Origin of the sequence: Flammeovirga sp. SJP92, from assembly GCF_001583495.1 — a bacterium.
Taxonomy (GTDB): Bacteria; Bacteroidota; Bacteroidia; order Cytophagales; family Flammeovirgaceae; genus Flammeovirga.
In genome coordinates, this window is sequence record NZ_LQAQ01000018.1 from 57672 (window position 1) to 173014 (window position 115343).

The 115343-nt window shown below is 34.8% G+C and carries 88 protein-coding genes, 1 tRNA gene and 1 riboswitch (2 of these 90 cut by a window edge); of the genes, 25 read left to right on the forward strand and 64 right to left on the reverse strand.

Features of this window, described 5'->3' with window-relative positions; genetic code table 11:
- Positions 1 to 504, reverse strand: partial view of a hypothetical protein gene (locus tag AVL50_RS04025; RefSeq protein ID WP_062615200.1) — the 5' portion only. 231 nt of this gene lie to the left of the window's left edge; 504 of the gene's 735 nt are visible here — the first part of the coding sequence; its start codon is at positions 502 to 504; its stop codon lies beyond the left edge, outside the window.
- 462 nt (positions 505 to 966) lie between these two features.
- Here AVL50_RS04025 and AVL50_RS04030 point away from each other — a divergent pair, with 462 nt between their 5' ends.
- On the forward strand, positions 967 to 2304 hold the full coding sequence (locus AVL50_RS04030) for a nodulation protein NfeD (RefSeq protein WP_062615201.1): 1338 nt from the start codon (positions 967 to 969) through the stop codon (positions 2302 to 2304).
- A gap of 152 nt (positions 2305 to 2456) precedes the next feature.
- On the opposite strand, the gene AVL50_RS04035 is transcribed toward AVL50_RS04030, so the two are convergent.
- Entirely contained in the window at positions 2457 to 3689 is a 1233-nt protein-coding gene (locus AVL50_RS04035) for an ABC transporter permease (protein ID WP_062615202.1), read from the reverse strand.
- Between the two features lie 283 nt (positions 3690 to 3972).
- Here AVL50_RS04035 and AVL50_RS04040 point away from each other — a divergent pair, with 283 nt between their 5' ends.
- Positions 3973 to 5232 (forward strand): hypothetical protein, encoded by a 1260-nt coding sequence (locus AVL50_RS04040; RefSeq protein WP_062615203.1) that lies wholly within the window; start codon positions 3973 to 3975, stop codon positions 5230 to 5232.
- 63 nt (positions 5233 to 5295) lie between these two features.
- Here the strand turns inward: AVL50_RS04040 and AVL50_RS04045 are convergent, their stop codons facing one another.
- The 7 genes from AVL50_RS04045 to AVL50_RS04075 form a co-directional block, all read right to left on the reverse strand.
- Positions 5296 to 5676 (reverse strand): GxxExxY protein, encoded by a 381-nt coding sequence (locus AVL50_RS04045; RefSeq protein ID WP_062615204.1) that lies wholly within the window; start codon positions 5674 to 5676, stop codon positions 5296 to 5298.
- Positions 5677 to 5916: 240 nt separating this feature from the next.
- On the reverse strand, positions 5917 to 8253 hold the full coding sequence (locus tag AVL50_RS04050; RefSeq protein ID WP_172826757.1) for a DUF5686 family protein: 2337 nt from the start codon (positions 8251 to 8253) through the stop codon (positions 5917 to 5919).
- A gap of 423 nt (positions 8254 to 8676) precedes the next feature.
- On the reverse strand, positions 8677 to 10053 hold the full coding sequence (locus AVL50_RS04055; protein WP_062615206.1) for a sulfatase: 1377 nt from the start codon (positions 10051 to 10053) through the stop codon (positions 8677 to 8679).
- A gap of 272 nt (positions 10054 to 10325) precedes the next feature.
- The gene (locus tag AVL50_RS04060; RefSeq protein ID WP_082795654.1) at positions 10326 to 11819 is read right to left on the reverse strand and encodes a M20 family peptidase; all 1494 of its coding nucleotides are present in this window, start codon (positions 11817 to 11819) and stop codon (positions 10326 to 10328) included.
- A gap of 104 nt (positions 11820 to 11923) precedes the next feature.
- Positions 11924 to 13216, reverse strand: coding sequence for a HAMP domain-containing sensor histidine kinase (locus tag AVL50_RS04065; protein ID WP_062615208.1), 1293 nt, complete (start codon positions 13214 to 13216; stop codon positions 11924 to 11926).
- A gap of 16 nt (positions 13217 to 13232) precedes the next feature.
- On the reverse strand, positions 13233 to 13913 hold the full coding sequence (locus AVL50_RS04070) for a response regulator transcription factor (protein ID WP_062615209.1): 681 nt from the start codon (positions 13911 to 13913) through the stop codon (positions 13233 to 13235).
- Positions 13914 to 13965: 52 nt separating this feature from the next.
- On the reverse strand, positions 13966 to 16416 hold the full coding sequence (locus tag AVL50_RS04075; protein ID WP_062615210.1) for an outer membrane beta-barrel protein: 2451 nt from the start codon (positions 16414 to 16416) through the stop codon (positions 13966 to 13968).
- Positions 16417 to 16614: 198 nt separating this feature from the next.
- A riboswitch (SAM riboswitch) is annotated at positions 16615 to 16724 on the forward strand.
- A gap of 172 nt (positions 16725 to 16896) precedes the next feature.
- Between AVL50_RS04075 and AVL50_RS04080 the strand changes: the two genes are divergently transcribed.
- The 3 genes from AVL50_RS04080 to AVL50_RS04090 all read left to right on the forward strand — a co-directional run bounded on the left by AVL50_RS04080 (position 16897) and on the right by AVL50_RS04090 (position 21268).
- On the forward strand, positions 16897 to 17481 hold the full coding sequence (locus tag AVL50_RS04080; RefSeq protein ID WP_062615211.1) for a hypothetical protein: 585 nt from the start codon (positions 16897 to 16899) through the stop codon (positions 17479 to 17481).
- Positions 17482 to 17489: 8 nt separating this feature from the next.
- A complete protein-coding gene (gene metK, locus AVL50_RS04085; protein WP_062615212.1) occupies positions 17490 to 18773 on the forward strand; it encodes a methionine adenosyltransferase in 1284 nt (427 codons plus the stop codon).
- 86 nt (positions 18774 to 18859) lie between these two features.
- A complete protein-coding gene (locus AVL50_RS04090; RefSeq protein ID WP_062615213.1) occupies positions 18860 to 21268 on the forward strand; it encodes a patatin-like phospholipase family protein in 2409 nt (802 codons plus the stop codon).
- An 89-nt stretch (positions 21269 to 21357) separates the two neighbouring features.
- Here the strand turns inward: AVL50_RS04090 and AVL50_RS04095 are convergent, their stop codons facing one another.
- The 4 genes from AVL50_RS04095 to AVL50_RS04110 form a co-directional block, all read right to left on the reverse strand.
- Complete coding sequence (locus tag AVL50_RS04095) at positions 21358 to 23238, reverse strand: 7TM diverse intracellular signaling domain-containing protein (protein WP_062615214.1); 1881 nt, start codon at positions 23236 to 23238, stop codon at positions 21358 to 21360.
- 221 nt (positions 23239 to 23459) lie between these two features.
- Positions 23460 to 23786 (reverse strand): iron-sulfur cluster assembly accessory protein, encoded by a 327-nt coding sequence (locus AVL50_RS04100; protein WP_062615215.1) that lies wholly within the window; start codon positions 23784 to 23786, stop codon positions 23460 to 23462.
- A gap of 78 nt (positions 23787 to 23864) precedes the next feature.
- The gene (locus AVL50_RS04105) at positions 23865 to 25904 is read right to left on the reverse strand and encodes a M3 family metallopeptidase (protein WP_062615216.1); all 2040 of its coding nucleotides are present in this window, start codon (positions 25902 to 25904) and stop codon (positions 23865 to 23867) included.
- A gap of 90 nt (positions 25905 to 25994) precedes the next feature.
- Positions 25995 to 26567 carry a YqgE/AlgH family protein gene (locus tag AVL50_RS04110; protein ID WP_062615217.1) on the reverse strand — a complete coding sequence of 191 codons (573 nt, stop codon included), beginning with the start codon at positions 26565 to 26567 and terminating at the stop codon, positions 25995 to 25997.
- A gap of 414 nt (positions 26568 to 26981) precedes the next feature.
- Between AVL50_RS04110 and AVL50_RS04115 the strand changes: the two genes are divergently transcribed.
- The 4 genes from AVL50_RS04115 to AVL50_RS04130 all read left to right on the forward strand — a co-directional run bounded on the left by AVL50_RS04115 (position 26982) and on the right by AVL50_RS04130 (position 32298).
- The gene (locus tag AVL50_RS04115) at positions 26982 to 29219 is read left to right on the forward strand and encodes an ATP-dependent helicase (RefSeq protein WP_062615218.1); all 2238 of its coding nucleotides are present in this window, start codon (positions 26982 to 26984) and stop codon (positions 29217 to 29219) included.
- 284 nt (positions 29220 to 29503) lie between these two features.
- Positions 29504 to 30601: a hypothetical protein gene (locus AVL50_RS04120; protein WP_062615219.1), complete on the forward strand. Its 1098-nt coding sequence runs from the start codon at positions 29504 to 29506 to the stop codon at positions 30599 to 30601.
- The gene (locus tag AVL50_RS04125; RefSeq protein WP_062615220.1) at positions 30601 to 31587 is read left to right on the forward strand and encodes a YpdA family putative bacillithiol disulfide reductase; all 987 of its coding nucleotides are present in this window, start codon (positions 30601 to 30603) and stop codon (positions 31585 to 31587) included. Before AVL50_RS04120 ends, AVL50_RS04125 begins: the two co-directional genes overlap by 1 nt.
- Positions 31588 to 32298 (forward strand): SDR family NAD(P)-dependent oxidoreductase, encoded by a 711-nt coding sequence (locus AVL50_RS04130; RefSeq protein ID WP_062615221.1) that lies wholly within the window; start codon positions 31588 to 31590, stop codon positions 32296 to 32298.
- A gap of 118 nt (positions 32299 to 32416) precedes the next feature.
- On the opposite strand, the gene AVL50_RS04135 is transcribed toward AVL50_RS04130, so the two are convergent.
- Positions 32417 to 32492: transfer RNA gene (locus AVL50_RS04135), tRNA-OTHER, on the reverse strand.
- Between the two features lie 400 nt (positions 32493 to 32892).
- Between AVL50_RS04135 and AVL50_RS04140 the strand changes: the two genes are divergently transcribed.
- The 3 genes from AVL50_RS04140 (at position 32893) to AVL50_RS04150 (ending at position 36820) form a co-directional block, all read left to right on the forward strand.
- Positions 32893 to 34077, forward strand: a complete 1185-nt coding sequence (locus AVL50_RS04140) for a TlpA disulfide reductase family protein (protein ID WP_082795655.1) — start codon at positions 32893 to 32895, stop codon at positions 34075 to 34077.
- Positions 34078 to 34482: 405 nt separating this feature from the next.
- Positions 34483 to 36126, forward strand: a complete 1644-nt coding sequence (locus tag AVL50_RS04145) for a cell wall metabolism sensor histidine kinase WalK (RefSeq protein WP_062615223.1) — start codon at positions 34483 to 34485, stop codon at positions 36124 to 36126.
- On the forward strand, positions 36113 to 36820 hold the full coding sequence (locus tag AVL50_RS04150; RefSeq protein WP_044204205.1) for a response regulator transcription factor: 708 nt from the start codon (positions 36113 to 36115) through the stop codon (positions 36818 to 36820). The genes AVL50_RS04145 and AVL50_RS04150 overlap by 14 nt, the downstream gene beginning before the upstream one ends.
- Positions 36821 to 36873: 53 nt before the next feature.
- Here the strand turns inward: AVL50_RS04150 and AVL50_RS04155 are convergent, their stop codons facing one another.
- The 14 genes from AVL50_RS04155 to AVL50_RS04225 form a co-directional block, all read right to left on the reverse strand.
- Complete coding sequence (locus tag AVL50_RS04155) at positions 36874 to 37305, reverse strand: hypothetical protein (protein WP_062615224.1); 432 nt, start codon at positions 37303 to 37305, stop codon at positions 36874 to 36876.
- 230 nt (positions 37306 to 37535) lie between these two features.
- Complete coding sequence (locus tag AVL50_RS04160; RefSeq protein ID WP_062615225.1) at positions 37536 to 37997, reverse strand: hypothetical protein; 462 nt, start codon at positions 37995 to 37997, stop codon at positions 37536 to 37538.
- Between the two features lie 49 nt (positions 37998 to 38046).
- Entirely contained in the window at positions 38047 to 38586 is a 540-nt protein-coding gene (locus tag AVL50_RS04165; RefSeq protein ID WP_062615226.1) for a hydrolase, read from the reverse strand.
- Positions 38587 to 38694: 108 nt separating this feature from the next.
- Entirely contained in the window at positions 38695 to 39741 is a 1047-nt protein-coding gene (locus AVL50_RS04170) for a DUF3626 domain-containing protein (RefSeq protein ID WP_062615227.1), read from the reverse strand.
- A 170-nt stretch (positions 39742 to 39911) separates the two neighbouring features.
- A complete protein-coding gene (locus tag AVL50_RS04175; protein WP_216639008.1) occupies positions 39912 to 41012 on the reverse strand; it encodes an alkene reductase in 1101 nt (366 codons plus the stop codon).
- Between the two features lie 167 nt (positions 41013 to 41179).
- A complete protein-coding gene (locus AVL50_RS04180) occupies positions 41180 to 41923 on the reverse strand; it encodes an SDR family NAD(P)-dependent oxidoreductase (RefSeq protein WP_062615228.1) in 744 nt (247 codons plus the stop codon).
- 162 nt (positions 41924 to 42085) lie between these two features.
- Positions 42086 to 42997, reverse strand: a complete 912-nt coding sequence (locus tag AVL50_RS04185; RefSeq protein WP_062615229.1) for a helix-turn-helix domain-containing protein — start codon at positions 42995 to 42997, stop codon at positions 42086 to 42088.
- A gap of 497 nt (positions 42998 to 43494) precedes the next feature.
- On the reverse strand, positions 43495 to 43701 hold the full coding sequence (locus AVL50_RS32875; RefSeq protein ID WP_157491135.1) for a hypothetical protein: 207 nt from the start codon (positions 43699 to 43701) through the stop codon (positions 43495 to 43497).
- Between the two features lie 622 nt (positions 43702 to 44323).
- Positions 44324 to 45451 carry a LamG domain-containing protein gene (locus AVL50_RS04200; protein WP_062615232.1) on the reverse strand — a complete coding sequence of 376 codons (1128 nt, stop codon included), beginning with the start codon at positions 45449 to 45451 and terminating at the stop codon, positions 44324 to 44326.
- Between the two features lie 256 nt (positions 45452 to 45707).
- Positions 45708 to 46304, reverse strand: coding sequence for a hypothetical protein (locus AVL50_RS04205; RefSeq protein ID WP_062615233.1), 597 nt, complete (start codon positions 46302 to 46304; stop codon positions 45708 to 45710).
- A 193-nt stretch (positions 46305 to 46497) separates the two neighbouring features.
- The gene (locus AVL50_RS04210) at positions 46498 to 47052 is read right to left on the reverse strand and encodes a hypothetical protein (RefSeq protein WP_062615234.1); all 555 of its coding nucleotides are present in this window, start codon (positions 47050 to 47052) and stop codon (positions 46498 to 46500) included.
- A gap of 136 nt (positions 47053 to 47188) precedes the next feature.
- Positions 47189 to 47797, reverse strand: a complete 609-nt coding sequence (locus AVL50_RS04215; protein ID WP_062615235.1) for a hypothetical protein — start codon at positions 47795 to 47797, stop codon at positions 47189 to 47191.
- A 69-nt stretch (positions 47798 to 47866) separates the two neighbouring features.
- Positions 47867 to 48097, reverse strand: a complete 231-nt coding sequence (locus AVL50_RS04220) for a hypothetical protein (protein WP_062615236.1) — start codon at positions 48095 to 48097, stop codon at positions 47867 to 47869.
- A gap of 267 nt (positions 48098 to 48364) precedes the next feature.
- Positions 48365 to 49048, reverse strand: coding sequence for a 2'-5' RNA ligase family protein (locus tag AVL50_RS04225; RefSeq protein WP_062615237.1), 684 nt, complete (start codon positions 49046 to 49048; stop codon positions 48365 to 48367).
- Between the two features lie 304 nt (positions 49049 to 49352).
- Between AVL50_RS04225 and AVL50_RS04230 the strand changes: the two genes are divergently transcribed.
- The 3 genes from AVL50_RS04230 (at position 49353) to AVL50_RS04240 (ending at position 51630) form a co-directional block, all read left to right on the forward strand.
- Positions 49353 to 50225, forward strand: coding sequence for a S9 family peptidase (locus AVL50_RS04230; RefSeq protein WP_062615425.1), 873 nt, complete (start codon positions 49353 to 49355; stop codon positions 50223 to 50225).
- A 75-nt stretch (positions 50226 to 50300) separates the two neighbouring features.
- Positions 50301 to 50729, forward strand: a complete 429-nt coding sequence (locus AVL50_RS04235; protein WP_062615238.1) for an SRPBCC family protein — start codon at positions 50301 to 50303, stop codon at positions 50727 to 50729.
- Positions 50722 to 51630: an AraC family transcriptional regulator gene (locus AVL50_RS04240; protein WP_062615239.1), complete on the forward strand. Its 909-nt coding sequence runs from the start codon at positions 50722 to 50724 to the stop codon at positions 51628 to 51630. Before AVL50_RS04235 ends, AVL50_RS04240 begins: the two co-directional genes overlap by 8 nt.
- A gap of 8 nt (positions 51631 to 51638) precedes the next feature.
- On the opposite strand, the gene AVL50_RS04245 is transcribed toward AVL50_RS04240, so the two are convergent.
- From AVL50_RS04245 to AVL50_RS04260, 4 genes are all read right to left on the reverse strand, one after another.
- Positions 51639 to 52433, reverse strand: coding sequence for a cation diffusion facilitator family transporter (locus AVL50_RS04245; RefSeq protein ID WP_062615240.1), 795 nt, complete (start codon positions 52431 to 52433; stop codon positions 51639 to 51641).
- Positions 52434 to 52493: 60 nt separating this feature from the next.
- On the reverse strand, positions 52494 to 52904 hold the full coding sequence (locus AVL50_RS04250) for a Fur family transcriptional regulator (protein ID WP_062615241.1): 411 nt from the start codon (positions 52902 to 52904) through the stop codon (positions 52494 to 52496).
- 185 nt (positions 52905 to 53089) lie between these two features.
- Entirely contained in the window at positions 53090 to 55282 is a 2193-nt protein-coding gene (locus tag AVL50_RS04255) for a T9SS type A sorting domain-containing protein (RefSeq protein ID WP_062615242.1), read from the reverse strand.
- A gap of 246 nt (positions 55283 to 55528) precedes the next feature.
- Entirely contained in the window at positions 55529 to 55918 is a 390-nt protein-coding gene (locus AVL50_RS04260; RefSeq protein ID WP_062615243.1) for a hypothetical protein, read from the reverse strand.
- Positions 55919 to 56222: 304 nt separating this feature from the next.
- On the opposite strand from AVL50_RS04260, the gene AVL50_RS04265 reads away from it, so the two are divergent.
- Positions 56223 to 56540, forward strand: coding sequence for a DUF2834 domain-containing protein (locus AVL50_RS04265; RefSeq protein ID WP_063850533.1), 318 nt, complete (start codon positions 56223 to 56225; stop codon positions 56538 to 56540).
- A gap of 108 nt (positions 56541 to 56648) precedes the next feature.
- Here AVL50_RS04265 and AVL50_RS04270 read toward each other — a convergent pair whose 3' ends face one another.
- Positions 56649 to 56855, reverse strand: a complete 207-nt coding sequence (locus tag AVL50_RS04270) for a hypothetical protein (RefSeq protein WP_062615244.1) — start codon at positions 56853 to 56855, stop codon at positions 56649 to 56651.
- Between AVL50_RS04270 and AVL50_RS04275 the strand changes: the two genes are divergently transcribed.
- Positions 56854 to 58503 carry a hypothetical protein gene (locus AVL50_RS04275; protein WP_062615245.1) on the forward strand — a complete coding sequence of 550 codons (1650 nt, stop codon included), beginning with the start codon at positions 56854 to 56856 and terminating at the stop codon, positions 58501 to 58503. The genes AVL50_RS04270 and AVL50_RS04275 overlap by 2 nt on opposite strands.
- A gap of 760 nt (positions 58504 to 59263) precedes the next feature.
- Here the strand turns inward: AVL50_RS04275 and AVL50_RS04280 are convergent.
- From AVL50_RS04280 to AVL50_RS04310, 7 genes are all read right to left on the reverse strand, one after another.
- Positions 59264 to 60925: a SpoIIE family protein phosphatase gene (locus tag AVL50_RS04280; protein ID WP_062615246.1), complete on the reverse strand. Its 1662-nt coding sequence runs from the start codon at positions 60923 to 60925 to the stop codon at positions 59264 to 59266.
- Between the two features lie 136 nt (positions 60926 to 61061).
- The gene (locus AVL50_RS04285) at positions 61062 to 61880 is read right to left on the reverse strand and encodes an ABC transporter ATP-binding protein (RefSeq protein ID WP_062615247.1); all 819 of its coding nucleotides are present in this window, start codon (positions 61878 to 61880) and stop codon (positions 61062 to 61064) included.
- A 46-nt stretch (positions 61881 to 61926) separates the two neighbouring features.
- Positions 61927 to 62811, reverse strand: a complete 885-nt coding sequence (locus AVL50_RS04290; protein WP_062615248.1) for an ABC transporter ATP-binding protein — start codon at positions 62809 to 62811, stop codon at positions 61927 to 61929.
- 5 nt (positions 62812 to 62816) lie between these two features.
- Positions 62817 to 63899 (reverse strand): ABC transporter permease, encoded by a 1083-nt coding sequence (locus AVL50_RS04295; protein ID WP_062615249.1) that lies wholly within the window; start codon positions 63897 to 63899, stop codon positions 62817 to 62819.
- A 150-nt stretch (positions 63900 to 64049) separates the two neighbouring features.
- Positions 64050 to 65450 (reverse strand): CmpA/NrtA family ABC transporter substrate-binding protein, encoded by a 1401-nt coding sequence (locus AVL50_RS04300; protein ID WP_062615250.1) that lies wholly within the window; start codon positions 65448 to 65450, stop codon positions 64050 to 64052.
- Positions 65451 to 65471: 21 nt separating this feature from the next.
- Entirely contained in the window at positions 65472 to 66749 is a 1278-nt protein-coding gene (locus tag AVL50_RS04305) for an alginate export family protein (RefSeq protein ID WP_062615251.1), read from the reverse strand.
- Positions 66750 to 67119: 370 nt separating this feature from the next.
- A complete protein-coding gene (locus AVL50_RS04310) occupies positions 67120 to 67482 on the reverse strand; it encodes a hypothetical protein (RefSeq protein ID WP_062615252.1) in 363 nt (120 codons plus the stop codon).
- A gap of 260 nt (positions 67483 to 67742) precedes the next feature.
- Here AVL50_RS04310 and AVL50_RS04315 point away from each other — a divergent pair, with 260 nt between their 5' ends.
- Complete coding sequence (locus AVL50_RS04315; protein ID WP_062615253.1) at positions 67743 to 68570, forward strand: serine hydrolase; 828 nt, start codon at positions 67743 to 67745, stop codon at positions 68568 to 68570.
- Positions 68501 to 69088, forward strand: a complete 588-nt coding sequence (locus AVL50_RS04320; RefSeq protein ID WP_172826758.1) for a serine hydrolase — start codon at positions 68501 to 68503, stop codon at positions 69086 to 69088. Before AVL50_RS04315 ends, AVL50_RS04320 begins: the two co-directional genes overlap by 70 nt.
- 126 nt (positions 69089 to 69214) lie before the next feature.
- Here AVL50_RS04320 and AVL50_RS04325 read toward each other — a convergent pair whose 3' ends face one another.
- The 8 genes from AVL50_RS04325 to AVL50_RS04360 all read right to left on the reverse strand — a co-directional run bounded on the left by AVL50_RS04325 (position 69215) and on the right by AVL50_RS04360 (position 79904).
- Positions 69215 to 70375, reverse strand: a complete 1161-nt coding sequence (locus AVL50_RS04325) for a TIGR03364 family FAD-dependent oxidoreductase (RefSeq protein WP_062615255.1) — start codon at positions 70373 to 70375, stop codon at positions 69215 to 69217.
- Positions 70376 to 70637: 262 nt separating this feature from the next.
- Complete coding sequence (locus AVL50_RS04330; RefSeq protein ID WP_062615256.1) at positions 70638 to 72173, reverse strand: caspase family protein; 1536 nt, start codon at positions 72171 to 72173, stop codon at positions 70638 to 70640.
- Between the two features lie 166 nt (positions 72174 to 72339).
- A complete protein-coding gene (locus tag AVL50_RS04335; protein ID WP_044204262.1) occupies positions 72340 to 72618 on the reverse strand; it encodes a DUF3144 domain-containing protein in 279 nt (92 codons plus the stop codon).
- Positions 72619 to 72621: 3 nt separating this feature from the next.
- Positions 72622 to 73269, reverse strand: coding sequence for a hypothetical protein (locus tag AVL50_RS04340; protein WP_062615257.1), 648 nt, complete (start codon positions 73267 to 73269; stop codon positions 72622 to 72624).
- A 101-nt stretch (positions 73270 to 73370) separates the two neighbouring features.
- Positions 73371 to 73919, reverse strand: coding sequence for a bifunctional precorrin-2 dehydrogenase/sirohydrochlorin ferrochelatase (locus tag AVL50_RS04345; RefSeq protein WP_240970893.1), 549 nt, complete (start codon positions 73917 to 73919; stop codon positions 73371 to 73373).
- A 397-nt stretch (positions 73920 to 74316) separates the two neighbouring features.
- Positions 74317 to 75093 (reverse strand): uroporphyrinogen-III C-methyltransferase, encoded by a 777-nt coding sequence (gene cobA / locus AVL50_RS04350; RefSeq protein ID WP_062615259.1) that lies wholly within the window; start codon positions 75091 to 75093, stop codon positions 74317 to 74319.
- Positions 75094 to 75174: 81 nt separating this feature from the next.
- Positions 75175 to 77292, reverse strand: a complete 2118-nt coding sequence (locus AVL50_RS04355; protein WP_062615260.1) for a HEPN domain-containing protein — start codon at positions 77290 to 77292, stop codon at positions 75175 to 75177.
- Positions 77293 to 77624: 332 nt separating this feature from the next.
- The gene (locus AVL50_RS04360) at positions 77625 to 79904 is read right to left on the reverse strand and encodes an NADP-dependent malic enzyme (RefSeq protein ID WP_062615261.1); all 2280 of its coding nucleotides are present in this window, start codon (positions 79902 to 79904) and stop codon (positions 77625 to 77627) included.
- 275 nt (positions 79905 to 80179) lie between these two features.
- On the opposite strand from AVL50_RS04360, the gene AVL50_RS04365 reads away from it, so the two are divergent.
- The gene (locus AVL50_RS04365) at positions 80180 to 80713 is read left to right on the forward strand and encodes an NUDIX hydrolase (protein ID WP_062615262.1); all 534 of its coding nucleotides are present in this window, start codon (positions 80180 to 80182) and stop codon (positions 80711 to 80713) included.
- Between the two features lie 9 nt (positions 80714 to 80722).
- On the opposite strand, the gene AVL50_RS04370 is transcribed toward AVL50_RS04365, so the two are convergent.
- Entirely contained in the window at positions 80723 to 81580 is an 858-nt protein-coding gene (locus AVL50_RS04370; RefSeq protein WP_062615263.1) for a histidinol-phosphatase, read from the reverse strand.
- A 206-nt stretch (positions 81581 to 81786) separates the two neighbouring features.
- Between AVL50_RS04370 and AVL50_RS04375 the strand changes: the two genes are divergently transcribed.
- Entirely contained in the window at positions 81787 to 82353 is a 567-nt protein-coding gene (locus AVL50_RS04375; RefSeq protein ID WP_062615264.1) for an NAD(P)H-dependent oxidoreductase, read from the forward strand.
- A gap of 178 nt (positions 82354 to 82531) precedes the next feature.
- On the opposite strand, the gene AVL50_RS04380 is transcribed toward AVL50_RS04375, so the two are convergent.
- A complete protein-coding gene (locus AVL50_RS04380) occupies positions 82532 to 83440 on the reverse strand; it encodes a lysylphosphatidylglycerol synthase transmembrane domain-containing protein (protein ID WP_062615265.1) in 909 nt (302 codons plus the stop codon).
- Positions 83434 to 84810: a YfcC family protein gene (locus AVL50_RS04385; protein WP_062615266.1), complete on the reverse strand. Its 1377-nt coding sequence runs from the start codon at positions 84808 to 84810 to the stop codon at positions 83434 to 83436. Before AVL50_RS04385 ends, AVL50_RS04380 begins: the two co-directional genes overlap by 7 nt.
- Before the next feature lie 137 nt (positions 84811 to 84947).
- Here AVL50_RS04385 and AVL50_RS04390 point away from each other — a divergent pair, with 137 nt between their 5' ends.
- Positions 84948 to 87518, forward strand: a complete 2571-nt coding sequence (locus tag AVL50_RS04390; protein WP_062615267.1) for a hypothetical protein — start codon at positions 84948 to 84950, stop codon at positions 87516 to 87518.
- 2 nt (positions 87519 to 87520) lie between these two features.
- The gene (locus tag AVL50_RS04395; RefSeq protein ID WP_044204288.1) at positions 87521 to 89221 is read left to right on the forward strand and encodes a hypothetical protein; all 1701 of its coding nucleotides are present in this window, start codon (positions 87521 to 87523) and stop codon (positions 89219 to 89221) included.
- Positions 89222 to 89437: 216 nt separating this feature from the next.
- On the opposite strand, the gene AVL50_RS04400 is transcribed toward AVL50_RS04395, so the two are convergent.
- The 8 genes from AVL50_RS04400 to AVL50_RS04435 all read right to left on the reverse strand — a co-directional run bounded on the left by AVL50_RS04400 (position 89438) and on the right by AVL50_RS04435 (position 102228).
- Entirely contained in the window at positions 89438 to 91123 is a 1686-nt protein-coding gene (locus AVL50_RS04400) for a DUF6377 domain-containing protein (protein ID WP_157491137.1), read from the reverse strand.
- Positions 91124 to 91717: 594 nt separating this feature from the next.
- Positions 91718 to 93457, reverse strand: a complete 1740-nt coding sequence (locus AVL50_RS04405; protein WP_062615269.1) for a RagB/SusD family nutrient uptake outer membrane protein — start codon at positions 93455 to 93457, stop codon at positions 91718 to 91720.
- Between the two features lie 10 nt (positions 93458 to 93467).
- Positions 93468 to 96452 (reverse strand): TonB-dependent receptor, encoded by a 2985-nt coding sequence (locus tag AVL50_RS04410; protein WP_062615270.1) that lies wholly within the window; start codon positions 96450 to 96452, stop codon positions 93468 to 93470.
- A gap of 38 nt (positions 96453 to 96490) precedes the next feature.
- Entirely contained in the window at positions 96491 to 97213 is a 723-nt protein-coding gene (locus AVL50_RS04415) for a hypothetical protein (protein ID WP_157491138.1), read from the reverse strand.
- Positions 97214 to 97385: 172 nt separating this feature from the next.
- Positions 97386 to 99368, reverse strand: a complete 1983-nt coding sequence (locus AVL50_RS04420; protein WP_063850534.1) for a glycoside hydrolase family 97 protein — start codon at positions 99366 to 99368, stop codon at positions 97386 to 97388.
- A gap of 545 nt (positions 99369 to 99913) precedes the next feature.
- Entirely contained in the window at positions 99914 to 100405 is a 492-nt protein-coding gene (locus tag AVL50_RS04425) for an Lrp/AsnC ligand binding domain-containing protein (RefSeq protein ID WP_062615428.1), read from the reverse strand.
- A gap of 350 nt (positions 100406 to 100755) precedes the next feature.
- Positions 100756 to 101604: a hypothetical protein gene (locus AVL50_RS04430; RefSeq protein WP_157491139.1), complete on the reverse strand. Its 849-nt coding sequence runs from the start codon at positions 101602 to 101604 to the stop codon at positions 100756 to 100758.
- Between the two features lie 132 nt (positions 101605 to 101736).
- Entirely contained in the window at positions 101737 to 102228 is a 492-nt protein-coding gene (locus AVL50_RS04435) for a GNAT family N-acetyltransferase (RefSeq protein WP_062615273.1), read from the reverse strand.
- Positions 102229 to 102370: 142 nt separating this feature from the next.
- On the opposite strand from AVL50_RS04435, the gene AVL50_RS04440 reads away from it, so the two are divergent.
- Both AVL50_RS04440 and AVL50_RS04445 read left to right on the forward strand, forming a co-directional pair.
- Positions 102371 to 106285, forward strand: coding sequence for a chemotaxis protein CheB (locus AVL50_RS04440; RefSeq protein ID WP_062615274.1), 3915 nt, complete (start codon positions 102371 to 102373; stop codon positions 106283 to 106285).
- Positions 106285 to 106722 (forward strand): BLUF domain-containing protein, encoded by a 438-nt coding sequence (locus tag AVL50_RS04445; RefSeq protein WP_062615275.1) that lies wholly within the window; start codon positions 106285 to 106287, stop codon positions 106720 to 106722. Before AVL50_RS04440 ends, AVL50_RS04445 begins: the two co-directional genes overlap by 1 nt.
- A gap of 44 nt (positions 106723 to 106766) precedes the next feature.
- Here the strand turns inward: AVL50_RS04445 and AVL50_RS04450 are convergent, their stop codons facing one another.
- The 5 genes from AVL50_RS04450 to AVL50_RS04470 form a co-directional block, all read right to left on the reverse strand.
- Positions 106767 to 107156, reverse strand: a complete 390-nt coding sequence (locus tag AVL50_RS04450) for a two-component system response regulator (protein WP_062615276.1) — start codon at positions 107154 to 107156, stop codon at positions 106767 to 106769.
- A gap of 344 nt (positions 107157 to 107500) precedes the next feature.
- On the reverse strand, positions 107501 to 109489 hold the full coding sequence (locus tag AVL50_RS04455) for a SusE domain-containing protein (protein WP_157491140.1): 1989 nt from the start codon (positions 109487 to 109489) through the stop codon (positions 107501 to 107503).
- An 81-nt stretch (positions 109490 to 109570) separates the two neighbouring features.
- Entirely contained in the window at positions 109571 to 111178 is a 1608-nt protein-coding gene (locus tag AVL50_RS04460) for a RagB/SusD family nutrient uptake outer membrane protein (protein ID WP_063850535.1), read from the reverse strand.
- A gap of 23 nt (positions 111179 to 111201) precedes the next feature.
- Entirely contained in the window at positions 111202 to 114159 is a 2958-nt protein-coding gene (locus tag AVL50_RS04465) for a TonB-dependent receptor (RefSeq protein WP_062615279.1), read from the reverse strand.
- 712 nt (positions 114160 to 114871) lie between these two features.
- Positions 114872 to 115343 carry the 3' portion of a DsbA family protein gene (locus AVL50_RS04470; RefSeq protein ID WP_082795658.1) on the reverse strand. Its footprint extends 152 nt past the window's final position, so the window shows 472 of its 624 coding nt (coding positions 153-624); the start codon falls outside the window, past its right edge — the gene reads right to left on this strand; its stop codon occupies positions 114872 to 114874.

A 115343-nucleotide genomic window follows, 5' to 3' on the forward strand; every position in this document is an offset into this window, starting at 1 on the left:
TTTCAGAAGCTTTTTGACATCTCCTTTTATTCGGATCAAAAAATGATAATCATACTTCTTATTGTTCGGAAGGTATATACCTTCAGATGACCAATCTTTTATTTCCAAAAGTAACAGTTGACTGAAAAAACAAGCAGATTTAATGCTTATAGAACGGTTCATAATTTCAAAGTCAGCATCATCCCAAAGTGCCTCTCCCATTATTGTTAAATCTGGTTTCGGACATGGTTTATTTCTTGAAATTAGAAAGCGATAAAATGCAAATTCCGCAAGTTTACCTTGGAACGTATTGGCAAAAATTTCTCCTGGTTTTCTTACCACTGCTCCTCCTGATCTGTAATGACGATGAAACCCTTTTCCAAAAGCCATTTCATAAGAAAATTCGAAGCTTTCTAAGACATCACCTCTACTTATCAAGTGTGGAGAGAACCTTACTTTTCTAGTTACAGAGAAAGTATCACAATCCTTTATCATCGGACTGAATTGAATTTTTTCGTCAAGCATAGTTAGTTTTCAAAAGTTAGTTTTTCATTAAGCAGCGTATCAAAATAACTTCTGTCTATTGTGTTATTTCGTTATTGTCAGTCTTTCATTTTTTTGAGAATTGTATGGCATCATTATTTGCCAAGCATTGAGATAAATAACGTAAGAAATACTAGAAGTTAGCTTTGAGATAAACTGAATAAAATCAATTTAGCTTTTTTTATTGTAATTCCAAAAACAAAACTAAACCTCTCATTCACAACAATAAAAGGATTCTTTTCAATAAGCGAACTTCCACCTCCTCTATTACGATTGGATCAATCAAAGAGTACGCTTCTATTATGTTCCCTATAAATTTTGTAAATTGCTTAGGTATCGATTAACCTCTAGCTAATTAGAAAAACTATTGTGTTAATTCCCTGTTTAAGAAAGAAAGTCATAGACATTGAGTTTATAGCTTCAACCTATTTCAATATAAAAGAAATGAAATCTTTAATTAATACACTATTATTGTTATTTATCTCTTTATCAGCATTATCTACTGAAAAAGAACCGATTGTGTATGTATTTGACTTAAAGGCTGAAATTGATCCAAGAACCTCAAGACATGTTGAAAATGCCTTGAATGATGCCACAAGTGAAAAAGCAGACTATGTTATAATTGATCTTGACACATATGGCGGTGCAGTAAATGACGCTGACCATATAAGACAACTCATATTAGATTACCCTCAACCTGTTTTTGTTTACATAAATAAAAATGCTGCAAGTGCAGGAGCATTGATCTCCATTGCTTGTGACTCTATCTATATGGAGAAAGGTGCCAACATTGGCGCTGCTACAGTTGTAATGGGAGGCACGGGAGAAAAAGCTCCTGATAAATATCAATCATACATGCGCTCTATGATGCGTTCCACTGCCGAAGCCAACAACCGTAATCCAAAAATTGCTGAAGCAATGGTGGATCAGGACCTAGTGGTAGAAGGCATATCCAAGGAAGGTGATGTGATTACATTCACTACAGACGAGGCTATCAAAAATGGTTTTTGTGAAGCAGAGGTCAACTCTATCAGTGAGATTTTAAAGCGAAATAACATCACTGATTATGAAATGGTGAAATATGAACCTTCTGCTACTGAGCATATCATCAATATCTTCTTGAATCCTGCCATCAGCAGTATCTTAATTCTAATTATACTTGGTGGAATTTACTTTGAATTACAATCCCCAGGTATTGGCTTCCCCATCGCCGCTTCTATTACTGCCGGTGTTCTGTATTTAGTACCTTATTATTTAAATGGGATGGCAGCCAACTGGGAGTTATTGATCATTGGACTTGGCTTTGTATTGATCCTTTTGGAAGTTTTTGTCGTGCCAGGTTTTGGCATAACGGGCATTTCAGGTATTACACTTACTGTAGCCGGTCTTACTTTAGTGATGTTAGAGAATGATTTTCTTGATTTCACTTTCGTTCCTGGTGCAAAAATAGCTACGGCTTTGATCAGTGTTACTTCCGCTATCCTTATCGGAGGATCGGGCATGTTCTTCTTTGGGCATAAACTGTTAGGGAGTCCATTGATGAAAGGTGTTGTTTTAGATAATGACATGACCGCTGAAAAAGGCTATACAGCTGATTTCCTTGTCTCTTCTTTTGTCGGGTTGACAGGCGTTACGCATTCTGTTTTACGTCCTTCTGGTAAAGTGAAAATCAATGATAAAGTTTTTGATGCTACCTCTGAGGGTGATTTTATTGGAAAAAATGTTCCAGTAGAAGTAGTTGAACAAAATGGTTCATCTTTGAGAGTACGAGAAATTGTGTAATTATAAAAATACGTAGGGCTGACCAATCCGTCTACCTAGATATTGTAATAATAGAAAGAGGTTGTCTCTAAATTTGAGACAACCTCTTTTTGTATCTTTAAATTATATACAGCGAGTAAACACATAGGTCTACCCCTACAATCTCTACAGGTTTATTCAAATCTTAATGATTCAATTGGATCTAATAATGATGCTTTTCGTGCAGGATAATATCCAGACATTACTCCTACAGCAACACAAACTATTAATGATACAATCATCCAAACCCATGGCAATACAAAAGAAGTAGAATCTAAAAACACAGCAATTGCATTACCGATTCCTGCACCTATAAAAGACCCCACTACACCTCCTAAAATACAAATGAAGATTGCTTCTAAAAGGAACTGCTGACGAATAGCCCTTGGTGTTGCCCCTAAAGCTTTTCTGATACCAATTTCCCGTGTTCTTTCTGTCACAGAAACCATCATGATATTCATCAATCCAATTGATGCACCCAATAAAGTAACGATTGCAATTGCAACTCCTCCAATTCTTAGGGTAACTGTCATTTGATCAAATTCACTATTTAAAGAATCAGATCTTCTAATTTCAAAAGAATCAGGTTTACCTAATTGATCTTTACGAATTACTCTCAAAATTCCTCTTGCCTCACCCATGGCATAATCAATACCTCGAGGATCTGTAGAGTTAACAGTTGCCACATAATTCAGAGTTCTTGTGGTAGCAAACTTATTTGCATTAATCAAAGGAATAAAAACCTTACGATCAGCATCTCCTTCACCAATTCCACCTTTCTTTTCAAGCAAGCCAATAACACGATATTTCTTCCCATAAAAACCGATAGTCTGATCTACGGGTTCTTCATTTTTATTAAACAAAGCATTGAATACGTCTTCAGCAATGATGGCTACATTTTGTCCTTGAGCCAGTTCAACAGAAGAAAAAGTACGCCCCTTATTGATGTTGTAACCATTGTTCTTAAAGTACATTTCATCAATACCCACTACTGAGTAATTCGGAGTAGTTTTTTTGGATAATCTCTTGATTTCTACATTTCCAGAGATAGTTGTATTAACACTTACTTTCCCCTCTACAGGTAATAATTTCTTGAATTTTCGAATTTCTTCGAATGTAATTGTACTTTTTTTTGTAAACTTCTTCCCAAAAGCACCTCGTCTTCTCGTCAAGTCGTTGATTGTAAAGTTATTTACCCCCAGATCTGACATCCCATCATTAATAGAATCTTGGACCGCGTCAATTGCCGTCATAATGCCCACTAATGACATAATTCCTATAGCAATCATAGCAGATGTTAGAAAAGTCCTAAGTTTATTTGCTTTTACTGAAGTGATGGCTTCTACTAAATAGGTTAGTATATACATGTGTCAAATGATAAAACTAAGAAAAATACAATCTTTTACCGTTCAATATAGTTCAAAAAAATCAAAAACTTTACAATGTAATATTTTTCTTATAAAGTGATTTTTTTGAGTAAATATACTCTAAAAAGTATTGTAAATTAAATATAAATTAAAAGTTCGGCATTACAGATATTTTTCCTGTTAAACAATTGTTGTTCTTATTAACCCGAATCGCCAAAAACAATAGGACTAACCTATTAGTTGCTTTAGAAACCACTCTACTATTAAACCCTAATAATAACATATGAGATTTTTGACCACCATTTACCTAGTGCTATTAACTCATTTAACATGCTTCGCGAATTATATTTTAATTCCTATGGACCAAACCCAAAGCAATCATCTCAAAGCCTATGGGATGACGTTTTGGGTGCTCGGTCAGGATGTAGAAGCAGAATGGTTACTGAATTACAGAGGAGGCAGTTTTATGTTTCAAAACTCTTCTCTATTCGAGCAGGAATTGGTGATCAGAGGCGTAAGCTATGAAGTAATCTCAGGAGCTCAAGCAGTTCAGATTAAAGAAGAAATTTCCCACCCAGAATCAAATATGGATATTATGCGGTTAGACGCTGTTCCAAGAATTGCAGTTTACTCACCGCCTTCAAAACAGCCATGGGACGATGCAGTCACCTTGGTACTTACTTATGCAGAAATTCCTTATGATGTGATTTTCGATGATGAAGTGATGGCAGACCTACTACCCAAGTACGACTGGCTTCACTTACATCACGAAGATTTTACGGGCCAATATGGTAAATTTTATGCCACTTATGGTAGAGAGGAGTGGTATATGGAAGCTCAAAGACAGTTTGAGGCTTCAGCGAAAAGACATGGTTTTGAAAAGGTTTCCCAGCTGAAAGCTGGAGTGGTTAAGAAAATTAGAGATTTCTGTGCGGGTGGTGGATTCTTGTTTGCCATGTGTTCTGCAACTGACACATATGATATAGCGTTAGCAGCTGATGGGGTGGATATCTGCGATTATATGTATGATGGTGATGGTGTAGATACTCATGTCCATGAAAAATTGAATTACAATAACACTTTTGCTTTTAAAGATTTCAAATTAAAATTAGACCCTTATCAATATGAATATTCAGAGATTGACAACCAATCTTATGAAAGAGGATTGAGAGAAGAAAACGACTACTTTGAATTATTCGCCTTTTCTGCAAAATGGGATCCTGTTCCTACCATGTTAACACAAAATCATGAACGTCTTATCAAGGGTTTTATGGGACAGACCACTGCTTTCAAGAAGCGTTTAATAAAAAATGATGTCATTATTCTGGGCGAAGCTGAATCGGCAAAAGAGGCTCGATATATACATGGAACTTACGGCAAAGGCACTTGGACATTTTACGGTGGACATGACCCTGAAGATTACAGACATTTTGTAGGCGAAGAACCTACAGATTTAAACCTCCATCCCAATTCTCCAGGTTACCGTTTGATTTTGAATAATATATTATTCCCTGCCGCAAAGAAAAAGAAACAAAAAACATGATATTCAACTATCTATGATTCAACCTATCCGGTCATCCTAATTTTATAATTGGGATGGCTTTTTTTAGTTTTTCACTCTGTTATATATTCTCTTAAACTCTAAACTTCTTCCACCAAAGTTGATCAATAAACCTGTCGGAACATTATAGGCTTCACAATAGTTTTTAGCTTGAGCTAAATGTACATCTTCTAACATTTTCACAGCTTTCAATTCAACCATCACATTACCTACATTAAAATCTACTCTCCTCTTACCTACATGCACTCCTTCATAATAAATATCCATTTCCATCTCCCTTTGGAAAGGTATTCCTTGTCTTTCTAATTCTATTGCTAGTGATCGCTGGTAGATGACTTCTTGAAATCCATTGCCTAATACTCGGTGTACTTTCATAGCACAGCTTATTATTCTACCTGTCAGGTCGTTGTTGTTGAAGTTACTCATAGTTAGAATCGTTAAACGTTATTTTCTACTTACTACTCCAATTCCTGTACCAGGATTTTTTAGGATTATAGGATTTACAGGATTTCTTTTGGCTTTTCAAGCTAATCTGGACATAAATGATTTACAGGCTCTTTTTTGAGATAAAAATAAAATCCAAATGGAAAGAGAATATTGAAATCCCGAACAAACAAAATCCTGCAAATCCTATAATCCTAAAAAATCCTGGCTCAAAATCCCAGCTTAGAACTCCGGCGTAATAGCAAACATCACCCCATATTTCCTTGACGCATCTTCCTGGTAAGTAGCTCTGTATAAAAACATAACTTTCAGCATTCTGAAAATATTTTCTACTCCCCCACCTACTTCTACATAAGGTTTGGAAGGGTCTAAACTCTTGAAGCTTGCTTCATCACGATCCCATGGATTCACATTGGCAGCTAAGTTGGCATCGGAAACTCCTCCCCATAGTAGGTTAGCGATGCCAAATGCTTTAATATTCATTTTCTTCACTATAGGTATCCTATTGATAAAAAGTCCTTCAAAATGATGGAACATTCTAAGACCTACATATCTATCACTCATAAACTCTCCAAAATCCATAAGATTATAAGATGTTCTGTTATAAATATATTTTAGGTTATTTCCTCTATGTACAAATAGCAACGGAAAAGGAACTGTTGAGGGAGTCCAACCTGAGGATACTACATAATCCATTCGGCCTAAGGCTCCAATTTTGAAACGGTGGCTCATTAATAATTCTAATTTATGATAGCTATCTGTAGCATCAAATAGTGTAGGTAGACCTCGTTTATAAGAAAGAGTGATGGTTGGAAATTTCCCATTAGCGGCTATATATCGATTAAGATGACGGCTTGAAACGTATCTTTTTCCAAAATCAAAAATAATGGAACCTGCCAACTCTGATGTAGTAATTTGTGAAAAAGCTAAAGTGTCCGTTAACTCAGTAGTGAAGTAATTCTCATCTTTATAAGTGAAACTACCTCTAAGTTGAATACCTTCTGCAACATATGAGCTCGCAATTACATTGACCTCATCCAAGTAATAAGGATTTGTAAATGTACCCCAAGCTTGAGAAATCCATAGATAGGGATCTTGGCCAGGGAAGGTGATTCCTGCCCCTAAGCGTTGAAGGGAATGTTGTGCACGAGCATATAAAAAGGTCCAATTTTCATGATTGAGAATGTACTTTCCCATCACTCCCCATTTCCATTCCTGATCATTGGTACCATAAGCAACATATCCACCGCCTATTAGATTTGGGTTCCATTGTGTATTAGTCAATCCACCAAACTGCATTCGATTACCCTCCACATTATTTTGAGCATACAATACTGTCAATGGCCCAAAATCAAAACCTCCTGCCCTGTAGTAACCTGTTACTCCAATATCAATCACCTTGGCAGTAGCTTTGACGGCTGGCATTTGCTTTACAGTATCCAACATGGCATATATTGTTGTATCTGTAGGTTGAGAATGCAACAAAGAATCTTCTGATGGAAAGGTATTTTTAGTATTGATATCTACCAAAAATTTTGTCCAATCTTTATTCAACTTACCTCCCACCCACATTTTGATGTTTTGTTGATAAGGAAACCAAATTTTGGAAGTGTCAATAGCCGCCAACTTTTGATCCACCGTAATGCTATCAATAAAGTTGATGGGAGAAGCTCGTCCGATTTCTGCTTTGACTTTTTTCACTGCAAAACCTTTATTTTCATCCGTAACCCAAAGTGTACCGCCAAAAGTCATATCGTTTTGGCGTCTTGGAACAAAGTCAATCCTATAGCACCAATCTCCATCCACTTTCTCATAAGTCACTAATTCAAAATCATAATAATTTTTGAAAGTCGGATTCAATGGAGATGAAAAGTCTTTTGCTAAAAACCTCAACCACTGCTGATAGAAGTTGACTGTAGTTTTTTCATTATCTAAACCTTGTCTGAATTGATTTTCAAACTCTGGCCCTAAGAAAGCTTCCTTATAATAAGATTGCTCCCTATCCTCTGCCCTTTGCGAAGCATGATAAGTTACTGTTTGTTCAGATGTTGAAGAATAAACAGGAATATTAGGCATTCCATCTTGGTTTATGGACAAAGTATCAATTTCCTCCATTCTTCGAATGGCTTCTTTCACTAATTTTTGATTGAGAAATCTTTCATTTGTATCAGTGATGTATACATTTGTTCTTATGGAGGATTGATAGTTGAAATCTTTGTTGCCGTGGAAGTTATGGTCTGGAGAATTTTTCATGGCCAACCGAATGATTTCCCATGCTGGATTTTCATACCCTTTTCTTCCTACCACAACTTCTTGAAGTTTTTTTACGTCTTTGTGTAATCTAATGACATTGATTTCAGTAAATGACAATGAATCTACAGCGATAGATTGAGAGGTATAACCTAAACATGAAACATGAATAGTATCAGATGAATTGACATATGGCAGAATAAATTCTCCATCAATTGAGGAAGTTGTCCCTTGAGAAATATGACTTAAAGTAAAATGTACATATCCAACTGGCAGTAATGTGTTTGCGTCAATTACTTTTCCTTTCAATTCATATTGATCTTGAGCACTAGCCTGATTTAGAATAAAATACCCTAAGAGAAAAGCAAAAAAATAGGATTTAGACAGTATCGTTTCCCGGGTATGAGTATTTAACAAAAAAAACAAATTATTATTTTTTGATTCGAACAATAATACAAGTTAATTTATTTTTAATGTTCTTTCTTATGAGGAAGAAAAATATCTTGAATAACAGGTCAAAAAAAATCCTTCAGAGCATGTTTGGGATATATATTTTAGAAGTAAAAATTCGCCCTTTTGGGTTTGTGGGAAATTAATTTCAGAGAAAATAGTGATTCTATAGTTGATGAAATTAATAAACTCACGTTCTGAAAGGGTGGATTTTTACTAAAAAAGATGTTCCAAACATGCTCTTATACATCATTCTTCAATACCTGAAGGAGTACCTTCAACTTAAATAGACTTTCTATTCTCTGGTTTTCCTAACCATCTATTATCAGGTAATTTACTATCCCAGGAGTGGAACTCATTCAGTAACTCATCATAAATTTTCTTTTCAATTTCCTTCAAATCCATCGTTTCATTTGGATCAGTGGATAAATTAAATAATTGAACACCTAATTCCTTTTCCCTTGTATTAAATGTGATTTTATAATCATCTTTACGTAATGCAAAATCTTTATCTCTTCTAAAAAACAGATGTTTATGAGGTCTGCCTTCACTTTCTCCAGTGAGATAGGGAATTAAATTCACACCATCAAAATCATGTTGTGCATTATTACTCTCAACACCTAGTAAATGACTGATTGTAGGTAAAATATCAAAAGTACTCACCGGATAATTATATGAAGCCCCTTTGGCTAATTTTGAAGGCCAGCTTATGATGTAAGGAACTCTAATACCTCCTTCATATGTATCACCTTTCCATCCTCTTAGTCCTCCCGTTCTTGACATTCTTCCCTCTTCACTTCTTGGAGAACCATTATCTGAAATGAATACGATAATAGTATTGTCATACACTCCTTTCTCCTTTAATGCTTCGATTATTTTACCAATTCCATCATCCATTGCCAGCGTCATACCTGCAAAAAGTTTACGCTCTTCTTCTTCAATATGCTCTAGTCGATCAAGGTATTTTTGAGGTACTTGCCAAGGATAATGTACGGCATTATAAGAGACCAAAGTAAAAAATGGATTAGCACTATTTTTATCTATAAAATTCACTACTTCCTCTGTAAATACCTCAGTGGTATATCCTTCATAATCCACCATTTCTTTATTTCTAAAGATTGGCCAGAAATCCCTGTTCTTAGTAAATTCTTTACTCGCCTTATAGTAATCATGAGAGCCATTTAAAAAACCATAAAACTCATCAAATCCTCTTGCATTAGGTCTAAGATGTTCATCCAACCCCAAATGCCACTTTCCTACAAGCTGAGTAGTATAACCTTGTTTTTTTAGGATTTCAGCCATCATTGGCTGATCCACTGGAATACCTAAGTTGTTCAACTCCCCTGTCACCCAACGTTCCTCTGGAATATTTTCACCATAACCAAAACGCTGTTGGTAAACTCCCGTCATTAAACCTGATCTAGAGGGGCCACAAACAGATGCCGTCACATAAGCTTGGCTAAATTGGACTCCTGATGAAGCCAAATGATCAATATTAGGTGTTCGGATGTCTTTCGCTCCTAGATACCCTGCATCTCCCATTCCCATATCATCTGCAACAATCAAGACGATGTTTGGTTTTCTTTCCTCTGAAACAGGATGTTTTACACTACAAGAAAAATGTAATACAGTAATTAGTAAGTAAAAATAGTTTCTCATTCTATATTGGTTTTATTTTAAGCAATTTCAAATAGAATGATTTCATTAAAAAATAATCAACTACTACAACACCTTATCACTTGAAAGAACGACACATTCAATGTTGATTATTAATATATTAAAAACTAAAAAGTACTACACTACATCATCTACAAAAACATAATGATGTGATAAAAACACATCATCAATAAGTTGATTACGCTTTAGATAAAAGCTTATCCAACTCACTTAAAGAAATTGAATAAGCTTATCAATAAATAGAATCAATAATTTTAGTTTGTGGTATTTTTGATTAATTGCTGATAGAAACGAATTGAATTTTCAAACTCCACCACTCCGATTCTCTCATTCTCACCATGAATTGTATCAAGGTTTTCTTTATTTAAATGGAAAGGACAGAAACGTAAAACATTTTGTGAAATTTGAGAGTAATGTCTAGAATCTGAAGCGGCAATCATGATGTAAGGAGATACAACAATGTCACCAAATGTCTCTTTTATAGATTGATCTAACAGTTTAAAAGAATCAGAATAGGCGTCTGAAATTGGTGCTGCTTCTGATTTATTGAGTATTCTTAATTTAACTCTTTCATTATTGACTTTCTCTTTAATGGAATTGAAAACATAATCTACTGTTTCACCTGGAAGAATTCTAATATTCAATACCGCATGTGCTTTCTTGGGAAGTACATTGCTTTTCATACCAGCACTTATAATAGTCGGGGCGATTGTTGTTCTTACCAAAGCATTTGAAGAAGGTGATTTTTCATACACCGACATCAGTACGGGTTCTAATAAAGCTGAATTAGCAAATACTGTTTTCAAGCCAAAAGGCATTTCTGGCCCCACAAAATCAATAAAATCTTTCAAAGGAGGCGAGATATAAGAAGGAAAAGGATTATTGACCACGTCATTTACCGCTTTTGTCAATACACTAATTGCACTTTCAGTTTTAGGCATGGAAGCATGTCCTCCTTCAATGTCTGTTGACAGTTCTACCGTTAAAAATCCTTTTTCTGTAGTCCCCACCAAAGCCACATCTTTTTCCATTCCAGGTACTAAGCCTTGCGTGATATAACCACCTTCATCCAGCACAAATTCTGCTTCAATACCTTGCTGTTTGAGGTAATGTGCCATTGAACTAGCTCCATGTGTACCATTGATTTCTTCATCATGACCAAATGCCATATAGATGGTTCTTTTAGGTTTGAAACCTGATTTCATCAGCGACTGTACTGCTTCCAAAATTCCAATCACTCCCACTTTATCATCAATTGCTCCTCTCCCCCATATTACTCCATCCTTTATAGCACCACTGAAAGGAGGATATTTCCATTCTGCTATATTCTCTTCTAGAGCAGGCACCACGTCAAAGTGCGACATCAATACAATAGGCTTTAAAGAAGCATCACTACCTTCCCATTTTATCAAATAAGAATAAGTACCAAAAAGGTGATATTCAGAGTTACTGAAAACTGTCGGGTACGTATACTGAAGGTAATTTCTAAACTTGACAAACTCTGATGAATCAATCAAATCAGGATCATCATAAGAGACCGTTTTGATTTGTATTGCTTCTGAAAGATGATATTTAGCAGAGTCGCTTACATATCCAGAATCTAATCTTGAAATTTTTGATTGGCGGGAATCAAATAAAAACAAATTTCCAAAAATATAAAGAGAGGCAATAGTTATAGTGCCTGATAAAATTCCTACAAAACGCTTCATAGAAAGGGAGAGTTTGAGATGTAAAGAGTTTGTATTCATTATTTCTAATGAATAACTATTACTAAATACAAATGTGAAACTCTTGGTTAGCTCCACACTTTGCTTCAGTAATTAATTTATTAAGACTTCTTTACTACTCCAAACTAAGCCTTCACTTTTCTGGATTTTATTGAAAATATATGCTGTTTTTGTTGATATGAATATTGTATTTCCAAATTTGAAACTTTGCATATTTTACTGACCAATGCCAAGCCTAAACCTAAAGACTGACTTGAAGTTGATCCTTTCACAAAGCGTTTAAAAATCTGATCTTCTGAAATGATAAGAGGAGCTCCATAATTACTGATTTTTAATTCAGTTTTTGAAGATTGTATCACAATTGGACCTTCAGTAGCACCATACCTGATGGCATTTTTTAGTAAATTCTTCAGTACTATATCAAAAAGATAAGGATCAATTTGAAACTTAAGTTCATCAGTTAATTTCTTTTCTATTTTCAAGTTTTTCAACTCTGCCAGTTCTTCAATGGCTTCTACCTGCTTTTCTATTTCAGTTTTTGTGTCAATCTCTTTGACATCCGTAAACTCACCATTTTCAATTTTAGTGATCAAATTAAGAGTAGTTCCAATTCTGGAAATATGGTTAGCTTCGTCATAGATTGTCTTGATAGTTCTAGCGTCTTCCTCTTCCAATTTCTCAGAGATCATTAGTGCTTCTGACTTATTTCTAATGATAGCCAAAGGCGTCTGCATTTCATGGGCTATATCTTCAGTGTATTCCTTTAGGTGGTTATAATCCGCATCAATTCTTTCCACCATTTTACTGAACAAGTCCTGCATTTCAACAAACTCAGTAGTGTTAGTTTCCACTTTTTCCAATTGTTTATCACCCCCAACTTTGTAAAGTTGCATTTGCTCCAAAATCCTTTTAAAAGGCTGTAAGAAATAGCCCGAAAGCATAGCATTAGAAAGTACAATCAGAATTGTCAAAACGATGAAAGAAGGTATAATCAGCTCATAAATATCATCACGGAAATAATAATAATTTTGAACCTCCCTATTCATTTCTACACGGTAAAGTTTTTCATTAGAAGTGATCAGGACAATTTTTTTACGATGGAGAAGGTTTCTGTCCAATTCATCATGATAAACGGTAACATCTTCCACTATAGGGAATTCTTTTTTATTACATCTTTTTGATACAACATCAATAGCAGTCACAGAACGTCCAATCAAAGAATCTGGAGGTGTACCTTCATCCAAGTGATATTTTACTTTTCGTTCTATCCACGAAAATCTTCTGTTTAAATCTGAATCTATAAATTCATCAGCTTCAGAAGTTAAAAATTGAGCATACGCCAAAAATACACCCAATGTAAAAAGGAGGTAGAAAAATGTAATTCTTGATAATAAATTAAAGGTCCTTTTCTTGGCCATATCGTCACAATTCTAATTAAACAGTAGTAGTAAATTTGTACCCCATACCATATACAGATTTTATTCTGTCTACTCCTCCATTTTTTTGAAGTTTTTTTCTTAGGTTTTTGATATGTGAGTAAATAAAATCGAAGCTGTCTGCCTGATCTATATGATCTCCCCAAAGGTGTTCTGCAATATTTTCTTTGGTCAGCATTTTGTCTTTATTGTAAAGAAAATAAACCAACAGGTCATATTCTTTTTTTGTCAACTCAATTTCCTCTTCTTTGATAAAAACACTTTTAGAAAGAATATCCACTTTCAATTCTCCAATTTCAATGGTATTACTTCCTTTGAACTTTTTTCTTCTGAAAAGAGAACGAACTCTAGCAATCAGTTCTGCCATATGGAAAGGCTTGGTTATGTAATCATCCGCCCCCAACTCCAAACCATGTACTTTATCATCAACACTATCTCTTGCTGTGACAATAAGCACTCCAGTATTTGGGTCCACTTGTTTGATTAGTTTAACAATTTCAAGCCCATTTCCATCAGGTAAACCGAGGTCTACGACTAGAATATCATACTCGTAAACCCCGATTTTCTCTTTGGCTTGAGAAAGTGTATCTACATGCTCAATGTTGATTTTCTGATCCTTAAGGGCTGTAGTTACATCATTTGCTAATTCTTTATTATCTTCTATTAATAATAACTTCATGAATTGTCCTCCTTAATTTCGGCAAGAAAGATAGTAAAATACCTTCTAACTTCTAGAAATCATCCATTCCTCCTCCTTCACCACGGCCACTTCTTGAAGGCTTGAAATTATTCAATCTATACGTTAAAGTAGCAGTGAAAACATGAGGATATCTAAAGTCTTCTGTAAGGTTGTAGAAGCCTACGCCTGATGAATGACTCACACGACGAGCTGTACCTAATACATCATTCATAGAAGCTGTTAATGTCAATTTCTTTTTCATTAAGTTTTGCTTCACTGCCATAGTCATCATAAAGAAGCCTTCATTTCTACCCTGAGCCGTTACTGTCTCACCTGTATATCTATTATTGATTTGAATCTGTGTATTTTTAGATACTCTAAATGTATTATTGAATCGGCTACTCCATGTTATATTTTGGCGGTCAAAATTTTGTCCTTCCAATTCACCTTCTACTCTGTAATCATACAAGTTGCCCATCAAATCCATTGTCCACCATTTAAATGGCTGGTAGTTCAAAGACACTTCAGTACCTAAAGCATAATCCGTTCCCACGTTAGCATAAGTATGCATGATAACATTTATATCATCAGGCCAAACGGTTTGCACTCTTTCAATCTTGTTGTGTGTCATTCTGTAATAAGCATCCACAGAAAGAGTAACGTTTTCACTAATGTTTTTCAAGTAACTAAAATCAAATGAATCAATGTTTTCCGGCAATAAACCTGGATTACCTCTACGAACATTAAAAGCATCTTGCCATGTAACAAACGGCTCTAAATACCAACCTCTAGGACGTTCGATTCTTCTTGAATAACTTAACATCAACTGATCGTCTTTAGGCAGATTATAAGATAAGTGTACAGTTGGGAATAAATTCCATTGATCTACTGGAAACTCTTCATCAGAACCCTCTACTTCAATATTACGGCCAGTATATTCCGCTCTCACACCACCTTGATAACCAAACTTACCCACTTTACCAGAATAAATACCGTATAGTGAATGGATCGTCTGTGTATAATTTGTAATATAACTGTAATCAGGCTGGAACTCGTACTCGCCAGTAGTAGTGTTGTAATTGTACACTTCATTGATATCTTCTGCTTGATTCCAACGTGTCTGCCACCCTGCTTCTATCTTGTCTTTAACACCTACAGGCAATACATAATCAATTTTTGCTCTGAGTCTACCTCCTGGTCCTACCTCAGACGATCGCTGTCCGCTTGATGGTCTTTCTGCAACACTGCCATCACTATAAATAGGATATAATTCATTCAATGAACCTTCAGTCATATCACGTCCACCATAGTCTACTTGGGCGTCAAAAGTATGACCTTTTTTAGCAAACTTATGCTGGTAAGCAATATTAGCATTGTAATACAGACCACCTCTATTCCAATCTTCCCTAGAGATATATCTACTCTCATTAATTGGCTCGTCAACACCTCCAATTCTCTGATACTCGTAGAAATTAGCATCCATACCACCATACATTTTGAACTCTCCAACCTTACCTGAAATTTTCAAGAAGTCTTTCTCAGAAAGGTAAAATTCAACTCCTGCTTGAGCACCATACATTTCAAAAGTACGCTCTCTATCTCCTTCTGAAATAATATAAGAAGTTGTATCACCATTGGTTGTAATTCGTTCAGAATTGTAAGTACCAGGACCTGGGCGTTTGTTGTAATTCGCTCCCACATAGAAGCTGTATTTTTTTCTTTTAAAGTTTAACAGGAAATCTCCACCTAAGCGGCCGTACATACCACCTGTGGCATTAAATACACCACTAACTCCTTCTAATTTATTTTTCTTTGTGATAATGTTGATAATTCCGGCTGTGCCGTCTGGGTCGTATTTAGCAGAAGGGTTAGTAATCAATTCTATGTTTTCGATTGTTGAAGCTGGGATTTGTTGTAATGCTTCAGAAGCATCTAATACCGAAGGTCTGCCATCAATAAGTACTGTAAAACCAGAACTACCTCTTAGACTTACATTACCATCACCATCAACATTGATGGATGGAATATTTTCAAGTATGTCTACAGCGGTACCCGATAAGGCTGCAAACTGTGTTCCCACATTGACAATTTTCTTATCAATGTCATAAGAAACAGTACTTTGCGTACCCACTACCTCAACGGCATCCAACACTTCGGCATCAGTGCTTAAAGTAATCACACCTAAATTCTTTTTAAGGTTGGGTTTTCTTACTGCTACATTTTCAATAACAGTTTTTTGGAATCCTATAAAAGTAACCTCTACAGTATAGTTTCCTTCTTCAATATTTTTGATTGTGAAAATACCATCAGCAGCAGTAACAGTACCTCCAACTAAAGTATGAGTGGTTTGCTCAAAAATAGAAACCGTGGCATATTCCACAGCAACATTTGAATCTCCATCAGTCACCTTGCCTGAGATCACGCCAGGCTTCAGCGGGTCATTTGCGAAAGTTTGAAACGCGATTGATAGAAGTGTTAATAGTATGTATGCTTTTTTCAACATGAATTGATAGAATTTATAAGTTCGTTACAAACATATTCAGCAAATCTGTTTGAAATCTGTAGAAATATGGATTGACTAAGATTTTTCAAAAAAATGATCTGAATTATGTTTTTTCATATGTACACAACCCGCATGAAATGAAAAAGTTTGATAATAATTCCTTGAATTTTCTTTCAAATTTCTATATTTGCATCACTATACTTATCAAGAAAGATAGAGGGACTGGGCCCTATGATGTCTTAGCAACCTGCGCTCCCCATAGCAAGGTGCTAACTCCCAGCTCGAAGGTGTTCGGGAATAGATGAGTTTATCTCCAAAATGACATGATGGTATAAAGCGAAAAGCTTTCTTTTTCGGTAGGTGAAACTAAATTAATGATAAAAGAATATTTTTTGTTTTAGATTGAAAATCAGAATACTAACACTTTGTTCTTTATTGTTCTTGACAAGCTGTTTTGAGTTGCATGAACAGTTGCAAGTCATGAAAGACGGAAAAGGAGATTATTCCTTTATTTTCGACTTTTCAAAAAGTAAAGAACTCTTTGATATTATTTCTGCTTATACTACTCCCGAAGGAGAAACTATATTTCAAGCAAATAAATTCAAAAAGCCTTTATCCTTGATTAGTGACGATTTGAACACCATTCCGGGAATCTACAATTGTAAAGAAATTTTAGACTCTACGTTTTGGAAAATCGGTATTCAATTCACTTTTGTTGATGTTAATGCTCTTAATGTCGCCCTTTCCAAAATTGATGGAAAAGAAGATGTTGAGTATTTGGTCATGAAAAGAAAAAAGGCGGAGTGGACACAAAACATTGACTGGAGGACAATCATTACTAAAAACCTCCCTACTTCTACAGAAGCCAAAAATGCCATGCTTGATGCTATTGACACCGCTCATTATGCATATAAATGGCAATTAAATAGAGAAATTAAGACGCTGAAGTCTTATGACATAGATCAAATAGGCTCTACAGGAGTACTATTTAAAGGTACTATTCCGGATGATGAACACTATAAATACATCACCCAATGGAATATTAAATTTAAGAAAGAAAAATAACGATAATAATGACATATTTATTCACATCCGAGTCCGTTTCTGAAGGACATCCAGATAAAATTGCTGATCAGATCTCTGATTCAATCCTTGATGCTATGTTAAAACAAGATCCTAAGTCTCGTGTTGCATGTGAGACAATGGTGACAACAGGTTTAGCAGTCATTGCAGGTGAAGTTACTACAAAAGCATATGTTGAAATTCCTGACGTTGTAAGAGATACAATTGAAAAAATTGGTTATGACAAAGAAGATTATTCTTTCGCTGCTCACTCATGCGGTGTACAAGTAGCCCTTCACAGTCAGTCTCCTGATATTGCTCAAGGTGTAAACATTGGAGAGGGTGTTGATAAAGAACAAGGTGCTGGTGACCAAGGTATGATGTTCGGTTATGCTACTAAAGAAACAAAAGAGTTCATGCCAATGGCATTGGCTTTCTCTCATGCTTTAGTGAAGCGTTTGGCTGAAATCCGTAAGAATCACACAGACCTAATCGGTTACTTACGTCCTGATGCTAAGGCACAAGTAACAATTGAATATAATGAAGACAATACTCCAAAAAGAGTACACACCATCGTGGTTTCTACTCAACACGATGAGTTCCCTGGTATTTCAGATGACGAAGCTTTAGCTCAAATTGCTAGAGACGTGAAAGAGCATGTAATCAGTGCTGTTATTCCTTCTGAGTTGATTGACGATGAAACAATCTTCCACATCAACCCAACAGGTAAATTCGTTATTGGTGGTCCTCACGGTGATGCTGGTCTAACAGGTCGTAAAATCATTGTAGATACTTACGGAGGTAAAGGTGCCCACGGTGGCGGTGCCTTCTCAGGTAAAGATCCTTCAAAGGTAGACCGTTCTGCTGCATATGCTTCAAGACATATCGCAAAGAACTTAGTAGCAGCAGGTGTTGCAGATGAAGTATTAGTTCAAGTTGCTTACGCGATTGGTGTTTCTACTCCAGTTTCATTGAACGTAACAACTTACGGAACTTCAAATGTAGACCTTACGGATGCTGAAATTTCTAAAGTAGTTGAGGGTATTTTTGATATGCGCCCAAGTGCAATTGTAGAACGTTTAGGTTTAACGAACCCAATCTTCACTCCTACTGCCGCTTACGGTCACATGGGACAAGCACCTTACACTGATACTGTAGAAGTAAACCGTACAGAAATTGTAGAAGATGGTGACAAAACAATCAGCACTGTTATTAAAGAGCAAAAAGAAGTTGAATTCTTCACTTGGGAGAAATTAGATTACGTAGATCAAATCAAGTCTGCTTTTAATCTATAATTAAGATTTCAAGTATTTTTATAGAAAAAGTTTTTTTTCTGAGTCCTTGTTGGTAGCTTCACTAACAAGGACTTTTTTTTTACTATATGAAACTCATAAAGCATCTTTTTTTCTGTATTTTCTTATTCACTCTTTTCACCTCAAATAGCTATTGTCAATCAGTAACTGACGAAAGTGCGTTTCCTGAAAACAATAAAAAAAGAAAATCGGTGGGCCTCGTTCTGAGTGGCGGTGGAGCAAAAGGTATTGCACACGTTGGTGTTATTAAAGTTTTAGAAGAAAACGGAATACCCATAGATTATATTACTGGCACTTCCATGGGAGCGATTGTTGGGGGCTTTTACGCCGCTGGATACACAAGTGGAGAAATTGAAGGTTTCATTCGTGACCCTGATTTCCAAGCCTGGGTATCAGGACAAATTGACCCTGATGATGAGTTTTACTTTGGAAGACAAGAAAGAGGTGCGGAATGGATTAACTTCAACATTGAACTCGATTCTAATTACGCAGTTTCTTGGGACCCTACCATCATTAAAGATGCCTCACTGAACTTCGCTTTTTCGGCTCGTCTTTATAAAGCTTCTTATGAGGCTAATTTTAACTTTGACAGTCTTAGCACTCCTTTCAGATGTATAGGAAGTGATATTTTTGAGCGAAAGGCCGTTACCATCAAAGAAGGTCAATTAGAGAGAGCAATTCGTGCTTCTATGGCAGTACCATTGGTTTTTAAACCCATCAAGGTCAATGATAAATACCTCTATGATGGCGGTGTTTATAACAACTTGCCTGTGGATGTCATGAAAAGAGACTTCAATCCAGATATGGTTATAGTAGTCAATTTAGGAGCCCATGATATGCTAGAGGAATATCCTTATGATAATGACGAAGAATTGGTAAAAGGTAATGTGCTTCGATACATTGTCATGAACAATACCTATCCGGAAGAAGACATTGATCTTACAAAAGATGTTTACCTTGGCGTGCCTGTAGATGATTATTCAGCCGCTGATTTTACGCCTGTTGATTCATTATTAAGCATAGGGTATGAATTCACTTCTACTAAAATTGATGAAATAAAGAAGATTTACGGTGACGACCAACCGAGGGTTTCTCCTAAGAAAAGTAATTATGACAATCTCTTTTCTCCCGATTTAAAAGAAATCAAATTTGTAGAACTGAGTAATGATTTATCTTTCAATCAAAGGTTGTTTGTAAGAAATATTGTTAAGCCTCAAAGAAGAAAAAGCACATCCATCAATGGACTTCTCGACGGATACAATATGCTGATTTCCAACAACTACTTCAGTAATATTGACGCTTATTTTTATTATGATTCTTTAGACCTGGACCCTAGATTACATATCGATGTAACTCCAAACAAAAAACTTCGTGTAGGTGTTGGAGGTAATATTGCCTCTAGAAATATAGGACAAGCCTATGTGAGCGGTCAGTTCAGTATTTTCACTCAATCACTCAATACTTTCAAAGTCAATGCTTTTGCAGGTGCTTTTTACAATTCCTTCAAAGCTGAGCTTGAGACAATGTTTGCCAAGCACATTCCTTTTTCAATCAGTGGGGAGTTTTTATTGAACAGATGGAATTATGCTAATGCTCAGGAATTGATTTTTGAACAAAGAGATAAGCTGAATTTGCTTAGAAGAGATAATTATGCTGGATTGAACACCGCCTTTGCAACAGGTAGAAAAAGTAAATTGACTGCTTTTGGCGGCTATACTTTTAATGAAGATAAATATGATCAAGTATTGGTCATCACAGACTCTACACTTGATCAAGCTATTCCGGTAGATTTGGTAGGTAATGAACGGCTAAACGGGTGGCTATTTGGATTAAAATGGGAATCCAATACGCTCAATGCAAAAACATTCCCTACAAAAGGTAGATATTTTAAACTTTCTGCCAAGCAAATTATCGCAGAGAATCGTTTTAGTATGACATTGAATTCTGTGATTGATGAAAAATGGAATAGAGACTGGTACACACTTCAAGCAGAATATGAACAATATTTCCCTATGAAAATCTTCACTATAGGAGTAAAAGGACACGCCGCTTACTCCAATTACGAAGAATCTATCACCATCTCCACTTCACTGGCCAATGCTATGGCTTATTACCCTTTATTGGATTCTAGATCTTTCTTTATTGATGCCTTTCGATCTCCAAAGTTTTTAGCTGGTGGCGTAAAAATTATCCGTCATTTATGGTCTGAGAACTTCAATATCCAATTAGAGGGACATGCATTTCATTCTACTGTAAAATATGAAAGAGGGGAAACACCACTTTTCCCTCGTGTTGTCAATAAAAGTTTCTGGGATTTTAATGACCTGGACTACGCCTTGGCTGGTTCCTTAGTGTATGAAAGTCCTATTGGGCCATTCAGTTTATCTGTAAATCACTATAATTCTGAAGATCATAACTTCATGGTTTTATTCAACCTAGGTATCCTACTCTACAATAAAAAGATGATGGAAGAATAATTTGTTCAGAATGATGAATGAAGAAGCCACTTTTATAGAGTTAATTCCATAAAAGTGGCTTCTTTATTTATTCTTTTCTTGACAATGATTTAATCCTTCAAAATCAATTCCTCCCAGCCTTTGTGCTTTAATTTCTCTTTCGAGCCCAACTCTTCTGTTTTGATTTGCATGGTCTCTTTAATTTTCTTTGAGAATTTCCAGCAGGTATTTTGTCTCATTTCTAAGATTTCTGAGAGTTTTGTAGAAGAAATATCTCCATCTTTAGCAAAGACAATAAACACCATATAAAACGCTTTTTGAATTGGGAAATGCAGTCTATGGAATAATGTCCCTGCCGTTACAGACTCATTATAATTACATTTTTTACACCTTCTGCTATTCACTCCCGCTCCTTTAGCATAAGTATCATTGCCACATTTTTTACATTGGAATCCATTCTTCCATTTTATTTCTTCCAAATAGGCATAACAACTTTCATCTGAAGGAAACATTTTTTCAAATTCATCAAAAGTCACTTCCTGCATCAATACTCTGGCAGACTCAAGTTGCTCAACATCCTCGTGCAGTTGCTCATTTTCTACCTTAAGTTGTGCATTCATCTCCTGAATTTGCTTTCTATGTTCATTCAACTGATCATTGACCCATTGCAATTCATCATTTTTGAGGGCAATGATCTCCTTTTGCTTTTCAATTTCTTCCGTTCTTTCTTGAACTTTATCTTCAATTATTTTTTCTCTGATCTGTAAATTTTTGATCAATTGTCCCTGTGCCTGCTCTTTCTCTTCTTTAAGGATTTTAAAACGTTGGAATTGCCCCAAAGTCATAAAAAGTCCTGTCAATAATAAACCTACATTATAAGAATAGACAACGACAATGGCATGTGATATAAAGATTTCATAAGCACGAAGCACTTGCAGACAAAGTCCTATTATGATAACCAAATACCCCAAAAAGAAGTAAGTCACCTTTACTTCTGACCTTTTTATATCCAAAAGCATATAGAATAAAATGATCATAAAAGGCACCAAGAAAGTAGGCAACTGCCACAGACTATCATTAAAAGATTTGAAAACTATAAAGTAGAAAGTGTTTAAGAGCGTGATTCCCCAAATTGTAACATAGGTCTTGAATGATTTTGTTCTAATTTTCAATACACTCACACTCAACGCCACAATAGACAGCATACTCAAAGTAGAAGAATAACGCATCAGAATATAATTCCAATGTGGATGATTGGCAAAAAGGTACTGTGCCGCCAAATTATCTTCAGAAAGGTCTACACAAATACTCGCTAATAAAAATGCCGTAAGCAATAAAATATCTTTATCCTTGAGCGTAAGCAACAAAAGTACTGTCGCTAAAATTAGACAAATCAAAATTCCATAATTCGAACCTAAAAGCATGTACTCAGTAATGGAATAAGAAAATAAATTATGTGCTCGACTAAGTTTATAAAACAGAACATTGTTGAACTCACTATTGTATTTCAAGAAAACCGTAACCACCTCATCATCACCCGACTCTATACCAGTAATAGGAAAAATGATATTTTTGTGTTTAAATTTTCTTTTACTGAAATCATGATCATAACCTGCAGTTTCAGCATAAATCACGGGTTTTTTACCTACTTGTACATAAGCTTTCACACTGCCTACATGGCTGTCGGGCACCTCAAAAAACCATTGATCCATACCTAGAGGTTTACCTTGAATCTGAAGTTTCACCCAGTAGCTTTTCACTCCTTTTGAAAACAACACCATGTCTTTTTGTGGTGTTTGAAAATGATTGTCTGGGTCTGTCAGGATATCAGATATCTCAATATTGTTATCAGGATCTTCTAACAAAAGAATCTTTGACGAAGGAATAAATACCTCATCCTTAAAAAAAGGAATTTCTACTGGAACTAGATTTTGGCCAAAGGTATTGGTAGTTAGAAAAAATGATAAAAAGATAAGTAAATAATTATTCATAAGTAATTATAACGAAACGCTGTTAGTAGAAGCACCAACCATTCCGAATTGAATTGGCACAAATAAAGTAAGTAATACAAAACTCTTTCTATAAGCTAGAATTACTTCAATGAGTAAATGTATAAATAATTTCTATTTATTTAAATGATACCTTACCTTTTAAACAAAAAAATAGCCACAGAACGCATTCCATGGCTATTTTTTGTTTTAAGTGATTTTTCTTAAATGGAAAAACTCTCTCCACAACCACAAGTTCTACTTGCGTTAGGATTTACAAATTGAAAGCCTCTTCCATTCAGTCCATCAGAAAAATCTAATGTAGTACCTGCTAGGTATAATAAGCTTTTCTTATCTACATAGATTTTCACACCTTTATCTTCAAAGATATCATCAGTATCTTTTACTTCTGCATCGAACGTTAAGTCGTACATCAAACCAGAACATCCTCCTCCTTTTACAGAAACTCGAACATTTTGATCATCGCCTCGACCTTCTTGTTCTCTTAAGTCAATAATGCGCTTTGCTGCTGCATCTGTTACATCTATCATAACTATATAATTAAGAAAGGATAACCTTTTATTTGTTCAAACAATTTTTGTGAATAAAACAAAGGTACTACTTTTTTATTAGTTCAACAACCCAGCTCTTCTAAGAAGGGCGTCTACCTTTGGTTCCTCTCCTCTAAAACGCTTATAAAGCTCCATTGGATCTTCAATACCGCCTCTTGAGAGTATGTTATCTTTAAAGCTGCTTGCCGTGTTTTTGTCAAAGATTCCTTTTTCTTTGAATAATTCAAACGCGTCAGCATCTAAAACTTCAGCCCATTTGTAAGAATAGTAACCGGCCGCATAACCGCCTTGGAAAATATGAGAAAATGCCACACTCATATTCACACCGTCTACCTTTGGCAATGCCTCAATTGAAGTTGGCTCCATTGCCATCTCCTCAAATTGACTTACATCTGCTACTTTTCCATCATGCAATTGATGATAAGACATGTCCAACAAACCAAAACTCACTTGTCTTAAGGTTTGATAACCTTCCAAGAAAGTTGAGGAAGCCTTGATCTTATCAATCATTTCTTGAGGAATCTTCTCTCCTGTTTCGTAGTGACTTGCAAAGAGATCTAATGCCTCTTTCTCATAACACCAGTTTTCTAACACTTGTGAAGGTAATTCCACAAAATCCCAATACACAGAAGTACCTGTTAGGCTTTCGTACTTTCCTTCCGCCAACATGCCATGCAAAGCGTGCCCAAACTCATGGAATAAAGTAGTGACTTCATTAAATGTCAATAATGATGGTTTTGTTTCTGTTGGTTTTGTAAAATTACAAACAATGGAAACATGAGGTCTTTTTTCCTCTCCATTATAAATTGACTGTCCTCTGAAAGAAGTCATCCATGCACCGCCTCTTTTTCCTGCTCTTGGGAAGAAATCAGCATAGAAAACCGCAATATGTCTTCCTTTACCATCTTTCACTTCATAAGTCATGACGTCTTCATGATACTTATCGATGTCCGTTCTAGCCTCGAAATGTAAATCATAAAGTTTTGAAGATACCTCAAAAACGCCATTCAATACATTTTCCAATTTGAAATAAGGCTTCAATGCTTCATCATCAATAGCATATCTTTCCTTCTTCAATTTTTCAGACCAGAAGCCCCAATCCCAACGCTGCACTTCTTCTGCACCGTTTTCCTTTGCATAGTTAACTACATCCTCTACCTCTTTGTTTGCGGCAGGATGTGCTTTTTGCTCTAAATCGGTTAAAAAGTCAACAACAGCCTTCGGTGAGGGGGCCATTCTCTTCTCCAAGACATAATCTGCATAGTTATCAAAACCTAATAATTTTGCTTTTTCATTTCTATACTGAACAATTTCTTTTACGATTTTTTGATTATCATTATCACCCCCATCAAAACATCTCGTTCCGAACGCAGTGAATAAATCTTTTCTTAATGTTCTATTTTCAGCATAAGTCATAAAAGGAATATAACTTGGATACTGCAATGTGAATTGCCACTTCCCTTCTTTGCCAGCTTCTTTGGCAGTCATTGCCGCTCCTTCTATCACAGCTTCTGGTAAACCCGCCAAATCTTCTTCCTTATCAATTACCAATTCATAAGCATTGGTAGCCGCCAAGACGTGCTCACCAAATGTCAAAGAAAGCTTAGATAATTTTAGATCAACCTCTCTTAATTTCTCTTTATCCTCAGCATTTAATGCTGCTCCATTTAGAGAAAAATCTTTGTATGTTTTTTCTAGCAGTCTAGCATCTTCTACATCAAGGTTTAATGTATCTTTTTGCTCATAAACTGCTTTTACTCTTTCAAACAGTTTTTCATTTAATAAAATATCATTTTGAAGTGAGCTTAATTTTGGAGAAACCTCTTGTGCAATTTTCTGAATCTCATCATTGGTCTCAGCTGAATTCAGATTAAAAAATATACTGCTTATTTGCCCCAATGTGTCTGAGCAGTGTTCTAACGCAACAACACTGTTCTCAAAAGTGGGTGCATCTGTATTATTTTCTAATGCCTTTATATTTTCCTTCGCTTCTGCAATAGCGGCATCAAAAGCGGGAATAAAATGTTCTTCTTTGATTGTTGAAAATGGTGCTGTTCCAAATGGGCCTGTAAAATTTCCTAATAGTGGATTGCTCATGTAAGTATTATTTTTTGTTCAAAAAGATAGCCTTTAGCGTTAATAAAATCACTAAAGGCTATACAATATCGTATGATCTATATTAAAAATCTAATTCATTCTAATATTCTTTGCGGCGTTGGCAAATACTTTATATTTCCCACCCATTTCAATGAGCGTATTTTTCCAGATTTCATCAACGGGTTCATCAAGGATGTGATTTAATCTTGCATTTGAAACTACCCATGAATCTTCCTTCAACTCACCGCGAAGCTGTTGGTTTTCCCAGCCTGCATATCCCATAAAGAACCTGCAATTGCTTTCATTTAAAATACCATTTGTATTGAGTTCCTGAATCTCCTCATAATCTCCCCCCCAGTAAATACCGTCTTTTAGAGGAACTGCGTTTGTGATATCTTTGAATTTATGAATATAATGCAATGTGTCTTGTTCAACCGGACCACCAACATAAATTGGACTATCAATAGCTAGGCGTGATTCCACCTCCTCAATAGTGACCATTGAGGGCTTGTTGAGAATCAAACCAAATGATCCTTTTTGTTCGTCATGTTCGCATATTAAAATCACAGCACGCTCGAAATTGCGATCCTTCATGTAAGGTTCAGAAAGCAGTAAATCTCCGTTTTCGATAGGACGTTGTCCAAAGTTGATAGTAAAATCCATAGTCAAAAGGGGGCTAATTCAAAGTCATCTATATTTCTTTAGAAAGTTAATAAGTTTCGGTGGAAAACTATTCGTTCCTTAATTTCAAAATATCATCTAGAAAAGCAAAATGTATTTACATTAAATTGGAATAATACCACGTAATTCACAGAAAATCACTAAAAATAATAATTCATATTTTTCAAAAAGGTTCATTTTTAATTGATTTTTTTAAGAAATTTTAAAACTACTAAAGAGAAGCTGTACAGAAATAACTTTTTATTGTCTTTTTTTGTTTAATGCATAGCTCAGATTGATAAACAGTTTAAGGTTGACATTTGTTTGTGCATCTTTTGAACGAAAATCCGAGCAAATGTATAAAAATGTAACAAAGTGGTTGTAACTTCGCACTTCGAATCGCAGAAATAAAAAAGTATGGATTATTTAGAAGGATTAAACCCGCCACAGCGAGAAGCTGTTGTAAATATGGAAGGCCCAATGATGATTATTGCTGGTGCCGGATCTGGTAAGACAAGAGTTTTGACCTATAAAATTGCACACCTGATTGCCAACGGTGTTGAACCTTTCCAAATCTTATCTCTTACTTTTACCAACAAAGCATCAAGAGAGATGCGTGAACGTATTGTAGAAGCTGTTGGTGATGAAGCTAAAAACCTATGGATGGGTACATTCCACTCTGTTTTTGCTAAAATTTTACGTTTTGAAGCTGACAAATTAGGATATCAATCCAACTTCACTATTTATGATTCTGAGGATGCAAAATCAGTAATCAAAAGTGTCGTAAAAGATTTCCGCTTGGATGATAAACTTTATAAGCCAAGTGTGGTATTAAGTAGGATTTCTGCGGCTAAAAATGACCTGATTTCTTGGAGAGCCTATGAAGGAAATAATGACAGGAGACTGGAAGATGAAGCGACAGGCAGACCTAAAATCTTTGAAATTTACAAGGAATATGCGATCCGTTGTTTCAGAGCCAATGCCATGGATTTTGACGATTTACTTTTCAATACCAATGTCCTTTTCCATCAGCATCTTGATGTTCTCAATAAGTATCAGCATAAGTTTAAATATGTACTGATTGATGAGTTTCAAGACACGAACATTTCTCAGTATTATATCACAAGAAAACTAGCAGCAAAGAATAGAAATATTTGTGTAGTGGGTGATGACGCTCAATCTATTTATGCTTTCAGAGGAGCCAATATTCAAAACATCTTGAATTTTGAAAAGGATTATCCTGAACTGAAAGTCATCAAACTAGAGCAGAATTACCGTTCTACACAAACCATTGTAGAAGCGGCCAACTCTGTGATCAAGCATAATACGAATCAGCTTGAAAAGAATACTTTCACACAGAATGCCATTGGTGAACGTATAGAAGTCATCCGTTCTGCTACAGATTTAGATGAAGCAAAAGCTGTGGCCCAAAGTATTCAAACAGCAATGATGAGAGATCATATTCCTGCACAGGACATTGCTATTTTATATAGAACCAACTCTCAATCAAGAGCTCTAGAGGAAGCCTTGGTAAAACTGAGTATCAAAGCTCAGATTTTTGGAGGTCTTTCTTTCTATCAGAGAAAGGAAATCAAGGATATGGTGGCTTACTTAAAGTTTGTGACTAATCCAAAGGATGAAGAAGCTTTCAAAAGAGTAATCAATTATCCAAAAAGAGGAATCGGTCCTACTACGGTCAACAACCTATTTGTAAAAGCAGCTGAAAATAAGCTAGGTATTTGGGATGTTGTAGCCAATGTAAGACGCTTTTTTGGCGGTAGAGTAGCTACACAAGTGGAGAACTTTGCCAATATGATCAAGGTATTCCAAATGCAGATGGAATCTAAAAATGCCTTTGAATTAGCTTCTTTTATAGCCAAAGGGTCTGGTATTTTAAAGGAACTTTATGACGATAAAACAGTAGAAGGTAAAAACCGATACGACAACCTTCAAGAACTTCTCAACGGTATTCAAGGCTTCACGGATGATCCTGAGAAGGAAGATAAAAGTTTGACGAACTACTTGGAAGAAATTTCGTTAATCACTTCTGCTGAAAAAGAAGATATGTCTGATGCCATCACTTTGATGACCATCCACATGTCTAAAGGTCTGGAGTTTGATTATGTTTTCCTTGTGGGTATGGAAGAAAATCTTTTCCCATCACAAATGATGCTGGAAACACGAGCAGATTTAGAAGAGGAACGCCGACTGTTTTATGTAGCCATTACAAGAGCTAAAATCAAGTTGTTTATGACTTATGCTTTGCAACGCTACCGTTTCGGTAAATCTATAATGTGTGACCCAAGCCGATTCATTGACGAAATTGCACCTCAATACATCAGTATGAAAAGAAGCAGTATCAATGATGATTTAGGTCCTGGCAATGTTCCTGGCTTCTCCAATTACAGATCACTCCGTCAAGCACCGTCCAACTTCACAAAAAAAGTAGTTGCACCAAAAGACGACCGTCCATTTGTACCATCAAAAGCAGATGAAATCAAAGAGGGTCTCACAGTAAGGCATATGAAATTTGGTGATGGTGTTGTGGAAAAAGTTGCAGAAGAAGGTTTGGACCGCAGAGCTACCATTGAGTTTGAAGAAGTAGGTAAAAAGACATTGATCCTCACTTTTGCCAAATTGATGATCCTAGAATAGCAATTACTACATCCGTAAAGCACCAAAGCTAAATGCGTTTCTTTTAAGTATAAATGCCGTCACACCTATCAATAGTCAACCTCTTGATCGTTTTACAAAGACAGCAATTGCAAAAAATACTAAGAAATAGCATTAGTAAATTATGTTTTGGTACTTATATAAAAGCATAGCTATCTTTAAGTCTTCTAATAGTTCAACTCGTTCTATTAGAAGACTTTTGAGTTATAAGACAAAATGTATTTTTATCAAGTACTTATTTTTGATTCATCTACTATCAAACATATATGAAATACTTTTTTTTATTAATCGCATTGATCACTTGTACTTCACCTTTTATACAAGGGCAAGACATTAAGGCTCCACCCTACTTTTTGGAATTCATGGAAAAAAATCCCAAAAAGTTTCACATGACATATCATGATACAGAGGGAAAGCTGATCAAATGGAACGACGAACAACTTTCTAATGTCAATGGGCTCGTCTATTGGCTTTTTGCGTTGGAATATGTTAGGCAAGTAGAAAATAATAACTTTTCAGCTACAGAAAGAGTGCCTTTGGAAGATGTAACTCGTTTTGATGCATCCAGTAACAAGATGAAAGTATGGAACGATTACTTGAATCAAACCAGAAAATTGCTGAACAAAAAAGTGAGAATGAGAGAAATTGTCAGTGGTATTATCAATTTTGGTAATGACGCCAATGGTGATTATATGATCTCAAGACTAGGATTAGACTCTGTGATGTCATCTGTTCAAACTTTTCAAATGTATAACACCACCGCACTTTTCCCTTTTTCTTCAGCAAACATTTACATTCACAACCCGTATCAGATTCCACATCAAGAATTTGTCAACGAAATAAAAAGTGAAAATGTAAATGAATTCAGGAAACATACCTATGCCTTGTTTGATACTCTAGTAAATGACTCATTAGGTTTAAAAACAGATTCTTTTGAGTTTGTTCCTGGCAAGCATAAAGAATATGCGATTCTCTTGTCTGATAGAATGCCACTTGGGCTCGTTTCTGATTTCAATATTCTGATGCAGAAGATCAACGAAAGGTCTTTCTTCAAAGGAGGTATGGAAAAAGAGTGGTACAAAACTGTAGAAGAACCGCTGATGGCTTCCAAAATCATGCAGGAACGCTATAAACACTGTGGAAGGCTCGTTTACTCTACTGTCAACACGGTAGTGATCTCAATGTATGCCACTTTTCAGAATGGTAAAAAAGCACACCTTACAGCTACATTTGAAGACTTAACTGAAACAGAACATATTGATCTGGCCCTGTCGATCAATGATTTTGGTTTTTCACTTTTAGAAAACCCTGAGTATTTAAAGAAGGTACAGGATAAGGTCAACCTCATAAGAATGAAAAAATAATGGAACAAAAAATATACGATTCACTGATTGTTGGTGGCGGTCCTATTGGTATGGCTTGCGGTATTGCTGCTAAAAAAAGAGACCTCTCACACATCATCATCGAGAAAGGATGTCTGGTCAATTCACTTTATAACTATCCTGTGAATATGACCTTCTTTTCTACTTCTGAAAAGCTGGAAATTGGTGATACTCCATTTGTTTCTCACAATCACAGACCTGTAAGAAGAGAAGCATTAGAATATTACAGGAGGGTACAGACTCTTTGGGATTTGAATGTTCATTTATTTGAAGAAGTAGTTGGTATAAAAGCTATTCAAATTGACGGAAAACGAGTATATGAAGTTACCACTAGCAAAACGTCTTACAAAGCCTATAGCATCACTATTGCGACAGGTTTTTATGATATTCCCAACCTGATGAATGTTGAAGGAGAGTCTCTTCCCAAAGTAAAACATTATTATGACGATCCACACCTGTATGCATTTACTGACGTGGCTGTCATTGGAGGGGCAAACTCAGCTATAGATGCGGCATTAGAAACTTACAGAAAAGGAGCTAGAGTAACTTTGATTATCCGTGAAGATGAAATAAATGACAGAGTGAAGTATTGGGTAAAACCTGATATTGAAAATAGAATTAAAGAAGGCAGTATTCAGTGCTATTTTGAAAGTGAAGTAGAAGAAATCAAAGAGAAGTCAATAGTGATCAAATCAAAGGGAACTGAAATTGAAATTCCAAATGACTTTGTACTGGCTATGACTGGCTATCAGCCCAACTTTGATTTTCTTTCTAAAATGGGCATTGCCCTAGCGAATGATGAGCTTAAGACTCCTTCTTATAATGATGAGACGCACGAATCTAATATCGAGAATGTTTTTCTTGCTGGAGTGGTATGCGGAGGCATGAAAACCAATACATGGTTTATTGAAAATTCCAGAGTTCATGCTGATATAATTTATGACACACTTAAAGAAAGAATTAAATAAATGAGTACAATTTTTATTACAGGTACTAGCAAAGGTTTGGGAAAAGGCTTTGCCGAGTATTTTGTACAACAAGGCCATCATGTTTTAGGATTCAGCAGAAGTGAAGACACTACACTTTCGGCTTCTCCCAACTTCAAGCATCACAGTATCGACTTACAGGATTTAACTGCCATTGAAAGTACCGTTGAGAAATCATTAGAAAGTGTAGAAGAATTGGACTTGGTTATTCTTAATGCTGGAGTACTTGGAGACATCAAAACAATGATGGACAGCGACATTTCCAGCATGCAGAATGTTATGGATGTGAATTTATGGGGAAATAAAGTCATTTTGGATACTTTGTTGAAAAAAGGAATCAAGGTGAAGCAAGTCGTAGGAATTTCTTCCGGTGCATCTATCAACGGCAATAAAGGATGGTCAGGGTATTCCATTTCTAAAGCAGCATTTAATATGATGATTAAACTTTATGCTGCTGAACATCAAGACACACATTTCACAGCATTAGCTCCAGGCTTAATAGACACTGGTATGCAAGACTATTTATGTGGAGAAGTGAATCATGAAGACTTCCCTAGTATTCAGAGGTTACAAGATGCAAGAGGTACGCAGGCAATGCCCAACGGCACTGAAGCAGGCAAGACTATTGCACAATTGATCCCATCACTTTTGAATACGCCTAACGGAAGCTACCAAGACGTTAGAAAACTGTAAACAAAGGCCATAATATAACATTATGGCTGTTTTTTTAAAGCGTATATAAACATAAAAAAAAGGCTCGTAAAACAAGCCTTCTTTTTCGCTATTTCTCATTGCTACTTTCTACTATGAGAACGAAATATGGGAATCGAACCCACGTCCTTGACTTAATAAATTAAGTCCTGCTCTGACCACTGAGCTAAATTCGTTGATTTTAAAAGTATTTTTTGGTCTTAGCCTTAATTGGTTAATACAATAATACAAACTAGAATTACTTATTTCTAGTCTTTTCCAATCCTCATTTGCTAACAAAATTAAATAGACACTGGTAATAAATTCAAACCTCTATTTTTCAGCATCTTAATCAATTAAACAATAGTTGTAAAAAATACTTAATATTTTCTACACAATCTTAATAGATTCAAATAGCAGCTGATGAATATAAATTCACTTGTATTTCAACCGATGGAAGACTGATTTTTTGAGGTTTCAAAAAATGTAGAGGTAGAGATTTATCTTTTCTACATGGGCAAATCATTCAACCTCTTCAGTTACGGAGGTGAGCTTCTAAATTCGAGAAAATTTAGTTCAAGCAAACTTCATTAATCTATGAAACTAATTACAATCACTCTGCTCCTTTCCTTGATGAGCACAATTTCGTATTCTCAAAAAAAAATCAAAGACGATGTCATCATTACTTATAAAGCATTTTTTGAGGAAGAAGTCCCTTTCATCAAAAAACAAGAGTTCAGAGGTTACTTTGATGAGAAAGTAATCTATTTCAATAAATCAAAATTTGTCCATAAAGTAATTTATCAAAATCCTAAAGCCTCTATCTATTCTGTAATCACCCAAAAAGACTTCGATGAACAGAAAAAATATGTTCTTTATAAATACAGAGGTACTAACAAAGGAGAAGGATACTATATGCCTTTTAAGAAGCCCTCCAAAATGGCTCGTAAAATTGAAGGAGAAACAAAAGAAATTGCAGGTTATGAATGTCAGAAATACGAAGTCTACATCAAAGGAGAAAAGAAATACCTGTATACAACAGATGCTTTTGGTATAAAATACACGGCTAATTATGATATTGAAGGACAACAGTTCATCATGGAACAGCCTATGTATTCAAAACGTTTTGGGTATTACAAATTTCAAGCTGATACAGTCATCATACATAAATTAGAAGAAAAGGATTACAGTTTGAAAGATTATAGAATTTTTTCGAAAGAGGAATTCGATGAGCACAGAAATTATATAAAAGAAGAAGCTCATCAAGCAAATGAAAAGGCCAACATGGAATTGATTGGAAACAAGGCTTATGATTTTACATTGAAAACAATTGATGGACAAAAAATAAACACCAAAGCACTAAAGGGAAAAGTGATTGTCTACAACTTTTGGTTCGTAAAACAAAAGAACATTGATAAAGAGGTAAAAAAACTTAATCAATTGTATGAAAAATATATGAATAATACTGATGTTATCTTTGTAGCTATTACCATTGCTGACATTTATAAAATTAAAAATTTCCAAAAAAAGTATCCTTTCTATTACCATCAAATTGATGATGGAAGATACTTGTGTGAGAAATTTAATGTAAAGCTGTACCCGACCAATATTGTGGTAGACAAAGAGGGTAATTATTTTAATTATACACTAGGTTATAAGCATGATTTAGTAGAACGGCTTTCCTACAGTATTGATGAGGCACTTCAAAAAGAATACATATCAGAATCTGACAGTGATAAAACGAAAAAACATAAAAGGAAGCGAAAAAACAAAGAAATCTAGTCTACTGAGCCCCTTGAAAGCATTATTCATCGGGCTCATTTCTTTTGTAATCAACACTCATTTCAGCATCAAGAAGTGAAGATTGAAATGCGTTTTTTAAATCAATACTAATATTTGTATTTCGATAAATATAATATAACATTAAGGAATCAAAAAAATTATTCTTTTTCGAAACAAACAAAAAATAAGTAATTATTGGAGAATTAAAATAAGATTTGTTAAATACTAAATAAAATGTAAAACATTACTTTTATTTGCAGTAATCAATGTTACTTTTAACATATTGGTTTTTAGTTTTTAATTATACCTATTTAAGCTACTGATAAAAGAATAATATACTTTTTAGTTATGCTCTAAGTAGATTATAAAAAAGGTAGTATTAACTTCTTATCGAAAGAATATAATATGGCAAAAAGAAGGCTCATTACAATAATAACCTTAATGTGTATTGCGATGTTCGGATTAGCGGCGCTCCAATATTATTGGATCAAAGAAGCTATTCAGGAACGCAAAAGCCACTTTGAACAAGAAGTTGGTGAGCTTCTCACAAATGTAGTCAAGCGACTTGAACAACAAGAAGTTCTACAAGTAACCAAAAGATATTTGGACGATATTTCTGTGACTAACAGTGATATCAATGTTAGGTATGACTCCGCTAAACAGGAAGCCTACTGGACTAGTAAACAGAACATTAAAATCTCTCAAACGATAAGTTCTGATAAACTAGCCAAACAGGGCATAGCCTATAAAGTACAGGAAAAGGCAGAAATCAAGAAATCGGGAACAGCCACAAAAACGATGCTTTCTACAATTGAAGGCTCCAAATATGGCATGGACGATTCTACCAATCAGACCAAAGTAGTCAGCAATATTACTTCGGATTCTACTGCCCGCAAGAGACTGGACATAGCCATGGACTTGATCATGAAAAAGACCGACCTGGTGAATCAGGTGGTCAGCGAGATGATTTTGGCAGAAAACACTATGTTGCAAGACCGTGTAAACTTTGAGATGCTGGACTCATTACTCTCTCAGGAGATTGAGAATAAAGGACTCAAAACGGTTTATGATTTTGCGGTTTTACAAAGAGAAGGTGACCGAGAGACGGTCATTATGAGTAGTAATGTGGAAAGAAATCCTAAAATTATTAAGAGTGCTTATCATGTAACTCTTTTTCCAAAGGATGTTTTTGATAATTCTAACACTTTATTTCTAGAATTTCCTCAGGAAAACAAGTTTTTGATCAGCAAAATGAGGTTTGTGCTCTTCTCCTCTTTAGGATTTATTTTGTTAACACTTCTTACTTTCATATTTGCTGCTAAAACTATAATTGACCAGAAACGTATTTCAGAAATAACAAACGATTTCATTAGTAATATGACGCATGAGTTGAAAACCCCTATATCAACCGTGGCGTTGGCGACAGAGGCCTTGATGGACCCCGATGTTCAGAAGATGCCAAGTATAACAGGTCGCTATCTCAGTGTTATAAAAGATGAAAATCAACGTTTAAGCAGACAAGTGGAAAGAGTTCTGCAAATTGCTAGAATAGAACGTGGTGATTTGAAACTCCGAAACGTGGATGTAAACATGAATAAAATAATGCAGGTTGCTTACGAGAACACCTTGATCAAGATTGAGGACCGCGGAGGAAAATTATCCTTCAATTGGGCAGCCGGTGAGGTAAATGTTAAAGGGGATGAGTTACATTTATCTAATATTATTTTTAACTTGTTAGATAATGCTAATAAATACTCTCCGGAGGCACCAAAAATTGACCTTTCTGCGATTCGAAAGAAAGAAATGCTGGAAATTCATATAAAAGATGAAGGTCAGGGAATTCCGAGAGAACATATTAGTAAGATTTTTGATAAATTTTACAGAGTGCCAACAGGCAACGTTCACAATGTAAAAGGTTTTGGTTTAGGCCTTAGCTATGTCAAAAATATTGTCGAAGCCCATAAAGGCAGCATTCGCTGTAAGAGTGAGCTAGGCAAAGGAAGTGAATTTATTATACAACTACCAATATCTGAAAATGGACAAGATTAAAATTTTACTTGCGGAGGATGATCCAAACTTAGGAATGTTACTTACTGAGTATTTAGAAGTTAAAAACTTTGATGTAACACGTACTCAAGATGGTGAGGAAGCGTTAAGAGCCTACCAAGATGGTGATCATGACTTATGTATCTTCGACGTAATGATGCCTAAAATGGATGGTTATACTCTTGCAGAGCGTATCCGTAAATCAGATGTAGATATTCCAATATTTTTCCTTACAGCAAAATCAATGAAAGAAGATACGCTAAGAGGATTTGAAGTGGGTGCTGATGATTATATCACTAAGCCATTTAGTATGGAAGAGCTTTTAGCTCGTATCACATCGATCTTAAGAAGAACGAAGAGCAAGACAGATTCAAAAGAAAAACAAACTATTTTCGAGATTGGTAAGTTTACTTTTGACTTTAATGCTCAAATGTTGAAATACAACGAAGACGGTCATGAGCAACGCCTTACTTCAAAGGAATCTGCTTTATTGCGTCTTTTAGCTATCCATAAAAACGAAATTATGGACAGATCTTTAGCATTAAAGAAGATTTGGTTAGATGACAACTACTTCAACTCAAGAAGTATGGACGTATATATTACGAAGCTTAGAAAATTCTTAAAGCCAGACGACAATTTACGTATTGTAAACGTTCACGGTCAAGGATTCAAGTTAGTAGAATTAGGTGCTGAGTAGTCCACACCAAAAAATATATTGAAAGCCTCCATTTTTTGGAGGCTTTTTTTGTTTTAATATTTATATAAGATCCCTCCTTCATACTCTTGAATATTCAACTGCACTTGATCTCCACCTACTTGTAGATTTGAAATATCGAATGAAAGTTCTTTAGTAATATACGCTTCACACGACTCTGGATTTTTCATGGATAATCTCAAGTTTCTTTGAGGAGGAAATGATTCTAAGATGACCTCTTGATCTATTAATTTTACTTCCCATGAATCGCCACTACACCCACTAGCACTAAAGTTGATCAATAAACAATTTCCTTCAATTTCTACTTTATTGATTTTTACATAATCAGAGGGTGCATTCGTATATTCTTCAGCACTAACCACAGTCACTAAATCACAATCCGTAGGTGTTACATTATTAGAAGTTGTGCTTTTAGAACAACTAAACAATGTAAAGCAGATAAAAGCAACGATGAATAAGTCTTTCATTTTTTATTGATTTTTTAATTTAATGTTCTTTAAGAGAAAATAGATTTCATGATAGAACAATGACTATTTATCTATTGCAATTCTAAAACCAACTTATTCCTTTATAAATTTTGTTTCAAATATGCTATAATTAGAGTATGGGTATATTTTCACCACCCACACTTTTATAAAACCTCTTATGTTGTTCCTTTTAAACTTATTACTAATTCATTTTTCCTTATTCTAAAGGTCTATTTTTTGAGTACTTGGATATTATTCTTATAAGTAGATAGACATGATAGATCAAAATTAATATTAGTTGTTTCATTTCCATTTTGAATCATTTCTTTCGCTTCTATTAACTCCAATGTTTCTAAGCCAACTAATAAAAAATATCCACTCTTACCTTCTTTATCAGATAGTTTTATATTCATATAGTATGGAATCAACTCTTTGGAATGATACCATGAAGCTGTAATCTTTATTTCAAGATTTTCATGTTCTGCTATGTAGCTACTCATGCACTTAGGCAATGTTACTTCAGTATCTTTAATTCTAATTTTCTTTGCATCAAGATCAAACTTTGCTGGTAAAAATTGATCAGGTAAACCCACTATATTTCCTTTATCATCAACTTTTAAAAGTGTGTCTTCATGAGCGATAGTTAAACTATTCACTAATAGAAAAAGGAAAATTATCATTGTTTTTCTCATTTGAAATAAGTTTGCTTTTTTTTTAAAAAATAAAGAGAGGAAAATCAAATTATTTGATCAAAGATAAAATTTCTTTAAACTCTTCTCTCTGCGAAGTTCTCATGAGTTCATAAAGACACATTTCAACATTGGTAATTCCTACCCCTGCCCTTTCGAACTTTCGTAATGCGACATCAATATTTTCTTTTTTTCTTGAAGAAATTGCATCTGCCACAACCTCCACTGTGTAGTTTTTCCCAATCAATCCCATCACTGTCTGATACACACAAATATGAGCTTCGATACCACAAATAATCCAGTTTTGCTTATTGAGTTCTTTTATCTTATTTTCTACTTCCTTTTCAGCCATAGCATTAAAACAAAACTTTCCGATAGGTGCATTGTCAATAATATGCTCTGCTATTTCTTCTATTGTACTTCCTAACCCATCAGGGTTCTGTTCCAACCAGACTACTGGAATATCCAAAATCTGACACCCTTTCAAAAGGTTTTTAATATTCTTAATAGTAGCCTCACTCTCATGTACTTTTCTTGCTAGGTTACCTTGTACATCAACTAAAATTAATCCTGTATATTCTACGTTTAGCATATTCTACCTTTTTGTCCTTGAGTTTAAAAATAAAAGTTCTTAGCACTTTTCACTAAAGTCAATTTAAAGAATTCTTTGGTTGACTACAATAATTCATTTGAAGGAATATTATTTGATGGCATGCCCAAACCTCACTATACAATGCCACAGGTATTTCAACATCTGTAAGTTTTTATGGTCAACGTCAAGTTCCTTGGCAATTTTCCCTAATAAGTAAGCATTCAATTTTCCGCTTTTCTCCAACTTTTTAGCATAAACGGGTACTTCAGGGCCCCTAAAATTATTTGGGAAGGCTGAAACCTCTAATTCCAACCCTGAGTTCCAAATCAACTCAATGTTATACTTCTCGCATAATTTCTTGAAGAAAAATTCTATTTCTGTGCCTTTATAAGAGAGGTCTGCTATTACTTTCTCTACATCTCTCTCCAACGAAATATCTCCATGAACCTGAGTTTCTATATAAAAATCAAGGTTTTTTGAAGCAGGCCTCAATGCAAGTGAGTTTGAAAACTGTGATAGTTTTTCATTAATGAGATTTAGAAAGTCTTGTACACTTAAGTTCCTTTCTCCTAAAGTCATTTCTCTTGTAAATAAATCTTTGAGAATGGCAGAATGAATCAATTCAAAATGTTCAATTGTTCCAATCTCTTTTGGAGAATCATAAGTATCACCGTAGGTAAAAGTTGACCTGTTTTTCACCTCTGATTTCAATAAAAAATAGCAGGAACCAAACCTTGGTGAAGGTCCATCATTAGTCATCGTTAAGTTTAATGCTCCATACTTAGGACGTTCTAATGGAGATGCTGAGTGATACGCCCCTTTAAAAACTATATTCTCCCAATCATCACGCCCACCACCTGTAAAAGCAGAAACGCTCCCTGCGGAGATCTTAGTTTCATATTGGTTTTTATAAATTCCAGATTGAACCATCCCCTCAATGACATTCATTTCTCCTGAAAAAATACGATCTGGATGAAAATGCAGGGCGATCGGGGCCTTTTCTCTCACATTATTGATATATGCTTGGTAACTATCTTTTGGAAGATTGGACTGATATAAAATCATCTCAATGTTGTCTATAGATTTTTCTTTTTGGGTATTGATATATTCTAAGACATTTTTAATGGCTAAGGCTTGTGACTTGGTTAACTTCATATTATCATTTTCAATTGAATGCCAATGAAATTACAGATTATCAATCTTTTCACAAAGGTTCTTCCAAAGTAGTAGGTAAATAGCGACTGGATCTTTATTCAGATAAAAAAAATAGACCTCTTTTAAAAGTATATTAAAAAAGGTCTATTATGCAATATATAATTTATTGATTACTTCTGATACACAGAATAATCCGTGTAACCTTCAGCTCCTCCACCATAGAATGAACTTGAGTTTTCAGCCGAAACTTCTGTTAGAGGATAGTTATTTTTAAAGCGTTCTACTAGGTCAGGATTAACAATATAAGGTCTACCAAAAGCGACCATATCCGCCCATCCTTTTTCGATCATTTGGTTAGCATCTTCTTTGTTGTAATTACCACAAAGAATGATAGGATTAGAATAAATCTCTCGAATTTTGTCTCTGTAGGTATCCGGTACTTTTACAAAGTTTGCCACATTTTCAGAAAAGTGTAAGTAAGCAAGATGCAATGGTTGTAATTTCTCCATAAGGTACAGTGCCGTTTCGGGCATGTCTACATCATAACTGTCTCCCTCACCTAAGAACGGTGAGATTCTAAGCCCCACTTTATCTGCACCTATTGCATTGACTAGAAGTTCTACTGTTTCCATAGTAAAACGGATTCTATTTTCAACACTTCCACCATAATTGTCATTTCTATGGTTGGTATCTTTTCTTAAAAATTGATCAAAAAGGTATCCATGTGCACCGTGTATTTCTACTCCATCAAAACCCGCTTCTATGGCATTTTGAGAGGCGATGAGAAAATCATTTTTTGTTCGTTCGATATCTTCCAAAGTCATTGCTTTAGGCATATCGGTTTCTACCATACCAAAAGTACCATCTCCTAATGAGGCGTAAACTTTATCTGGAATCTTTGTAGCTGAAGGAGCTAAAGGTGTCACTCCACCTGTTGTGCTTTTTGTTGCTCTTCGACCTACATGCCATAACTGAATGAAGATCTTACCTCCTTTTTCATGAACCGCTGTAGTTACTTTTTTCCAAGCTTCTATTTGTTCTTGTGTATAAATACCCGGCGTCATTGCATAGCCTCTTGCTTCTTCTGAGACGGGCACACCTTCAGTAATTATCAATCCAGCGCTTGCTCTTTGTGAATAATATAAAGGTGCTAAATCAGTAACCACTTCACCTTCTTTTGATCTAGCTCTTGTCATTGGAGCCATTGCAATTCTGTTTGTGGTCTTAAAACCTTTGTATTCAAACGGTGAGAATATCATATCTGTTTTCATTATTTTTTCTGAGTTGATGTTTAGTTGAATAATTGATTTGTTAGATTAAGAGCACAATTGAAACATCTCATTTAGTAAAAAAATATATTTCATACATGCCCTAAAAAGAAGTCATTCATGTGTAACTAAAATATCAGATTGATGTTTTATGTTGGCTGACACCAGTACTACATGGCAATACTCATTCCTCCTTCTACAGGAAGAATCACACCTGTAATTGAACTTGCCGCTTTTGAAGCGAGGAATCGTAATATTGCTGCAATTTCTTCTGGTTCTGCTATTCTTTTCAATGGAACAGCATTTACGATTTCAGCCATTGCTTCTTTTGTATTTGTACTCATCATAGGTGTTCTTACCGGCCCTGGAGCAATTGCATTTACTCTCACATTATACTTTGCATAATCTACTGCTAACTGACGAGTCAAAGCATTCAGTCCTCCTTTTGACATACTATAGGCCGCATGATTCGGAACGCCAATGATGCCCGTTGCAGATGAAGTATTTACAATCGCCGCACGTTCTTTTTGTTTTAATTGAGGGAGTAAATGTTTCGCCGACAGCCAACTTCCTTTTAGGTTGACATCCATCAGTTTATCCCAAAGTTCTACGCTTAGTGTTTCTGCATTATCCTCCAACATACTATATCCAGCAATATTGATCAGTACATCAGCCCCACCTTTTTTCTCGGCTAATTTGGCAACACTCTCCCAAGTAGCTTCTTTACTAACATCTCCTTCTATAGAATCAAAACTGCCTAATTCATGCTTCACCTCCTCCGCTGTTTTTTCAGAACTTGCCAAATCAACGCCAATAACTTTTGCTCCTTCACTTATAAATAGCTTTACTGTTGAGGCTCCAATACCTGATGCTGAACCACTCAATACGATTACTTTATTTTCGAACTCTTTCATCTTAGGATAATTTTATTTCTTAACATAAAACACAGATGATCAGACAGCATCAATGATTATTTACTATCGATTTAATTTGTGTTTCTATGTGACAAAGGTAGGTTGATGAAAATAGTTCAAATCTTTGATTTCAAAGCAGGAATGTCAGATTTCAAAGTATCGTTATTTTTTCCGGTAAGCTATTGGTGTCAAGCCTGTATTTTTCTTAAAAAATGCCCCGAAATGACTTGGGGAATCGAAGTAAAGACTGTAGGCAATTTCTTTTGCACTGCTACTGGTTTGAGATAATGCGGCCTTGGCTAACTTCAGAATATGATTGTGGATATAGTTTAAAGCAGTTTGACCAGTAATAGATTTTACTACAGCATTCAGGTGATTGGGATGGATATTTAAGATTTCTGCATAGTAGGCAGGAGAATGTAAGTTAGCCTTTTCGTCCACTTCAGCATCAGGATAAAAACTACTTTCAACCAAAGTTTCAAATCGCGATAAGTGGGCTAAATCCGCTTTTTGTATGCTGTTATTGATTTTGTCTTTGTCCTTACTCTTGTTGAAAACTCTCTTGACCTGATTTAAAAGAAGCAACACATATATTTCAATAAAACTGATCTTATCTTCCCTTTCATTTGTATATTCCTCTTTTATTTTCTCGTAAATATTTAAAATCTCAGGTAGTTCATCTTTATCTATTTCAAAAGGGACTGCCTGATCTATTTTTAAGAAAGGGTAATCATCCAGCAACTTCTCAAAGCGGTAAGAAGAAGTCAAAAAGTCTTGTGAGAATAGGACATAGTACCCTTCCCAATCAGGTGAATGATCCCAAGAAATAATTTGAAAAGGTGAATTAAAAAAAATAGAAATACCTTCAGGCAGTTCTGTACTATGCCCTAAATGAGTTTGCCCTTTCCCTTCTATTCTCAAGCCTATAAAATAAAATTCATGTCTGAAAGGGTGCATTTTTGTTTTCACCTTTCCCATATTTTCTTCAAAACTTTTTATATCAAAATGCGGGTGATCAGGTTCCGAAAGACCTATGGCTTTATAATATTCTGATATGGTTTTGAAGTGTTTCATATTGCTTGAGCAAATTCATTTAGAAGTAAGGTAAACTGAATGAAAGGATTTCGATTGAATTATGCAGGAAATGACCTTAGAAAAAAGGTTAATTTAATTGATCTGTCTATTCTAACCAAAATGAGTGTTTTGAATAGTAAATTTAATTTTGAGTACAACTCCATTAAAGCATATTCGAAACATCTCTTATTGAAATATCTTTTCAAGAAAATACATAAAGTCAAAAAAAGCGTCATTAAACCGAAACATCAAAAACAGTAGTAATGGAGGAACTAAAACATCTACTATAGTAAACTTCAATTCAGGAAATTTTAAGTATTTCAAAATAGATAATATGATATTTATTAGGATATGGAAACCTGTAATATATATCAGCATCAATATATACGCCATATCCATACCTCCTGTTCGATTAAAAATCCAAATATAAAGTATCAACATGTACAACATGAAAATTAAAATTTGTCGAATGACTGATTTTAGTATTGGGTTCATAACTACGATCTTTTGTTCTTATTTAACTTCCTGTAAAGAGAAGTGATACTATTAATTGTACTTAAACCAAACAATAGAATTTCAATCATGATGATTAATTCAATTTTATCTTGAAGGAATAGGTGCTCCTTTACATTTTCTTTATTCTCAGAAAATAAAAACATATTTGCTTGAAGAAAGGAATCCAACATCTGTAAATCATTTTTCATATGAACGATGTTGAATAAAAAGACCAACGAGAGTACTCCAAACAAGCCCATTAGATACTTATTGATACTTAGGTTGAAAACATATAAATTAATAAGCAGCACAATGAATACATTTAGAAACAACCCGATACTAACTACATATTTTGGTATAAGAAAAATATTGTTGTGGAGTTGAATATCTAGTTGACCATTGTCTAAAAAGTCAAATCCCAGTACATAAATTATAATGCCAAAACTTATGCAAAATGCAATCAGTAAATTTTTAATGAAATTCAATTTAGAAGTAGTTTGATGAATAATTTTCAAGCTTTAATTAATTCATATGTCGATTAAAAAATAATAGCCTTTGTAATATTTGGTCTTATATTCGAATATCGAACCAAATATACAACTATATCACTCCTCTGTTCTAGGCATGAAGCGACTGACCCCTCCGGAACATTGGGAAAACATCAGCACCTTATCATGTGACAGGTTGTCCCATACTAATGGGAAAGCATGCGACCTATTAAGGTTGAACACCGTCACATACTAATATGACAGTGTTCAACCTTAATAGGTTAGCCTGTTTACAACTTCAAATTCACCTATATTACCTATGCTTTGAGTAGATGATACTCCATTATTTATTCTGCAATTGAGATATTTTCTTTTCTAGTTCTTCTATTTGAGCTTGTTGAAGCTTATTTTGATGGTTCTGTTCAATTAGGTAAAGTGTCAACTCTTCTATTTTTTGAAGAAGTTTTGCATTCATTTTTCCTAAATCTATCCCTTTATTTGCAACTTCAGTTTCACTTGGAATTTCTGGTAAATGACCTTTATCAGAAATATATTTTTCTATATTTTCTAAAGATCGAAGATTATAAGTTTCCTCAAATACATAATCTGGCCAGTGTTCAACCAAAGAAACATTTACTTCCTCTGTTATTGTTTTACCTGCAACTGCAAGTTTATAACCATGAGTATCTGCAATACCAATCCCTATATTATTACCATCACAAAATAATGCAGAACAATCATTACCCATAGATGAACCATCTCTATATATTAATTCTACTTCTTCTGCTGTTAAAACCTGATTAAACAACATAAGTTGATCAATACTTCCCTTGAAAAAATAGTCTGCTGCATTTGGGTGATATCCACCTAATCTTAAAGAGTTAGTATTATCAATAATTGATGCAGTAGAAACACTACTACTACTAACCAATTGACCATTTACGTATAAATTCATGAGACCACTTCCAAAAGTTCCAGCATAATGAGTCCAAGTTCCCAATTGAGGAGAAGACTCATAAAATATGGTATTGTCTGCTCCATTATCAATATAAAAGGCTACTCGTTCAGCTGTTAAAGTAAAGCCCAAATTATCATCCGCCCCTCCTACTTTATGAAGTACAGCATTTTCATTGGCACTATGACCGGAATTACCAGGGTTTGATATTAAAAAATTTGGTTTAACCCAAACTGAAAAAGAAAAATTATTAAGTCCATCTATTAAAACATCTCCAAAATCTACGAATGAGTTACTCCCATTAAAAAAGATTGCTTGACTTTCATTTTCAAATCTATCTTTCACAAACGATGGTGCGTTTATCGGGGTACCATTGTTAGAATTAACACTCTCATCCATTAACTTTCCATTAAATTCCCAATAACCAATTAACCCTCTTTCAACAACTTGAGCTTCTGTATTAATGATTTTAAAAAAACAAACAATAGTTAAAAAAGCAAAGTAACACTTAAACATATCTCTTAGATTTTATTTTATTGATTTTTATTTACAAGAATAATTTAACTTTAAGTTTCAGGTGTACAAACTTAATATTAATACATTTAGTGTCAAACATTTCATATCTATTTTATTAATTGTATCACATATTAATAAATAAAAAAAAACAACTTATAACATAGTACACGCTTAGTGTTTATTATTATCACAATAAGGTCCAAAAAGCATCTAACTGTTAAATAAAAAACTAGATATCAAAACTTGAATTTATATATCAAGCAAAAAAATGACGGTCTTTGTAACGTTTGGTCTTATAATATTTAGGTCGAGTATCTAACCTGATATGTAACCATATCACTCCCAGACCAGCAGTGTTTAGCCAAATTTGCTGACCAGTCTTAAGTTCATTTAATACATGAGCACCAACTTTGTCAAATAATTCTATAATTTGCTCTTGATCTGCCTGTTCCATAAAGGCCCCTAAATGTTTATAGTGCTCACTTTCACCAATTTTTGCAGGAACAATCAAGCGTGCATTTTTTCCTAAATTATAAAAGGTAGCAACCTTCTCACCATTACAGAAATGCTCCTCAAAAGCGACTTCATTTGGCATTTTACAATCATAACTTCTTGTTTTTCGAATAACCAATTCATATTCCTTATCAAGATGTTTTTCCATTAAAGGAGGATGCTCCCAAAAGAAAGAGTTCCCTAGAATAGGCAGTAAATCATTTACATAAAATGCTGTAAATGTGGGGTCCTTTTGCCAAAGTGTAAAAACCTCTTTAAATGATAATTTATCTTCTCCCTTCTGAATTTTTAACCTTGCAACATCATCATTTTTTCCTATTTCAATGAATTTATATGTCATTAATGTCTATGATTTCTTTTTTACTACTTTTAGAATATTTTCGCTGGAAAGTGTTTGCCTACGACCAATGCTGTCTGGCATTTAGGAGGCATAAGGTACAAAATCCAAGATCACCAGGCAATTCACTATTCGCTCCGCTCTGATTTATCTTAAAATAGACAATATCTCCTTTCTGGTTGATTGCACCGTGCAATTAAATAAGAATATTGAGTGAGTAAATACCCAAGCCGATCAACAACAAAGGAAATAGAAAAATCACTTCACTGACTAAGACCCAGAATATAAATTGAAGCCATTGAGAAATTCCCATTTTTGTTGGTTTCTCTTTTTGGACCAAACTCTTTAGATCTTCCAATTTCATCCTCATAAGATCTGCCTTACTGATCTTCAAGTCAATGACTCCCCTATCACTTAATCCTTTTTTATAACCCTCCAATACCGATTTGGGGTGCATCCACATCACGTATCCCATGGCCCATAGACTCAATATCCCTAACAAAAAATACTTCCACATTCCTGTTGCAATTTCCCACCCGCAGATAAACCCTTCTCCTTTCCAAGAAGTATCACAGTCATTGAGAATATGTTGTATATCGTGAATATGCAAAGCATCTTTTCTGAATTGCGGATTAGGCATTGTCAATTGGATTCCGAAGATATTGATCTCAAAAGTATCATCATCTATCCCTCCGTCATCAGGAATTCCATTGGCCCTGTAGAAGTCTACTAATAGTTTGTCTAATGTCATTTTATTGTCAGTTCAGGTTTTAAATGTCAATGAAGAAAATGTATACCAAGACTATTGGTTATGTTTTACCATAAATCGTTTCACATTATAAAAATAGCTACTGTGATATTCTTGTCCCAAACCTTAAAAGAAGTTTCTAGTTACTCGCTAACAAATTAATTTCATTCTTATACCAATTCAGTATTTTTTGAAAACTATCAGATGGATATAAACCATACTTTTCTACCCAATTACTATCATTTTCTGCAATTGTTGACGCTGTAGATATAGTCAAAACTTTATTTACTTCATTCAAAATTCTTGGATACAATACATTTGAGTTGAATTCAGATCTTGCTGGAGATTTCAATTGAGGTAAGCCTAATTCTATTTTATCAAAGCAATAAAGAACTAATAAATCTGACAAGTAAAATAGAAATTGAATACCATTATCTTCATAATAATCGTAATAAAGATAACTACCGAATTCTGTAGAAAACTGAGGTTGTAAAATCTGATTAAGATAGAATTTCAACTCCCACCATTCATATACCTCCTCATCAATAAAATACTGCTTCACTAATTCTTTAACTTTAGTTGAGTTAAATAAAAAAGCATCACTTTCTTCCAAAAGTGCATTATAAAATGTGATATAATCTGATTGTAATAATGCTTCATTAGAGTAGAACCACTGAATAAATACCTCATTATTAAAAGGTTGAAAGAGTATATCTTGAAAGTCAATATGGTTTCTCAGTAAATTCATATTAATTAAAAAGAAATATTTGCCTTGATAAATTGTCAATAAATAGACAATATCCCACTACCTCATTTTTTAAGCTTCACTCAAAATAGGTTTTTCATCCACTAATTCTGGTTCTGGCATTTTTTCATTGATTGGCTTAATAGGTTTGACACAACTGACTACCCAAAAAGCTATGATGATTGTAAAACCCAATAAGACGATAAATGGAAACAGAAAAATAGCTAAAACATCAAACAGTCTGCTCAATGATTTATGCTCTTCTGCTAATTTTTTTAGTTTGTAAATCTGCTGTATGTACATGTAACCAATAATGTTCGCTAATAGAAAAATAGTTCGTTACACTAAAGTTCAGCATTAAAATTGAATTTATAACATTATTTCTATCAAAAATTGGTTACCAACCTTCAAGACTTCAGATTTGATGAGGTTGGATTATCACCTGCCCATCGTTAACTATGGTGCAAGAAACATCTTTTTACTTCTATTCAACCGATAAAAAAGAGACATTTCATGTACTAAAAACGTCTCTTTCTGAGTAATAAAAAAATAAGGTGTAGAATAAGGTCACTATTGTAATGGAAATTGGTACAAGCCCTTCACTTTGTCTTTGCGCTGATACCAATCGTTATACACCAAATCTATATTCTTTACTTTTACAGTTCCGAAATAGTAATTGCGATACTTTTCTACTAAATCTAGAAACTTGTTCTTTTCTTCAAGCCTTTCCTTCAACCTCACTATAGTAGAATGAGCCGTCTGTAATACATACCTTATGTCAAAGGACTGTTCTAAACTTGTAGACTTAAACTCACTCCTCAATCGGTTGCGGATATTATTCAAAACATTATCCTTCACAAATCCTTGAAGTAAAATACAAGATGGTGAAGCTGTCAATCCTTTAAAAAGGACATCAAAACTCTCTATTGAATCAAGGCTTTTCTTTATTGTATTAATGTAATCATCAATAGAAATTTTATCAAGACTAAAGCCATCGTAACATGTAATAATTGACATCACAGTCACGTGAATATCTGTATCAGGATAAAAATACTGTCGTGGCTCGACTGCTCTAAGCTGAGAAAGAAACCCTTGAATATTTTTTAAAACTAATTCATCAGGCTTTAAAATTAGAGAGATTCCAAATCTCCTATCATCTTTAGCATCAATCAGTTTATCCAACTGATAATTATCTGTTTTTATTTTAGTTACAGACTCATGGTACAGGTTGTTATAAAATTCAATGTTGTTCATTTCGTTAAAATGGTTTTGGTAGTTTCATCATTCTTTTATTGGTAAAAATATACTGTTCTTATTAAGCAGTAAAAACATAGTTTTTCGCATAACAATGTTCTACAGTACAGTTCTAATAAAATAAATATTTCATAGTATTTCAACGAAAAAAACACTTTTAATCACTAATATTACTTAACACGTTCTATTTTTAGAGGATATAGATTGACTATTTCTGCAATATATATCCGCCCTACTGCAATATGTGTACTTTACCAAAGAGAACAATGATGAACTTTGTAATGTAATCAAAAATAAAATTGTTATGCTTTCGAAATTACTATCTAATTCCATTGTTAAAGGCGGTGTTTCCCCAGTGTTTGACCTTCCAAGTGATTATGGGTTGCCCTATGAAGAAGTCACTTTTAATGCAAAAGACGGTGTACAACTTTCAGGTTGGCTGATCAAAGGTGATTCAGACAAAGTGATCATTCAATCTCACTATGGCGTGCAGTCCAGTAGATCTGGCTATACTCCTGAAGGGAAAGGAATGATGAAAATGTGGAAGGAAGATATTGCCTTTCTTAAGCATGTTAAACATCTTCATGAAAAAGGCTATACAGTCTTGATGTATGATTTCAGAAACCACGGCAACAGTGATGAAGGAACAACGCCTTGGGTCACCTGGGGACCAGAGGAAAGAAAAGATGTAATTGGAGCAGTAGAATTTATTCGTCATCATAATGATTATAAAGAGGCTCAAATTGGACTTTTGAGTATCTGTATGGGTGCGGCTGCCTCCACTTATGCTTTTGGTGATGGTTTACAGAAATTTGACAATATCAAAGCTATGGTGGCTATTCAACCACTTCGCTATCTTGATTTTATCAAAGCTTTAGGGCTGGATAATTTTGTTGGAAAAGGGGTGACACACCTCAATAATAAAAGAACTGGAATTGCTATGGATGAGGTTTCTTTTATGCCTCATGTAAAAGATATTACAGTTCCTACCCTATTGGTACAAAACCAAAATGATGAGTATTTGAATAAACAATCCATAGATGAATATTTTGACGCTTTAGAGGTTGATAAAAAAATGATCTGGCTGGATTTGGAAAAGAAAAGAGCGGCAGGTTATGATTACCTCACAAAGCATCCGGAAGAACTTTTATTTTGGTTTGATAAATATTTAAAATAGCATAAAATGACCCTACCCAATTCCAAATGGTTAATTTCCACTTTTGTCTTTTTCCTACTTCTAGCTTTTATTTATATGATTGGTAAAAAATCTGTTAGTACTCATGTACAAATCAATACTTCTCCTGAGAAAGTATGGGAAACGTTGTTCAATGCTGAAAATGTAAAAAAATGGAATAAGGTTTTGATCCCTATAAAAGGAGATTTACAGGAAGGCAATGTCATCAATTATGATTTTTACCAAGATGAAAACGGTAAGTCATCAAGGATTAATGCAACTGTTGAGGAAATCGTTCATCAAAAAATGATTCAACAAAAAGGTGGAGTTCCACTGGTATTGACCTTCAATCATCAGTACCTCATCGAGCCTTCTCCTTCTGGTACTACAGTTAGAATTCATGAAGAATATAGAGGAGTGATGGTACCGTTTTGGAACCCTGCGCCTGTAGAAAAAGCCTATGAGCGTTTATTGCATCAACTAAAAAACTTTATTGAAAATGAGTGAAGTAATTCGTATTACTGAAGTAAGTCAAATTCATCAATTTTTAGGTTTGGACAGCCCTAAACATCCTTTAATCACTGTGCTTCCCATTGATGAACGTATGGTGACTGCCAATTATGGAGATCTCACTTTTTTGATGGATTTATATCAAATCAGTTTGAAAAAAGGGATAGAAGGTTGTATTTCTTATGGTCGAAACTCTTATGACTTCCAAGATGGGACTATGGTCTTTACCAAACCCAATCAAAGTATGAAATTTTCTACACAAGAAAACTTTGAGAATGTTTCTGGCTGGACCGTTATTTTTCATCCTGACTTAGTGAGAAAATCAGAGCTTGGAAAAGTAATTAATAACTATGATTTTTTTGCTTATGCAATTTATGAAGCATTGCATATTTCTAATGAAGAGCAAAAAGTACTCAGTGAAATTGTTGAAAAAATACAAAGAGAGTATGAATACATTATTGACCGCCATAGTCAAGAATTGATAGTTTCTAATATAAAGCTTTTGTTAGACTATTGCACCCGTTATTACGACAGGCAGTTTTATACCCGTACTAATTTGAATAAAGATTTTGTAGTACAATTTGAAGCTTGCCTTAAGTCCTATTATGACAATGAAAAACAACTAGAACTTGGTGTTCCTACTGTAAAATATTTTGGTGAAGAATTGAATATGTCATCTCATTATTTGAGTGATTTACTGAAGAAAGAAACGGGAAGTTCAGCACAAGAACATATTTACAACTTCTTGATGGACCTTGCCAAAACAAGGCTATTAGGTTCAAAAGAAGCAGTAAGTCAAATTGCATATGGATTGGGCTTTGAATACCCCAATCACTTTAGTAAACTTTTTAAATCAAAGATTGGGATGTCACCTGTGGAATATAGAAAAGAGGCATAGCTCTACAATTACTTTCCCAATTTTAATATACGTATTGCTCCTTGGATAACCACTACGAAAACTATAGTTCCAACGATAAGGTCAGGTTTATTTGATTCCAACCAATAGACAAGTAAACCTGCCAATATAACACCTCCGTTTATAATCACATCATTGGAAGTGAAAATCATACTCGCTTGCATATGAGCCTCTTCTTTATTCTTTGACTTCTGTAGAAGATACAGACATAAGCCATTTGCCACTAATGCAAATAAAGAAACTGTGATCATAGTTGAAAAATCAGGCATTTGTTCATTCAAAATAAAACGTCTGATCACCTCTATAAAACCGGCCAAGGCAAGGAAAATCTGAAAGTAACCTGAAATAACTGCAACTCTTTTCTTCTTTGTTATTGTTTTCCCAACTGCCAGAAGACTAATTCCATAAACCAACGCATCGGCAAGCATATCTAAACTATCAGCCACCAGTCCCATCGAGTGAGAAATCAAGCCAGTAGTAATTTCTATGATGAAAAATGTGAAATTGATCACCAATACCATCCAAAGTAATCTCTTTTGATTACTTTCTTCTTCAAAATCAACTTCCTCTATTTGCACTGTACTTTGTTGATGTCCTCCTAAATTTAAATCTATTATTGCTTCTTCAATCGATTCTAAACTCCCATTATGATAAACCGTAAGCTGTCTATTGGGTATATCAAAATCTAAGTTTTTAATCTCTAAAATCCCATCCAATTTCATTCGGATTAGCGTCTCCTCTGATGGACAGTCCATTTGTTCAATTTTAAATATTGTCTTTTCCATACTTTGTGATTTTGTATATTACAAAGGTAGGTTCAAGACAGTGCAACTCGATTGCAAAGTTTACTTATTGCATTGATCACAAAGGCCTTTTATGACCATATTAGCATCCGTCATTTTGAAGTTTTTGGGAAGTATTATGGATGGAATAGGGTGATCCATCAAACAAAATGTTTTTTCACAAGAAGTACAGTAGAAATGATAATGCAGATCTTCTAATTCACAATTACACCCTTCAGCACATACGGCGTATTTGGTCATACCTGTACCATCATTGATACTGTGAATTAATTTGTACTCTTCGAAGGATTTCAAAGACCTGAAAATAGAACTTCGATCCATATGCAAAAGTCCTATTTCCATCTCTTTCAAGGATAAAGCTTTATCTTGTTCCAAAAGAAATTCTAATAGGTTTAATCTAACAGCAGTGGGTTTCACACCTTTTAATGCTAATATATCTTCAGCTTTACGCATTCAAACTCTAATTTTAATGGAAGAAGTTGAGTTTCAAATTTGGCGTTTTTGATAGTGAATCACAATATTAGTCTGCTTAAAAAATAAATCCTGAGTAGAAATTTGCACTACAAATATCAAACTCAGGATTCTATGACTGACGAAGGTCTTCTTTAAGAATATGACAACTTCATGAAGAAGTAAGTTTATTTTTTAATAAAACGCGTGGTATATACTTCATCTCCAGTTGTAACTTTCAATAAATAGGTACCTAAGGCTAATTCAGCGACTTTAATCTCAGTAACTGTTTCTCCTTTTTTAGGTGTGACCAACTTCAATAGTCTTCCACTTACATTTAGAATTTCAATTTTCTGAATTTCACTTCGCTTATCCTCCAGGGTCATATTTAATGTTCCTTCCACAGGATTAGGGAACACTTTTAATACCGTATCTTTCGCTTCAATCAGGTCAGTGCTTGTTACACCTTCTGTTACTTTGATATTTTCAATCTGATCTGTCACTTTTTCAAAACTACCGTTTTCAGGTGTAAATTCTATAGTGATTTTGTAATCATCAGCAGGAGGTAGATCAGTATCTATTTTTAGCGTTCTAGTCAAAGTACGTTGACCAATACGCTCAATACGTGTTTCATTGGCCATCACAGCGTTGTTTTTATCTAACAATTCGATTTTCAACGTACCATTCTCATACGTTCCGTAAGAAAACTCTATATCAACTTCTGTGGCATCTCCTTTGATTTCAGTCGGCACAGTCAAAAGTTTGATGGCTGGCTCAATTGCTTCTTCCACATTGAAGTAAATAACAGGTTCTACAGACACCGCTTCAGGATCTCTCCAATCATACCCTTGACGATGCATATATACTTTATAAAAATAATTTGCCCCGATTGTAGCCGGAGAATTTGTTCTCACATTGATGGTCGCTACGCTATTTCCTGCTTCTACATCAAGGTTACCACTTCCAAACCAGCTTCCATCAGGTTTTCTAATTTCAATATTGATCTTACAAGGTTCATCAGCTTCATATTTCACATTAATTGGGTAAGTGGTCTCACCAGGTAATAATGAAGTAGGAATACCTTCACTCCACAACTTCTTCTGCAATGGCTTCTCTACCACATCAAATAATGTTGAAGTAGTTTTCAATACATTATCTCCTTCTTTGATCTCATAAACCACTTTATAATCCGTGCCAATGACTAACTCTTCAACTAAATCAAATTCTGTGAAAATTGATTTTACACCTTGTGCAACATCATACGTTTTTTCTGCCAATACATTATTAGTAGGGTCATATAATGTTACTTTCACTGTTCTAGCAGTAGATGCAGAATAAATTAAAGTAGTAGAAAATTGGCGAGAAGGATAAGCAGTAATCGTTTCCTCATAACCTTTGATATTATCCGTAGAATTATTAAATAATGCTTCATCAATATCTACTAGCTTCCAAACTCTTACCCAATCATACATTACAGCACGTTGTGCCTTTGTTCTGAAATCATCCTCAAACATCCACTCTTCTGGCTTTGGATTGGTTGCATTTTTCTCATCATCATCTCCCCAGTTATAGGTTTCCATTACAATAATTACCGGCATCGGTAAAAAATAGTCACGTGTTGGAGTGATTGTACCAAAATATTTGTCATCGTTATAGAACATAGCCGTATTAGCATCTTTCCACCACATACCCACTGTATTCCATCCCAATGGTTCAGCCAGTCCAGGAGCTTTTACACCACTGTTAGTAGATTCAAATGGTAAACGTTCACATGAACCGTTCGCATCACTGAATGGTTTTGAATGGGAATTTACATGCTGAATATTATTGAAAGAACCATCACCGTGTTCATTAAACGGGCCAGTATAACCCATATTTTCAATGATATCCAACTCTGTTGCATACTTTGTATTACAGTCATCAGAAGTTGTTCCTCTAGAATTCATAAAAACACCAGAACCCATTGGGAAATCTGAAGGTTTCACACGTACTTCAAAGTAGCCATAAGTCTGTAATACTTTGGTGTCCATACCTCCTCCGGCAAAATAATAATCTTTACCATTACCACGTGGAAAACGCTCGTCTTCATAATACCACATGGGATTCATGCTCATATAATAATTGTCTGAGTTGGGATCTTTAACAGGCTCTAAGATTCTTTTGTCAAATGCAGCCGTTCTTCCCCAAGAGTCTGCTTTGTCAAACAATCTCCATTTATCGGTATTAGGGCTGTTGGCATCAAATTCATCACTCATTTCATGATTCAAAACCCAAACTTTACCTGCAGGAGGATCTGGAGGGTCTGCCATAAGCATGGCTGGAGTGAAAAATATCAATAAAAATAAGTAAGTAATTCTTTTCAAAAAAGTAGTTGTTTGCATGGTTCCAAGTATTTGTTTTACATTTCTTGTTCTGTAATACTAATCAACTTTACGATTTTACAATACCAATAATTTATATCAAATACACCTACTACTAAGTTTAAACCCGCATATTCCTAGATTTTTTTTCTTTTAAATTAATTTACTTTTCCCATTGCTTCATAAGCAATTTCAATTCTTATTGAAGATAACATGCAATACAATTTAATCTAACAACTCTCTTTATCAATGGTATGTAACAAAATATTACAACTCAGCTAAGAGTTCTTGATCCACTTCAGGGTTGTTTTTAATGTGTACTTTTAAATCTGCAATCGATTTATCTGCTATTAATTCAGAGCCACTATTTTCAATTCTATTCAGCATTATGATCCCCATAAAGGATGGCTTATATAGAAGAGATTGATACAATTGCTCCTCATAATCCAAAGTTTCCAAACCATGTAATATTGACCAAAACACACCTTCCCCATCGCTTTTATTATATTTTTCAAAAAGGTTAAATAGAACATTTATTCCAACTTCAGGCTTATCCAAAGTCCATAATTGATCAATAAGATCATCTAGTTCAAGCCAATTCCCATCTTTAGGGTGAAAAGATTTTATGGAAGAAATAATTTCAAGAGAATTCTTCATTTTAATTGGTAATTTGAGTGGTTTAAGTACTAAGGCAAAAATAAATCATAGTTAATTCTAATTTATTTTTTGTGAGTTCAACGCTAAAAAACGTATTAATAGTGGTTCTATTAAAAGTTTTTTGAAGGAAGTAATCGCAACACAATAAATAGAATTAGTATTAGATAATTTTGAATTTGTACTTATATCTTTTATTTCAGCTTAATCATAAACTTAATGTAAAGTGGTACTTTTGATAAGATAATAGCCTTGAGTTACAAAAGAAATAATAACCTACTTTTAGTAATACTAAATATAAAAACAGATGAAAATTTCAATTATTTACTTCTTTCTATTTATTCTTGGAACAATTGTTCCCTATTACGAATTGATTGATTTTCTCTTCACTAATGGATTTAATTTTCATCTATTTTTTGAACAGCTACTAATGACAAATATCAGCCGTTTTTTTGCTTATGATGTGATTATTTCAGCTGTAGTCTTGATCGTTTTCATCCTACATCGAAGGACTAATGTTCAATATTATGGATTAGCAATTCTAGCCACTTTTTTCATTGGCGTGTCAGCAGGATTGCCTTTGTTTTTATATTTAAAAGAAAAGGATAAACAGATATTGAAGTAACACTTTTTATATTGTTTATTTAATGTTAATTTTGAAAAAGAGTAGTACATAAAACATATGCACTACTCGGAATAAAATCAATTAGAAATTGAGAGGTTCCAATTAAGACTAAAGCCTGTCGTTTAAGTTTGCATCATAATATGATTCTACTTCTTCCGGTGCATTAGGGTCATCTTTGGTATCCTTTTTAGAGTCAATCTCAGTTGGTGCATTCGGATCATCTCCAGTATCTTTTTTTGATTCTACTTCTTCCGGTGCATTAGGGTCCCCTTCAGGATATAAATTACTCTCTATAAAACTATTACATGCGAACATGATAACACAAAGGCTTACTAAAACGATTACTTTTAAAGATGAAGTTTTCATAATAAATAAAATTTTAAGATTAAGAATATGTTTAGTTATACTAATAATATTCCTTCCATGGGCTAGTAAGGCTAAAACCTCAACTAACTACGATAGTTTATTAGTATTAGCAGAAGGATTCAGGAAAAAAGATATCAATACATCTATTGAGTCATATAAGGAGGTTTTTCACAGTAATACTAATGAAAGTAATAAGGCTTTTTCGGCTTTGTCTATAGCTTATTTGTATGAAAAAGAACTTTTTAACAATGATAGTGCTCTTTACTATTTGAATTACTCATTATCTCATCAAACTGATGATAGGAATGTATTAATCAATTCATATTTTTTAGCTGTGCAAATTTATGGAATAGTTGGAAATATAGATTCTGTAGATTTTTACCTTGACAAGATAAAAAATAAGAAAAAAAGTACTCCTTATGAAAAGTTTTATAGTAACCATAAGTCGCATTACCTCTTTCTCCAAACTAAATACCTTGAGGCTATTAATGAATTGAAAGAAATTCCAATTGATCAAATGTCTAACGTTTTAGTTCACAACTTATTATTATATTATTATAAAGGAGGGCAATTGTATGTCGATAAAATACTTAATCAAAGACCTTTCCATTATCTATTTCACTATCCTTTAGGATTAATAGAGTTAGAAAAAGAAGAATACTCAAAAGCTCTTGATCACTTTGAAGACTACTTCTCTGCTGTATTTAAAAGCCTTTCAAAGGATAAAATAGACAGATTTGAAATTTATAAACAGTTCAAACTGTCACGTTCAATGTATGCTTCTGCAATTTGCCACCAAAAAATGGAGAATATTGACAAGGCTTTAAGTACTCTAGAAGTGTCTTTATATCACCTTTCTAAAACTGAAATCTCTCAAGATATCCGATACAAAGTTTTCAAGAGTATGGTTCTTACAAAGAAAGCCGAGTTACTGCACCTCCAAAAAAATGAAAATGCAATTGATTACATTAATATGGCATATGAAGTATTGGAGAATTATGATGAAAACGTCAGTGGTGTTAAATATGAGCGAATCAATATCTCGGCCATGGAAGCTAAAATCTTAGAAGAAGAAGATCTTATTGATAAGTCTATTTTAATGATCACAAAATTTTTAGAGAATGACAGTCCTAACAAATGTAGAACTGAGGAAGGCATTTTTTTTAGAGATAATTTCTGTAGAACCAGGAATGAGTTACAGGTCATGAAAGCGGGAATTATTTCTTCTAATGCCAATAATAAATATTATTACCTCTTCTTATTTATATCTATTGGAACAGTGTTTCTCGGTCTAAAGAAAATCATTCATAAAAATGTAAATACTGAAGAAGAAGTTGAAAAAATAACTACTAATGAAACAGTACTTACAAAAGAAAAAACTACTGTAGATATTCGAAAAATTATTGGATCAGATTACCAACTGAATAAAGTCCTTCCACTTTATTTAGAATATGAAAAGTATGCTGTTGTAGCTTTAGAATTAAATACTTCAGAAAGTAATATTAAGTACCATATGAGGGAACTTCGATTAAAAAATAAAGTAAATACTAATTATGATTTACTCAACCTGATTAAACAAAGTGAACTTTATAATTAGAATTAAAAATCAAACAAAAATATAAATAGCTTTTGGCCTTACAAGTCAAAGGCTTTTTTATTGAATAAGGTTTCAACACAATTTTCTTTAAAAAAAGATTAAAAAAACACTTTTTATTAAGTGATAACAACCCTACCAATTAAAAAACAACAAACTTACTATCAGTAATTTAAAATCTGAAAATTTCAAACTAACCAAGGTTAGGACTAATCCCAACCAACGTTAGGAAGGTTGTATGGTGGCAAAGTAAAGAAAAGCGGTCAATATAGTAGAATGTGGGTTTTGCCTTATTGTATGACGTCTTTTATTAAAATACGATAAGACAAAAACTTTAACATTGTTGTGTAGTGATACACGACTTACTTTACTAGTCACTATGCTCCTGCCTTATGGGCGGGAGTATTTTATTCATCTTGAAAGAATTAAAACTAATCTCAATATAAGAACTAACGAATGTTGATTTATCCTACAGGAAATCACATATATCACACGTAACTTTCCTCATTATACTACATCTATTCTTAGAAAAGAGTTTCATCTATGGAAGATGTAAAGCAAATTATTTTGTTAGTTAAAACGGTAGCTAAGAGCTTAAATCAACCTTAGCTTTCTTAAAGCCTTCAGATGATTTTTTTGATACATAATGGAATAAGATTAGCTTTTTATGATGAATGGCGTAGCGATAAAAATAGAGATAAAAAAACACCCACTCCAATAACATGAAGCGGGTGATCATAATTACAAATCAATAAATAATCAATTACAGTTCTACTCCTACAATTAGAACGTCATCTGTTTGTGCGTTATCTCCTTTCCATTTATCAAAGACGCCTTCAAGGACTTTCTTTTGTTTTTCCATAGGATAATTCATCGTTCTGTTTAATGACTCAATCAAGCGATTCTGCATAAACTTACTATTTGAATTCCCACCGAATTGATCTTGAAAACCGTCTGATGACAGATATAATCTATCACCACCTTGATAATTGATGGTTTGAGTCTCAAAACTCTTTTTAATATTTTTAGTAGAATAACCGATCGTTGATTTTGAACCGGCTACCTTTTTGATTTCATTATCTGCTCCCACAAAATAAAACGGCCTTTTAGCACCACTAAATTCTATGATTCGTTGATCTTCATTGATCACAACCAAACCTAAATCCATACCGTCATACACCTTATGCGTGTTTCTTAAGTTCAATAATGAATACAACTCCATATCCAATAGATTAAGTACATCATTTGGTGATTTGATCTGCTGGTTTACAATAATATCATTGAGCAGAAGGTTACCGATGATAGTCATAAACGCCGCTGAAACACCGTGACCTGTACAGTCTGCTACAATCAAGAAACGTAGTGACCCTGCTTTGTAATACCAGTAGAAATCACCGGAAATAATATCTTTTGGCTTATTTAAGATGAAACCGTCTTTGAAATCATCTAATATTTCTTGTCTATACCCTAAGATTGAGTGTTGAAGTTTCGTGGCATAGGTAATGCTTTCTGTTACTTTTTGGCTAGCTGAGGCTAACAAATCATTTTGCAGTTTCAACTCATTACTTTGAGCCAAAATCTCTTCATTCTTATCTTGAATTTCTCTAGTTCTTTCATTGATTTTAAGCTCTAGCTCTTTATTCAAGTTCACTTGAAGCTCATGATTTTTCTCTAGTTGCTCATAAAGCTCCTTCTCCACTGATTCTTTTTTCTCTTCTGAAGCCAACAAATTATCATGTGCCTCACGAAGTGCCAAACCTCTGTTGATTGTCTCTCTAAGGTATTTATCTACAGCGGTTACTGCTGGCCTGAAGATGAAGAATGCTTCCAAGAAGATTGAAAGTAATGTGATCCCTAAAAGAATCATCTCAATCAATTTAACTTGTTGTATTCTTGCTGTTGATTCATGATCATATTGGAAGGTAATGGTGTTCATTTGTTTCAAAAATGATCCTTCATTTCTTAAGATCTGCGAGACAAATGAATCTATAATATAAGCTTCTTTGGCTAGTAAAATACTTTGAGAAGCTTCATACATCTCATCAAAATTTTGAGCTATATCCTCAAACATTTGTTTGATAGTAGCACTGTTTTCTCCCTGAAGTTCCATTTCTGGCAAACGGTCTCTCAAACCATGGTGAGAGGAAGACCAAAGTTCTACAATAGTAGAAAATTCTTTTTGAATTTCCTTAAATTCCACTTGGTTATCAGCTCTTTCCAACTGTAGTGCTAACTTACTGATTTTTTGACTCAGCATTCTTTGACGACCAGAAATGTTAATTACACGAGCATCTTTTTCTTGCTTATTCAATACTGATCTGATCACGATCTGACTAGCAATACTAAGTAATGCAATGATAGAAAGGGCAATGACATAAGATGCCGTAAATCTTTTCTTCGGATTTTTTAATAGATACTTGTTCATAGTCTAGTATTGTAGTCGTGAGATTGCTTTTTCAGTAAAATGTTTAATCGGTTCTATGAAAGTAGTATTTTTCATTATACATACTAAAAGGAAAAAGATATTGCTCTTGTGCATTTTACACAAGAGCAAAAACTTTCTAGTGATTTAAGAAATCCATCAAATACCCTCTATATTGATAATAATCAGGGTGCTCTAGGATATCTACTCTATTACGTGGTCTTTCAAATGGGATTCTCAATTCATCACCAATTTTTGCGAAAGGTCCACTTGTCATCATAATTACTCTATCAGCAAGGAAGATTGATTCGTCCACGTCGTGAGTGACCATAATGGCAGTAATTTGTTCTTTTTGCCAAACTTCAAGAAGTACGTCCTGCAATTCACCTCTTGTCAGTGAATCCAGCATACCGAAAGGTTCATCAAGCAGTAATACTTTTGGTTTTAAAGCAAAACCTCTAGCAATACCAACCCTTTGCTGCATACCTTGCGACAACTCTGAAGCTCTTTTATTGAAATCATTTCCTAAGCCTACTTTGTCTAAGTAGTACTTACAAATGTCTTGTTTTTGTTTTTTAGTAGCATGAGGGAATACCTGCTTCACCCCGATCATTACGTTTTGTAATGCTGTCATCCAAGGGAATAAACTTGGCGACTGGAATACTACTGCTCTATCAGGTCCTGCACCTCTCACTTCATCACCGTCTACATACACAGCACCTTTACTGATTTCATTCAGACCTGCGATCATCGTCAACAACGTTGACTTACCACATCCTGAATGGCCGATTATCGAGATAAATTCACCTTTTTTGATGGTTAATTGTAGATCTGATAATACTGTATAATCGCCTTTAGGAGTAGGATATATTTTAGCAATATCCTTACAAACCAACATATCTGGTCTTGTATCCTCTATAATTTCCGGCTTTAAAATATCTTTTGCAATAACGCTCATCTTCTTAATAATTTAGATTGTACATGAATTAGAAAATGTTGTTGATCTAGAAATACTCCAGTTTTTCCTTTTTCTTTCTAAGTCCCCATTTGATACGCCCTGGCATCACTGGTTTTAAATCTGGCAACTCATATTGAGTTGTTTTCTGGCTTGACCTTGAAGCTCCTACAGCAATCAAGTATTCCAGAATCTCGTTTCTTAAGTGTTTGTAAGTATCGTTTTTGTTGATCTCTGCAATCACTCTCGGACGAGCAAGATCTACCTTGAAATTAGGACCAAGTGTTGCCTCAGGACCTGGATTTAATGGTATGATTCTATCTGCCATTACAATCCCTTCATCCACATCGTTTGTAATCAGAAGACAAGTTTTTCTATCCTCACCCCATATGTTGACAATCTCTTCTTGAAGCGTTCCCCTTGTCAAAGCATCCAATGCACTCAATGGCTCATCCATCAATAACATTTTTGGATTCATAGCTAAGGCTCTTGCTACAGATACCCTCTGACGCATACCACCAGAAAGTTCCGAAGGTAATTTGTCAATGGCGTGAGAGAGATGTACCATACCTACGTATTTCTCTATCATCTCTTTCTTTTCATTTTTAGAAGCAGATGGATACACCTCATCAATCGCCAATTTAATATTCTGCGCCACAGTCAACCATGGCAGCAATGAGTAATTTTGGAAGACTACTCCCCTGTCAGGACCAGGGCCAGTGATTGGTTTTCCTTGTAGAAGCACCTCTCCCTCATCAGGAAATTCCAATCCGTTGATCAGGTTGATTAAGGTTGTTTTTCCACTACCGGTAAAACCTACGATGGCCACAAACTCACCTTCCTCAATCGTTAAGTTGATATCTTTTAAGACTTCTACTCTATCTTTTCCGGTTCCGTAAGCCTTGCTTACGTTTTTCAATTCTAAGTACGCCATAGGAATTACTTGTTAAATGACATCATTTTTTGAACTACCATCATGATTCTATCTAACATAAAACCAATCATACCGATCACGAACATGGCTACGATGATCTTCGCGTTTGAATCACTTGCTCCGTTTTGGAATTCTTCCCAAACAAATGAACCTAAACCTGGCGACTGTGCTAATAATTCAATCGCAATCAATACCATCCATGCTACTGAAAGTGTAATTCTCAAACCTGTGAAAATCATTGGAAGTGACGATGGCAATACTACTTTGAAAATGTTTTGACCGATGCTAAGTTTCAATACTTTAGCAACGTTTACGAAGTCTTTATCTACCGTAGAAACACCCATACTTGTGTTGACAAGTGTTGCCCACATTGAACATAAACCTACTGAGATAAATGAAATCATAAACGATTTATCCATATCCGAGTCAGACATTACTGTCTTCACGATCATAAATACTAATAATAACCATACTACTGGCGATACTGGCTTCAAAATCTGAATTAACCAGTTAAATGAAGTTCTTAAGGTTGTGCTCAGACCGATTACAATACCGATAGGAATAGCAATAAATGCTGCTAATAAAAATCCTGCGAATACTGTTTTCAAACTTGTTTTGATCTGATCTACAAATGAAGGTCTACCTGTATAAGTAATTGGGTCTTGACCTTTTGCAATTCTTTTTTCGTTTGTTTTAGCTACTTTTAAATCAAATGCATCTTTCTTCGCTGAGATAATCTTGTGATCTGCTAATAATGAAAGGTATGCATCCCACACTTTTGCCGGAGATGGCAATGTGTTTGGCTGACAGCTTACATCACCTGATATAATACAGTTTTGCATTTCTAATGCTCCAGCATCACCTCTTTCTGCTCTTGCTTTCTCAATCTTTGCTGTTGCCTCTTTGCTGAATAGATAAGTTGCACCTGCGTGCCAGATACCGATAAATAATAAAATTGATAAAAGTGGATAGATATAAGACTTTAACAACGCTTGTACATTTTTCTGTACTTCCTCGCCTTTGATGACGCTAATCCATGGTGCTAGAAAAGCTTGGATTCCGGTTAATTGCAGTATTCTCTCTTTCATGATAGTATTATTCTTTTAGTTCCTTTTGTAATTGATTATTATAATTATGTCAGTTTAGTAGAAGTAGAATAGATGATAAGGGCGATGCAGTACTACATGTAGGTGTAAGTCCTGCACCTCCCTTGTACAATCTAACTTGAAGAATGATTATTACATTGCTTCGTCTTTATTACCTATTTCGAAGCTATTGATGTAACCTAGTGGGTCTTTACCATCAAATAGTTTTCCATCGATAAAATCTTTTGTTGGAGCTTTGTATCCATCAGTTTGAGGAATGTCAGACTTAGATAAGTGACCTTCTTCTACTAATAGGTTAGCTGCTTTTAACCAGATATCAGGTCTGTAGATATCTTTGATCGTTTCGTCATACCATCCTTTAGCTTTAGCTGTTGGAATTTGACCCCATCTTCTCATTTGAGTTAAGAACCACACACCATCTGAATAGAATGGGTAAGTTGCATGATGACGGAAGAATACGTTGAAGTCAGGCATTGAACGCTTGTCACCTTTCTCAAATTCGAAAGTACCTGTCATTGAGTTAGCGATTACTACTGAATCAGCACCTACGTATTCTGGCATTGATAAGATACCAACAGCTTTTGCTCTGTTTCCTGGCTCATCTAACCACTTACCTGCTCTAATTAATGCTTTTGTTACTGCTACTGAAGTATTAGGATATTTCTCAGTAAATTCTTTTGTCATTACGAATACTTTTTCTGGGTTGTTTTTCCAGATATCGTAGTTTGTAGTCACAGGAACACCAATTCCTTTAAATACCGCTTGCTGGTTCCAAGGCTCACCTACACAGTAACCGTAGATAGTACCTGCTTCTAAAGTTGCTGGCATTTGCGGTGGAGGAGTTACTGACAATAATACGTCTGCATCTACTTGACCTTGAATGTTCTCTTTAGTATACATACCTGGGTGAACACCTGCTGCTGCTAACCAGTAACGAATTTCATAGTTGTGCGTAGAAACTGGGAATACCATACCCATTTTGAAAGCTTTACCGTCGTTTTTGTACTCTTTGATTACTGGTACTAAAGCGTCAGCTTTGATTGGGTGAACTGGTTTACCATCTTTCATTGGTACATTCGGCTTCATTTTAGACCAAACATCGTTTGATACTGTGATACCGTTACCGTTCAAGTCCATTGAGAATGAAGTCACTAAGTCTGCTTGACGACCAAATCCAGCTCCTGCTGCGATTGGCTGACCTGCCAACATGTGAGAACCATCTAATTCACCATCAATCACACGGTCCAATACGTTTTTCCAGTTTGATTGTGCTTCGATAGTTACGAATAACCCTTCGTCTTCGAAATATCCTAACTCTTTAGCGATTGCTAAAGGAGCCATATCTGTTAACTTGATGAAACCGAAAGTCAATTGTGGCTTTTCAATTTCTAATTGATTTGTTGATGATTCTTCTGCTGTTACAGTTACAGAATTTTGAGTTTCTGATGAAGATTTTGCACCACTGCAGTTGAATAACATCCCTGCAAGCGATAACGCTACAAGCGATGAGATGAATGAGTTGAACTTTTTCATGAGTAATAAGATTTTTATTGATTATTTAGATGCCTTTGAAGTAAATAATGTTGGCTTGAATGTAAGCATTACGAATGCCCAGTTATTGATCAAGTCTTTGTTACCACCTTTTAATGCTACCATGTTGTCTGTAGCGAACATTTGAGAGTAACCAACTACTAATGAAGCGTCTTTACCTAATGATTTCGCGTAGATCAAGTCGATTTCAGTACCTAAGTTTGAACCATCTAATTCTGCTGCTGTATCACCTGAAATATATTTCGTTTGCTCAGCCATGAATTGGTGCAATTGAACTTTGAATGTACCTTTTGCTACTTTGAAAGCAGTGTTTAAGTAGATGTCCTGTAAACCTACGTTCTTATGAGGGTTACCTACGTAGAAGTAATCCATGAAACCATTGAATTTGTGGTTAGTACCGTAAGCTGGAGCAAATGAATTGTTCTCATCAGAAGTGATATCATTACCCGATAATACTTGGTAACCTAAAGTGATTGGAGTAACTTTTGTCTTTAAAGTAAGGTTAAGATCTAGTAAATAAGCATTTACATCAGCCATCCCGAATGTACCTGTTTGGTAGTAACCTTCACCTGCTATTGTTAAAGCACCGAAAGACTTGCTACCTACTAAACCTAAAGTTTGTCTTTGAGAAACACTGTCTGAAGTTGCACCGTATTGGTAACCGTCATTGAATACTAAAGCTGAAATTTTACCGCTTTCCCAGTCTTTATGTGCCCATAAGTATTGGAAAGACTTGTAACTGTTCACTCCTGAGTAATCGTTACCTACTAACATACCTGGCTCAAAACCAACTTGGTTGAAAGCAAAACCTGCGTGCACTTTGAATTTTGAAGCTTTATCATCGTAGATAAATAAAGCTGCATCGTGTCTTCTACCTTGTTGTGCCCATTCTAATCCACCTAAGAATCTTTGGTTGTCATAAGAGATCATTTGACGACCTACTTTTAAACCAAACTTCTCAGTGAAGTTGTACTGTGCCCATGCCTCTGAAATATTCGTTAAAGAGTTTGGATCTGTCTTATAAATCTGATTAGTAGAACCCCACACACGAACATCTTGTAATGAAATTCTCATTGTAAATTTGTCCGATTTATAGTCAAGGTTTAATCTCGATCTTTGCTCTGTGAAAAATGCCGGCTCCTGAGTATCTGTTCTTAGCTTCTTAAAACCGTTTCTTAATTCAGAACGTGGTCTTATCTCTGCTGATAATTTGAACTCTTGTGCAGTAGCTTGGAATCCTACACCTAATAGCAATACGATAGCGTAAATAAACTTTTTCATTAGCCTTAAGTTTGTTAAACTGATTGAAGTATTTAAGTAATTATACTTAGATTATACGCAAACATAGACCGATCCTTAAAGAATATAAACGGTATTTTTCATAAAAAAAGATGTTTTTTAAACAAATCAAAAACTGCATTTTAGCAGTTTATATAATTTAAAAAACTGACTTACAGATATTTAAACACATTAAGTACAACTACTTAAATAACTAAAGGGTAAAAAAAATACTACTTAATTTTATACTTATTTTTACGTAATCATCGAAAAAATACGCATTTCACTACTTAAAAATGAAAACAAAAAAAAACTGCTTCAAACATGAAACAGTTTTTCTAAATACTTTATCTATAATTTTTCTATAATTTTTTTATAATGTCGGTGTAAACTTTCTCATGGACATACGTGCGTCTTGCTGTGCTTGTCTAACCCATTTTTTGAATAATTCCATTTTTCTATTCAAATCTTCAGGTCTTTGTCCAACTACTGTCTTATACACCACAAGTTCGTTGTGATTGACATCTTCAATCTGAAAGTCTTCTCTAAAACGGTAATTACTTAATAATTCTCTTATAATACTTTCCGTTCTTTCTCGACTTTCAAAAATGTTATCACTCGATACTTTAAATGCAAAAGTAGCTGCATGAGCAACTCCTTCTTTTACTTTCAAACTCCACTTGAAATCAAGTTCAAATGGAATTGTATCCAATAATGTCGAATTGAACTGATTCATTTTATAAGTATTTATGGTATGTGTTTAAGGATATGGTAACACAAAAATAAACCATAGGAATTAAGTTCCCTAATAATTTAAACGTAAATTTCACACTTCAGTAAATATTTTAAGAAATTATATTATTTCAATACCACAAGTTCTTCTTAAAACCCTATTCATACTAAAACAATATTTTTTTCATATTGCTTTAGGGTTTTCTTTTTTGTTTTGCCCTTCTAATATTGAATAGATAGTTACTACTAAAAAGATTTACAATCATGAAGACGCAACACAAATTATTAAGTTTACTTATAGGATTAATTGGGATGATACTATTCTTCGCTTTTAATCAAAAGAAGACGATTGACAACCCTAAACTGATCTATAATAAATATGCTACAGCAAAAGAGATTGGATTAATGGAAGGATTTCCAACGCCAGTTGAAAAACAAGTCAATAAAAAAAATGCATTACTCACTCCTCCCTACAACCGCTGGTCTTATTTACATATGAGAGAAATATATCCAACAGCACCCATTAGTGCAGCTGAAAAGACTTATTCTCTAGAAAAAAACATTGACACTTCTTTTAATCACATCAAAGTATTTCATCCTGAATCAAAAGATTCTATTTCTTGGAACAGCTATTTCCAACAAACATATTCGGATGCCATTGTAGTTATTAAAGACACAAATATTGTATATGAAAAATATGACAACGGCATGCACCCTGACCAACCACATCAAATGATGTCTGTTACCAAATCATTTGGAGGGTTACTTGGCTTGCTAGCTGTTGAAAATAAGCTGATCAAAGAAGACGACTACGTAGTCAACTACGTACCTGAGTTAAAAAAGGCAGGTGCTTTCTCAGATGCTACTTTCAGGGAAGTATTGGATATGACCAACTCAATGGATTTTGATGAAACATATGCTGACCCAACATCAGGTATTCGCCAATATGGTGCTGTAATTGGATGGACAGAAAAGGAAAAGGAATTCATTATAAAAATAACTTATATGATTATTTGCAGACTTTGCAGAAAGACCCACTTCATCAGCATGGAGAAATTTTCCATTACCAAACTCCAAAAACTGATGTGGTAAATTGGGTAACTAATAGAGTAAATAAAGCTTCTTTTCAAGATGCACTTTACCAACAACTTTGGTCTAAGTTAGGAACAGAAGGAGATACCTATGTTTTATTGGACAACAATGCTACAATTGTAGCTGGAGGTGGACTGAATGCTACACCTTACAATCTTGCACGATTTGGAATGATGATGATTAATGATGGAAAACTGAATAATAAACAGATTATCCCTCAAAATGTCATTCAAAAACTAGAGAAAGGCGGAAGCATTCATGCATTTGACATGGGATCTGAATCCGATGGAGTTGTTTTTCCTAAAGGAGAATGGAGTTATAGAGGTCAGTGGTGGGTAAAACATACCAAAGACCAAGAAGCAATTGTCGCTATTGGAATCCATGGACAATGGATTTACTTAGACATCAATCATAAGATTGCTATCATAAAACAATCTTCACAACCATTATCCAAAGATGATACTTTAAACGGACTTGACTTAAACGCATTTTACTCTATCGTAAATCATTTAAATTAATACAGTGCTTTTAATAGCTTCTAATTACAAATTCAAAATTAACTATGATTTATTTTTGAATTTGTACTTATTTTTAGTTTTCTATAAAAAGAAAGGCTCAAGAAGTAAAATTCCTGAGCCCTATTTTTATATTAATTCTTTCTCTTTATGAATACCTTCACCTAACCATTCCTTAATGTGCTTTTCGGCTAAGCCAAATGATAGTGTCATACCATTACTGCCTAATCCATTGACGAGATGAACATTTTCTTCTACTTCTGAATGAAAATAAGCTTTGCCAATTGTTTTCAGATAAGTACCATTCCAAGTTTCTTGTACTTTAAAATCCCCAAGGTCAATAATCTCTTTCATCTGATTAATTAAAAATTCATTGATTTCATTATTATTCTTGAACTTCTCTGTACCGTATTCATGAGAATCTCCCAAAATCACATCTTTACTTGGAGTTGTTCCTATCATAAGATTAATCCCCCATTCATTAAGCAATGGTGAATCAGCACTAAGCTGTTCTTTAAGTTTACTCATTGAAGGACAAATATCAAACGAAGGATAATGCGTCAGTGAAGTGCCTGTTGCGATGGGAAGTTTAGGAAGTTTGGTTTTGTCATGTACTTTCAACTTCATCATCTGCAATGTACACAGCGTTGTATTTTGATGTTTGATTTCCTCTGGGAATAAGCTATAAATATCACTACCGGTTGACAGCAACACCTTCTTTGCAGTCAATGTTCTTGAGCTTGTAATCACTTTTCCTGTCTCCACATATAATATTGGTTCTGAAAAGAAAATGTCAACCCCTTTAAATTTAAGGTATTCTATCAGCTGAAAAATGGCTTGAAAAGGAGAAACTTGAATTTCAGTGGCACTCAAAAGTCCCTTCTCAATAGAAGATGACGACATTGAAGGAATATACTTTCCAAGTTCATCTCGATTCAAAAGTGTTGTTTCATAAGGCTGATTCTGCGTCAGCGAATGAAATTCATCTAATACATCAGCTTCTGTTTTTGAATTAGCTAAAAATAAAGAACCTCTTTTACGAGCCCATATCTTAGCTTCTTGAATCATTTCCAACCACACCTCTCTGCTTCTCAATGCAAGGTCAAAATGCTCACCGTTCTGTTGTCCGATTAGCCAGTAGAAACCAAAATTTCTTACCGAAGCACCCATTGGTTTAGGTGTTCTTTCTATAACAGCCACTTTCAATCCTTTTTTGACGGCAGCTAAAGCATGTGATAGTCCTACGATTCCAGCCCCTCCAACAATTAAGTCATAAGTATTACTTTTCATAATATTTCAGCACGTTGGGTTTCTAAACTTTTAGTACTCAATCGAAATTAGTTTATCGTTTATAGAGTAATTTTGATTACGTACCAATTGTGCAATAATATTACAAGAAGTAAGCAACTTAGTGATGTATTAATAGTAAACTATAGATGAATTAAAGACTGTAAACCCAATTGTTATATTTCTTTTTTTACTTTTATGTTATTTAATTTCGACACTTATAAATATCCTACAATAACACATTAGTATATTACAAATCAACAACTTAATCCCCCGTCATTCCTTCTGGATTGATAAAAACAAATTGTCCACCTTCATCCCCCACTTGGAACAATACTCCAAACTGCGGTACATTATAACTATTATTCCCCACTGCTTCATTAAAGCTATAAAACAACGAAGAGGCCGTTAAATATTTTTTCTTGTTTTCTCTCAAAGCTTTCAACAAGTATTTCATAAAAACACTTTCATCGGGCACGGTCTTCAATGTACCGCTTGTCATACCTTTCCTACTGACTTTTTCATAAGATTGAACAATACTCCTTCCCGCATCAGAAAAGGCTGATCGTGAAGGTTTGAAAATACTTCCACCAAAACAGGCATCAGATATCAATAATGTATGTTTGGAGTGTATGGCGTCAATCTTAGTTCTGAGTCCTGAATTAGCAATCCACCCAGAATCATCTCCTTCTTCCGCATTGGAAGGCAACCAATACCCTTCTTTTACTTTATCATCATAAAATCCATGACCTGCGTAGAAAATGATCAAATTATCATTTTTGGTAATTCGGTTTCTTAATTGATTAAAGGCTTTATAAATCTGTGATCGATTGGGATCTTGAAGAAAAACGATATTCTCTGAAGCAAAACTGTATTTAGACACCAAAATATCTCTGAATAGTTTGGCATCTCTTATTGGAAATTGTAAATCTTTAATTGAGTTATGTGTGTAATTCTGAACCCCAATAATTAATGCATAATAATTTCCTTTTACATTGGTAGAAGAACCTGTTTTATCGTTAATTACTTTTAATGCCCTGGTTTCACTTTTGGTTTCTTCTTTCTTTGGTTCAGGCGGGTTTGATACTATTGTCTGCACTGATTTGTAATGCTGGGATTGAATTTCCTCTGTAGACTTTTCCTCTGTATTATTTGTTTTTGTGATGACTTCATAGACTATAAATTCATCTAAAGCAATGGAAGTTCCATCTGCAACAAAGCCTGTAAGGTCATGGTCTGAAGGGATAGGTTCTGCCTTAAAACTGAAAAAATTATCATCATTGACAAACAAGTGATATTCGTTTCCGATTTTTTCAACTGCTAGAATATTAAAATCATCATACTCTAAATAAGGATTGTCTGTCCAAGGTAAGAGATCTACCCAATAACCATTTTCAACTTTCATCACATGCACCTGTCCTTGTGCATTGAAACCCATTCTAAACCCAGAGGAAAAATCTGGAGCTCCACCCCAAAACATATCATTAGAATTGGTTCCTTCTCCTTCTAAATAATGTACTGTGCCTTCTATTATATAATTGTCCAGTTTTGGATACCCTAACCCTGTAATCATTTTGATAGCAGGTGTTTTATTTCCATAAGACATCAAATACGCTAAACCATTATGAAACTCATAATGTACAGCATCTTCATCTTCATAAGTATAACCAACCCAAGGATTGTTAGCGTCATTAAATTCTTCCACAAAGTATTCATTAATGGTAGAATTATAAGCATCAATCACTTGTGCATAGGATGTTGTCACTGAAAGCAAAAATAAAAGCAGTAGTAGCAGTTTCATTCTTATTTGTATTAAATTATTGAAGAGTGTTAGCACAAAGTTACGGATTTAAATTATTCAATTCTAAAGTGGATACATAATCTCCTTTTCAAAACCATTACTGCTTCTTTTTCAATTACAGATTAAAGGATGAATGGAACCTTCCTTATTATTTAGTCAGTATCGACTATTTCATATATTCCTCAAAATTCTCAATATATTCATCAAGATTTTCCTCTAACATGATTTTATATTGGGTCACAAAATAGTCTAATACTTCCTCTTTTTTCTCTTTCATTTCTTCCTTTTCTGAAAAACCACAAGCTGTCACCCAAGCATTAAACCTAGCCACACTATACATCATAGAAGCACTGACTTTCCCTTTTTCTGTCTCTTGTAGTTGTGAATTAGAAAGGTTAATATGTTCATCAGCTCTTTCGTAAAATTTATCATCTGTTTTACTCATCGTTTATTTTATTAAAGTGTAAGGTTCCCAATCTACCGTTTCTACATTAATGTAGTCTGAGAAAGATATGTAGTCTTTTTCAGATTCTAATATTGCACAAGGTAAAAAGTCTTGTATACTTTCTGAAGAAGAGTTATCAATACTTTTACTCCAAAAAGAACGAACATTATAGAATATTGCTTTGCACTTGAGTAAGTGATATACTTGCTCTACAATTTCACTCACTTTATCTTCTCCAAATTGCTGAAAAAACACTTTATTGAAACTTAATTGAGTACCACTCCCTACTGCTTTCATATGATAGGAATCATGAATGATAAGACTAACTGAAGGAGTAGTATGGTTTTTATGACAATATTTGATGCTTGGAATAAATGATTTTAAAGAGGAAATATAAAAATCTTGTCTTTCCTCAAATAGTTTTGCCTTTATTTTCTCTAAAGCTTTATCATTCATACTCATATCTCCAAACTTAATGTTCTTAGCATCTGCAATCACATTTAGTTTCAAACTATTTCTACCTTCAATATTTTGTATTAATGGAACTATGAATTGGAATAATTGATCCCAATCTGATGGTTTGCTTAAGATCTCATTTAATGACAAGTCAGAGTACATCAAATAATTAATATGTTTGTCTGAAATATGCATACGTTCTCTGTTTATATAGTTTGCTAATCATAATATGAATCATCAATTATAAAAAAATGACACAACAATTTAATTTTTTAAATCATTGTGTCATCTCTGTTTTATTCTTTTTTATCAAAAACTTGCTGGGTGATATCGTTTAGCTTTTTCACTTTAAAAGCAAAATCACCTTTCAGTTTATCTCGGATCGTTCTAAGGTTATCCAATAATTGTTGTGTTTCATTTGGAAGAGCATCTTCTAAAAACTCTCTCATTCTTTTCGCTAAAGTTGGAGATTTACCATTCGTGGAAATACCAATTTTCAAATCTCCTCTTGTTACTACTGATCCTAAATAGAAATCACATAAATCTGGCGTATCTGCTACATTGACCAACATTTTTCTTTTGTTGGCTTCCTTTTGAATCTCAACATGCAAACCGTAATCATCCGTAGCCAATAAAGCGATATGATGAGGATCTAAATCTGAAAACTCAAATGCTTTCTTATGCAATGTCACATTAGGAAAATCTTTGGCTAAATCCAATAACGCTTCTCCAAAGTCAATAGAAACTACCGATACTACAGCGTTAGGGCTGTTTTTCAATATGGCCTCTAATTTTTCATGTCCTACATTACCACCTCCTACTATAAGTGTAGAGATTTCTGACATCTTTATAAATATGGGAAACATATGATTCATAATAGGAAGTATTTTAGTTTTAAAAATCTTATGGTCTATAAAACAAATATTGAGCTACTAGTGTTTTAAAATTCATTTTAAAAATTAGCCGTAATCACTTCAACACAGAAATATTGATTGTATGAAGTATAAAATCTTTTACAATTAAAGTTATAAAAGATCCCAATATTCTTTGCTCATAATTGCTGACATGACGTCAATCAAAATGTAAAAATAAAAAAAGCAGGAAACAATATCCTGCTCTCTTATTAAATAAAATGAGTCAAAACCATCAGCGGTACGCAACGACACTGTTGAACCACTAACCGATGCATGCCTCTAATTGATAAATTAAAACACACAACGCCACGTACGCACTGATCGTTTATTATGCATTGACTGTAGCGTTTACCACTACATCTGAAAGTCTATTTGGATATTTGGCGTGATGCCTAACCACATCACCTACCACAATTACTGCAGGAGACCCTAAATTGTCTCTTCTCATAATATCAGCGATATCATGAACATGACCTATACCTATTCTCTCTTCAGGAGTGGAAGCATTTTGGATAATGGCTACAGGTGTATTTTCTTTCCCTGCCGTCTTAAAACTATCCATGATCTGATCGATCTTTTTAGTACCCATCAAGATGATTACTGTTGCTGAAGATTGAGCAGCTAATGCAATATCTTTAGAAACATCACCTTCTTTTGTTGTTCCAGTGATTACCCAAAAGCTTTGACTGTCTCCTCTTCTTGTTACAGGAATCCCTTGTAATGCAGGTGCAGCTACTGAACTACTAATCCCTGGAACTAAATTAACTCTGATACCATGTTTCTGTGCATAAAGCATTTCTTCGTGCCCTCTACCAAAAACATAAGGATCTCCTCCTTTTAAACGAACAACGTGACCTCCGCCCATCGCATGAGATACAATCAGACGATTGATTTCTTCTTGCTTGAAAGAATGCTGATCTACTCTTTTACCAACATATACTTTCTTTGCTTGGGGTGCATATTCCAAGAGTTCCTCTGAGACCAAAGCATCATACAAAACCACATCTGCTCTTCTTAGTGCCTTCATCCCTTTTACCGTAATCAAATCCGGATCTCCAATCCCTGCCCCAACAAGGGTCAATTCTGGTTGTATAGTCTTTGTCATAGTGATTCGCTTGGTGTTCGTTTGTTGATAGATTAAATGTCCCCCGACTGACATTAAAGTCAATCAGGGGTATAGTAGTATCTAGGCGTCTTCAGTCGCTAAATCCTCTTTTCTTAAGTTTGAAACGTCATTTAAGAATACTTTCGACTCTTCAATGTACTGTTTAGCAAACTCTTCTGATGGTTCGTTTTTGTTGATTCTCAATACATGATCAACAAATGAACCTTCAGCAAAATTGAACTGAGCATCATAGTGTTCTGCAAAACGGTTGATCACCGTCATGTGGCTGTTTAATTTTACCTTTTTATCTAAAAGCAACGCTTTCGCTGCATTTACATAGCTACTGTAAGCATGGTAGATCGCATCAGCAAATAAACCTTTCTTGAAGGCCTCTTCTGCCCAACCTGCTTTCTCCTCTGCTTCGAAGATCAATGTTTGAACTAAGTCAATGATTACACCTGCACACTCACCTACTGCTTTATGCAATTGGAATTTGTCTTCTTCAGTGTACCAATCCAAGTAATCTTCTGGTGTAAGATCATCCAATACTGCCAATGGCTTTAAGATATCATAGAAGTAATCTTTACCTTGACGCTTGTAATAATCTACAAAGTACTCACCCTCTGTTGAGTTTTCATCATAGTTGTCTACTACAATTCTGAAAGCATCTTCGATTCTCTTACTAGGAATCTTGATCACTTTATCTGCAATATGAGGAGTGTTTGTACTGTCAAAACCACCACCCAATAAGATTTGAGCTGCTGGTAATAACATTTTGTTCGCTTTGTTTCTCAACGAACTACCGTGAATACCAAATTGTGCAATAGTGTGTTGACCACATGCGTTTGGACATCCACTGATTTTTATTTTGAAAGTATCATCCGTCACTAAGTTAGGATATTCAACTTTTACTAAATCTTCTAAAACTCTGGCAATACCAGTACTTGATGAGATACCCAATACACAAGTATCAGTACCTGGACAAGCTGTGATATCTGCTGTAGTATCGTAACCTAGTTCTGCAAAACCGATTTTATCTAACTCATTGTAGATCGCTTTCAAATCAGCTTCACGAACGTACTTTAATAAGATACCTTGGCGGATAGTTAATCTGAAATCGTCAGCAGTGTACTTCTCAACGATTTTGATTAATTCTCTTGCTGTAGTTGTATCGAAGTTACCTAAAGTCAAACGAACTAAGATACCGTAGAAACCTTCTTGCTTTTGAGCAAATACGTTCGCTTCTTTCCACTTTTGGAATTTCGCTTCGTCCGTTACTTCTACTTCAACAGCAGCATGTTCTTGAGGAAGCACTACTGAATCCACTTTAGATCTGTCTACCCAAATCTCTTGGTTCTTCAATGATTTTCTTTCCTCTTCTGCTAAACGTAATAATTCTTCTTTACCGATATCCTGTAACAAGAACTTCATTCTTGCTTTCATTCTACGGTTACGCTCACCATGACGGTCAAATACTCTTACTAATGACTCAATGAAAGGGATTAATTTTTCCTCTTCCATAAACTCAGCAGCAGTTTCAGCGATGTAAGGCTGTGCACCTAAACCACCACCGATTAGTACTTTAAAACCTCTTCTTTCTTCACCATCAATTGTTTTTACTACCGGAATAGCTCCAACGTCATGAATAAATGCAAAAGCTGTATCTGCTTCTGATGATGAGAATGCGATTTTGAACTTACGTCCCATCTCTTGACAGATAGGATTTCTTAAGAAGTACTCAAATGTAGCGTGAGCATAAGGAGTTACGTCAAATGGCTCTTCTGCATCAATACCTGCTTTTTCTGAAGCAGTGATGTTTCTTACTGTGTTACCACAAGCCTCTCTTAATGTAACTTCGTCCTTCTCTAGCTCAGCCCATAATTGTGGAGCATCATCTAAAGAAACGTAGTGAATTTGAATATCCTGACGTGTAGTGATATGCAATTTACCATTAGAGTATGTATCAGAAACCTCACAAATACGGTTCAATTGTCTCATTGTCAATTTACCGTAAGGTATCTTAATACGAATCATTTGTACACCAGGCTGACGCTGACCATAAACACCTCTCGCTAAACGAAGGCTACGGAATTTTTCGTCATCAATATTTCCCTCATGAAACAATCTGATTTTTTTCTCTAAATCTAAGATATCCTGCTCCACTACTGGGTTTTCAAGTTCGGTTCTAAAGCTACGCATGATGAGTATATTACTAGTTTTATATCTTATTCCCTATCGATTTACTATACTAATAGTAAAAATGAAAAGACCATTATCCTATGGTCTCATGCAATTTTAAGGAGGAAAATAAATATTTCAAAAGAAAAAGGGATATTTCTTATAAATATCCCTTTTTAAGTATGTTTTCATTACAAAAAAGATAGAATCAGCCTTTTAATTATGGTGACTTGCATTACTTTTTTCAAAATGGAAAAAAGTATATAATTTACACTTATTCATCCTTTTATTGAAGAAAAATCAAGTCAGATTCCAAATCAGTTTTGTTCATCTGACTTGATTGTTATTTCAAATTAAACTTGATTTTGTGCATCAAGGTTTGCAATTGTAATCATATCCAAAATTTGCTGTACATTGGCTCCCATTTCAAGAACATGGGCTGGTTTTTTCATACCCATTACAATTGGACCAACAACAGTTGAATCAGAAACTTCTTCTAACATTTTCAATGCAATATTTGCAGATGAAAGATTAGGGAAGATCAATACGTTGGCTGATTTTTCTGCTAACTCTGAGAATGGGAAATTTGTTTTCGTTTTCTCTGGGTTCAAAGCAAAGTCAGCTTGGATATCACCATCCACTACCAAGTTAGGATTTCTTTCCTTCAAGATTTCCCTTGCTTGTCTCATCTTAGAGGCGTCATCACCTTTCTTCGATGCTCCAAAGTTAGAGTAACTTAGCAATGCAACTCTTGGCTCCAACTTAAAGAATTCTTTTACTCTCTTAGTCACAGCTTCAGTGATCTCTACAATTTCTTGTTTTGTAGGGTTCTCGATCATCGTTGTATCTGCGAAGAATAATGGTCCTTTGTTGGTCAATACCATATACATTGTAGCTACCGGCTTGTCATCTACAGTACCGATTACACGAAGTGAAGGAGCTAATGATGAAATATAGTTACGGTGAATACCTGCAATCATTGCGTCAGCATCTCCTTGTTCTACCATCATTGAAGCAAAATAACTACGCTTACTCATCAAGTCGTGAGCCTCATACAATGTTGTACCCATTCTTTGACGTTTCGCGTAGAACTTCTGACCGTATTCTTCACGCTTCTCTTTACTGTCGTCCGATCTTGGATTTAGAATCTCTGCATTCATCAATTCATCCAATTCCAATGCTTCAATCATCGCTTTAATTCTCGAACGGCGTCCTAATAAGATTGGCTCAATGATACCTTCATCCATGGCAATACGCGCTGCTCTCAATACATGCGGATTATCTGCTTCAGCAAATACTACACGCTTGCAAGCATTTTTGGCTTTCACACCTAAACGACGCATAATGTCATTACCAGTACCCATTCTCTGGATCAGCTCTTCTTTGTAAGCCTCCATATCATCAATAGTAGCTTGAGCTACACCACTGTCCATAGCGGCTTGAGCAACTGCTGGTGCTACTGTTGTCAATAAACGAGTATCTAATGGTTTTGGAATAAAGTAGTCTCTACCAAAAATCAAACGGTCTACATTGTAAGCTTGAGTTACTGCTTCAGGCACTGGCTCTTTCGCCAATTCTGCAATCGCTCTTACACAAGCTAACTTCATCTCCTCATTAATTTCAGTCGCTCTAACGTCTAAAGCACCTCTGAAAATATAAGGGAAACCTAATACGTTGTTCACTTGGTTAGGATGATCTGAACGACCTGTCGCCATCATTACATCATCTCTAGTGCTCATCGCTAAATCGTATGCGATTTCTGGTGTTGGGTTTGCCAATGCAAAAACGATAGGGTTATCAGCCATCGATTTCAACATCTCAGCAGTCATCACATTTCCTTTAGACAATCCTAAGAAAACGTCTGCACCTACTAATGCTTCTTCTAAATTGTGAACATCGATGTCAGTAGCTAAATCTAATTTGTTACCCGTTAAGCCTTCTCTGTCTTTACGGATTACGCCTCTACTGTCACAAACAATGGCATTCTCTCTTTGAACTCCTAATTCAAAGAATATATTAATACATGATACTGCCGATGCACCTGCACCTGACACTACCACTTTCAAATCTTTTAAATCTTTACCAATAATCTCTGCCGCATTCAATAAAGCAGCACCTGAAATGATAGCTGTACCATGCTGATCATCGTGCATGACAGGAATGTTCATTTCCTTCTTTAAAGTCTGCTCGATCTCAAAACAATCTGGTGCTTTGATATCCTCAAGGTTGATACCACCGAAAGTTGGCTCTAACGTTTTACACGCTTCAATAAATTTCTTTGGGTCTCTGGCATCTAATTCAATATCAAAAACGTCGATACCTGCAAAGATTTTGAATAATACACCTTTACCTTCCATTACAGGTTTAGAGGCTTCAGGACCAATATCACCTAAACCTAAAACGGCTGTACCATTGGAAACTACTCCCACTAAGTTACCCTTAGCTGTATATTTATAAACATCTTCTTTTCTTTCAGCAATTTCCAAACATGGATCAGCCACACCTGGAGAATAAGCTAAAGAAAGGTCACGTTGTGTTTTGGTCTTTTTAGTTGGTATTACTTCAATTTTACCCGGAATAGGCTGTTCATGGTACTCTAATGAGTCCTTTTTACGTATTACGTTTTTAGACATACCTGATTACTTTATGTTTTGTGTAATTAGTACTTAGAAATAATGATCGATTATTAAATGCTACGAAAACTTATATCGTGGTACTTTGTTTAATTTAATGAGTGTCTATAATCGAAGTCAAAAGTAGTTACTTTCGTTTGGATTAAAAATTAGTTTTCTTTATTCTGTAAAGTTTTTTATAATTTAGAGTAAGTTTGGCTTCTCCCATTGAAGAAAATTGGGAACCAAACCAACACTCAAGTCAAATTCAGTCTTAATTAATCATACATCAAACTATGAAATTCTGTAGCAATTGCGGTAATGGAGATTTAGAATATATTATTCCAGAAGGGGATCATAAGCACCGCTATTACTGCCCAAATTGTGATACTATACATTATCAAAACCCAAGAATCATAGCGGGATGCGTTCCTATGTATGAAGGGAAAGTATTATTAGCGAAAAGAGCTATTGAACCGCGTTATGGTTTCTGGAACCTTCCTGCGGGATTTTTAGAAAACGGTGAAAGCCCTGAAGATGGTGCTTTGAGAGAACTGTTTGAGGAAACAGGTGCCAAAGGTGAAGTCAACCGCTTGCATACGGTATTTTCACTTCCTAATTTTAATCAGGTATACCTTTTATTCTTAGTGGATTTAACTTCAGAGGAATATGAAGCCTCTACTTCTGAAAGTTTGGAAGTACGCTTTTTTGAGCTGGATGAAATTCCATGGAAGGAGATCGCTTTTGAATCTTCTACATTTGCTTTAGAAAGCTACATTGCTTCACCTTCCAAGGAAAAAGTGAATCTAGGTCAATTTGTAAAATACTAACCAAGTATATTAAGGCAGGTAAACGCCTTTTTCATCAAATGGGAAAGGTTGCCATTCTCCGTCCCATAGTACATGCATGGTCTTGAACCCTATTTCTTTAAGTTGTAATGCTGTCTCTGCAAAACCTTTGGTAATTTCTGCAGTAGTATGAGCATCAGAGCTTAAGGTAATAGGTATATTTTTTTCTAGTACTTTTTCTAAAATCCACGGACTAGGATAAAGCTGTGAATAGCCTTTGTAAAAACCTCTAGTATTCACTTCTACAATAATGTTTTTGGCTTTGATAACTTCAAGGTATTTTTCAATTAATTCCTGATACCATTCTTCGCTTTCCTCAAACCATTTTCCCGTAGAGTTGTGCATTTTCATTTTATCCAAATGCCCTAATACTGTTGGTGTATCCTCTTCAATCATTTTGATATTTAGGTCCACATATCTTTGGAAGGCCCTTTTTATACTTCCTCCAAAAATCTCCTGCAATCCTTTATCATAATGCGTTTTTGTATAGTCAATCTCCCAATAATTGCCATCTTCAAACTGATTGACATAGTGCACTGACCCCACTGAATAATCTAATTCTCTAAAATTATGCACACCACATTTTCCTTCAATATAATCCACTTCTAAACCAGCATAAATCTGAATTTGATCCTTGTATTTTTCTTTCAGGCGTTCAATTTCAGCTAAATACTCCCTGTATTTTTCCATTTTCATATTCCATGTAGAAGGAAAAGGAACTGGAGAATGCGTAGAGAATCCATAAGATTTCACATTCTGTTCAATAGCTGCAGTTATATAGTCTTCCAAGGGGGATTTTCCATCATCATAAAAAGTATGGCTGTGGAAATTTGTCCATGAGGGTTTCATATTCAATGGTTTATAAATTTTGATAATAGTTTCACTCAAAATATTTCTGAAACACTTCTTAATATAATTTCCATTTGGGAATATGCCATAGTAATATCTTATTTTTTTATAGTCCTGATTGAAGATTTATTGTTAAGGTTTTTGCGTCATCCATCCATTTTTAATACAATACAAATAACCTAATTACTAATGAATCACCTAAAGCCATGAATATCTTAGTTGTATTTGCACACCCAAACTATAACCAATCCATTATAAACAGGAGGTTTGTTGAAGAGATCAAAAAAATATGTGCTATTGATTTCCATCCACTTAATGAACTATACCCTGATGGAAAAATTGATATTCCCTTTGAGAAAAATGCATTACTAAGAGCGGATAGAGTGGTTTTTCAATTCCCTTTACATTGGTATAATGTTACTCCTATTTTAAAGAAATATGTAGAAAATGTATTAGAACATGGTTTTGCTTATGGCTTGGATGGTGATAAACTTAAAGGGAAAGAATTTCTGACAGCAGTTACTGTTGGAGGCCCTGAAGAAGCTTACAGCAGATCAAGTGCAAATAGCTTTACCATGGATGATTTTATTAAACCTTTTGAACAGACAGCAATGTTAACAGGAATGAATTTCAGAAAAACATACGCGGTTTATAATGCGCTTACTTTAGGTAGAGAAAATAATGAATCAAAGTTAGCTCAATTAGCTAAAGAATTTATCCATCATATCACTGACCCGTACTTGGACCCCAGTATGAAACGCAATGTATCTTAGAGCATATTTAGAATATATATTTTAATAGTCAAAATTTTCCATTTTAGGTTATGAGGCAATTAAATTTCTGAGAAAATAGAGAATCTATAATTGATAAAATTAATAAACTTACGTTCTGAAAGGACAAATTTTTACTAAAAGAAATGTTTCAAACATGTTCTTAAAGATATTAAAGTGATTATAATTTCCATCGTATTCCTAATCCAATTAGGGAAGGAAAAAGGATATTGATACCCCAGATCATCAACGCTGAGACTAAAGCTGTATTGGGGTCCAAACTGAAATATTCAAAAATATACAAGGTAGATAGTTCTCTGATACCTAAATCTAAAAATCCACCAAGATTTGGAGAAATAGTCTTTATAAGGAAAATCACTGGCACTACAAAAAAGAGAAGCTGAAAGGAGATTGATGTATCAATAGCGTGGATAACACATACAAACTGAATCGTAAACACACCGTAACGTACAAAGCCTAACGTTAAAGTGGCAATTAATAGTTTTAAGGTGTATTCTTTCAAAAGTAAAAAATACCGCTGGAGGAAGTTTATGACAATCTTATTCCGGTAAAGTTTTTTGAGGAAAAAAAAGAATATAGTACCTCCCAGAATTAAACCTCCAATAAGTAAATTTTCATGCTGCAACTGGATAATATGGTTTCTTAAAAACCACATAGTACATGGAATTCCAATCCAAAAGGTGTGTATTCCTTGCGTCAATTGACTGACAAATAATGCTCCTATCGATTGGTTTCTGTCTACTGTTTTGGGAATAGCCCAGTACCTACCTAAAGCACTTCCTACTGTTTTGCCTGCAAGAAAAGATGCTCCTAAACCAGATAGAACACCTAATAACGCTCTCAATAAAGACACATTAAAAAGTGGTCTTAGCAATATTTGCCACCTTTTAGACTCCAACAGCCAATTCAAAGGCATTAAAAAACAGGCTAAAACAAGAAAGTACGGTGATTGAATACTTACTTTTTCCCATGGGGAATGACTATAAAACTGATAGAAAGCAAATAAAGCAAAAAGTATTGCTACACCTTTGAGACTGTGATTTAATACTTTCTGATACTTCTCTACCATATTCCCAGATACATTGGACCTAATAATAAAATTCCTGCTACTACCATTAATATAGCAAGAAGTGGTCCCATCCATTTCACCCAAACTTCATAAGGAATCTTTGCGATGGAAAGCACCCCCATTGTCACTCCACTTGTTGGAATAATCAGGTTCGTTAGCCCATCTCCAAATTGGAAAGCCAATACGGCAATTTGACGTGAAATTCCTAATAGATCACTCAGTGGTGCCATAATAGGCATCGTCAACGCTGCTTGTCCACTACCTGAAGGCAAGAAAGTATTTAGAAAGCTTTGGAATACAAACATGGCTTCAATTGAGGCTACTTTTGGTAATCCGTTGACTGCTGTGGCAATGCCGTGTAATACGGTATCAATAATTTTTCCATCAGAAGCAATAATCAAAATACCTTTACAAAATGCCACCACTAATGCGGCTGTCATCATTTCTTTGGCACCTTTTACAAAACCACCACTCATTTTATCCATGTTCACTCCACAAACCAGACATGAAATCACGCCAATAGCAAAGAATAAGCCTCCAATTTCAACCATGTACCATTTATACTTTGCTACTCCAATAACCAATGTAATTATACCTAATGCAAAAAGAAATAAAACCAGCATTCTCTGCCAGGTAAAGCTTACTTTCTCAGCACTCTTCAAATCTTCATCAGAACCTACACTTTCAGGCATTAGACTTTTGGAAGGGTCAGCTGAAATCATCAATACATAACGCATAATATAAGCAACTCCGATAGCTGTAAATACGCCCCAGATAAAAATCCTATACTGCCACCCACTAAACAATGGCACCTCTGCAATAGCCTGTGCAATTCCAATGGTAAATGGATTACTCACTGCTCCTGCAAATCCTACTCCAGCACCTACAAACGGAATTGCAACTCCCACAATTGGGTCTAATTTCATTGCTTTTGCCATTGGTATTGTAACCAAAATAAAGACTAGTACCTCTTCAGACATACCAAACGTAGCACCTGCAATAGAGAAAATGACTGTAATAAAAGGAATAATGATTTTTTTATATAAAGCATGCTTATTACTCCAGTTTACTAGACCTTGTAAACCTGCTTCAATGGCTCCCGTCACATTCATCATTCCAAAAGCTCCTCCCACTATAAAAATAAACGCAATGATTTCTGAAGCAGAAATAAATCCTTTTAGAGGTGCCGTGAAAAATGAAGCAATACCTTGAGGAGAAGCCGCTACTTTTTGATAAGATCCGGGCACTAAAATATTTCTACCATTAAGCAGCTCTCTACTATACTCTCCTGCTGGTATAAGCCATGTTAGACCAATAAAAATTAATAGGATAACAGAGGCAATGACTAATGTATCTGGAAGTTTTTTCATTAGGAATAGGTTTCAAGTCGATAAGAATACAAACTTATCGAACACAGAGTAAACAAACTAAAAAAAATCACTTTTATTAATGCGTAACATTGACTATTTTTCAAGAATAAATAAAAATTACAATTACATATTTTAAAATGAAAATTAAAGAATTAGATGAAATTTTTGACGATTATGAAAGTTACAAAGCATTAGGAGAAGATAGTTATATAATTGGTGCTCAGCACCCTCAGAATTTTAAGCAGCATAAAAAATTTATAATTCCTTTATTTTATTTCGATGGTGAAGATTGGTTTAAATTAGATATCAATAAATTAGGTGAATCCATATTTCTGGCAAGTGCACCCTATACATTAACAACTGATTTTAAGTTAGAGGAATTAATAAAAGTTAAAGGCGTACGTCCTAATAAACAGCTCACGGATGACGATGAGCACAATAAGGAACACTCTTTAACGAAGCATATCACACATGCAGACCGCTTAAGCGTACTTTCTGAAGATCAATTATTAGAAATTTTCCCTGGTGAGATTGACTTTGAATTACATCTGTTTCATCCAGACAAACATTATTATGACATCATCAACGAGGTGTATGTCGCTCAGGAACGTAAATTTTTCGTAGAATCTAAAGATGGATTAATTTACGGTCCTTTTGTAGGTGTTAAAACGAGTACTGAAGCCAAAGCAATACGCTTATCAGCTACAGGTGTTCGTAAAAGTGTAGAAGCTTATAACCTACCATCAGAAGCTTTTCTGGAATTCAATATGCCGGAGGAAGGACTAAAACGTAAGTTAGTCCGAAGCACGCATGATATTGAATACTACATTGAAGATACCGTTGACTTTATCAGCCGACAAGATTTATTCAAATGGGCTGAAGAGCAATTGAATAAAAAGCAATCGTTAGAAGTAGCCGATAAAGTTTGGAAAGCAATCTCAAAAGATAATGCCATTCACTCTTTTCAAGAACGTTATCAACGTTTGGAGAAGCTTTTCCAAAAACCGCAGGAGAACCTGCAGTATCTTCAACAATTCGTTACTTCTTTAGCTGAAAATGACTTTTTTAAAGCCAGTCTTGATTCTCTCCAAAATGAAAAATTGGAATTAGACAATGCTGTTGCTCAACAAAAAAGGGAACGAGATCTTGTAAGAAGAGAAACGGGGCGTTTGCAGGAAGAAATGCAAGACCTTGAAGAAGGCATTAATAATTTGAAAGCCAATGAGCAGAAAATTAGAGAGAGTCTTCAGAAGGAGAGAGAGTTCGCCATCAACAAAGAAATTGAAGAAGGCTTATCCAAATTGGAAAAAGTACGTGAAGAACTTTCTGACCGTGCTGAAGCGATTGAATTGGCCCACAATTTCGACAACCTTGCACGTATCAATGAAGAAATTGATAATGCCAAGGAGATCAAACATAATTTAGAAATCTCAATTTCAGCCTTAAAAGAAGAGTTTGTAAAAGCTCAAGAAGATGCCGATACAGCGCTGAAGAATTTATTGAAAACCAAAATGCAATTGGACGTTTTCAGTAATGGTTCTGCCAATTCAAAGAAGAACACTCCAGCAATTGAAGTATTGGACATCAAGGACTATAGAATTGAGAAACCAACTGCGATTACGACACTAAAGGAGTTATCGCAAAAGCTTCATAAGCGATTGGGACGTTTGGGAAGAAGTTATCCAGACCACTTCATTGCCAACTTACTGATCTCCATGCATCAAAACTCTTTAACGTTGCTTTGGGGCCCTCCAGGTTCTGGTAAAACGTCATTGGGTCGATACATGATCCAATCACTTACAAAAGCAGATCGTTACTCGGAGATTTCTGTCGCTAGAGGTTGGTCTTCACAAAAAGACATCATTGGTTTTGCCAATCCACTTTCAAAACGTTTTCAGAGAGCAAATACCGATTTGTATGACCTCTTAAAGCAGTTGGACGGAGAATTCAATAATTCTACTTACTTACAATCTCCAATGTCTTATTGTCTATTGGATGAAGCGAATCTTAGCCCTATTGAACATTATTGGGCTTCATTCTATTCGCTGACGGACTCTAAAGCACAATTAGACAAGGGTTTAAAGATTTCATTGGGTAATAATGAATCGATTGAGTATGCCAATAACTTACGTTTCTTAGGCACATTGAATTTAGATTCTACAACGGAGCAAATCTCTCCACGATTATTGGACCGTTGTCATATCATTAGATTGGATCTTCCAAGAAGTAATATGCCTTTGATCGGGTCCGAAATTATAATGCCTGAACCTTTTGAAATTCCATTTGACAACATTCGTTCATTGTTTGAGTTAAAAGATTTCAAACAAGAATTAGCTCCTGATCAATTAGAATTTATTGATACAGAACTAGAGGAACGTTTCGAGCAAATTGCTTCAGAATTAAGAAATTTAGGTATTCAGATTAGTTTACGTACTCGAAAAGCAGTCATTGAATACTGTAATTTGGCTCACTCTGCGATGAATGAGCAATTCAGACCATTGGATTATTGCTTAGCTCAAAGAGTATTCACAAGAATTAATCTTCAAGGTGCTGAATCGAGAGAAGGTATTAAGGCTTTATTAGAAATTGTAAAGAGCTTTGCTTTAAAAGATTCACACGCTGAATGGACCTTACAGAAAATGTTGGAAAGAGGCGGTAAAGAAGGCTTCAACCATCACTTCTACAATTATTTCTCAATAGATGGATAAATATGGAGTTCAAAATTTTTCATATTCGAAAAGATAGTGCTCCACCTTACAATACAGAAAGAGAAGAGGTGCTCCCAATCGACGGTTTCCACGTCGTTTTGGAGCATCATTTCTATGAACTAGAATTTCATTATTTCGAACTGCCTGTCAGTACAGATGTTTTTATTGATGAAATTGAGGTCGATAAATCCCTTATCACCAACGACGAGCAAATCGGCATCGTCAAAGTAGGGTTAGGGCAACATTTCTCCAACCAATTAGGACATGCTACAGTAAAGATAGATCAAGATTCTTTTCAAGTTCGAGTAGATGCTTCTAAATTGAGTAGTGAGGACGCAGAAGGCATGATTACTTACCTTTATCGTAAGAATAAATCATTGATCCTCCAGCTTTTCACAAAAGAAGAAGTAGGTGGAGAAAAGAACAATTCCACTATTAGTATGACTAGACTTTCTCCTTTGGAGAAGTTTATCAACGAGATGGAAAACATTCTGCCAGCCTTAGCACATAGCCCAAGATACAGTACTATTCAAGACCGTGAAATCCAAGATTTTGCTACCGCAAATATTGATGAGCAAAGTATTGATTGGCTGTTAGAACATCTTGATGAATTGTATTTTGATGATTCATTAAAAGATCATCCTGACGCTATTGAGATTGATGGGCAATATACTGTTATAGACAGAATTGATGCTCCAGTAATTAAAATGGAGTATGCAACTTATGAAAATGAGTGCATTCTAGGAGGTTTCTATTGGGCGCGAAAACTTGTCGATGACCTCATTAGTCATATTGAAAGAATCAATGGGCAGAAAAGCCTTATTCAGAATGAAGGAAGCGGATACGCCACTTTTGAATCGGCTCAAGTGATCATTAATGCTCAGGCCATTGAGGACGCACAAGACATTAGAACGAGGTTGTACAGACTGGAAAGGAAATACATGCAACTTTTCCCCAATACAACACCTAATGTTCACCCTCCCCTTTTGACCAAGCGTTTTAGTTCAGTGAATGTCTATTCCAATATCTTCTTGAATCTACTTCAAGTTTATAATCTTAAGTTAGATACTCAAAACGATACGGGAGCCGTTAAAACTTCCTTTCTGGATCAAATTTACGAGCTGTATACTTATTATCAGTTGTATGATGCGTTATTGGAATGCTTCAAGGATTTTAATTATAAACTGGAAATAAGCGACACTGAGGAAGGCGAATTTATCCCTAAGCGTGTTTCCATACAGCCTATCAATGGTAAATGGCAAATGAACTTGCTCTATCAACCACAAATTGGTAGAGAACCGGGAGATACACACTTGGTATTGCATGGGAAACCACATCGAGATAGCTTCTACTATACGCCTGACTTTGTATTGGAATACTGCGATCCTCACCTATCATTGCGATATGGTATTTTGGATGCCAAATACAAGATGGCTAAAACGGTACTGGAACAAGATCTTAAGGAATCCTCTTTCAAATATTATACTTGTGTAAGGGTAATTGGAGAAAAAAGGGACCATCAGAAACCAGATTTCTTATGGCTGATTTGTCCTAATGCATGCTATGGTCGTCCTGTATGGACCATGAATTATGATGATAATTTCTTACCGATTATCGGTATAGTAATGAATAATGCAGAGAGCAATGATCCAATCAAGCAAAGTATCAAGAAGATGATGCGAGAGTGGAATGTAGGAATTTAATTTCAAAACAATTGTTCTTCAAACATAATTAAGGGTTAGACTACCATTTTAGTCTAACCCTTAATTATTTCATACTTTGTTATAAGTAGTACTTTTCGTTAACTTTCAATCAGTCTTTCTACAAGTATTGATAGGATCTACTTTCAAAGTTTCTTCATCTTCATTTTTTCCTAAAATCACAAATAAAAAGCCTGATATAGAGTGTAATTATTTTCATTAGATCGATGAGATATTCATCAACTGCTCTTCAAAGTCTTTTACATCAGATGGAATTTTTGCTTTGATACGATTTCTGTAAGCGTAAATCGTATTTTTTGTCAGACCTAATATATTGGCTACCCTGTCAGTATCTGAGATGCCTAAACGCATCAGTGCAAAAACACGAAGTTCTGGCGTTAATTTCTTCTCTTTAGTAGAACCAAAGCCACCTTTATCATTGGTTATTTTCTCAAGGTCTTTGATAAAAGTGGGGTACAAATCCAGAAACAGTTCATCGAAATTTTGATAAAAAAGGTCTCTTTGTTTCTTCGGTTTAAAAGCCTTAATAAGATCATCAATTTTAGTATATTTCTTTTGAACTAATAAACTACCTACCGTATAATGGAAGTAATCTAGCTGTTCAAAAAACTGGGCACTGATTTCAAAAAACCGCTTGACATACATCTCCCTTAAACTATTGGCATTTTGAAGCTGAACATTGATTTCTTCTAACTGTTCATTCTTCTTATTCAATAGCTTTTGGTTTTCTTTAATCTGCTGATTATTTGTCTCTAGCTCCAAGTTCTGTTTTTTCATCAACTTCTGAGAGCTTTGAATCTGACGGTTTCTTTTATTTAATCTTACTGTTTGTAAGAAAAGTGATGAAATGAAAATGGAGAGAATCACGATCAGACTAAACCATATCATTTCTTTTTTCTGATGTAAATTTTCGATTTGTGCTTCAATAATGGGAAGAAAGCTATTGATTTGTGAAATACGCTGACGGGCACCATATTGTCGTGCATTTCTCAATGCCATTTGCATAAAGTGATCTGCCAATTCTAATTCTTTCCTATCAAAAAATAAAACCGCTAAGGCCTGATCTGATATTGCTTCATAAGTACATGAGCGGATATCATAAATAGCACTTTGCTGTAGCTCTAATATTCTTGCTTCATTGTCTTCCAACAACCAAGATTTACTAGCGTGGGTCATGGCTAATTCATGCAAAGTCACTTTATCTTCATGGATAATTCGATCGTAGATGGCAATTGCACTGTCTAATTTTCCTCTCCGTGCAAAGTTCGACGCTTTGGTGAATAAATAGGTAAACGAGTCTTCATCGGCATATTTCAAAACCGAATCTCCATAAATCATCCCCTGTTCATAGTACTTCCAATAATATTCCTCGTATTCATTATACTCCGCTACATCAAAACTTAAACGATTTTTTAATGTGTAATACTTCACAATATATTCTCGTTTAATTAGTGTGTGAGGAGCAATATTTTTCAAAATTTTCTCCGTCTCAAGAAATATTCCCAGAGAAATTAAAACTTCAGCCTTGCTAAGTTGTGCCTCCAATTTTAATTGAGGATCATCCTGTTGATTGGCCGTTTCTATTAAGACATTGGCTTGTGCCAAAGCTTCTTCCCCTTTATAAGAAATAAGCAATTCTAAAATTTGTCCTTGAGTTTGAAAAGCACGCTGATACTGTTTTGTCTCTAAAAAATTATCCGCTTTTTCTCTTAATCGTTTGAGTTGATCATCTCTTTGCTGATCATAGATATATCGACGTTCTTGCTCTTTTTCTAATTCCTCTAGTTTCTTCTCAATCTTAGGTGTGATGCTTCCCCACACCTTTGAAAAAGGATTCATCAATAAAAAATAGAACATTAGAGAAAGTAAATAAAAATGCTTCATCGATTGATCGGATTCATTTACAACATATAGCTTTTATAAGCACTAATACAAAGATAGCTTGTTTCTGAAGACAATAAATATTTCCATTTAAATACACTGTAAACTAAGCTTTCGTTTACTTTCAAACGGTCATTCTACATGATTTTATAGGAACTACTTTCAAACTTCCTTCTTCTTCATTTTTGTCTTAACACAAAAACGAAGAAAAAAAGTCAAGGCTTTGAAGTCAAAAGCTAAATTCCATTCCTCTCGCCTAAATGATTTTAAACTCGCTAAAGCTCAAACAAAAAAATCATTTTTAACGGCTCAATACATGAAATTCTTAACGCTTTTCCCTCCAAGGCCGGGGTAGAACTACCAAACTAAAAAAGAAGTAATTCCACTGGCTCGAATATTTAGTGCAAGCATCGTTCGTGTCCTATAAATCATCAGAAAGATTCGAATTTCTAATCGAAAACGTAGTTTAAAGGATAAAAAATAATTTTAAAAAAAAGGCGATACAGTTGGCAAATTGCCAACTGTATTACTTGCCTATTGTCAACGTTACTGTTTTATTTAAAAATCGTCAGCTGTATTATTTTTGAGGAATAAATACTAATAACCATCTTTCTGTGATAAACTTGGGTTTGTTGACAAAACTCTTAGTGGGTAAGGATATACACTATATTTATTTTCAGAAGTTTCTTTATCCCACCAGCTACTTTCTGTAAACTTTCCGAAACGGATCAAGTCTGTTCTCCTTCTTTTTTCTGCTAGGAATTCCATACCCCAAACTTTTAACATATCTCCCATATCCATGGTTTGATACCCATGAAGAGTAGCATTAAAAGTTTCGAAGTTTCGCTCCAATACTGTGTTTACTAAATTGGCAGCTTCACTTCCATTTCCAGTTCTAATATGGCATTCCGCTAACATAAAGTAAGCTTCCGCAATTCTCATTTCTGGGTAATCTGCATTCATATAACCTTCTGTAAATGTAGCTGGATAAATAGGACGTTTTACTAATCTGTAACCTGAGTTTTCCTCTCCCAAATCAGTAGCACTTTCACTTAAACCTTCTGAAGCTCTACATACAAAGTCCACAAATACTAATGGAGATCCATTATATTCATTAGAAGCCATTGAAGTATTTCCTGTAATTGGAGACTGCTGTAATCCCATCAAAAACATTCCTTGAATTTGCTGGTAATCTTTACTGCCAATTGCCCCCTCAAAATCAAAACCTCTTTTTCTTAAATCATCAGCATGATAATTTTCAAAAGGCGTTCCCAATCCTTTTTCAAAAGAAAGATTAGCTAAACTACTTGGATCATAATCTGCAGTTGGATCAAAATCTCCATCATAATCAGTACCTGAAACAGGAGCTACTTTTGAAGGCTGTAAGCCTAAACCGTTGGCGGGTGTCCCTAATGAACCAAAATAAGCCGGCGAGTCATAATGATATAATCTCCAATAACTTTGAGCATCCCCTGTATTTTCAAAAGTTTTAGGGAAACCAAAAACAATTTCACGACTGTTTGTTGCATTATCAAAAGCAAAAGGAGCATAAAAAGTATCATCTAATTCAAAAGAACCGTACATCCCATTGATCAAATTTTGGGAAGTCTCCGCACAACGATCATACATTGCATTTCCTGTCCATGTTTCAGCATTTAAATAATACCTCGCCAATAACATCGCCGCCGCCGCTCTGTTCAATCGACCTCTTGTCTCTGCATAAGTTCCAACAGGCATACTATCAATATTATCTTCTACTTCATTCAAAGCCCAAGTAAACACTTCTACTCTTGGTGATTCATCTGGAATCGTTCCTTCAACAGATGTACTGATTGGCACATCTCCCCATAAACTGATAATATGGAAATAGAAAAGAGCACGTAAGATTTTCATTTCTGCAATATGTGCTTGACGATCTTCTTCCGTCAAACCATCTCCAATTTCCTCATAATCCAACATTTCAAGATCTTTGATCATGTTGTTACAATGCGATACTCCTGCAAATAAACTGTTCCAACCTGCATAGAGCTCAGGCTCATCAGCCGTCCACTCATGACGGTGATAACGTAAAAAACGTCCTTGATCAAACCAATGTGATCCTTTTGCTGCAATAACTAGGTGATCAGCCGAAAGCTCTTCTAATAAAAGTAATGTTTCATCTGAACTAAACGCCCAAGAGGCGTGCTCATAAACCCTCAACAAAGCCGCTTTTACTTGTGTTTTATTTTCATAATAATCTTCAGGTCGTACTTGACTGAATGGTTCTTCGGTTAGATCTGTACACGAAGAAAAGAATGTTAAGGTGGCTAAAAATAATAATATATAAGATGTTTTCATGGTCCGTATTTTATAAGGTCATATTAAGCATTAGTGAATAAGTAGCAGTACGCGGATAGAAACTATTTCCATCTATACCTGGTGTTAATCCTGAATTCCAAACCTCTGGATCAAGTCCTGTATAGTTTGTAATTGTCAAGATATTTTGAGCAGATGCACTTATTCTCAACCTTTTAATTGGAGATGATTCTTGTAATGGGAAATTGTAACCTAGACTGATGTTGTCCAGTTTTAAGTAATCTCCTTTTTCGAGGTAATAATCAGAATAGAAAACGACATCATTAATATGCTCATGGGTAGTTAATGCGGTCTCCAATTGATTAAAACCATTGAGATTGGCTTTATTGGCATAGAACATTTCTTTTTGATTTAGAATATCAAAACCTAATTCTCCTCTAAAAAAGAAACTAAAGTCCCATTGCTTATAACTGAAATTACTTCCAAAACCTAGGTTAGTAGTTGGCAATCCATTACCAATATATTGTCTATCTTCAGTGGTAGGGTCTGTGGTTAACTCTCCATCTTGAGTAAAAAATAACCATTCTCCTTCAGGAGTAAATCCTGCATTTCTATATCCATAAAATGATCCTACTCTTCTTCCTTCCTCTAACCTCATCGCATCGTTGAGGAATGCTGTTGAACCACTTAACCCATACAAATCTATGTACCCTGCCTGATAATACTCATTCGATAATTTAGTCAATTCATTATCCAGGAAACTAATATTAAAGTAAGCATTCCATTTGAAATTCTTTTTACGAACCACTTCAGCATTTAAGCCTAATTCAATACCCGAATTGCTCATTGAACCTACGTTCGTGAAAATAGTAGGGTGAATATTTGGAGGAGTTGGGGCATCATAAGTAAATAACAAATCATCTGTAATTCGTTTATATACATCCAAAGTTCCGCTTAATCTTTCATCAAAAAGTGTAAAGTCCAAACCAACGTTCCATTCCGACTTACGTTCCCAACCAAGATTAGGGTTAGTATTTTGCCCAGGGCCATAACCTGTAATCCATTTTCCTGTTTCCACATCATAATAGCGTCCAAAAGAGCTCATAGTGGTAATTGAACGATAGTTACCAAAATCCTGATTACCTGTTACTCCATAACCTGCTCTAATTTTCAGCTCATCTATCATATCAATATCTTTCAAGAAATTCTCTTGTGAAATTCTCCAACCCGCTGAAACTGCTGGGAACAAACCCCACTTATTATCATCTCCAAAACGAGTTGATCCTTCATAACGAGCACTCACTGATAATAGGTATTTGTTGTCAAAAGCATAATTTGCTCGTCCAAAGAAACCAATCAAACGGCTACTTTCTCTAAAACTCCCCATACCTGCACGACCTTCTTTTAAAAGGTTTCCACTTCCAATATCCCACCACTTGGTATGGTCAAAAACAAAATCGCCGTTACTCACTGAAATATTTTCATAAGAAAAATCTTGATAACTATAACCGCCTAATACATCAAAGTTGTGTTTGTTATTGGTAAGCAATTTGTATTTCAAGGTGAGATCTAACGTACGGTTTTGACTGAAATGATCTGTTCTGCTCGCTCTACCTGCTACTTGATCACTGATCGATTGTCTTGCATCAGAATCGAGATACTCATTGTACTTTTTAATGTCTCTGGTTACGGCACCAAAAACGGAAGCTTCTAACCCTTCAAAGAATTCATAGCTCACACGTCCACTTGCTAAAAGGTAAGACTGTTGCTCTGTTTTTTCTAATTGATTCTGCTTTGCCACTGGATTAAAATGTCCGTATGCTCCAATTGGATCATAGTATTTTGTTGGATCATCAGGGTCCATTACTGGAAAAGTAGGGTTACGTACAATGGATTGTTCAAAGATATCATTATCCATAAAGCGAGCGTCAACTACAGTATTTTGCAAGTCAGCTTGAATTTTCAGTCTGTTATTCAACGCTTTATGATTAATACTCACTTTTCCGCCATATTCTTGCCTTCCTGTATTCTCTACAATAGGTGTTGCATCTCTAAGAAAGCCTGAAGCTCTATAACTAAACTGGTTATTTCCACCTGATAAAGATAAATTATGATATTGTGTAACAGGTGTTTGAATCAATTCATCAAACCATTTTGTATCGTAACCTAAATCAGGACTAGAAGTAATTGTTCCATCTTCAATTAATGCTCTAAATTGAGATGCCGAAATCGCTTCTGGACGATTTGTAATGTATTCAGATTGTACACTTCCTGTATAAGAAAGTTCTGAATAACCTTCTTTATTTTGAGCTCTTTTGGTAGTGATCAAAATCACACCGTTTGTTCCTCTTGTACCATAAATAGCAGCAGCTGAACCATCTTTTAATACTTCAATCGATTCAATTTCATCTTGAGATAATAATTTCATATCAGCCCCTGGCACTCCATCAATAATAACCAAAGGTGCCGTTCCTGCACTTACGGATGAAACCCCTCTAAGTTGGATCGAAGCAGATGAGTTGGGATCGTTACCATTTCCCCTACTAATTGATAATCCTGGAACTTTACCCTGTATTAATTGTGCAGCAGAAGTCACTACGCCTTGCTGGAAATCTTCCTGTTTAACAGACGCTACAGAAGAGGTAATATCTTCTTTTCTCATGGTTCCATATCCCACAACGACAACCTCCGAAAGTTGCTCTAACGATTGTTGCATTTGAATCGTCAATGGTTTATTTCCTACAATTTGAATGACTTGTGCTTTATAACCGATAAAAGAAACAATAATGTTTTCCCCTTCCTCAATGAGCAGTTCGAACCCTCCATTGAAACCTGTAATTGTTCCAACAGATGTTCCTTCAATCTTGACGTTCACACCAGGAAGAGGAGTCCCAGTCTCATCCAAAACTGTCCCCTCCACTTTTATCTTATCTTGAGAAGAGGAATTATCTAATGTGCTTTGGGCTAAAGTGCTATTCCATCCAATAGAAAGTACTAACCAAAGCAATGTGAATAGTTGGTATTTTTTGTAATTCATTTCTTAAAAAGTAAATAAGTAATAAAACATCCTTGAGTTTATTCGATGATAGAAAGAGAGAACTCAAGAGTTTCGTCATTAAAAGTATAAGTGTAGCTACCTGATGTTGTTACTTCAAAGGAAGCATTAGGAGCTCCTCCTGTAGTTAATTCTAAGGTTCCATTAGTACCTACACTATTTCCCCAATCGTTACCGCTCCAATCTCCCGAATTGGCGATTTTGTAACCATACGTTGTACCAGCTTCTAATGGAACACCAGAAACTTCCCAAGTATGATCACCTACTAAAGTGAGTGGATTATTATTTCCCCAGCCATTAAAATCACCTTTGAGGTATAGTTCTGTCTCGTTCGCTTCAAAAGCCAATTCGACATATTCTTTAATTTTAAAATTGCTGTGGAATTCTTGTGTGTAGTCTTGAGCACTAACTACTTTAAGATTGATCTGATAAGAGCCCACGGGAAGTATCCCGATATTTTCAGTATAAGTCCAAGCCAATTGTTCTGGAATTGCTTCTTGTTCCATCACTTGAGTATCATCATCAAGATGAACTAACTCAAAAGAAACATTTTTCAACATTGCTTGATCTTCTGCTGCTAACGAGATGGTGACATCCTCATTATCAAAAAAACTGGCTCCACTTTCGGGAGATACTACCTTAGCAGAAAAGGTAATAAGGTTTACTTCATATGGGTTTTCACACCCAAAAAGGGCACAAAAAACCGGCATCAGTAAAACTAGAAATAAGTGATTACGTTGCATGAATAGATTGATTAAACAATAAAAAAATAAATAGTACGCTTTCCTTTCTTGTGAAAAGGTTTTTAGTGGAAAGTACTAGGACTCATTGGCCAATGGCCCTAATTGGATGTATAGAGAGCAATGAATGTTACATTAATCCAATAGAGTCCTAATACTTTTTCATTTCAATATCTTATCTGTTGATTTGCTCTAAGCGAATGGCTGTTCCCCCTCCAGGGGCTAATGAAAGTTGAACAGTATCTCCTTTCTTCACCATTTTATTTGATATGCGATAATTGTAGGGTTCAAATTCCCAATCTGCATTTTCACCATCTTCAAAATGCGTCATTTGATACATCTTTCCTTCTTCCAAGAAATCTAACTGTATTGTCAACTCTCTTGAATTTTCATTTGTAATACTCCCTATATACCAATTGGGTGTATCCATATCTTTTCTTGCGACTGTATAATACTCTCCAATAGAAGCATTCAGTACTTTTGATTCTTCCCAATTGACCGGAACATGTGTGATAAATTGGAACATTTCTGGGAATTCTTCATAATGTTTTGGTAGATCACAAGCCATCTGAACGGGCGAGTACATTGTCACATACAAAGCCAATTGTTTAGCTAATGTTGTACTGACTCTACTTGGGTATCCTTCTTCTCTATAAGTTCCGTCAAACGTCATTCGGAATGCTCCAGGTGTAAAATCAATTGGCCCTGCCAATCCTCTTGTAAAAGGTAAAATCACGGTATGTTCCGGAGGGTTAGAAGGGTAAGCCCATGCATTATACTCTTGACCTCTCACTCCTTCACGTGCTAAGAAGTGCGGGTAAGTTCGGCGTAAACCTGTTGCTTTGATTGGCTCATGAGCAATAATTGCTACTTTATATTTTGCCCCCAAGTCTACTACTCTTTGATAATGATTCACCATCCACTGTCCGTGATGATATTCCCCATTATCAATTTTACCAACGTACCCAGTTTTTACAGCCTTAATCCCTAATCGATGATACAGTTTAAAAGCTTCCTCCATTTGAGGTTCATATTGATAAGCAACCTTACCTCCTGTCTCATGATGGCCAATCAGTGTCATCCCATTTTCTTGAGCATAACGCTGTACTTCTTCAATATCAAAATCATCATAAGCTTCAGTGAAATTCCAGTTATCCCACTTTTCCCAACCGATATTCCAACCTTCGACTAATAAACCTTCAAAACCGTTTTTAGAAGCAAAATCAATATACTCTTTGGCGTATTCTGTTGTTGCACCGTGCTTTTCATCTTTTTTCCATCCACGAGTATTTAAGTGCATATCCCACCAAATTCCCATGTATCTCATCGGCTGAATCCAATCCGTTTCTTTCAATACGTTGGGCTTATTCAAGTTTAATACCATTGTAGATTCCACCAAATCTCCAGCATTATCACCAATAATAACTGTTCTCCAAGGTGAAATTAAATCCCCGTCTTTTTTGACTTTAATTCCATCAGCCCAAGGCACTAAGTCACAATCAACTCCTTGACCGTTGTTTTTTAAAGTCATGGATGCGTAATCAATCAAAGCCGCCTCGTGAATTGAAACATGAACACCCGAATTCAATTCCATAGTCATCGGTGTATGAGCTGAATCCACTTCACTTAACTGTGTCTTTTGATAAAGCAATTCATACGAATCATAATCAGCATGAATCCACCAAGTTACTGGATTTTCAGGTAGATTGAAGTCTGTTTTCTCATCCAATAAATCAAGATGTTTCCCTTCATCATTTAAGACCTTGTAACGGAAGGATACTCCATCATTAAATATTCTGAATTCTAATACCAATTTATCTTTATTCTTTGTCAGTGCATTCCATTGTGCTTCATGATAATTATTCACCACTTCTTTTTGCTCACCCCAAATCATTTCCCATTTCTCATTTACTGAGTTAGTAGAAACTTGTTTGACTTGCTTAAACTGGCTTAGATCAAATTGCTTAAATGTTAAACCAAGTGATGATTTTGTAATAAGAGTTTCTCCCTCTCTTTTAATTTCATAAAATAGTTTTCCTCCAGTAAATATTACTTTTACTTCATTCTTGTTATCAGGAGAATTCAGCACCCATTCTTTTGCGGAAGCTGAAAAACAAAAACTCAAAGCTAAAAGAAATACTAGTCCAATTCTTTTCATTTTCTTCAATCGCTCATTTAGTAGACCTTCTGTCTTTTAGAGGTAGAACTGTCAAGTATTTTGCTCTTTCCAAAAGACATTTAATTATGTGTCAAAGGTACGATTGAAGACTCCAGAAATGATAGCTCTCACGATTTGATCAACCTAAAAGTATAGAAAAATAAATATATAAAACATTAAATATGAGGATGTTACAAATAAATACATATAGATAATGTATAAACTCAGAAAGGCTAGATTATTGAATCTTTATAGAGATTTTTAAGTTAAAACGCCCCTTTTTTTGAATCTGAGTGAAGAATCTCACCGAGTTATCTCTATAAAGTGGATGTAATTCTATGGCTAGATAAAACGAGGAATGTATCAATTGAGGAGAACTTCACTTTTTGGGAAAATGATATGCCTGATCGATCTGTTCTATAAATACAGGTGCAATAGGGAAAAAGAACAAAAAAATAAGAGTCAAAATAAAATACAGTAAATTAATTCTGCCTTTTATTTTAACTCTTGATTTTTTCCAATTAGGTCTAATTCAAAAAAGATCGCTATACGATTTCTTCAGTCATATCAGACTCATCAAACGCTAATGGTCTGTTGAATTTCTCTTCTAGAGAGATGAAAGTTTCTGTTCTTGTAATCCCGTTGATGCTTTGAATTTTATCATGCAACACCTGACGAAGATGATTTGTATCGCGACAAGCGATTCTAACAAAAATACTCCAATCTCCAGTAGTATAGTGTAAGTTTAAGATTTCTGGAATCTTAGCCAAATCCTCACACACCTGTTCGTATAGACTACTCTTTTCTAAATATATGCCTAGGAAGGACGTGATATCATACCCTAATTTTGAAAAATCAAGGTCCAAAGTTGATCCTTTGACGATACCCATCTTCTCCATTTTTTTCATTCTCACGTGCACCGTACCACCCGAAACGAAGATTCTTTCTGCTATTTCAGTATAAGGAGTCTTCGCATCTTTCAGCAATTCGGACAGAATTTTAATATCCACGTGGTCAATCTCAGGTATTTTTTCCATTAGTTCTGCCATTTTATTAAATCCACTTCATTAATAACCCAAATTTATTACAATTATTGAAAATATGGATTAATAACTTTAAAAAGATTTCAAATTTTTGAAATATACACTAAATTTGTAGTTCAAATACAGAAAAGCTACGTCGAATTAGATGAAAATTCTAATACAGACAGCAGAGGTGTAAATCCTCATAGCTTTAAGCATGTGTTTATTTTATGTGTTGTTTATTGGTTAAGGTTAAAGGTATGTGGATTTTTCGCATACCTTTTTCATTTCTAAAAATACGGACATAAAAAAAATAGTGTACTCCTTTCGGAATACACTATTCTAAAAATATTTTATTTATGCTTTCATTTTAGATCTACTGTCGAGGGAATGATTTCGTTCTTCATCAACCAGCTCTTTAATTCTCCTTCGAAAGGCTCACCATAAGTTGCATTGACATAAGTTCCCACTTCTTTAATGATCTCCTCGTCTTTACCTTTAATATTTAAAACTTTGATTAAAGTCTGTACTTCTCTGTAAAGTAATTTCTCATTGACAAAACAGATTTTCAATGAAGCAATTTTCTCAGTCTTTTTTGAGATGACACTTGTAATGAAAATTTCTACGGCAGATCCATGTTCAGGAATATCATATCTATCGATTGGGTATAAAGCCGCTTTGTTCAAAAGCATTTCACCATCATAGATTTTTAATACTTTGTTGACAGCCTGTTTATCGATTTCATATCTATAGATATAAGTTGTGCCTCCTTTTTTCTTGAAGACTTCTTTATCTAAGTTCAACGTATATTCATTTCCAAGAACCACTCTTTGGTTTTCTCCGAAATAACTGCCAATATCTTTAATATCCTTATTTGGAACTTCCGCTAGTCTTCTGCTACTCATATTGACATTTGCGGCAACTGGCATAATAACTTGTGTCAGCAAAGCTTCAAACTCTCCGTGACGGTTGTCTTTTGCTTTTGAGCCATCCAAAAGCATTCTACCTTTTTCTTTGCTGATTACAATAGCTTTTGCATTCGACTCAAAAAAGATAAGCTCTGTGTCTGAATGTATAATATCACCCACCATTAAATTTCTTTGAGAACTTGCGTCTTTTATATTTCCTGTCAGATGAAGGACGTAATAATCTTGGGAGAAACAAAGTGTAGTGCTTAGACCAAAGCTGATCAATACTAATATTAAGGTTTTCATAAATTTGTTCATTATCTAAAGCTCTTACAAAGATAGAGTTATATCATGAGCTTTCACTAAATCAACGTGATAAAACATGACATTCGTACCCTAAATTTTAAAAACAATGTTAATAATAATTGTTTTCACCTCTTAAACGGCCTTAAAAAGTATGTAATCATCCATCACATACCCTTCCCCAATATCAGCTACCACTTCATCTATCACACTGAATCCCATTCTTTTATACACTTCAATTGATGCTGTGTTATATTTATTCACCGTTAGTCGAATACCTTCTTTTTGGTGTTGTTTCGCCTCAATTGCAACAAAGTCCATCCCTGATTTTCCAATCTTATTTCCCCTGTATCTGGCCAGTACATAGATCTTACTCAAGAAGACCTGAGAACCCTCCAATTTGAACCCCAGATAACCAGCAGGTTCGTCATCAAAATAGAATAAATAATATTGAAGACCATCTTGCATTTGCTGTTTCATGGCCGGTACAGATTGGAACTTTTCTAACATATAGTCTACCTGCTTCTGACCAATTATTGCTACATAATGCTCATTCCATATTTCTATGGCTAATTTTTCAACAACTAAAATTTCTTTCTCTGATTGTACTTTTTTTATGGATAACATAGTATGTTTTTTTTGACAAAAGTAGCCATAATTAATTTCTCAACTATCACTATTGCCTTAAAAATTAAAAGAGATTAAACAGGCAAAATTAGGATAAACACTTTCACTCAATTAATTTGTAAAAAATAAAACTAATACAAAAATGACTCTTACTGATAAAACAAATTATGTAGTTGGGATTGGAGCTTCAGCAGGAGGTCTAGAGGCTATTAAAAGCCTTTTTGAAAATTATCATTCCGACCTAGGGATTGCTTTTGTGATTGTGCAACACTTATCACAGTCACACAAGAGTCTTATGCCTGAACTTTTACAGAAAATCACACACTTACCAGTTATAGAAGTAAACTCAAACCATGCTATAGAACCGAACCATATTTACATCATCAACAACCATTCTACCTTAACGATTAAGAAGAAAATGCTTATCAATCAAGAAAGAAGAAAAGAAGATAAGCAATTAACTTTTCCAATTAATACGTTGTTCAGTAGTTTAGCCGAAGAATATAAAAAAAAGGCGATTGGTGTTATTCTATCAGGTACTGGCAGTGATGGTACTGAGGGCCTAAAAGCAATAAAAGAACATGGGGGAATTACGTTTGTTCAACACCCTAATTCCGCTAAGTTCAATGGCATGCCTTTCTCTGCTATTAAATCAGCCAAAATAGATTTCATTATCAGCGCTGAAGAAATAGCAGATTCACTTTCCAACATCATCAATGGAGAAGGTGAAATCAACTTGAGTTATTATCACAAAATTGAAAATATATTAGAACTAATTGGTCAACAGGAAAATATTGATTATTCCGCCTATAAGCCTCAAACATTGTACAGAAGAGTGCTAAAGATGATGGAATACCAAAATATTAGTTCTATCAGTGAATATTATAGTCTTTTAGAAAATTCTCCTTTTGAGTGTAAAAAATTAGCTCAGAGTTTTCTGATTGGTGTTACAAGCTTTTTTAGAGATGCAGATGAATGGGTATATCTGGAAAAGGAGATCGTTCCAAAAGTCATAGAAAAAGATGTGATCCGTATTTGGTCCATTGGTTGTAGTTTGGGGCATGAAGCATATTCAGTTGCAATGCTTGCATTGGAAAGTGCACAAGACACACATCAGCTGAAAGAAATCAAGATATTTGCCACAGATTTAAATGCACATTCTATTCAAAAAGCCTCTGAAGGTATCTATGGCTCAGATGATGTAAAAAATATACCGAAGAAGTATGTTGCAAAATATCTAGATAAAATTGGCGAATATTATCAGGTGAAAGAGTCATTAAGAAATGTCATCACATTTGTACAGCATGACATACTTTCTACTCCCCCATTCCTCAACATCGATTTGATATTGTGTAGAAACTTATTGATCTATTTAAAACCAAAAGTTCAACAACAAATACTCAATACAATCAAATTTTCTCTTAATAAAGATGGGTATTTATTTTTAGGCCCTTCTGAGAAGAATTTTTCTGATAAATACCTTGTAGAGGAAGATGGAAAACATAAGTTTTTCAGGCTAACTGAGAAATTCAGAGGATTTGAAATTGACAAATCTAAAAAGATAAAGACAAATAAAATAAGGGTTCCAAAACAAAATAGAGTGCAAGTAGTCAACAAAGATTCTTTTGAATATGAGAATATTGAAAAGCAATTAATTGAATATTATTGTCAACCTATCATCGTTATAAACGAAAAAGAACAATTGGTGTTTTCTTCTGATGAAGTAGGGAAATACCTTAAGTTCCCCAAAAATGAACTTGTTCTTAAAGAAGTATTTGATTTTGATGTATACATTGACATTGTCCGTACTGTAAACAAAGCAAAAGAGGACGGAAAAAACCGTAAAATCTCCAACCTTAAGCTACAGTCACAAAGTAAAGTCAGTACAGATATTATTATCCGAAGACTAAAAACAGAGACCAACGACGATCTCTTTATTTTAGAGTTTTTTGATGGAAAAGAGCACAATAGTGAAAATGTCATTGAGCAGGACAGCACTATTCAAAACCTGAAAAGTGAAATCAAACACCTCCATCAAGAACTGAAAATTGCACACCGTCGTATTGAAAGAATCAATGAAGATTATCAGGTGAACAATGAAGAACTGATGTCTTCAAACGAGGAACTGCAGTCTAGCAATGAGGAATTGCAATCGGTCAACGAAGAATTGTATACCGTCAATCAAGAATATAAAGATAAACTGGATGAGATTTCTGTATTGAATGATGACTTCTTAAATCTCTTCCAATCAGCAGGAATTGCTTCACTGTACCTTGATAAAGATTTCAGTATCAGAAGAATTGCTCCTAACACTTCTGAGTTCTTTGGTATTGAAAAAGAAGATATCGGGCGAAATATCATGCAGTTCAATACTTTCTTCGAAATTCAAGGAGGGTTATTAGCTACTATTGAAAAGGCAGTTCTTGAAAATAAAATTCAGGAGCACGAAGTCAAAACCAAGAAAAATAAAACCTACTTACTAAGAGTTTCACCATTTGGCGAAAGGAAAAATAATACGGATGGAATAATATTATCATTTATTCCTATCAGCTCCCTGAAGCCTATCCAAAAACTGAAACAGAAAAACCATGTTTTAAGAGAACAAGTGACTCATTTTCTTCAATATTTCAGTTTGTTGAACATAGAAACATGGACTTGGGTAGCCGAAACCAATACTTTTAATTTTTCAGAGAATGTAAAACAGATTTTCAATTTTGATCAATATGAATCCTTCTTATGGAGATATATTGAGTCTCAATTACCTGCTGAAAATAGCCAAGTGTTTTCTGACAAAATCAATAAGTGCCTCAACAGTGGTCAAGCATTTGATATAATTCTTCATCTAAATGACCGTTTTTATAATTTTATCTGTCTTGCTGAAAAAAGCGACAATGGTAAGATCATGGGCATGTATGGAAGCATTGAAGACATTACCAATAAATACAATAGAGAGAGGTCTTTAGAAGATATAACTTCTACTTATCAGGGACTTTCAGAACTGAATCAATTTGGTACTATCAAAATCTTACAAGATGATCCAAACTACCTTAAAGTCAATGATACTTTATTGAACTGGCTGGGGTTAAATTCTTTGAAGAATACAATAAAAATTGAAGATTTTGTCTCGTTTATCCACCCTGATGACCATGGTATTTTTGAGAGTATTTTTGAAAAGAAACAGAAGAAATTTGATATCACTATTCGCGTAGAGCGTAAAGATAGACAGATTACCTATCTCAACATCACGGGCCTCAACAAGAGTGACAAAAAAGGGAATATAAAAATTCTTGCTATTGTATTTGACAACACTTACAACAAGTCAATTGAATCACAATGGGAAGAAACAGTGGAATTGGCTGAAAAAACAGCCCAAACGCTGGCTGTGCAAAACGAACAGCTTGAAAGCTATACTTATATTGCTTCTCACAACATACGCTCTCCTTTATCCAATTTATTGGCGTTAATGGAATTGTATCAGAATGAGGAGAAACAGGAAGCTAAAGAGAATTATTTAACGCTCTTTGAAAAGGCACTCGTTCAGCTTGAAAATACAGTCAACAACCTCACCGACGCAATCAAAGTACAGCAAAAGACGAAACTTGAACGCAAAAAGATCAGCGTCAAAGATGAGTTGATGAAAGTTTTGGATATTCTTTCTGGACAAATCAATAAATATGGTGTAGTCATAAGCCTTGATGTTGAAAAAAATCTAGAAATCAACTATCATGAGGAATACCTGAAGAGTATTTTCCTTAACTTACTTAGTAATGCCATTAAGTACCGTTCTCCGGAAAGATTGCCTAAAATAGAAGTAGAAGCCTTCCAGGAGAAGAAGTCTATTTATATTAGAATCAAGGACAACGGAAGAGGAATAGATCTTAAAAAATACGGACATAGAATTTTTGGTATGAACCAAACTTTTCATCATAATGAAGATGCAAGAGGGTTGGGCTTATTTCTTACTAAAACGCAAATAGAAGCTACTGGAGGAAATATTAATGTTTCTTCAGAAGTAAACAAAGGGACCACTTTTTCAATAAACATACCAAAATCATAATGATATCATCATACATTTACTCAAGTCAGACTAATAATGAAATTGAGGTTGAATCTCTCAGAGATATTCAAACGATAGCAAAGAGAGAAAATTTAGCCCACGGCATTACTGGTTATCTGACTTATAAAAAAGAGACTTTTATTCAATATATTGAAGGGCCGGAGGAAGATATTAAACAACTGATTACCAACCTCCATAATGATAAAAGGCATAATATCATTAAATCCATTCATTTTCCACCAAAAAAGGAAAGGGTTTTCAAAGATTGGAGTATGAGATACATTGAATACGATGAACTCATTGAAATTGGTTTTCATGAACTGTTGGAAACGGTATTTTTCACCGTTGGAAATAAAATTTTCGATGAAGAACAAGTCATTCAGAAACTGAATAATATGTTAGAAAAAATAGCTGTTACTCAGAAAAACATGAAATAAAAAAGAGAGGGAAATAATCATCTGGTATTATTTCCCTCTTTTCATTAAACTGATACATTCACACCTAGACATTCTCGTACTTTTGATTTAGAAAGGGGTTTTTCGATATACTTCTCTATACAAGGGTGCTTATTTGCCCTTTCTTTGTCTTTAGGATGTAAACTTGAACTAAGGACATAAATCTCAAAATGCTCCAAAAGGTTCCTATCCCTAATCTCATCTACGACCTGCCAACCGTCTAAACCGGGCATATTTAAGTCTAAAAACATTACATTTTCTTTTGAAAGGTCAATGTCATCGATGGATTGGAAGAAAGCATCACCACTCTTAAAGTAGAATTTGTCGATATCTGCTGTTTCTGGTAAGGAGTCAATAATAATTTTTGAGATATCAATTACCAACTGGTCGTCATCAATAAATATAAGCTGTTTCATGTGTAGTAAAAATAGAATAGATAAAGTGTAATAGCATTAGCGATTCTTCAAAATTAGATACTATTCTGAGATCAACTTTGATTAGAACTACATATAATTTAATCGAATCAAAGAACATTGTCAAAAAAAAATTAACTATAATTAAGAACCTCTTAACAATGTATACCTTGTGTAACATAATTACTTGAAATAGTTTTATTTACAATCATTAAAACTTCATTAATTACCGATAAACATATAAACCATTCAAGATCAGCGTGATGACATTAAAAAATTATTATATATAAAAAGAGGTTGTTTCTGACGAAACAACCTCTTAAGTCTATTTGTTAAGGATACTGCTATTATTTCTTCTCAATAGTGTAAGAGAATTTCTTAGTATCATTATCGTAAGTTAAAGTGATAGTGTAATTACCAGCATCTTCAACTTGGATATTAGCACCATCATAGTCAACCTCGTTGTCTACATCAGTTGCACCCATGTTATAATCCCAATTTCCATTAGCTCTGAACTTAAATTGACCATAAACTAATTCAATATCGATTGTCCATTTTTGAGTTCCAGCATCCAATGTCATAGGAACTTCAGAATCCCATCCTGTTCCTTTAACAGCATCACCAATCACACCCCACTCTAACACTTCTAATTCATAAGTTAAAGTAGAAGGGTTCATTTTCACATTGTAGTGATTAGCGTCAGCTACATCAATGTTTCCTGCACCACCATCAGTTGATAGTACACCATCAGACTCATAGCCGTAGTTTGTACCACCCCAGCCTGCTACAGAAGTGAATTTAAATCCACCTGCTGGCATCCAAAACCAGTTAGAGTAATCACCTTCAGGGTTTTGTAAGTTTACAACATCTTCCTCATTGTGTCCCCAATCGTTTACATCACCTACTACATAAAGTGTCTCAGCAAATGCTTGGTATGGAGTAATTGTAAGTTCTTGAGCATCTGACTCTAATTTAGAATTATCTACAAATAACGCTACAACTTTTACAGAGTGAGTTCCTGATACTTCAGCCTCACCACCATTTTTAAGTGCCGCTGCGTTTAATTCTGCTACTGTTAATGTAGTTGATAATTCAGTACCTTCATAGATTACTTGAGAACCTAAAAGCACTTGATATTTGTCTAATGCTACCTCACCGTAAACAGCTTCAGTCCAAGAAATTGTTTCGATATTTTGATCTTCATTTTCCTTCACAAGAACATAATCCAACACTGTTAGTGGTGTCATTACTGGTGCTGTGATTTCTACAGCTCCTTGGTAATAGTAGATGTAAGTACCAGGGTTTTTCAAGTCAAGAATAACCATTTTGTTACCTGCTGTCACTTCGATTGCTGGACCACCAATTTCAGCTACACCTGAAGCCTCACCCATACCGAAGTTATGCTCTTCAGATCCGTAGAAAGTATATGTACCAGCTACAAAATCAACATTTGCATATAAATAACGGCCTGTAGGGTCGTAATCCATTACAATTTCACCATTAGGAATTGCAGAACCTTTCAATTTGAATGTCATCGGCTCAATGTATAAAGAAGAAGAACCGTTTGTATTCATATAGAAGATACCTGGAGCTGGAGTAACTTTGATATCACCGCCTTCAGTAGACATTGTAGTTGTAAAACCATTTCCTTCACTAGCCCATTCTCCTTCTTGGCCGTAGTTTGCATCACCCCAAGTAGGTCCTGCACAAACTTTAAAGTTTGCATTCAAGTACATGTAACCTGTGTAAGGGCCTCCTTCTTCTTCTTCTGATCCTAAGATAGTAGTATCATCACCTTCTGTCCAATCTTGGTGATCACCACGAACATACATTTTATTATTTGGTAATGTAGGCTTGAAGAAAGGTAGAATATTCGCTGTTGCATCTTTAGTAGAAGCCACAACACCTGATCCTGTAGGAGCATCACCAATGAAAGCTCTGATACTTAATTTTACATTTTCTTCAGTTACCATACCTTCAGATAAAGCACCTGTAATTTTCATGATGGCATCGTTCATCTCTTTCTGAGAGATATCAACATGAGTTGCACTACCATTTACTAAAGTCACAACTTCTTGTTGGTCATAACCTTCAATTGCAGCTAAGATTTGGTAGTTGTACTCACTTTTTGCTCCAAAATTTGCTGCTGTCCACTCTAAAGATTCGAAATCATCTCCTGAAGTTTCTTCAGTAAAAACATAAAGCTCTTCTGAATCTGGAACTTTTGTAAACTCTGGGCTTACATACTCATCAGGGTTTCCAGTTTGTGTTAACTCTTTCTCACGGCAAGAGAAAAATGCCAAAAGAATAGTTAAAATTGATAATGCTTTTCTCATTACTTTTTCTATGTAAAGTTTTTGAAATATTTTGATTATCACAGCAATAAGTAGAGCTTATTGCTGTGATTTATGTTCTTTCTAGTATCCTTTATTCTGAACTAAGTTAGGGTTTGCACCAATCTCAGCAGAAGGGATTGGGTACACTTCATATCTTTCATCAACGTTAGTCAAACCACCTGCTGCAGTCTGGCTTCCTTTGAATGGCCAAGTTTGAACAACAGTTCCTCTAGTGAACGTGTTGAATCTTCTTAAATCTTGGCGTCTATGTCCTTCCCAGTATAACTCTCTTGCTCTTTCTTTTAATAATACTTCTGCAGAAACCGCAGGAACAGACTCAACTGAACGTCCTGCTCTTTCCCATAGTGTTCTGATGTTTCTATTATTTGCAGCACCATTCATTCTCCACTCAATCTCAGTTTGCATTAACAATGCATCAGCAACACGGAATACAGGGTAGTTAGTCTCTGCATAAGTAGCATGACCTTGAACTCCTTTTGAGTTTACATTTCTGAACTTAGTTACTTGAACACCTTGGTTAAACTCCATAAAGTTTACAATGTCTGCCATTTCATTACCATCACCATCTTTGTGTATGAAGAATAATGCTCTATCATCAGTTAAGCCACCGAAGTAATCTCTTAATGTAGAAGTTGATCTGTTACCACCCCAACCTGGAGCACCCATCATATCTCTATCCATATCACCACCTGTTGCAGCATTGATAATATATGTCATACCGCCCCAAGTTCTTGTTTGGTCACCGAAGTAGTTGATTGAGAAAATGATTTCCTTATACTCTTCATAATTATCCATTACGAATAACGATTGGTATGCTGAAACATCATTCTTTGCAGTATTAGAAATTGCATAATTGTTTACAACAAGATCAGTATATTTTTTAGCTTCATCTAAGTGAGCTTCGTTAATATAAACCTCAGCATTTAAGTATACTTTCGCCAATAACATATATGCTACACCTTTGTTCGCTTGACCAAACAAACTTGAAGAAACGTCTACTAAGTGATGATCATTCGCATCATCAATAATATATTTCAATTCAGTAGTAATGTAATCAAACAATTCTCTACCACCTTGTTTACCCCAAGGCATTGGAAGGTCTGAACCTACAGCATTTTCTTCTGTTACTTTCGGCACACCATTACCATATAAATCTAATGCATGCCAGTAAGAGTATGCTCTTAAGAAACGAGCCTCCGCTACTTGTCTTGTTAGATCAAATTCAGCACCTTCACAGTCTCTGATAAACTGGTTTGCTAAAGAAATTTGGTAAATGATTCTGTAGTAAAGAGCCTCGTTTAATGTGTTAGACGTTGTCCAAGACATTGTAGACATATCTGGTTGACCTGGGTCAGTCCAGCAGTTGATTGCTTCGTCAGTCGGTAATTCCTGAGCTTCCCAATATCTACGAAGATATTGAGAGGCTCCTTCATCGATACCACCTAAATCACCATTACCATCAGGTCCTTGCTGACCAGTTACTGCATAACCTGCGTATAACTTTGCCAAACCCTGATTGTAATCCTCAACTGTTTGATACACTTTATCTTTAGTATCCACATTTGGATCTACTGGAGTTGTGTCCAACTGGTGCAAGCATGATGTAAACGTAGTAGTCGCTACAATCAGTGCCGGTGCAATATATTTTTTTAATGAATTTAAGTTCATCTTAATTTCTAATTAATCGGTTATTAAAAGTTCACGTTGAAACCTAACATGTAAGTAGTTGGTCTTGGATACATATTGTTATCAATACCACCTTGAATCTCTGGGTCAACACCCTTGTAGCTTGAGAATACAAATGGGTTATTCACTGTACCAAATACTCTTACACTTGAGTTACTTCCCCATAAGTTATTGAAGTTGTAACCTACCATAATGTTATCGATTCTCAAAAAGTTAGCATCTTGAATGTAGTAATCAGAGTGTAACTGATTAGCTTGGAATCCTGTATTATAAATATCAGTCGTTACGTTGTTAGTGTTGTTGTTCGCAGGTACATACAATTGGTTGTAAGCCGAGTTGTTTGAATCAACGTTGTTGTATACTTGAGCACCAAACTGTGCACGGCCTGCAAGACTGAATTCCCAGTTTTTGTACATTACACGAGTTGTAAAACCAAAGTATACGTTTGCCATTGGATCACCTGCAATGTATTTATCTCTGTCATCAATAATGCCGTCTCCGTTTCTATCTACATAAGCACCTTCAATTGGCTTACCATTGTCATCGTAAATTTGCTCATATACTAAGAATGAATAAGGAGTGTAACCTACTCTGTGGATTTGGATTGTTTCACCAGTACCACCAGAAATACCACCTACTTTCACACCTTCGTAATCAGGATCGTCTACAGTAGTCAACTTCGTAATTTTCGAGTCGTTCCAAGTCATGTTAACACCGAAGTCCCAGTGGAAATCTTGCTTTTGGATCACTTTGTAATTCAATGATAATTCAAAACCTTTGTTTTCCATTGAACCTACGTTTGTTAACAACATGTTAGTCAAGTTAGAACCACCAGGAACAGGGATTACGTTCAATAAGTCATCTGTTACTCTGTAGTATGCTTCTGCTGAACCTGTCAATCTATCATTGAAGAAACCGAAGTCTAAACCAACGTTGTAAGTAGTTGTTTGCTCCCATTTAATGTTTTCATCATAACCTTCAGGACGAGTAGTGTTGATATATTCCCACTGACCTGTTTGAGGGTTGTAGAAACCATATCTTGAGTATTCGTCACCTCTTGTATAAACATTCATGTAAGGATAATCACCTTGTCCGATATTTTGCTGACCTGTTACACCAACACCTGCTCTTAATTTCAAATCAGAAACGAAGTTTACTGATTGCATCCAAGATTCCTCTTTGATTTTCCAAGCTAATGCTAATGAAGGGAAAGTACCCCATCTGTTATTAGGAGAGAAGCGAGATGTACCATCTTGACGAACAGTAACAGTAGCCATATACTTATTGTTGAAAGTATAGTTTGCTCTACCAAAGAATGACATTAAGTAATACTCAGTAGCCCAAGGTTGGTTTTTCATTTCATAACCGTAACCGTTTTGTTCAACTGTAGTACCTTCTTGGTAGAAGTGTTGCCAAGAATAACCACCCATTACATCAAACTTATGCTTACCAATTTCTTTGTTGTATTGTGCGAATAAGTCTAATAATTCATTTCTTTTCTCTTGTGTGTAATCTGAAACAAAACCACCTTTTTGCTCAATGCCTGAAGGTGCATTGTTCTCGTTCCATGAAGTTTCAATTCCTTCATATACACCACCTTGTGCAGATGAGTAATCATAACCAGCATTTACTTTTAATACTAGGTCTTCAAAACCGTGGATTTTATAATCAATCTGAGCGTTACCAATACTTCTGTTTACATTTGAAGTATTTGAATTTTGATTAATCATCGCCATTGGGTTAGAAGGAGCATTTACTGATCTTCCTGACATTGGATCATCAGAGTTTGTCCAAGTATGATATCCACCATATTGTGGGTATCTGCTGTCATAAATAGGCTGTGTAGGATCATAAGCAACAGCACTACCAATTGCACCTGTATTACCAAACTTGTTGTTTACAAACATACCTTTGATGGATGCATTTACTGACAAGTGGTCATCTAAGAACTTAGGAGAAACGTTTAAGTTTAATGTAGTACGATCCATTGATGAACCTTTCAAAGTACCATTATCTAAAGTATAACCAGCTGAAGCACGGTAAGGTAACCAACCTTTCACATTACCAGATACACCTACGTTGTGGTCAGTAGATACTGAAGTATTGAATACTTCTTCTTGCCAGTCAGTGCTTGCTGAACCTAGTAAATGCTCACCTGGTCTACCCGACATAATTTCTCTGTATTGATCTGCTGATAATACGTCAACTTGATTGTTTAATGTATTTACTGAAACTGAACCGTTGTAGCTTACATTGATAGTTGATTCATTAGTAGAACCTTTCTTTGTAGTAATGATGATTACACCATTTGATGCTCTTGAACCGTAAATTGCTGTTGCAGAAGCATCCTTCAATACTGTCATTGACTCAATATCCGCTGGGTTAATTGCATTCAATGGGTTTCTCATACCTGAAATACCATCTGAATCTACTGGCACACCATCAATTACGATTAATGGGTCATTTGAAGCTGTAAGTGATGAACCACCACGAATACGGATTGTTGAACCTGAACCAGGAGCACCACCACCTGTAGTAATCTGAACACCAGCAACCTTACCTTGTAATAACCCTTGAGGTGAGTTGATTGCACCTTTATTAAAACCATCAGCAGTAATTGCTTCAACTGAACCAGTTGCGTCTTTCTTAGTCGTACTACCGTAACCAATAACTAGTACCTCATCTAATTGCTCTGCATCTACATCCATTGGAACGTCAATCACTTGCTGAGAACCAATTACAATATCTTTCGTTACATAACCAATATAACTAAATGATAAAATTTCATCTGTAGATGAGACATTTAAGATATACTGCCCATCAAAGTTGGTTGTTGTACCTTGAGTAGTACCTTTAATAATGACAGCTACACCAGGAAGTGGCGTCCCGTTTTCATCTACTACAGTACCTTTAATAGACTTTTCCTGTGCAAATACTAGGCTACTACCTAAAGTAAAGAGCATACACAAGAGGGTACAAACAAAATGCTTGTTTGTAAAACGTAATTTTACATTCATAACTAAACAGTTAAAATTGATTGCTTTTTATTTTTTAAATAATGCGTAAGCGAGTCAAGGTGAAAAATATCACTTTTCTACCAAGCTCTAAAAAAAATTAGGTCTGACTTTTTATGGATTCTTAATAATAAGTTTAACAAATTTCTTTTTTTATTTCATCATTCCATCATTGCTTAAAAATTTACAAGTGCAATATAAACACTTTAAGGATCAGAATATGATTAATTTTTTATAAATAAAAATCTTAAATTTAACACAGATAATATATATAACAATCTCAATTACCTATTTTAATCCCTAAACTCTTTGTTTTATGTTAAAATTTACAAAGCAAACGGTTGTTGGTCATGTTAATTTTAAGTTAAATGAAATGAGTCATTTTAACTTCTGTAGAATGTTTTTTGGATTTTATTGAGATATTAACACTCATATTTTAATTAAAAATCATTCGAGAATTTCCGAAATCGGTTGCTGAGAAAAATGTTTATATTATTACATATAACCAAACAAAATAAAATCCCTCTACAAAAATGTAACAACGTTAACTTTTGTAGAGGGATTTTTGAAAAAATTGAACTATTCTAACTTAAAAACTCTTATTTTTTATAATAGAAATTTATAAGGGTTCTTTTCTGGCTTTTAAAGACTTTTATAGGTTTTAGAGCGTATGTCCATAGACTTTATCTACCATCTCATCTCCATCAAAATAACCCGCCGCTAATTCAATTATCTCTCCTCCTGTTTTTTCAAGTACCAAAGATGGAAACCCCTTTGCTAGATGACGGGCTTTATTAATTTCTGTAATCGTATCTTTTTGATCTTCTTCTGCTCCCCAGGAATCCATAAATTTGGTAATATCTATGTCTAAATTTTTCAAAAGGGTTAAGTAAGTTTTAAAGTCATCAAAACGTTGTCCGAAATAAAACTGTGCCTTCTGCAATTCTGAAATAAAGGCAAGGGTCTTTTCTGGAGCATTCTTTTTTATCCATGTAATTGCCAATGCAGGCTCAAAGCTAGAAAAAGTATACGTTTCATCTTGTGCCAACTCATAAAACTCCGTACTTACTAGTGCACCTGTTTTTTGTTCCATTACAGGTGAATGCTGTTTCATAAACTGATAGGTTTGTGTA

Excerpts from the sequence above, each read along its gene's own strand:
- AVL50_RS04030 (WP_062615201.1), top strand. The coding sequence starts at position 967 with ATGAAATCTTTAATTAATACACTATTATTGTTATTTATCTCTTTATCA.
- AVL50_RS04035 (WP_062615202.1), bottom strand. The coding sequence starts at position 3,689 with ATGTATATACTAACCTATTTAGTAGAAGCCATCACTTCAGTAAAAGCA.
- AVL50_RS04040 (WP_062615203.1), top strand. The coding sequence starts at position 3,973 with ATGAGATTTTTGACCACCATTTACCTAGTGCTATTAACTCATTTAACA.
- AVL50_RS04045 (WP_062615204.1), bottom strand. The coding sequence starts at position 5,676 with ATGAGTAACTTCAACAACAACGACCTGACAGGTAGAATAATAAGCTGT.
- AVL50_RS04055 (WP_062615206.1), bottom strand. The coding sequence starts at position 10,053 with ATGAGAAACTATTTTTACTTACTAATTACTGTATTACATTTTTCTTGT.
- AVL50_RS04060 (WP_082795654.1), bottom strand. The coding sequence starts at position 11,819 with ATGAATACAAACTCTTTACATCTCAAACTCTCCCTTTCTATGAAGCGT.
- AVL50_RS04065 (WP_062615208.1), bottom strand. The coding sequence starts at position 13,216 with ATGGCCAAGAAAAGGACCTTTAATTTATTATCAAGAATTACATTTTTC.
- AVL50_RS04070 (WP_062615209.1), bottom strand. The coding sequence starts at position 13,913 with ATGAAGTTATTATTAATAGAAGATAATAAAGAATTAGCAAATGATGTA.
- AVL50_RS04075 (WP_062615210.1), bottom strand. The coding sequence starts at position 16,416 with ATGTTGAAAAAAGCATACATACTATTAACACTTCTATCAATCGCGTTT.
- AVL50_RS04080 (WP_062615211.1), top strand. The coding sequence starts at position 16,897 with ATGAAAGACGGAAAAGGAGATTATTCCTTTATTTTCGACTTTTCAAAA.
- metK (WP_062615212.1), top strand. The coding sequence starts at position 17,490 with ATGACATATTTATTCACATCCGAGTCCGTTTCTGAAGGACATCCAGAT.
- AVL50_RS04090 (WP_062615213.1), top strand. The coding sequence starts at position 18,860 with ATGAAACTCATAAAGCATCTTTTTTTCTGTATTTTCTTATTCACTCTT.
- AVL50_RS04095 (WP_062615214.1), bottom strand. The coding sequence starts at position 23,238 with ATGAATAATTATTTACTTATCTTTTTATCATTTTTTCTAACTACCAAT.
- AVL50_RS04100 (WP_062615215.1), bottom strand. The coding sequence starts at position 23,786 with ATGATAGATGTAACAGATGCAGCAGCAAAGCGCATTATTGACTTAAGA.
- AVL50_RS04105 (WP_062615216.1), bottom strand. The coding sequence starts at position 25,904 with ATGAGCAATCCACTATTAGGAAATTTTACAGGCCCATTTGGAACAGCA.
- AVL50_RS04110 (WP_062615217.1), bottom strand. The coding sequence starts at position 26,567 with ATGGATTTTACTATCAACTTTGGACAACGTCCTATCGAAAACGGAGAT.
- AVL50_RS04115 (WP_062615218.1), top strand. The coding sequence starts at position 26,982 with ATGGATTATTTAGAAGGATTAAACCCGCCACAGCGAGAAGCTGTTGTA.
- AVL50_RS04120 (WP_062615219.1), top strand. The coding sequence starts at position 29,504 with ATGAAATACTTTTTTTTATTAATCGCATTGATCACTTGTACTTCACCT.
- AVL50_RS04125 (WP_062615220.1), top strand. The coding sequence starts at position 30,601 with ATGGAACAAAAAATATACGATTCACTGATTGTTGGTGGCGGTCCTATT.
- AVL50_RS04130 (WP_062615221.1), top strand. The coding sequence starts at position 31,588 with ATGAGTACAATTTTTATTACAGGTACTAGCAAAGGTTTGGGAAAAGGC.
- AVL50_RS04140 (WP_082795655.1), top strand. The coding sequence starts at position 32,893 with ATGAAACTAATTACAATCACTCTGCTCCTTTCCTTGATGAGCACAATT.
- AVL50_RS04145 (WP_062615223.1), top strand. The coding sequence starts at position 34,483 with ATGGCAAAAAGAAGGCTCATTACAATAATAACCTTAATGTGTATTGCG.
- AVL50_RS04150 (WP_044204205.1), top strand. The coding sequence starts at position 36,113 with ATGGACAAGATTAAAATTTTACTTGCGGAGGATGATCCAAACTTAGGA.
- AVL50_RS04155 (WP_062615224.1), bottom strand. The coding sequence starts at position 37,305 with ATGAAAGACTTATTCATCGTTGCTTTTATCTGCTTTACATTGTTTAGT.
- AVL50_RS04160 (WP_062615225.1), bottom strand. The coding sequence starts at position 37,997 with ATGAGAAAAACAATGATAATTTTCCTTTTTCTATTAGTGAATAGTTTA.
- AVL50_RS04165 (WP_062615226.1), bottom strand. The coding sequence starts at position 38,586 with ATGCTAAACGTAGAATATACAGGATTAATTTTAGTTGATGTACAAGGT.
- AVL50_RS04170 (WP_062615227.1), bottom strand. The coding sequence starts at position 39,741 with ATGAAGTTAACCAAGTCACAAGCCTTAGCCATTAAAAATGTCTTAGAA.
- AVL50_RS04175 (WP_216639008.1), bottom strand. The coding sequence starts at position 41,012 with ATGAAAACAGATATGATATTCTCACCGTTTGAATACAAAGGTTTTAAG.
- AVL50_RS04180 (WP_062615228.1), bottom strand. The coding sequence starts at position 41,923 with ATGAAAGAGTTCGAAAATAAAGTAATCGTATTGAGTGGTTCAGCATCA.
- AVL50_RS04185 (WP_062615229.1), bottom strand. The coding sequence starts at position 42,997 with ATGAAACACTTCAAAACCATATCAGAATATTATAAAGCCATAGGTCTT.
- AVL50_RS32875 (WP_157491135.1), bottom strand. The coding sequence starts at position 43,701 with ATGAAAAATGATTTACAGATGTTGGATTCCTTTCTTCAAGCAAATATG.
- AVL50_RS04200 (WP_062615232.1), bottom strand. The coding sequence starts at position 45,451 with ATGTTTAAGTGTTACTTTGCTTTTTTAACTATTGTTTGTTTTTTTAAA.
- AVL50_RS04205 (WP_062615233.1), bottom strand. The coding sequence starts at position 46,304 with ATGACATATAAATTCATTGAAATAGGAAAAAATGATGATGTTGCAAGG.
- AVL50_RS04210 (WP_062615234.1), bottom strand. The coding sequence starts at position 47,052 with ATGACATTAGACAAACTATTAGTAGACTTCTACAGGGCCAATGGAATT.
- AVL50_RS04215 (WP_062615235.1), bottom strand. The coding sequence starts at position 47,797 with ATGAATTTACTGAGAAACCATATTGACTTTCAAGATATACTCTTTCAA.
- AVL50_RS04220 (WP_062615236.1), bottom strand. The coding sequence starts at position 48,097 with ATGTACATACAGCAGATTTACAAACTAAAAAAATTAGCAGAAGAGCAT.
- AVL50_RS04225 (WP_062615237.1), bottom strand. The coding sequence starts at position 49,048 with ATGAACAACATTGAATTTTATAACAACCTGTACCATGAGTCTGTAACT.
- AVL50_RS04230 (WP_062615425.1), top strand. The coding sequence starts at position 49,353 with ATGCTTTCGAAATTACTATCTAATTCCATTGTTAAAGGCGGTGTTTCC.
- AVL50_RS04235 (WP_062615238.1), top strand. The coding sequence starts at position 50,301 with ATGATTGGTAAAAAATCTGTTAGTACTCATGTACAAATCAATACTTCT.
- AVL50_RS04240 (WP_062615239.1), top strand. The coding sequence starts at position 50,722 with ATGAGTGAAGTAATTCGTATTACTGAAGTAAGTCAAATTCATCAATTT.
- AVL50_RS04245 (WP_062615240.1), bottom strand. The coding sequence starts at position 52,433 with ATGGAAAAGACAATATTTAAAATTGAACAAATGGACTGTCCATCAGAG.
- AVL50_RS04250 (WP_062615241.1), bottom strand. The coding sequence starts at position 52,904 with ATGCGTAAAGCTGAAGATATATTAGCATTAAAAGGTGTGAAACCCACT.
- AVL50_RS04255 (WP_062615242.1), bottom strand. The coding sequence starts at position 55,282 with ATGCAAACAACTACTTTTTTGAAAAGAATTACTTACTTATTTTTATTG.
- AVL50_RS04260 (WP_062615243.1), bottom strand. The coding sequence starts at position 55,918 with ATGAAGAATTCTCTTGAAATTATTTCTTCCATAAAATCTTTTCACCCT.
- AVL50_RS04265 (WP_063850533.1), top strand. The coding sequence starts at position 56,223 with ATGAAAATTTCAATTATTTACTTCTTTCTATTTATTCTTGGAACAATT.
- AVL50_RS04275 (WP_062615245.1), top strand. The coding sequence starts at position 56,854 with ATGATAACACAAAGGCTTACTAAAACGATTACTTTTAAAGATGAAGTT.
- AVL50_RS04270 (WP_062615244.1), bottom strand. The coding sequence starts at position 56,855 with ATGTTCGCATGTAATAGTTTTATAGAGAGTAATTTATATCCTGAAGGG.
- AVL50_RS04280 (WP_062615246.1), bottom strand. The coding sequence starts at position 60,925 with ATGAACAAGTATCTATTAAAAAATCCGAAGAAAAGATTTACGGCATCT.
- AVL50_RS04285 (WP_062615247.1), bottom strand. The coding sequence starts at position 61,880 with ATGAGCGTTATTGCAAAAGATATTTTAAAGCCGGAAATTATAGAGGAT.
- AVL50_RS04290 (WP_062615248.1), bottom strand. The coding sequence starts at position 62,811 with ATGGCGTACTTAGAATTGAAAAACGTAAGCAAGGCTTACGGAACCGGA.
- AVL50_RS04295 (WP_062615249.1), bottom strand. The coding sequence starts at position 63,899 with ATGAAAGAGAGAATACTGCAATTAACCGGAATCCAAGCTTTTCTAGCA.
- AVL50_RS04300 (WP_062615250.1), bottom strand. The coding sequence starts at position 65,450 with ATGAAAAAGTTCAACTCATTCATCTCATCGCTTGTAGCGTTATCGCTT.
- AVL50_RS04305 (WP_062615251.1), bottom strand. The coding sequence starts at position 66,749 with ATGAAAAAGTTTATTTACGCTATCGTATTGCTATTAGGTGTAGGATTC.
- AVL50_RS04310 (WP_062615252.1), bottom strand. The coding sequence starts at position 67,482 with ATGAATCAGTTCAATTCGACATTATTGGATACAATTCCATTTGAACTT.
- AVL50_RS04315 (WP_062615253.1), top strand. The coding sequence starts at position 67,743 with ATGAAGACGCAACACAAATTATTAAGTTTACTTATAGGATTAATTGGG.
- AVL50_RS04325 (WP_062615255.1), bottom strand. The coding sequence starts at position 70,375 with ATGAAAAGTAATACTTATGACTTAATTGTTGGAGGGGCTGGAATCGTA.
- AVL50_RS04330 (WP_062615256.1), bottom strand. The coding sequence starts at position 72,173 with ATGAAACTGCTACTACTGCTTTTATTTTTGCTTTCAGTGACAACATCC.
- AVL50_RS04335 (WP_044204262.1), bottom strand. The coding sequence starts at position 72,618 with ATGAGTAAAACAGATGATAAATTTTACGAAAGAGCTGATGAACATATT.
- AVL50_RS04340 (WP_062615257.1), bottom strand. The coding sequence starts at position 73,269 with ATGCATATTTCAGACAAACATATTAATTATTTGATGTACTCTGACTTG.
- AVL50_RS04345 (WP_240970893.1), bottom strand. The coding sequence starts at position 73,919 with ATGTCAGAAATCTCTACACTTATAGTAGGAGGTGGTAATGTAGGACAT.
- cobA (WP_062615259.1), bottom strand. The coding sequence starts at position 75,093 with ATGACAAAGACTATACAACCAGAATTGACCCTTGTTGGGGCAGGGATT.
- AVL50_RS04355 (WP_062615260.1), bottom strand. The coding sequence starts at position 77,292 with ATGCGTAGCTTTAGAACCGAACTTGAAAACCCAGTAGTGGAGCAGGAT.
- AVL50_RS04360 (WP_062615261.1), bottom strand. The coding sequence starts at position 79,904 with ATGTCTAAAAACGTAATACGTAAAAAGGACTCATTAGAGTACCATGAA.
- AVL50_RS04365 (WP_062615262.1), top strand. The coding sequence starts at position 80,180 with ATGAAATTCTGTAGCAATTGCGGTAATGGAGATTTAGAATATATTATT.
- AVL50_RS04370 (WP_062615263.1), bottom strand. The coding sequence starts at position 81,580 with ATGAAACCCTCATGGACAAATTTCCACAGCCATACTTTTTATGATGAT.
- AVL50_RS04375 (WP_062615264.1), top strand. The coding sequence starts at position 81,787 with ATGAATATCTTAGTTGTATTTGCACACCCAAACTATAACCAATCCATT.
- AVL50_RS04380 (WP_062615265.1), bottom strand. The coding sequence starts at position 83,440 with ATGGTAGAGAAGTATCAGAAAGTATTAAATCACAGTCTCAAAGGTGTA.
- AVL50_RS04385 (WP_062615266.1), bottom strand. The coding sequence starts at position 84,810 with ATGAAAAAACTTCCAGATACATTAGTCATTGCCTCTGTTATCCTATTA.
- AVL50_RS04390 (WP_062615267.1), top strand. The coding sequence starts at position 84,948 with ATGAAAATTAAAGAATTAGATGAAATTTTTGACGATTATGAAAGTTAC.
- AVL50_RS04395 (WP_044204288.1), top strand. The coding sequence starts at position 87,521 with ATGGAGTTCAAAATTTTTCATATTCGAAAAGATAGTGCTCCACCTTAC.
- AVL50_RS04400 (WP_157491137.1), bottom strand. The coding sequence starts at position 91,123 with ATGAAGCATTTTTATTTACTTTCTCTAATGTTCTATTTTTTATTGATG.
- AVL50_RS04405 (WP_062615269.1), bottom strand. The coding sequence starts at position 93,457 with ATGAAAACATCTTATATATTATTATTTTTAGCCACCTTAACATTCTTT.
- AVL50_RS04410 (WP_062615270.1), bottom strand. The coding sequence starts at position 96,452 with ATGAATTACAAAAAATACCAACTATTCACATTGCTTTGGTTAGTACTT.
- AVL50_RS04415 (WP_157491138.1), bottom strand. The coding sequence starts at position 97,213 with ATGCAACGTAATCACTTATTTCTAGTTTTACTGATGCCGGTTTTTTGT.
- AVL50_RS04420 (WP_063850534.1), bottom strand. The coding sequence starts at position 99,368 with ATGAAAAGAATTGGACTAGTATTTCTTTTAGCTTTGAGTTTTTGTTTT.
- AVL50_RS04425 (WP_062615428.1), bottom strand. The coding sequence starts at position 100,405 with ATGGAAAAAATACCTGAGATTGACCACGTGGATATTAAAATTCTGTCC.
- AVL50_RS04430 (WP_157491139.1), bottom strand. The coding sequence starts at position 101,604 with ATGAAAACCTTAATATTAGTATTGATCAGCTTTGGTCTAAGCACTACA.
- AVL50_RS04435 (WP_062615273.1), bottom strand. The coding sequence starts at position 102,228 with ATGTTATCCATAAAAAAAGTACAATCAGAGAAAGAAATTTTAGTTGTT.
- AVL50_RS04440 (WP_062615274.1), top strand. The coding sequence starts at position 102,371 with ATGACTCTTACTGATAAAACAAATTATGTAGTTGGGATTGGAGCTTCA.
- AVL50_RS04445 (WP_062615275.1), top strand. The coding sequence starts at position 106,285 with ATGATATCATCATACATTTACTCAAGTCAGACTAATAATGAAATTGAG.
- AVL50_RS04450 (WP_062615276.1), bottom strand. The coding sequence starts at position 107,156 with ATGAAACAGCTTATATTTATTGATGACGACCAGTTGGTAATTGATATC.
- AVL50_RS04455 (WP_157491140.1), bottom strand. The coding sequence starts at position 109,489 with ATGAGAAAAGCATTATCAATTTTAACTATTCTTTTGGCATTTTTCTCT.
- AVL50_RS04460 (WP_063850535.1), bottom strand. The coding sequence starts at position 111,178 with ATGAACTTAAATTCATTAAAAAAATATATTGCACCGGCACTGATTGTA.
- AVL50_RS04465 (WP_062615279.1), bottom strand. The coding sequence starts at position 114,159 with ATGCTCTTTACTTTAGGTAGTAGCCTAGTATTTGCACAGGAAAAGTCT.